The 110,291-nt window shown below is 74.1% G+C and carries 113 protein-coding genes, 1 tRNA gene and 1 pseudogene (1 of these 115 running past the window's edge); 62 read left to right on the top strand and 53 right to left on the bottom strand.

Features of this window, described 5'->3' with window-relative positions:
• Both HOP40_RS02220 and HOP40_RS02215 read left to right on the top strand, forming a co-directional pair.
• A protein-coding gene (locus tag HOP40_RS02220) for an XRE family transcriptional regulator (protein WP_240157467.1) crosses the window boundary here: on the top strand, positions 1-670 show its 3' portion. It extends 32 nt beyond the left edge of the window; only the last 670 of its 702 coding nucleotides appear in the window; its start codon lies off the left edge, out of view; the stop codon is at positions 668-670.
• A 9-nt stretch (positions 671-679) separates the two neighbouring features.
• Positions 680-1,150 (top strand): NUDIX domain-containing protein, encoded by a 471-nt coding sequence (locus HOP40_RS02215; protein WP_172154175.1) that lies wholly within the window; start codon positions 680-682, stop codon positions 1,148-1,150.
• On the opposite strand, the gene HOP40_RS02210 is transcribed toward HOP40_RS02215, so the two are convergent.
• On the bottom strand, positions 1,132-1,620 hold the full coding sequence (locus HOP40_RS02210) for an HD domain-containing protein (RefSeq protein WP_240157466.1): 489 nt from the start codon (positions 1,618-1,620) through the stop codon (positions 1,132-1,134). The genes HOP40_RS02215 and HOP40_RS02210 overlap by 19 nt on opposite strands.
• 409 nt (positions 1,621-2,029) lie before the next feature.
• Here HOP40_RS02210 and HOP40_RS02205 point away from each other — a divergent pair, with 409 nt between their 5' ends.
• Complete coding sequence (locus tag HOP40_RS02205) at positions 2,030-3,520, top strand: outer membrane protein assembly factor BamB family protein (RefSeq protein ID WP_172154173.1); 1,491 nt, start codon at positions 2,030-2,032, stop codon at positions 3,518-3,520.
• A 416-nt stretch (positions 3,521-3,936) separates the two neighbouring features.
• Here the strand turns inward: HOP40_RS02205 and HOP40_RS35345 are convergent, their stop codons facing one another.
• Complete coding sequence (locus tag HOP40_RS35345; RefSeq protein ID WP_205347053.1) at positions 3,937-4,680, bottom strand: nitroreductase/quinone reductase family protein; 744 nt, start codon at positions 4,678-4,680, stop codon at positions 3,937-3,939.
• 258 nt (positions 4,681-4,938) lie between these two features.
• Here HOP40_RS35345 and HOP40_RS02195 point away from each other — a divergent pair, with 258 nt between their 5' ends.
• Complete coding sequence (locus HOP40_RS02195; RefSeq protein ID WP_172154172.1) at positions 4,939-5,895, top strand: 5,10-methylenetetrahydrofolate reductase; 957 nt, start codon at positions 4,939-4,941, stop codon at positions 5,893-5,895.
• Positions 5,896-5,902: 7 nt separating this feature from the next.
• Here the strand turns inward: HOP40_RS02195 and HOP40_RS02190 are convergent, their stop codons facing one another.
• Positions 5,903-6,889, bottom strand: coding sequence for a response regulator transcription factor (locus HOP40_RS02190; protein ID WP_172154171.1), 987 nt, complete (start codon positions 6,887-6,889; stop codon positions 5,903-5,905).
• 191 nt (positions 6,890-7,080) lie between these two features.
• Between HOP40_RS02190 and HOP40_RS02185 the strand changes: the two genes are divergently transcribed.
• The 7 genes and pseudogenes from HOP40_RS02185 (at position 7,081) to HOP40_RS02155 (ending at position 13,360) form a co-directional block, all read left to right on the top strand.
• On the top strand, positions 7,081-8,010 hold the full coding sequence (locus HOP40_RS02185; protein WP_172154170.1) for a LysR family transcriptional regulator: 930 nt from the start codon (positions 7,081-7,083) through the stop codon (positions 8,008-8,010).
• Positions 8,011-8,134: 124 nt separating this feature from the next.
• A pseudogene (locus HOP40_RS02180) lies at positions 8,135-9,290 on the top strand (glutathione-independent formaldehyde dehydrogenase).
• 1 nt (position 9,291) lies between these two features.
• Positions 9,292-9,867, top strand: a complete 576-nt coding sequence (locus HOP40_RS02175) for a type 1 glutamine amidotransferase domain-containing protein (protein ID WP_172154169.1) — start codon at positions 9,292-9,294, stop codon at positions 9,865-9,867.
• A complete protein-coding gene (locus HOP40_RS02170) occupies positions 9,864-10,349 on the top strand; it encodes a hypothetical protein (protein WP_172154168.1) in 486 nt (161 codons plus the stop codon). The genes HOP40_RS02175 and HOP40_RS02170 overlap by 4 nt, the downstream gene beginning before the upstream one ends.
• Positions 10,346-11,521, top strand: coding sequence for a zinc-dependent alcohol dehydrogenase (locus HOP40_RS02165; RefSeq protein ID WP_172154167.1), 1,176 nt, complete (start codon positions 10,346-10,348; stop codon positions 11,519-11,521). The genes HOP40_RS02170 and HOP40_RS02165 overlap by 4 nt, the downstream gene beginning before the upstream one ends.
• On the top strand, positions 11,518-12,648 hold the full coding sequence (locus HOP40_RS02160; protein ID WP_172154166.1) for a hypothetical protein: 1,131 nt from the start codon (positions 11,518-11,520) through the stop codon (positions 12,646-12,648). Before HOP40_RS02165 ends, HOP40_RS02160 begins: the two co-directional genes overlap by 4 nt.
• The gene (locus tag HOP40_RS02155; RefSeq protein WP_172154165.1) at positions 12,635-13,360 is read left to right on the top strand and encodes a DUF1345 domain-containing protein; all 726 of its coding nucleotides are present in this window, start codon (positions 12,635-12,637) and stop codon (positions 13,358-13,360) included. The genes HOP40_RS02160 and HOP40_RS02155 overlap by 14 nt, the downstream gene beginning before the upstream one ends.
• Before the next feature lie 34 nt (positions 13,361-13,394).
• Here HOP40_RS02155 and HOP40_RS02150 read toward each other — a convergent pair whose 3' ends face one another.
• The 3 genes from HOP40_RS02150 to HOP40_RS02140 are packed head-to-tail and all read right to left on the bottom strand — an operon-like array spanning position 13,395 to position 18,166.
• Positions 13,395-15,017, bottom strand: a complete 1,623-nt coding sequence (locus tag HOP40_RS02150) for a GMC family oxidoreductase (RefSeq protein WP_172154164.1) — start codon at positions 15,015-15,017, stop codon at positions 13,395-13,397.
• A complete protein-coding gene (locus HOP40_RS02145) occupies positions 15,014-16,570 on the bottom strand; it encodes an aldehyde dehydrogenase family protein (RefSeq protein ID WP_172154163.1) in 1,557 nt (518 codons plus the stop codon). Before HOP40_RS02145 ends, HOP40_RS02150 begins: the two co-directional genes overlap by 4 nt.
• A 33-nt stretch (positions 16,571-16,603) precedes the next feature.
• Positions 16,604-18,166 (bottom strand): AMP-binding protein, encoded by a 1,563-nt coding sequence (locus HOP40_RS02140; protein ID WP_172154162.1) that lies wholly within the window; start codon positions 18,164-18,166, stop codon positions 16,604-16,606.
• Between the two features lie 189 nt (positions 18,167-18,355).
• Between HOP40_RS02140 and HOP40_RS02135 the strand changes: the two genes are divergently transcribed.
• Complete coding sequence (locus tag HOP40_RS02135) at positions 18,356-18,598, top strand: hypothetical protein (RefSeq protein ID WP_172154161.1); 243 nt, start codon at positions 18,356-18,358, stop codon at positions 18,596-18,598.
• 51 nt (positions 18,599-18,649) lie between these two features.
• Here the strand turns inward: HOP40_RS02135 and HOP40_RS02130 are convergent, their stop codons facing one another.
• Entirely contained in the window at positions 18,650-20,848 is a 2,199-nt protein-coding gene (locus tag HOP40_RS02130) for a molybdopterin-containing oxidoreductase family protein (RefSeq protein ID WP_172154160.1), read from the bottom strand.
• A gap of 202 nt (positions 20,849-21,050) precedes the next feature.
• Here HOP40_RS02130 and HOP40_RS02125 point away from each other — a divergent pair, with 202 nt between their 5' ends.
• From HOP40_RS02125 to HOP40_RS02105, 5 genes are read left to right on the top strand one after another with little or no spacing between them, the layout of a single operon-like run.
• The gene (locus tag HOP40_RS02125) at positions 21,051-21,203 is read left to right on the top strand and encodes a hypothetical protein (RefSeq protein ID WP_172154159.1); all 153 of its coding nucleotides are present in this window, start codon (positions 21,051-21,053) and stop codon (positions 21,201-21,203) included.
• On the top strand, positions 21,200-21,553 hold the full coding sequence (locus HOP40_RS02120; RefSeq protein ID WP_172154158.1) for a cupin domain-containing protein: 354 nt from the start codon (positions 21,200-21,202) through the stop codon (positions 21,551-21,553). The genes HOP40_RS02125 and HOP40_RS02120 overlap by 4 nt, the downstream gene beginning before the upstream one ends.
• 43 nt (positions 21,554-21,596) lie before the next feature.
• Positions 21,597-23,405 carry a molybdopterin molybdotransferase MoeA gene (locus HOP40_RS02115; RefSeq protein WP_172154157.1) on the top strand — a complete coding sequence of 603 codons (1,809 nt, stop codon included), beginning with the start codon at positions 21,597-21,599 and terminating at the stop codon, positions 23,403-23,405.
• The gene (locus HOP40_RS02110; protein ID WP_172154156.1) at positions 23,390-24,538 is read left to right on the top strand and encodes a GAF domain-containing sensor histidine kinase; all 1,149 of its coding nucleotides are present in this window, start codon (positions 23,390-23,392) and stop codon (positions 24,536-24,538) included. Before HOP40_RS02115 ends, HOP40_RS02110 begins: the two co-directional genes overlap by 16 nt.
• Entirely contained in the window at positions 24,535-25,194 is a 660-nt protein-coding gene (locus tag HOP40_RS02105; RefSeq protein ID WP_172154155.1) for a response regulator, read from the top strand. The genes HOP40_RS02110 and HOP40_RS02105 overlap by 4 nt, the downstream gene beginning before the upstream one ends.
• Positions 25,195-25,224: 30 nt before the next feature.
• On the opposite strand, the gene HOP40_RS02100 is transcribed toward HOP40_RS02105, so the two are convergent.
• The 3 genes from HOP40_RS02100 to HOP40_RS02090 form a co-directional block, all read right to left on the bottom strand.
• On the bottom strand, positions 25,225-25,830 hold the full coding sequence (locus tag HOP40_RS02100; protein ID WP_172154154.1) for an HtaA domain-containing protein: 606 nt from the start codon (positions 25,828-25,830) through the stop codon (positions 25,225-25,227).
• A gap of 303 nt (positions 25,831-26,133) precedes the next feature.
• Positions 26,134-27,264, bottom strand: coding sequence for a thiolase C-terminal domain-containing protein (locus tag HOP40_RS02095; protein ID WP_172154153.1), 1,131 nt, complete (start codon positions 27,262-27,264; stop codon positions 26,134-26,136).
• Complete coding sequence (locus tag HOP40_RS02090) at positions 27,257-27,673, bottom strand: Zn-ribbon domain-containing OB-fold protein (RefSeq protein ID WP_172154152.1); 417 nt, start codon at positions 27,671-27,673, stop codon at positions 27,257-27,259. Before HOP40_RS02090 ends, HOP40_RS02095 begins: the two co-directional genes overlap by 8 nt.
• A gap of 160 nt (positions 27,674-27,833) precedes the next feature.
• On the opposite strand from HOP40_RS02090, the gene HOP40_RS02085 reads away from it, so the two are divergent.
• Genes HOP40_RS02085 through HOP40_RS02070 form a run of 4 tightly spaced genes read left to right on the top strand, consistent with a single transcriptional unit; the run spans position 27,834 to position 31,829 of the window.
• Entirely contained in the window at positions 27,834-29,207 is a 1,374-nt protein-coding gene (locus HOP40_RS02085) for an MFS transporter (protein ID WP_172154151.1), read from the top strand.
• A 26-nt stretch (positions 29,208-29,233) separates the two neighbouring features.
• Positions 29,234-30,775, top strand: coding sequence for a class I adenylate-forming enzyme family protein (locus tag HOP40_RS02080; protein ID WP_172154150.1), 1,542 nt, complete (start codon positions 29,234-29,236; stop codon positions 30,773-30,775).
• Positions 30,772-31,614, top strand: coding sequence for an enoyl-CoA hydratase/isomerase family protein (locus tag HOP40_RS02075; RefSeq protein WP_172154149.1), 843 nt, complete (start codon positions 30,772-30,774; stop codon positions 31,612-31,614). Before HOP40_RS02080 ends, HOP40_RS02075 begins: the two co-directional genes overlap by 4 nt.
• On the top strand, positions 31,611-31,829 hold the full coding sequence (locus HOP40_RS02070; RefSeq protein ID WP_172154148.1) for a hypothetical protein: 219 nt from the start codon (positions 31,611-31,613) through the stop codon (positions 31,827-31,829). Before HOP40_RS02075 ends, HOP40_RS02070 begins: the two co-directional genes overlap by 4 nt.
• 13 nt (positions 31,830-31,842) lie before the next feature.
• Here HOP40_RS02070 and HOP40_RS02065 read toward each other — a convergent pair whose 3' ends face one another.
• The gene (locus tag HOP40_RS02065) at positions 31,843-32,484 is read right to left on the bottom strand and encodes a TetR/AcrR family transcriptional regulator (RefSeq protein ID WP_172154147.1); all 642 of its coding nucleotides are present in this window, start codon (positions 32,482-32,484) and stop codon (positions 31,843-31,845) included.
• A gap of 92 nt (positions 32,485-32,576) precedes the next feature.
• Between HOP40_RS02065 and HOP40_RS02060 the strand changes: the two genes are divergently transcribed.
• Both HOP40_RS02060 and HOP40_RS02055 read left to right on the top strand, forming a co-directional pair.
• Positions 32,577-34,133 (top strand): class I adenylate-forming enzyme family protein, encoded by a 1,557-nt coding sequence (locus HOP40_RS02060; RefSeq protein WP_172154146.1) that lies wholly within the window; start codon positions 32,577-32,579, stop codon positions 34,131-34,133.
• On the top strand, positions 34,123-34,920 hold the full coding sequence (locus HOP40_RS02055) for an enoyl-CoA hydratase/isomerase family protein (RefSeq protein WP_205347052.1): 798 nt from the start codon (positions 34,123-34,125) through the stop codon (positions 34,918-34,920). The genes HOP40_RS02060 and HOP40_RS02055 overlap by 11 nt, the downstream gene beginning before the upstream one ends.
• An 11-nt stretch (positions 34,921-34,931) precedes the next feature.
• Here HOP40_RS02055 and HOP40_RS02050 read toward each other — a convergent pair whose 3' ends face one another.
• Positions 34,932-35,771, bottom strand: a complete 840-nt coding sequence (locus tag HOP40_RS02050; protein WP_172154145.1) for a helix-turn-helix transcriptional regulator — start codon at positions 35,769-35,771, stop codon at positions 34,932-34,934.
• Between the two features lie 177 nt (positions 35,772-35,948).
• Between HOP40_RS02050 and HOP40_RS02045 the strand changes: the two genes are divergently transcribed.
• The gene (locus tag HOP40_RS02045) at positions 35,949-36,614 is read left to right on the top strand and encodes a DUF3159 domain-containing protein (protein WP_172154144.1); all 666 of its coding nucleotides are present in this window, start codon (positions 35,949-35,951) and stop codon (positions 36,612-36,614) included.
• A 44-nt stretch (positions 36,615-36,658) separates the two neighbouring features.
• Positions 36,659-37,621: an SDR family oxidoreductase gene (locus tag HOP40_RS02040; protein WP_172154143.1), complete on the top strand. Its 963-nt coding sequence runs from the start codon at positions 36,659-36,661 to the stop codon at positions 37,619-37,621.
• A 6-nt stretch (positions 37,622-37,627) separates the two neighbouring features.
• Here HOP40_RS02040 and HOP40_RS02035 read toward each other — a convergent pair whose 3' ends face one another.
• Positions 37,628-38,578, bottom strand: coding sequence for a helix-turn-helix domain-containing protein (locus HOP40_RS02035; RefSeq protein WP_172154142.1), 951 nt, complete (start codon positions 38,576-38,578; stop codon positions 37,628-37,630).
• Positions 38,579-38,846: 268 nt separating this feature from the next.
• Here HOP40_RS02035 and HOP40_RS02030 point away from each other — a divergent pair, with 268 nt between their 5' ends.
• A complete protein-coding gene (locus HOP40_RS02030) occupies positions 38,847-39,983 on the top strand; it encodes a cytochrome P450 (RefSeq protein WP_172154141.1) in 1,137 nt (378 codons plus the stop codon).
• A gap of 13 nt (positions 39,984-39,996) precedes the next feature.
• On the opposite strand, the gene HOP40_RS02025 is transcribed toward HOP40_RS02030, so the two are convergent.
• Both HOP40_RS02025 and HOP40_RS02020 read right to left on the bottom strand, forming a co-directional pair.
• On the bottom strand, positions 39,997-40,656 hold the full coding sequence (locus tag HOP40_RS02025) for a DNA alkylation repair protein (RefSeq protein WP_172154140.1): 660 nt from the start codon (positions 40,654-40,656) through the stop codon (positions 39,997-39,999).
• Positions 40,653-41,048: a hypothetical protein gene (locus HOP40_RS02020; RefSeq protein WP_172154139.1), complete on the bottom strand. Its 396-nt coding sequence runs from the start codon at positions 41,046-41,048 to the stop codon at positions 40,653-40,655. Before HOP40_RS02020 ends, HOP40_RS02025 begins: the two co-directional genes overlap by 4 nt.
• A 127-nt stretch (positions 41,049-41,175) precedes the next feature.
• Here HOP40_RS02020 and HOP40_RS02015 point away from each other — a divergent pair, with 127 nt between their 5' ends.
• Positions 41,176-41,637, top strand: a complete 462-nt coding sequence (locus HOP40_RS02015; protein WP_172154138.1) for an ATP-binding protein — start codon at positions 41,176-41,178, stop codon at positions 41,635-41,637.
• A gap of 2 nt (positions 41,638-41,639) precedes the next feature.
• On the opposite strand, the gene HOP40_RS02010 is transcribed toward HOP40_RS02015, so the two are convergent.
• Positions 41,640-42,602: a glycosyltransferase gene (locus tag HOP40_RS02010; RefSeq protein ID WP_172154137.1), complete on the bottom strand. Its 963-nt coding sequence runs from the start codon at positions 42,600-42,602 to the stop codon at positions 41,640-41,642.
• Between the two features lie 100 nt (positions 42,603-42,702).
• Here HOP40_RS02010 and HOP40_RS02005 point away from each other — a divergent pair, with 100 nt between their 5' ends.
• Complete coding sequence (locus HOP40_RS02005) at positions 42,703-43,998, top strand: sensor histidine kinase (protein ID WP_172154136.1); 1,296 nt, start codon at positions 42,703-42,705, stop codon at positions 43,996-43,998.
• A 33-nt stretch (positions 43,999-44,031) separates the two neighbouring features.
• Here the strand turns inward: HOP40_RS02005 and HOP40_RS02000 are convergent, their stop codons facing one another.
• A complete protein-coding gene (locus tag HOP40_RS02000) occupies positions 44,032-44,712 on the bottom strand; it encodes a response regulator transcription factor (protein ID WP_172154135.1) in 681 nt (226 codons plus the stop codon).
• 124 nt (positions 44,713-44,836) lie between these two features.
• Between HOP40_RS02000 and HOP40_RS01995 the strand changes: the two genes are divergently transcribed.
• Positions 44,837-45,088 carry a hypothetical protein gene (locus tag HOP40_RS01995; protein WP_172154134.1) on the top strand — a complete coding sequence of 84 codons (252 nt, stop codon included), beginning with the start codon at positions 44,837-44,839 and terminating at the stop codon, positions 45,086-45,088.
• A 30-nt stretch (positions 45,089-45,118) separates the two neighbouring features.
• Here the strand turns inward: HOP40_RS01995 and HOP40_RS01990 are convergent, their stop codons facing one another.
• A complete protein-coding gene (locus tag HOP40_RS01990) occupies positions 45,119-45,535 on the bottom strand; it encodes a MarR family winged helix-turn-helix transcriptional regulator (RefSeq protein WP_240157465.1) in 417 nt (138 codons plus the stop codon).
• Positions 45,536-45,623: 88 nt separating this feature from the next.
• On the opposite strand from HOP40_RS01990, the gene HOP40_RS01985 reads away from it, so the two are divergent.
• Positions 45,624-46,793 carry an FAD-dependent oxidoreductase gene (locus HOP40_RS01985; RefSeq protein WP_172154133.1) on the top strand — a complete coding sequence of 390 codons (1,170 nt, stop codon included), beginning with the start codon at positions 45,624-45,626 and terminating at the stop codon, positions 46,791-46,793.
• Positions 46,794-47,263: 470 nt separating this feature from the next.
• On the opposite strand, the gene HOP40_RS36310 is transcribed toward HOP40_RS01985, so the two are convergent.
• The 9 genes from HOP40_RS36310 to HOP40_RS01945 all read right to left on the bottom strand — a co-directional run bounded on the left by HOP40_RS36310 (position 47,264) and on the right by HOP40_RS01945 (position 54,007).
• Positions 47,264-47,386 carry a hypothetical protein gene (locus tag HOP40_RS36310; protein ID WP_275691332.1) on the bottom strand — a complete coding sequence of 41 codons (123 nt, stop codon included), beginning with the start codon at positions 47,384-47,386 and terminating at the stop codon, positions 47,264-47,266.
• Positions 47,387-47,476: 90 nt separating this feature from the next.
• Positions 47,477-47,938, bottom strand: coding sequence for a GNAT family N-acetyltransferase (locus tag HOP40_RS01980; protein WP_240157464.1), 462 nt, complete (start codon positions 47,936-47,938; stop codon positions 47,477-47,479).
• A 41-nt stretch (positions 47,939-47,979) separates the two neighbouring features.
• A complete protein-coding gene (locus tag HOP40_RS01975) occupies positions 47,980-48,387 on the bottom strand; it encodes a nitrile hydratase accessory protein (protein ID WP_172154132.1) in 408 nt (135 codons plus the stop codon).
• On the bottom strand, positions 48,387-48,983 hold the full coding sequence (gene nthA, locus HOP40_RS01970; RefSeq protein ID WP_172154131.1) for a nitrile hydratase subunit alpha: 597 nt from the start codon (positions 48,981-48,983) through the stop codon (positions 48,387-48,389). Before nthA ends, HOP40_RS01975 begins: the two co-directional genes overlap by 1 nt.
• The gene (nthB, locus tag HOP40_RS01965; protein WP_172154130.1) at positions 48,983-49,693 is read right to left on the bottom strand and encodes a nitrile hydratase subunit beta; all 711 of its coding nucleotides are present in this window, start codon (positions 49,691-49,693) and stop codon (positions 48,983-48,985) included. Before nthB ends, nthA begins: the two co-directional genes overlap by 1 nt.
• 73 nt (positions 49,694-49,766) lie before the next feature.
• Positions 49,767-51,314, bottom strand: coding sequence for an amidase (locus tag HOP40_RS01960; RefSeq protein WP_172154129.1), 1,548 nt, complete (start codon positions 51,312-51,314; stop codon positions 49,767-49,769).
• A gap of 87 nt (positions 51,315-51,401) precedes the next feature.
• Positions 51,402-52,835, bottom strand: coding sequence for an ABC transporter substrate-binding protein (locus HOP40_RS01955; RefSeq protein WP_172154128.1), 1,434 nt, complete (start codon positions 52,833-52,835; stop codon positions 51,402-51,404).
• The gene (locus HOP40_RS01950; protein ID WP_172154127.1) at positions 52,835-53,167 is read right to left on the bottom strand and encodes an ArsR/SmtB family transcription factor; all 333 of its coding nucleotides are present in this window, start codon (positions 53,165-53,167) and stop codon (positions 52,835-52,837) included. The genes HOP40_RS01955 and HOP40_RS01950 overlap by 1 nt, the downstream gene beginning before the upstream one ends.
• 9 nt (positions 53,168-53,176) lie before the next feature.
• The gene (locus HOP40_RS01945) at positions 53,177-54,007 is read right to left on the bottom strand and encodes a helix-turn-helix transcriptional regulator (RefSeq protein WP_172154126.1); all 831 of its coding nucleotides are present in this window, start codon (positions 54,005-54,007) and stop codon (positions 53,177-53,179) included.
• A gap of 99 nt (positions 54,008-54,106) precedes the next feature.
• Between HOP40_RS01945 and HOP40_RS01940 the strand changes: the two genes are divergently transcribed.
• Positions 54,107-54,811, top strand: coding sequence for an SDR family NAD(P)-dependent oxidoreductase (locus HOP40_RS01940; RefSeq protein ID WP_172154125.1), 705 nt, complete (start codon positions 54,107-54,109; stop codon positions 54,809-54,811).
• 56 nt (positions 54,812-54,867) lie between these two features.
• On the opposite strand, the gene HOP40_RS01935 is transcribed toward HOP40_RS01940, so the two are convergent.
• The 4 genes from HOP40_RS01935 to HOP40_RS01920 are packed head-to-tail and all read right to left on the bottom strand — an operon-like array spanning position 54,868 to position 58,131.
• Complete coding sequence (locus HOP40_RS01935) at positions 54,868-56,046, bottom strand: VOC family protein (RefSeq protein ID WP_172154124.1); 1,179 nt, start codon at positions 56,044-56,046, stop codon at positions 54,868-54,870.
• Positions 56,043-56,558 (bottom strand): RNA polymerase sigma factor, encoded by a 516-nt coding sequence (locus HOP40_RS01930; protein WP_172154123.1) that lies wholly within the window; start codon positions 56,556-56,558, stop codon positions 56,043-56,045. The genes HOP40_RS01935 and HOP40_RS01930 overlap by 4 nt, the downstream gene beginning before the upstream one ends.
• Before the next feature lie 40 nt (positions 56,559-56,598).
• Complete coding sequence (locus tag HOP40_RS01925) at positions 56,599-57,732, bottom strand: alpha/beta hydrolase (protein ID WP_172154122.1); 1,134 nt, start codon at positions 57,730-57,732, stop codon at positions 56,599-56,601.
• Between the two features lie 33 nt (positions 57,733-57,765).
• A complete protein-coding gene (locus HOP40_RS01920; RefSeq protein ID WP_172154121.1) occupies positions 57,766-58,131 on the bottom strand; it encodes an HNH endonuclease in 366 nt (121 codons plus the stop codon).
• A 49-nt stretch (positions 58,132-58,180) separates the two neighbouring features.
• Between HOP40_RS01920 and HOP40_RS01915 the strand changes: the two genes are divergently transcribed.
• Together HOP40_RS01915 and HOP40_RS01910 are read left to right on the top strand one after the other, a co-directional pair.
• Positions 58,181-59,185: an LLM class flavin-dependent oxidoreductase gene (locus tag HOP40_RS01915; protein ID WP_205347051.1), complete on the top strand. Its 1,005-nt coding sequence runs from the start codon at positions 58,181-58,183 to the stop codon at positions 59,183-59,185.
• A 124-nt stretch (positions 59,186-59,309) separates the two neighbouring features.
• Entirely contained in the window at positions 59,310-60,842 is a 1,533-nt protein-coding gene (locus HOP40_RS01910; RefSeq protein ID WP_172154120.1) for an alpha/beta fold hydrolase, read from the top strand.
• Positions 60,843-60,943: 101 nt separating this feature from the next.
• Here HOP40_RS01910 and boxB read toward each other — a convergent pair whose 3' ends face one another.
• From boxB to HOP40_RS01895, 3 genes are all read right to left on the bottom strand, one after another.
• On the bottom strand, positions 60,944-62,356 hold the full coding sequence (boxB, locus tag HOP40_RS01905) for a benzoyl-CoA 2,3-epoxidase subunit BoxB (RefSeq protein WP_172154119.1): 1,413 nt from the start codon (positions 62,354-62,356) through the stop codon (positions 60,944-60,946).
• A 1-nt stretch (position 62,357) separates the two neighbouring features.
• On the bottom strand, positions 62,358-64,055 hold the full coding sequence (boxC, locus tag HOP40_RS01900; protein WP_172154118.1) for a 2,3-epoxybenzoyl-CoA dihydrolase: 1,698 nt from the start codon (positions 64,053-64,055) through the stop codon (positions 62,358-62,360).
• Positions 64,056-64,125: 70 nt separating this feature from the next.
• The gene (locus tag HOP40_RS01895; protein ID WP_172154117.1) at positions 64,126-65,721 is read right to left on the bottom strand and encodes a benzoate-CoA ligase family protein; all 1,596 of its coding nucleotides are present in this window, start codon (positions 65,719-65,721) and stop codon (positions 64,126-64,128) included.
• Positions 65,722-65,925: 204 nt separating this feature from the next.
• Between HOP40_RS01895 and HOP40_RS01890 the strand changes: the two genes are divergently transcribed.
• The 3 genes from HOP40_RS01890 (at position 65,926) to HOP40_RS01880 (ending at position 69,893) form a co-directional block, all read left to right on the top strand.
• Positions 65,926-67,053, top strand: a complete 1,128-nt coding sequence (locus tag HOP40_RS01890) for an NDMA-dependent alcohol dehydrogenase (protein ID WP_172154116.1) — start codon at positions 65,926-65,928, stop codon at positions 67,051-67,053.
• Positions 67,054-67,129: 76 nt separating this feature from the next.
• Complete coding sequence (locus HOP40_RS01885) at positions 67,130-68,971, top strand: AAA family ATPase (RefSeq protein ID WP_172154115.1); 1,842 nt, start codon at positions 67,130-67,132, stop codon at positions 68,969-68,971.
• Between the two features lie 139 nt (positions 68,972-69,110).
• The gene (locus HOP40_RS01880) at positions 69,111-69,893 is read left to right on the top strand and encodes a PIG-L family deacetylase (protein ID WP_172154114.1); all 783 of its coding nucleotides are present in this window, start codon (positions 69,111-69,113) and stop codon (positions 69,891-69,893) included.
• Here the strand turns inward: HOP40_RS01880 and HOP40_RS01875 are convergent.
• Complete coding sequence (locus tag HOP40_RS01875) at positions 69,877-70,683, bottom strand: ABC transporter permease (RefSeq protein WP_172154113.1); 807 nt, start codon at positions 70,681-70,683, stop codon at positions 69,877-69,879. The two genes, HOP40_RS01880 and HOP40_RS01875, sit on opposite strands and share 17 nt — an antisense overlap.
• 95 nt (positions 70,684-70,778) lie before the next feature.
• Between HOP40_RS01875 and ctaD the strand changes: the two genes are divergently transcribed.
• From ctaD to HOP40_RS01855, 4 genes are read left to right on the top strand one after another with little or no spacing between them, the layout of a single operon-like run.
• On the top strand, positions 70,779-72,533 hold the full coding sequence (ctaD, locus tag HOP40_RS01870; RefSeq protein ID WP_172154112.1) for an aa3-type cytochrome oxidase subunit I: 1,755 nt from the start codon (positions 70,779-70,781) through the stop codon (positions 72,531-72,533).
• 1 nt (position 72,534) lies between these two features.
• Positions 72,535-73,755: a phosphoserine phosphatase SerB gene (gene serB / locus HOP40_RS01865; protein ID WP_172154111.1), complete on the top strand. Its 1,221-nt coding sequence runs from the start codon at positions 72,535-72,537 to the stop codon at positions 73,753-73,755.
• Between the two features lie 10 nt (positions 73,756-73,765).
• Entirely contained in the window at positions 73,766-74,443 is a 678-nt protein-coding gene (locus HOP40_RS01860; RefSeq protein ID WP_172154110.1) for a peptidyl-tRNA hydrolase, read from the top strand.
• A 26-nt stretch (positions 74,444-74,469) separates the two neighbouring features.
• Complete coding sequence (locus HOP40_RS01855; protein WP_172154109.1) at positions 74,470-76,629, top strand: SEC-C domain-containing protein; 2,160 nt, start codon at positions 74,470-74,472, stop codon at positions 76,627-76,629.
• Positions 76,630-76,636: 7 nt separating this feature from the next.
• Here HOP40_RS01855 and HOP40_RS01850 read toward each other — a convergent pair whose 3' ends face one another.
• Positions 76,637-77,848 (bottom strand): RNA polymerase sigma factor, encoded by a 1,212-nt coding sequence (locus HOP40_RS01850; protein WP_172154108.1) that lies wholly within the window; start codon positions 77,846-77,848, stop codon positions 76,637-76,639.
• On the bottom strand, positions 77,845-78,168 hold the full coding sequence (locus HOP40_RS01845) for a YciI family protein (RefSeq protein ID WP_172154107.1): 324 nt from the start codon (positions 78,166-78,168) through the stop codon (positions 77,845-77,847). Before HOP40_RS01845 ends, HOP40_RS01850 begins: the two co-directional genes overlap by 4 nt.
• Before the next feature lie 110 nt (positions 78,169-78,278).
• On the opposite strand from HOP40_RS01845, the gene HOP40_RS01840 reads away from it, so the two are divergent.
• Positions 78,279-79,472, top strand: a complete 1,194-nt coding sequence (locus tag HOP40_RS01840; RefSeq protein WP_172154106.1) for a winged helix DNA-binding domain-containing protein — start codon at positions 78,279-78,281, stop codon at positions 79,470-79,472.
• Positions 79,473-79,941: 469 nt separating this feature from the next.
• Here HOP40_RS01840 and HOP40_RS01835 read toward each other — a convergent pair whose 3' ends face one another.
• On the bottom strand, positions 79,942-81,939 hold the full coding sequence (locus HOP40_RS01835; RefSeq protein WP_172154105.1) for an ATP-dependent DNA helicase: 1,998 nt from the start codon (positions 81,937-81,939) through the stop codon (positions 79,942-79,944).
• Between the two features lie 404 nt (positions 81,940-82,343).
• On the opposite strand from HOP40_RS01835, the gene HOP40_RS01830 reads away from it, so the two are divergent.
• Positions 82,344-83,222 carry a thioesterase family protein gene (locus tag HOP40_RS01830; protein WP_172154104.1) on the top strand — a complete coding sequence of 293 codons (879 nt, stop codon included), beginning with the start codon at positions 82,344-82,346 and terminating at the stop codon, positions 83,220-83,222.
• Here HOP40_RS01830 and HOP40_RS01825 read toward each other — a convergent pair.
• Positions 83,219-83,761: an isochorismatase family protein gene (locus tag HOP40_RS01825; protein ID WP_172154103.1), complete on the bottom strand. Its 543-nt coding sequence runs from the start codon at positions 83,759-83,761 to the stop codon at positions 83,219-83,221. The genes HOP40_RS01830 and HOP40_RS01825 overlap by 4 nt on opposite strands.
• Position 83,762: 1 nt before the next feature.
• Positions 83,763-85,061: a nicotinate phosphoribosyltransferase gene (locus HOP40_RS01820; protein WP_172154102.1), complete on the bottom strand. Its 1,299-nt coding sequence runs from the start codon at positions 85,059-85,061 to the stop codon at positions 83,763-83,765.
• A 37-nt stretch (positions 85,062-85,098) separates the two neighbouring features.
• Between HOP40_RS01820 and clpS the strand changes: the two genes are divergently transcribed.
• Entirely contained in the window at positions 85,099-85,398 is a 300-nt protein-coding gene (gene clpS, locus HOP40_RS01815) for an ATP-dependent Clp protease adapter ClpS (RefSeq protein ID WP_172154101.1), read from the top strand.
• Complete coding sequence (locus HOP40_RS01810) at positions 85,395-85,946, top strand: DUF2017 domain-containing protein (protein ID WP_172154100.1); 552 nt, start codon at positions 85,395-85,397, stop codon at positions 85,944-85,946. Before clpS ends, HOP40_RS01810 begins: the two co-directional genes overlap by 4 nt.
• On the opposite strand, the gene HOP40_RS01805 is transcribed toward HOP40_RS01810, so the two are convergent.
• Positions 85,943-86,398 (bottom strand): 5'-nucleotidase C-terminal domain-containing protein, encoded by a 456-nt coding sequence (locus HOP40_RS01805; protein ID WP_476705424.1) that lies wholly within the window; start codon positions 86,396-86,398, stop codon positions 85,943-85,945. The genes HOP40_RS01810 and HOP40_RS01805 overlap by 4 nt on opposite strands.
• Positions 86,399-86,503: 105 nt before the next feature.
• Between HOP40_RS01805 and HOP40_RS01800 the strand changes: the two genes are divergently transcribed.
• From HOP40_RS01800 to rdgB, 12 genes are all read left to right on the top strand, one after another.
• On the top strand, positions 86,504-86,911 hold the full coding sequence (locus HOP40_RS01800) for a GNAT family N-acetyltransferase (RefSeq protein ID WP_240157463.1): 408 nt from the start codon (positions 86,504-86,506) through the stop codon (positions 86,909-86,911).
• Positions 86,912-86,971: 60 nt separating this feature from the next.
• On the top strand, positions 86,972-87,550 hold the full coding sequence (locus HOP40_RS01795) for a M67 family metallopeptidase (RefSeq protein ID WP_172154099.1): 579 nt from the start codon (positions 86,972-86,974) through the stop codon (positions 87,548-87,550).
• 50 nt (positions 87,551-87,600) lie between these two features.
• Positions 87,601-87,870, top strand: coding sequence for a MoaD/ThiS family protein (locus tag HOP40_RS01790; protein ID WP_172154098.1), 270 nt, complete (start codon positions 87,601-87,603; stop codon positions 87,868-87,870).
• A 7-nt stretch (positions 87,871-87,877) separates the two neighbouring features.
• A complete protein-coding gene (locus tag HOP40_RS01785; RefSeq protein ID WP_172154097.1) occupies positions 87,878-88,825 on the top strand; it encodes a PLP-dependent cysteine synthase family protein in 948 nt (315 codons plus the stop codon).
• Positions 88,826-89,452: 627 nt separating this feature from the next.
• The gene (locus tag HOP40_RS01780; RefSeq protein ID WP_172154096.1) at positions 89,453-90,064 is read left to right on the top strand and encodes a rhomboid family intramembrane serine protease; all 612 of its coding nucleotides are present in this window, start codon (positions 89,453-89,455) and stop codon (positions 90,062-90,064) included.
• A gap of 25 nt (positions 90,065-90,089) precedes the next feature.
• Positions 90,090-90,902, top strand: coding sequence for a glutamate racemase (murI, locus tag HOP40_RS01775; protein WP_172154095.1), 813 nt, complete (start codon positions 90,090-90,092; stop codon positions 90,900-90,902).
• The gene (locus HOP40_RS01770) at positions 90,902-92,101 is read left to right on the top strand and encodes an MFS transporter (RefSeq protein WP_420821811.1); all 1,200 of its coding nucleotides are present in this window, start codon (positions 90,902-90,904) and stop codon (positions 92,099-92,101) included. The genes murI and HOP40_RS01770 overlap by 1 nt, the downstream gene beginning before the upstream one ends.
• Positions 92,098-92,460: a hypothetical protein gene (locus HOP40_RS01765; protein WP_172154094.1), complete on the top strand. Its 363-nt coding sequence runs from the start codon at positions 92,098-92,100 to the stop codon at positions 92,458-92,460. Before HOP40_RS01770 ends, HOP40_RS01765 begins: the two co-directional genes overlap by 4 nt.
• Positions 92,453-92,845: a hypothetical protein gene (locus tag HOP40_RS01760; protein ID WP_172154093.1), complete on the top strand. Its 393-nt coding sequence runs from the start codon at positions 92,453-92,455 to the stop codon at positions 92,843-92,845. Before HOP40_RS01765 ends, HOP40_RS01760 begins: the two co-directional genes overlap by 8 nt.
• Positions 92,846-92,855: 10 nt before the next feature.
• Entirely contained in the window at positions 92,856-93,629 is a 774-nt protein-coding gene (locus tag HOP40_RS01755; RefSeq protein WP_172154092.1) for an MBL fold metallo-hydrolase, read from the top strand.
• Positions 93,630-93,661: 32 nt separating this feature from the next.
• A complete protein-coding gene (gene rph, locus HOP40_RS01750) occupies positions 93,662-94,408 on the top strand; it encodes a ribonuclease PH (RefSeq protein WP_172154091.1) in 747 nt (248 codons plus the stop codon).
• Positions 94,409-94,481: 73 nt separating this feature from the next.
• Entirely contained in the window at positions 94,482-95,072 is a 591-nt protein-coding gene (rdgB, locus tag HOP40_RS01745; protein ID WP_172154090.1) for an RdgB/HAM1 family non-canonical purine NTP pyrophosphatase, read from the top strand.
• Positions 95,073-95,129: 57 nt separating this feature from the next.
• On the opposite strand, the gene HOP40_RS01740 is transcribed toward rdgB, so the two are convergent.
• A complete protein-coding gene (locus HOP40_RS01740; protein WP_420821780.1) occupies positions 95,130-95,519 on the bottom strand; it encodes a carboxymuconolactone decarboxylase family protein in 390 nt (129 codons plus the stop codon).
• Between the two features lie 98 nt (positions 95,520-95,617).
• Here HOP40_RS01740 and HOP40_RS01735 point away from each other — a divergent pair, with 98 nt between their 5' ends.
• Positions 95,618-96,271 carry a TVP38/TMEM64 family protein gene (locus tag HOP40_RS01735; protein WP_172154088.1) on the top strand — a complete coding sequence of 218 codons (654 nt, stop codon included), beginning with the start codon at positions 95,618-95,620 and terminating at the stop codon, positions 96,269-96,271.
• Here the strand turns inward: HOP40_RS01735 and HOP40_RS01730 are convergent.
• The 3 genes from HOP40_RS01730 to bcp all read right to left on the bottom strand — a co-directional run bounded on the left by HOP40_RS01730 (position 96,272) and on the right by bcp (position 97,930).
• Positions 96,272-96,348: transfer RNA gene (locus HOP40_RS01730), tRNA-Leu, on the bottom strand.
• Positions 96,312-96,998 carry an HNH endonuclease family protein gene (locus HOP40_RS01725; protein ID WP_172154087.1) on the bottom strand — a complete coding sequence of 229 codons (687 nt, stop codon included), beginning with the start codon at positions 96,996-96,998 and terminating at the stop codon, positions 96,312-96,314. The genes HOP40_RS01730 and HOP40_RS01725 overlap by 37 nt, the downstream gene beginning before the upstream one ends.
• A 464-nt stretch (positions 96,999-97,462) precedes the next feature.
• Entirely contained in the window at positions 97,463-97,930 is a 468-nt protein-coding gene (gene bcp, locus HOP40_RS01720) for a thioredoxin-dependent thiol peroxidase (RefSeq protein WP_172154086.1), read from the bottom strand.
• Between the two features lie 96 nt (positions 97,931-98,026).
• On the opposite strand from bcp, the gene HOP40_RS01715 reads away from it, so the two are divergent.
• Positions 98,027-98,248 (top strand): DUF3618 domain-containing protein, encoded by a 222-nt coding sequence (locus HOP40_RS01715; RefSeq protein WP_172154085.1) that lies wholly within the window; start codon positions 98,027-98,029, stop codon positions 98,246-98,248.
• Here HOP40_RS01715 and HOP40_RS01710 read toward each other — a convergent pair whose 3' ends face one another.
• The 4 genes from HOP40_RS01710 to HOP40_RS01695 all read right to left on the bottom strand — a co-directional run bounded on the left by HOP40_RS01710 (position 98,249) and on the right by HOP40_RS01695 (position 101,240).
• Positions 98,249-99,466, bottom strand: coding sequence for an NAD(P)/FAD-dependent oxidoreductase (locus HOP40_RS01710; protein ID WP_172154084.1), 1,218 nt, complete (start codon positions 99,464-99,466; stop codon positions 98,249-98,251). It abuts the gene before it with no gap.
• A gap of 68 nt (positions 99,467-99,534) precedes the next feature.
• Positions 99,535-100,314 (bottom strand): SigB/SigF/SigG family RNA polymerase sigma factor, encoded by a 780-nt coding sequence (locus tag HOP40_RS01705; RefSeq protein WP_172154083.1) that lies wholly within the window; start codon positions 100,312-100,314, stop codon positions 99,535-99,537.
• Positions 100,311-100,751 carry an ATP-binding protein gene (locus tag HOP40_RS01700; protein ID WP_240157461.1) on the bottom strand — a complete coding sequence of 147 codons (441 nt, stop codon included), beginning with the start codon at positions 100,749-100,751 and terminating at the stop codon, positions 100,311-100,313. Before HOP40_RS01700 ends, HOP40_RS01705 begins: the two co-directional genes overlap by 4 nt.
• 69 nt (positions 100,752-100,820) lie before the next feature.
• On the bottom strand, positions 100,821-101,240 hold the full coding sequence (locus HOP40_RS01695) for an STAS domain-containing protein (RefSeq protein ID WP_172154081.1): 420 nt from the start codon (positions 101,238-101,240) through the stop codon (positions 100,821-100,823).
• Between the two features lie 158 nt (positions 101,241-101,398).
• Here HOP40_RS01695 and HOP40_RS01690 point away from each other — a divergent pair, with 158 nt between their 5' ends.
• From HOP40_RS01690 to HOP40_RS01680, 3 genes are all read left to right on the top strand, one after another.
• Entirely contained in the window at positions 101,399-103,579 is a 2,181-nt protein-coding gene (locus HOP40_RS01690) for a GAF domain-containing SpoIIE family protein phosphatase (RefSeq protein ID WP_172154080.1), read from the top strand.
• A gap of 317 nt (positions 103,580-103,896) precedes the next feature.
• A complete protein-coding gene (locus HOP40_RS01685; protein ID WP_172154079.1) occupies positions 103,897-104,421 on the top strand; it encodes a hypothetical protein in 525 nt (174 codons plus the stop codon).
• A gap of 108 nt (positions 104,422-104,529) precedes the next feature.
• Positions 104,530-105,030, top strand: a complete 501-nt coding sequence (locus HOP40_RS01680) for a Dps family protein (protein WP_172167677.1) — start codon at positions 104,530-104,532, stop codon at positions 105,028-105,030.
• A gap of 105 nt (positions 105,031-105,135) precedes the next feature.
• On the opposite strand, the gene HOP40_RS01675 is transcribed toward HOP40_RS01680, so the two are convergent.
• The 4 genes from HOP40_RS01675 to selA form a co-directional block, all read right to left on the bottom strand.
• Complete coding sequence (locus HOP40_RS01675) at positions 105,136-105,429, bottom strand: WhiB family transcriptional regulator (RefSeq protein ID WP_172154078.1); 294 nt, start codon at positions 105,427-105,429, stop codon at positions 105,136-105,138.
• Positions 105,430-105,569: 140 nt separating this feature from the next.
• A complete protein-coding gene (locus HOP40_RS01670; protein WP_172154077.1) occupies positions 105,570-105,983 on the bottom strand; it encodes an STAS domain-containing protein in 414 nt (137 codons plus the stop codon).
• 6 nt (positions 105,984-105,989) lie between these two features.
• Entirely contained in the window at positions 105,990-107,801 is a 1,812-nt protein-coding gene (selB, locus tag HOP40_RS01665) for a selenocysteine-specific translation elongation factor (protein ID WP_172154076.1), read from the bottom strand.
• Positions 107,792-109,096 carry an L-seryl-tRNA(Sec) selenium transferase gene (gene selA, locus HOP40_RS01660; RefSeq protein ID WP_172154075.1) on the bottom strand — a complete coding sequence of 435 codons (1,305 nt, stop codon included), beginning with the start codon at positions 109,094-109,096 and terminating at the stop codon, positions 107,792-107,794. Before selA ends, selB begins: the two co-directional genes overlap by 10 nt.
• Before the next feature lie 38 nt (positions 109,097-109,134).
• Here selA and selD point away from each other — a divergent pair, with 38 nt between their 5' ends.
• Complete coding sequence (gene selD / locus HOP40_RS01655) at positions 109,135-110,157, top strand: selenide, water dikinase SelD (protein WP_172154074.1); 1,023 nt, start codon at positions 109,135-109,137, stop codon at positions 110,155-110,157.
• Positions 110,158-110,291: the final 134 nt, after the last annotated feature.

Here is a 110,291-nt window from a genome sequence, read left to right as displayed (position 1 = left end):
GGTCGACGCCAAGACGGTCGAACGGTGGATCACCCAGGGCCGCTCTCCGTACCCGAAGTACCGCGGCAAGCTTGCGGCGATGCTCCGCGAGACCGAGCGCTACCTGTGGCCCGACGCGTTCAGTCCGGACCGGGCGGCAGCAGCTGACGAGTCCGAGGTCGTCCGCATCTACCCGCACCGGAACGACATCCCGCACGAGCTGTGGAGCCGGCTGCTCAGCTCGGCAACGGCGCGGGTCGACGTGCTCGTCTACGTCGGCATGTTCTTGATGGAGGACCCGGCGTTCGTTCCCGCGGTCCGCGCGAAGGCCGCGGCCGGCGCGCGCGTGCGCCTGCTCTACGGGGAGCCCACCAGCCGCGAGGTCATCCGACGGAGCACGGACGAGGGAATCGGCAAGTCTGCGATCTCGGCGAAGATCCGCAACGCGCTCGCGCTGGTCCGGCCGCTCGACGGTGAGCCCGGCGTCGAGATCCGGTGCCACTCGACGACGCTCTACAACTCGATCTACCGCTACGACGACGAGATGATCGTCAACCCGCACGTCCTCGGGATCACGGCACCGCACGCCCCGGCGCTGCACCTGCGCCGGCTGTCGGCTGGCGACCTCTTCGGGACCTACGCGCAGAGCTTCGACCGCGTCTGGGAGACGGCCAAGCCTCCGAAGTGGTAGCAAGGCGGCGTGCCGAAGACCGACTACCTCGACGACCCGTCCGCGCCCCGGCCGAACAGCCTCGTCGTCGGGGTGACCGCATTCGTCCAGGACGACGCCGGCCGCGTGCTGCTGATCGAGCGCGCCGATAACGGCCAGTGGGCCTTGCCCGGCGGCGGCCAGGAGGTGGGGGAGTCGACCCCGGCTGCCGCAGTGCGCGAAACCCTGGAGGAGACCGGGATCGGCATCGAGATCACCGGGCTGGTCGGCATCTACTCGTACCCGGGTCACGTCATCGCCTACGACGACGGCGAGGTACGCCAGGAGTTCTCGATCTGCTTCCGGGCGCGGCAGGTGGGTGGGTCAGCGACGACCAGCGACGAGTCGACCCAGGTGCACTGGTTGGAGCCGGCGGCGATCGAAGGGCTCGCCATGCACCCGCGAATGCGGGTCCGAATCGAGGACGGACTTCGTGGAGACCCTCAGCCGTACTTGGGCTGAGGGATCCCAGCCGCGGTGTAGCGCTCGATGGTCCGGTCGACCGCGGCAATCAGCTCGGGGCGCGCGATGTCGAGGAACTGGCCGACGAGGCTTTCCGACCCGTAGCGGTTCCGGATCTCGGCCAGACGGTCGTCGACCGTCAGCCGCTGGCCGTCCGGGCCCGTGACCATGTCGCAGTACCAGAGGGCATCGCGGAGAGGTGTCTCCTCGTCGGGGAACTCGGCGACGTCGGCATGGCAGCCCCGCAACTCCGCTTCCTTGATGGCACACGAGTGGCGGGCGACTAGAGCGCAGAGCCGGGCCGGCGCGTCCTGCGTCTGCAGGAACCTGGCGCCATCGAGGGGATGGAACTCCGTCATGACCAGGTCGGGCGCATAGCCGATGTCGTGCAGGACGGCCGCGGTGACCAGCAGTTCGCCATCGCCGAACGCTGGCGCGATTCGATTGGCCTCGGCGGCGACGGACCGCACGTGACACCAGCGTCGCGGCATGGTCGCGCCCAGGTGTTGCTCTGCCGCCTGCTCGGCCGAACGTGTCGATCTCATAGCGACAATTTAGGGCAAGGTCGGTACCACTGCGGCTAGGACGTGGGCCGATTGCATGCTCCGGCGATGAGCCCCTGCCCCGACGTCCCCTAGCGGAAACGTTGACAGTCGATCTTCTCTGCCGGCGCCAGTTTGAGTTGCTGACCGAGCGAGCCGGTCGGCAACTTTGATTCCGTGAGTCGGTGCTCATTTCGGCAAGCGGCGGAGACGCTCCAGTATTCTTGGTTCATCTCGTCCTTGGATTCGTTCAGTCGTGCTGGTAACGTTTGGATGGCCTTAAGCGATTGGTCGTTGGTGGGCGGTTGCACTGGCCGCCAGAAGGGCTGGCGCAAAGATGCATGCAGGTCAATCACTGGATGACCTTTGGAGGCGGTTCGATGAACTCGCCAGACTTGTTCTATCAGATGGCGAAGCGTTAAAGGGCTTGCGCTACGTTTCAATCCGCGAGTTCCGGCGGGGCATTTTTAAAGGGAAATCGCATTCTGCCTACAAACTATGGACCAAGCATCCAGATTCGGACTCGCGCGATAGTCCTGAAGATTATTATCTGGTGCGTGATGGTCGACTTGCGAGGGGGTCGAACCATGATGCCGTTGATCTAGTGGTCAGGGGTTACTTGCAGGAGCATCACCTCCGTCCGATGCTTTTGGGTAGTATCACTGCGCTCGAAAAGATCGTCGTGCGACAGGAGGACGCGCGACGACCAAAATTGGATCGTGCACCCGATTTGGATGACAATCCTCGTGTGCAGTGGCAGATCGCTAGAGGCGAGGCGGATGGCGCTTCAGAACTTGCCGGTGCGAGGGAGTTGGGCGCGGATCGCCTCGTCGCAATCTATACGAACTACACCTTCGGTTCAAGCCGGAGAACTTTTCAGGTTGAGATCTTGGACGCGCGCCAGAAGCAGGTCCTATCGAGATTCGGCCCGAGCGATTTTGGGTACGTCGACGGAAAAGTGTCCCTAGCTGGCGTAGCTGTATCGGGCGAAACAATCTTCCTGACGGTTTCGGCCGGCGGCTTCGGAGAGATCGTCGCGGTCAAGGCCCCGCTGGGCCATATTCTTTGGCAGAAGCCACTGGAGTCCAACTGCGAGGACTCCCCCGTTTCAGTTAGTGTTGACCAGGTCTTGGTTGGGACGGTGAATGGTGACATCTCTCTGCTCAACACAAAAGACGGAAAACGGGTCTGGCAGTGGAAGGGTGGAGCTGTATCGCACAGATACTTCTCGGAGTATGACCAGGAGTACCGGCACGAGGCGAGTAAGGCAGTGTCCGAACCGGCCTGCGACGGGGACTCGGTTTTCGTTTCCCACCTGAGCCTAGGCTGCGTTCGGCTGGACCTCGCAACGGGGGAGCAACTCTGGACAACAGGACGCGCTGCCGTCGCAACCACAGTATTCGGGCCGACAGTTATCGGCGATCTTGTAGTGTTTCCGTGTGATGGCGGCTTGGTTGCAGCGTGCGAGGTAAGCAGTGGTGAACTCCGCTGGCGCAAATTGATTGGTGAAATCTGGGCATCCCCTCCCGCCTTTGACGGAAAAATGCTGTACATAGCGAGCTCGAACGGAGTAGATAGCGCGTCGAAATCCAAGTTGGCTGCAGTAGAGTCTGAGACTGGTCGGGTTCGCTGGCAGGTCGATATTCCTTCTGGTCCGGTTGATCGTCCCGTTCTTGTGCAAGATGCCCTCTATCTCAACGGGCGACTGTACGACATCATGGGAGGTCAACTTCTGATGGATCTGAGTGATTTTGCCGCCCCTCGCGCCTACGGTATTGGGAAGGGCGTGCTTATCAAGAAGGGGTCTGATCTATGTTTTATTCAGTGATTAGGCGCTCGCGGTAGCGCTAGAGACCGTTCCTGCGGTGACATCCGACGACGGCGCGCCCTGCCTCGTCCGGGGCCGCCACGAAGCTTGAACCGCTCGCACCTCGCGTGGTGCACTGCGTGGTGCGAACTGTCGGCGCGTGGTGCGGCAGGAGGGGCAGGCCGGGGCGAGAGTGGGTGCTAAAGCTGCTGGTAGAGGCATTGGAGACGGCGCACGGCTTTCCTGGCAGTCAAGGGGTCAGGGGTTCGAATCCCCTCAGCTCCACCCTTCCTCTCCATCCCCCGCAGGCTTCCGCGTGACCTCGGGGCTCGCATCTCGAGCTCCACAGTCCGGGACACCGAGCTCGCCCGACGGGCCGCCCCGAGCAGCTGCCACCGGGTCGGTCCGGGTCATGGCCCGCGCCGGTCAAGGCCGGCTCACGAAGCGTCGTCACGACTGCGCGGGATCATCCCGGCCGGTCCACGTGCTGCCGCCGCGGCGGGCGAGGTGCTGCGCCCGGTCGGCCATTGCGGTTGACGAGCATGTGACGGTCGCCGGAGCCGCGCCCAGCGCGCCGCGTCGGCTCGCGCACGTCGCGCAGGGAGTCGGTCGACCACCTGCCGCGCACGGAGAGCGGGAAGGTGCGCCGGGCAGGGCTGGGCACCACGCACTCCGCCTGACCGCGACGGACCCGGTCCGCGGCGAGAGGTGCTGCGCGTGATCAGCGCAGTGTCAGCAGGAAGACCCGAGCACCGTTCGTCCACGCCGTGCAGGTCGTCGGGATCGGGATCTCCGTCGGCGCCGAACCCGACACCGTTGAACCTCGCGAAGCCGGGATTGCGGCGCGCGATCACGGCGTAGTGCTCGACCACCGACGCCTCATCGGTCAGGACCCGGACATCGGCCACACGGCGCTCGCCCTTGTAACGGACCTCCAGCGCATCGCCGGTGCGCAGGTTCTTGCCCCAGGCGAACCCCGACCCGAGCAGGAGGGCGCCCTCGTGTCGCACGTACGCCATCGGCACCGTGTACCGGTTCCCGGACTTGCGCCCGACGACGTACAGGACGATCAGCCCCCTCCCCACGAGCCGGGACAGGAGCGGGATGCGCAGCAGGGTCCGGGCGACCATGTTGACCACACCCTGGAGGGGTCGGCGCTGCAGGCCGCTGCCGTCGGTCATGTGCCACCTCCTGTGTCCAGAGCAGGGATCTGGCCGGAACGTACAGGCCCCTCCCGCTGCGCGCGCACCGCCGCGAAGGTCCGCGCCGACGCCCCCAGCTCGCCTAGGACGTGCTCCGGGTGGGCGGCCACGGTCCGCGGGGCGAGATCGATCCGACCGGTCCTCGGGCGGCCGTCGAGGCGCCTGGAGCGCTGCACCGGCTCGCCCGCGAGGTGGACGTTCCTGCGACGCGACCCCTCGCCCCGCCATGATTCACCGATGGCGCCCCACGAGACCACCAGTGCCGCCGATCTCCTGGCCAGGACCCGGGACGGCGTCCTGCTCTACGGCCTGACCCCGCCGCGGGCGGCCACCACCGCCGAGCAGGCGGACGCCGTCGCCGAGGCGGCCCTGAGCCGGCTCCGGTCGGTGCGGGTCGACGGGCTGATCCTCTACGACGTGGACGCCGAGGTGGACCGGTCCGCGACCCCGCGGCCGTTCCCGTTCATGCCGATGATGGATCCGGCCGTCTTCCTCGACCGGCACCTCAGCGGCTGGGCCGGGCCGGTGGTCGTCTACCGCGCCGTGAGCAAGTACAGCGGGGACGAGCTGGGCCGGTGGTTGTCGGAGACCCGCCGCGACCGGGTGCTGACCGTGCTGGTCGGGGCCGCGTCGCGGGACCAGGTGGTGCGGACGAGCCTGCCCGAGGCCTACCGCCGGCACGCCGAGCTCCCGCGTGCGCCGCGCATGGGCGGTGTGGTCATCGCCGAGCGGCACGCGAACGCGGGGGCGGAGCACCGGCGCATGCTGCGCAAGCAGGACGCCGGCTGCGAGTTCTTCGTCTCGCAGGTCTGCTACGACCTGGACCGCACCCGGAACCTGCTGTCGGACTACGCCTACGGCTGCCGCGACCTCGGTCTGGAGCCGCGGCCGGTCGTGCTGACCCTGGCGCCGTGCGGCTCGGTGACGACCCTGGAGTTCATGTCCTGGCTCGGCATCGACGTCCCCGGCTGGCTGCGGACCGAGATCACCCGGTCCGGGGACCCGCTGACGGTGTCCTCCGAGCAGTGCGTCGTCAACGCCCGGGTCCTCGTCGCGTTCTGCCGCCGGCTCGGGCTGCCGTTCGGGATCAACGTCGAGAGCCTCACCAACCGCAAGGTCGAGATCGACGCCTCGATCGACCTCGCCCGCGAGGTCCGCAGCCTGCTGGACCGGAGGGACGAGGCCCACCGGTGAGGAGAGCTCACCCGCACCGGCGCTCCCGGTGCGGGACGTAGAGCCCCTCCCGCTCCGCCCGGACCGCCGCGAGGGTCCTCGTCGACGCCCCGAGCTTGCCGAGGACGTGTTCGACGTGGGAGGCCACGGTCCGCGGGGCGACGACCAGCGTCCGGGCGATCTCCTGGTTCGAGCGGCCCTCGACCAGCAGCCCCAGCACCTCGATCTCCCGCGGGGTCAGCCCGCGCAGGTCGGTCGCCGGTGACAGCAGGGCCAGGCCGGTCAGCCCGGGCGGCACGTCCTCGGGTGCCGACAGGACCGTGACGCGGACGTGCCCGTCGGGGGCGTGCGGGCCGCCCCGCGGCCAGAGGAACGACGAGTGCAGGTGTCCGTCGTCGATGCGCTCCCGCGCCACGGCCAGGACGGACGAGCCGGGGTCCAGCAGGGGGTGCGCCGGCAGGCTCGGCAGCGGTTGGCAGCCGCCGTCCGCGCGGAGCACCGCGCCGGCGGTGGCCCCACGCACCAGGTGCGCGGTGCCGAGCAGCGAACGCATCGGGTCGATGCCGCGTGCGAGCACCGGGGCGAGTCGTCGGAGCCGACGGCGGGTGGCCGAGGGCGACGGCTGACGGCTTCCCGACAGCAGCGCGAGGAAGCCGACGTGCCGCCCGGAAGGCGCGAAGAGGGCGAGCGCCAGCGCTTCGTGGAAGGCGAAAGGGGTGCTCGGCAGCTCCTCGGGCGGGTGCGGCAGCTCCGGCGGGGCCGACGTCGGATGCACGCACCCGACCTTCCGCGACATCAGCGCCCCCGACAGGTGCTCGACGGTCGGGACGTCCACGTCGACGCTCGCCAGCGAGTGGTAGCCGCGACCGAGCGGGTCGGCCAGCGCCAGCCACGCCCCGTCGAACGGGACGACCCGGCGGAGCACCTCGAGCAGGGCCTGCGCGCGCTCGGACGTGCTGCCGGGCGAGGTGGCGGTCTCGGCGAGCAGCAGCTCACCCGCCCGGTACGAACGCACGTCTCCCCCTCACGAGCCGGCCGATCCCAGCCCCACCGAGACCGGCTCATCGACCTGTCGGGAGGTGCTGACCAGTGGCAGGTACCCCGCGGAGCCCCGTGCACCGCGCCCGCCGTGACGCAGGTCCACCGGTCCGTGAGGCCCCGCCTAACACCGGCCGCACCGCCTCGCCCGGCGTACCGTGCGGCGTTGTGGAACTGCGCCGGCTCAGGTACTTCGTGGCCGTGGCGGAGGAGCGGCGCTTCTCCGCGGCCGCGCGCCGGCTGCACATCGCCACCCCGTCGCTGTCCCAGCAGATCCGCGCGCTGGAGCGGGACCTGCGCGTGACGCTGTTCGACCGCACCCCCCGCGGGGCGGAGCTGACGCCCGCGGGGCGCGTCCTGCTGGAGCGGGCACGGGTGATCCTGGCCGAGGTGGACCGGGCGCGCGAGGACGTGCGGTCCGTGGGGCCGGACCGTCGGGAGCAGGTGACCCTGCGGGTCTGCACGATGGCCGAGCGGGTCCTCGACGGGCCGCTGCGGCTCGTCGGCGTCGCCGTCCCGGGCACCGAGGTCGTCGTGACCTCCAGTCCCGGCGACGACGCCGTCGAGGCCGTCCGGCAGGCCCGCGCCGATGCGGCCGTCGTCTGGAACCGGCCGCAGGAGCACCGCGACCTCCACGGCGTCGTCCTCGGGTCGGTGCTGTTCGGGGTCGTCCTGCCGCAGGCGCACCCGCTCGCCGACCGGTCCGAGGTCCCGGTCACCGAGCTCGGCCACGGGTCGGCGGTGACGGTCGTGATGTTCCCGTGGTCCCCCTTCTCCGGCGTCTGGCAGCGGACCGTCGACCACCTCCTGCCGGGAGGGGCGCACGCGGGGCAGGTCGTCGTCGAGCCGGACCTCATCAACAGTCCCGAGGCGATGCTGCGGGCGGTCGCAGCGGGATCGGGCGTGGCCCCGGGCATCCTCGGGGTCGCCGAGCACATGGACGTCGACGGGATCGTCGTGCGGCCGCTCCACCCGCCGTTGCTGCTCGACCTGGAGGTCGTCTGGCGCCCGCCGATCCGCCCTGCGGTCCGGCGCCTCGTCGACCACCTCCTCGACGCGGTCGACGACCCGGACGTCCTCGTCTCGCGTCGCCGTTGACCGTCCCGCCTCCGGCCGCTCCCTCAGATCGGCAGATCTGCCGATAGCGGCTCACGCGTCGCGACGGGTGCAATCGAGATCACCGATCCAGGTTGCGCGAGAAGCACACGGACGAGGAGGCAGCGTGAAGGCAGTGGTGTACGAAGCGCCGCGGCAGGTCAGTGTCAAGGACGTACCGGACGCTCGGATCGAGCGCCCGACCGACGTCCTGGTGCGGATCACGTCGGCGAACATCTGCGGTTCGGACCTGCACATGTACGAGGGGCGGACGGACTTCGAGCCCGGCCGCTGGTTCGGGCACGAGAACCTGGGCCAGGTGGTCGAGGTCGGAGCGGGGGTCGACAAGATCAAGGTGGACGACTGGGTCGTCCTCCCCTTCAACATCGCCTGCGGGCACTGCAAGAACTGCGAGCACCAGCTCACGAACTACTGCCTCACCGCGCAGCCGGAGCCGAACATGGCCGGCGCCGCGTACGGCTTCGCCGACATGGGCCCCTACGGCGGGGGTCAGGCCGAGCTGCTGCGCGTGCCCTGGGGCGACTTCAACTGCCTGCGGCTCGGCGAGGACGCCGAGCAGCGGCAGACCGACTACGTGATGCTCGCCGACATCTTCCCGACCGGCTACCACGCCACCGAGCTGGCCGGTGTGCAGCCCGGCGACCAGACCGTGATCTACGGCGCCGGCCCGGTCGGGCTGATGGCGGCCCTCTCGGCCACGATCCGCGGCGCGGGCAAGGTGATGGTCGTCGACCGGCACCCCGACCGGCTGCGCCTGGCCGAGTCGATCGGGGCGATCGCCATCGACGACTCGAAGGTGGACCCGGTGCAGGCCGTCCTCGACCAGACCATGGGCCTGGGTGCGGACAACGGCTGCGAGTGCGTCGGCTACCAGGCGCACGAGCCCGACGGCCAGGAGCAGGCCAACCTGACCATGAACCGGCTGGTCGCCTCGGTGCGCTTCACCGGGAGGATCGGCAACGTCGGCGTCTTCGTGCCGCAGGACCCCGGAGCCTCCGACGAGCTGGCGAAGCAGGGCAAGCTCGCCTTCGACTACGGCACGTTCTGGTTCAAGGGCCAGCACATCGGCAGCGGCCAGGCCCCGGTCAAGAAGTACAACCGGCAGCTGCGCGACCTCATCGCCGCGGGCAAGGCCGAGCCGTCCTTCATCGTCAGCCACGAGCTGCCGCTGGACCGGGGCCCCCGAGGCCTACGAGCACTTCGACAAGCGGGACGACGGCTGGACCAAGGTCGTCCTCCACCCGACGACGGCGGGAGCGTGACATGGCAGGGGAACTGAGCGGACGGAGAGTGGCGATACTCGCGGCCGACGGGGTCGAGCGGGTGGAGCTGGAGCAGCCGCGGCAGGCGCTGGAGGACGCAGGGGCCCGCACCGTCGTCGTCTCGATCTCGAGCGGTGAGATCCAGGCGCGCGACCACGACCTCGCCGACGCCGGCACCTTCGCGGTGGACCAGCTGGTCGGCGCGGCGTCGGTCGACGACTACGAGGCGCTGCTCCTGCCGGGCGGGACGGTGAACCCGGACAAGCTGCGGATGGAACCCGCCGCGGTGGGGTTCGTCCGGGACTTCGTCCGGTCGGGCAAGCCGGTCGCGTCGATCTGCCACGGCCCGTGGAACTTCGTCGAGGCCGACGTCGCGCGGGGCCGTCGCCTGACCTCGTACCCGAGCGTGCGCACCGACCTGCGCAACGCCGGGGCGGAGGTGGTCGACGAGGAGGTGGTCACCGACGGCAACATCACGACGAGCCGGTCGCCGGACGACCTGCCCGCCTTCTGCGAGCGCATCGTGCAGGAGTTCGCCCGGGCCCCGCAGCCCGCCGCCGCAGGGGGTGGGTCATGACCTCCGCCATCGGGACCGCCGCGACCCTCGCCGCCCGCGCCGGCGGCACCGTCGTCCGCCTGGTGCGGTGGACGATCGACCCCTCCGCCTCCCGGCCCGCCGGCGCGGGCGGGCCGGCGTCGGGTTGGCTCGTGGTGACCGTGTTCCGCGACCTGACCGACATCGACAGCGCGGCGCTGCCCGCGCCCCTCGCCGAGTTCGGCGAGCGCATCGAGGTGCGCGTCCGCCCGGCCGCCGACGGCAAGGGCACCGAGCTGGCGGCCCGGCTGCGCGACCAGGCGTCGGGGACCGCGGCGCGCCGGCTGGGCGGCAACGACGCGCAGGCCGACCTGCGGTCCGCGCTGCGCCGGGCCAAGCAGCTCCTCGAGGTGGGCGAGGTGCTGGCCGTCGACCCCGCACCGCACGGCGAGCGGACCCCGACCCCCGGCGGCGCGCTCCTGGAGTCGTGGACCCGGTCCGCTCCGAAGGCCGGTGTGCGATGAAGGCCGTGACCTGGCGGGGCGTCAACGAGATCGGCGTCGAGGACGTCCCCGAGCCCAGGATCCTCAACGACCACGACATCATCCTCGAGGTGGGGCTGAGCGCGACGTGCGGCTCGGACCTGCACCTGGTGGGCGGCTACGTCCCGGCCATGCGCGCCGGCGACGTGCTCGGGCACGAGTTCATGGGCACGGTGGCCGAGGTCGGCCGCGGCGTGACGAAGCACCGGGTGGGCGACCGCGTGGTGGTGGTCTCCTTCATCGGCTGCGGGCAGTGCTGGTACTGCCGGCAGGGGCTGTGGTCGCTGTGCGACAACGGCAACCCCAACCCCGGGATCACCGAGGCGCTCTGGGGCCAGTCCATCGGCGGCTGCTTCGGGTACTCCCACGCCATGGGTGGCTGGGCGGGGAGCCACGCGCGCTACATCCGCGTGCCCTACGCCGACAACGGCGCCTTCACCATCCCCGACGGCGTCTCCGACGAGCGGGCGCTGTTCGCCTCCGACGCCGCGCCGACCGGCTGGACCGGTGCCCACCAGGCCGAGGTGAAGCAGGGTGACGTCGTCGCGGTGTGGGGTGCGGGCGGGGTGGGCCAGATGGCCGCCCGCAAGGCCATGCTCATGGGCGCCGAGCGGGTCGTCGTCATCGACCGGTTCGACAACCGCCTCCAGCAGGTCCGCACGCACATCGGGGCGGAGACCCTCGACTACGAGCAGGTCGACGTTCCCGCCGAGCTGCGCGAGATGAGCGGCGGCCGCGGTCCGGACGTCTGCATCGAGGCGGTGGGGATGGAGGCGCACAGCCCCGGTCCGCAGTACCTCTACGACCAGGTCAAGCAGCAGATGCGGCTGCAGACCGACCGGCCCACGGCGGTGCGCGAGGCGATCTGGGCCTGCCGCAAGGGCGGGACGGTGTTCACGCTCGGCGTGTTCGCCGGCCTCGTGGACAAGTTCCCCCTCGGCGCGGTGATGAACAAGGCGCTGACCCTGCGCGGCGCCCAGCAGCACGGGCACCGCTACGTCCCGGAGATCCTCGACCTGATGAGCCGGGACGAGGTCCGGACCGAGCACCTCGCCACCCACGTGATGCCGATCGAGGACGGGCCGACGGGCTACCGCATGTTCAAGGAGAAGGAGGACGGGTGCGTCCGAGCGGTCTTCCGTCCGGGCGGGTGACGGGGGTGCCGGAGGCGCGGACGACGACGGGCGGGCGGGCCACCGCCGCCGCCGGCCCCACGGTGGTCGGTGTGCTGGCCGACCCCGGGGCGCCGGCCGAGCTCGCGCACCGGCTGGCCGAGGAGCTGCCCGCGCTGCTCGCCGCCCAGCAGGACGGCGACCGCGGCTGGGACGTGCGTGTCGAGGTCCTGCGACTGCCGCCGCAGAGTCCGGGGCACCGCCGACTGCTCGACGCGGTGGGGCCCCGGATGCGGGAGGGGGAGTGGGCTCTCACCGTCTGCCTGACCGACTCCCCGCTGCGCGGCGGGGCGGCTCCGCTGGCGGGCGAGCTGCTCGGCGCGGAGGGGGTCGTGGTGGTGTCGGTCCCGGCCTTCGGCGGCGTGGCGCTGCACCGCCGGATCCGGGGGGTGGTGGCCGAGCTGGTCACCGCCGCCGGCCGGGACCCGGAGGAGCGGGCGGACCGGCGCACGTCGGCGCTGGTCGGCCCGTTCCGGCGGGTCGTGCCGGACGAGGAGCCGGAGAACCTGCACGTCCTCGCCTCGCGCGGGCGGCTGCGGCTGCTGGCCGGGATGGTGCGGGACAACCGGCCCTGGCGGCTCGTACCCAGCCTGAGCGGCGCTCTGGCCGCGGCGCTGGCCACCGGCGCGTACGTCGTCGTCACCTCGTCGATCTGGCAGCTCGCCGACATGCTCGGCCCGGTGAAGCTGGTCATCGCGATGGTCTTCGCGGTGGCCGCCATGGTGGCCTGGCTGATCCTGGACCACCACCTCTGGGAACGGCCCTCCGGGACGCTGGACCGGGAGGAGGTGCGGCTCTACAACGCCTCGACCGTGATCACCCTCACGGTGGGGGTGGGCTGCCTGTACGCGGGGTTGTTCGTCGTCATCGCCCTGACGGAGCACTTCCTGATCGCCCCCGGGTACTTCGAGTCGAACCTGGGACACCCGGTCGGGTTGGGCGACTACCTGACCCTGGCGTGGTTCGCCACGTCCCTGGCGCTGGTCGCCGGGGCCCTCGGGTCGGGGTTCGAGAACGAGGACGACGTCCGCCAGGCGGCGTACGGCTTCCGCGAGCGCGAGCGCCGCGAGGGCCCGGACGGGGAGGACGGTTCCGATGACCGGCGGTGACCCCCACGACGGCCGGGGGCGGGGCCCGTCGGGCACCGCCCCCGGCGGGGCGGGGCCGCCCGACGACCGGGTCCGCGGGCGGATCCTGTCCGCCCGGCGGGCCCTGGTCTCGGTGGCCGTCGGTCTCGTCGCCGGCGCCGCGGTGGGGGTCGTCGGCGCGCCCGAGCTGGTCCCGCTGGTCACCTGGAGCGTGGCGGCGACGGTCGTCCTGACCTGGGTGTGGCGGATCAGCTGGCCGCAGGACCACCGGGGCACCAAGCTGCTCGCGGAGGAGGAGGGCCGGTCCCGCTCGACCGACGCCGCGGTGCTGATCGGCGCGGTCGTCAGCCTCGGCGCCGTCGCGCTGGCCCTCACCCGCGCCAGCGGCAACCGGGACGCCGTCGCGGTCGCCCTGGTGATCCTGGGGGTGGTGGCGGTGGTCCTGGCCTGGGCCCTGGTGAACACCGTCTTCGCGCTCAAGTACGCGCGCCTCTACTACAAGGACGAGGCCGGTGCCGACGGCGGCATCGACTTCAAGCAGGACCAGCCCCCGGCCTACAGCGACTTCGCCTACCTGGCGTTCACGGTCGGGATGTCGTTCGCGGTGTCGGAGACCGAGCCCGTCGACACCCAGGTCCGGAAGGTCGCGCTCGCGCACGCCCTGCTGTCCTACGCCTTCGGCACCGGGGTGCTCGCCGTGGCGATCAACCTGGTGACGAACCTGGGCCAGTAGCGTCCGCGGGCGGGCCGCCGCGGCCCGCCCGCGGTCACGCCGTCGCCAGGCGCGGGACGCGCCGCGCCTCGAGCGGACGCCGCCCGCGGATCATGTCCGCCGCCTTCTCCCCGATCATGTAGGCCGGGGCCTGGGTGTTGCCCCGGGTGATCGTGGGCATCACCGAGACGTCCGCGACGCGCAGGTTCTCGACCCCGTGGACGCGGAGCTCCGGATCGACGGCACCCTCCTCGGGCGATCCGATCCGCACCGTGCACGACGGGTGGTAGGTGTGCTGGCAGACCCGGCGGAGCTCGGCGGTCAGCTCCTCCCGGTCCGTGCTCGACGAGAGCAGGCCCGCGGGTGCCCCGCGGAACGCGCGCACGGGCCCGGACGCCGCGATGTCCTGAGCGAGCCCGATCGCGGCGAGGACGGCGTCGACCTCGTGCTGCCGGCTGAGCATGTTGTAGCGGATCGCGGGCTTGCGCAGCGGGTCGGCGTCGCGGATCAGCACGCTGCCGCGGCTCTGCGGGGCGATGTAGGAGACGGCGATGGTGAACGTCGGCCGCGGCCAGCTCTCCGCGCCGTGGTCGACGATGTGCGCCGGCGAGAACAGGATCTGGACGTCCGGGGCGGGCAGGGACGCGTCGCTGCGCCAGTGCCCGGCGGCCTCGACGACGTTCGAGCTGACCTTCCCGTCGCGGCGCACCAGCCAGCGCACGAGGTGCCGGCGCCGGTCGGCGTCGAACATGCCCTGCTCGTCGCCCAGGAACTCGTACGGGAGGGAGGCGAGCGGGTGCTCCATCAGGTGGGCGCCGACCGCGGGCAGGTCGACCAGCGGGGTCACGCCGACCGCGGCCAGGTGCTCCGCCGGGCCGATCCCGGAGTGCTGGAGCAGGGCGGGCGACCCGAAGGCGCCCGCCGAGAGCACGACGTCGCCGGTGGCCCGGACGCGCTCGGTGCGTCCCGCGCGCACGAACTCGACGCCGACGGCCCGGGTGCCCTCGAACAGGATCCGGGTGACCTGGACGTGCGTGCGGACGGTCACGTTCCGGCGCCGCAGGGCGGGCCGGAGGAAGGCCCGGGCGGCGTTGAGCCGGGTGCCGTTGCGCTGCGTGAGCTGGACGTGGCCGAAACCCTCCTGCCGCTCGCCGTTGAAGTCCGGGTTCCGGTCGAGCCCCAGTGACCACGCCCCCTCGAGCAGGGCGTGGGTGACCGGCTCGAGGTGGCGGGACCGGGTGACGGTCAGCGGGCCGCCGCGGGCGTGGTAGCCGTCGGTGATCTCCGCGTTGTCCTCGGAGCGCCGGAAGTAGGGCAGGACCTCCTCGTAGGACCAGCCCGTGGCGCCCGCGCTCGCCCACCCGTCGTAGTCGAGCGGGTTGCCGCGGACGTAGGCCATCGCGTTCATCGAGCTGCACCCGCCGAGCACCTTGCCCCGGGGTGAGCGGATCCGGCGGCCGCCGAGGGTGGGCTCCGGCTCCGTCCAGTGGTCCCAGTCGATGGCCTCCTTGCCGAACTGCTGGATGAACGCCGCGGGCGCCAGGATGTCGGCGCGGCGATCGGAGCCGCCCGCCTCGAGCACGAGGACCTGCCGGTCGGCGTCCTCGCCGAGGCGTGCGGCGACGACGCACCCGGTGGTGCCCGCCCCGATGACGATGTTGTCGTACGTCGTGCTCATGCCGCCGCCTTCCGAGGGAGGAACCGGCGCCGGCCGCGCCCGACCGCGAAGCGCACGATCCGGGCCGCCAGCGTGCTGCGGGCGACCGAGTACGGGTACCAGAGCAGCTCGGCGCGGGGGGTCAGCCGCGCGGCGGTGACCGACTGGGTGCGGCAGTACTTCAGCAGCCCGGCCGCGCCCCCGAACCGGGACCCGAGCCCGGAGGAGCGCCAGCCGGACATCGGCACCGGTGGGCTCAGGACGTTGACGAACATGTCGTTGACGTTGACCGCGCCGACGTCGAGCGACCGCGCGAGGGCCGCACCCCGCTTGCGCTGCGCCGTCCACACGCTGGCCGACAGCCCGTAGGTGGTGTCGTTGGCCAGGCGCACGGCCTCGGCGGCGTCGCGGACCCTCATGACCGGCAGCGTGGGTCCGAAGGTCTCCTCCGTCATGCACCGCATGCCGTGGTCGACGTCGAGCAGGATGGTCGGCGGGTACCAGTGACCGCCGGACGGGCCCGGCCCGGCCGGCGTGACCGCCCGGGCGCCCCTGCTCACCGCGTCCTCGACGTGCGACCGGACGATCTCGACCTGCGCGGCCGTGGCCATCGCGCCGACCTCCTGCTCTCCCGCGACGTGGTCGGCCCCCTGCCGGAGCTTCCCGACCTCGGTCGAGAGCCTCTCGACGAACCGGTCGTAGATGCCGTCCTGCACGTAGAGCCGCTCCACCGAGGTGCAGACCTGCCCGGAGTTGAACAGCCCGCCCCACAGCGCGCCCCTCACGGCGCGCTCCAGGTCGGCGTCGTCCAGGACGATCATCGCGTCCTTCCCCCCGAGCTCCAGGGACACCGGGACCAGCCGCTCGCCGGCCCGGGTCGCGACGCGCCTGCCGGTCCGGGTCGACCCCGTGAAGGCGACGTAGTCGACCGCGTCGACCACGGCCTCCCCGACCGCCCCGGTCCCCGCGACGACCCGGAACACGTCGGGCGCGCCGATCTCCCGCCACCCGCGGGCCGCCTCGATCGCGCTCAGCGGCGTGGCCTCGGACGGCTTGAGCAGCACCGCCGCCCCGGCCAGCAGCGCGGGGGCGGAGTCGCAGACCGGGAGGTAGAACGGGAAGTTCCACGGGGTGATCACGCCGACCAGCGGGTAGGGCCGCGGCGTCACGCTGAGCGCCTTCGTGGCGATCAGCGCGCTGTGCGGCCTCGGGTGCCGGGTGGCGAGGAACCGCCGCGCCCGCCGCGCGTAGTACGCGATGACGTCCGCGCACGCCGCGGTCTCGAAGGCCGCCTCCTGGCGGACCTTGCCGGACTCCGCCTGCACGACGTCGAGCAGGTGCTCCTCGTTGTCCAGGACCCAGTCCCGGAAGCGGCGGAGGTGGGCCGCGCGGGCGCCGGGGCCGATCGCGTCCCACTCGACCTGCGCCACCCGCAGCTCCGCGGCGACCGCGGCGACCTCGGCCGGGCCGGGGTCGGGCAGGGTGGCCAGGTGCCGGCCGTCGGCGGGGGAGCGGACGTCGAACGTCGGGGGTGCGGGTGCGGCCTGCGGGCGCACCGACTCGGTGGTGGACATGATCTCCTCGGGGGGTCGCGGGGGCGGGCGGGGTCAGTTCACGGCGCGCGACATGCCCTGCCAGTAGCGGGCGCGCAGCGCCTTCTTGTCGATCTTGCCGACCGCGGTGACCGGGAGCCGGTCGACCACCAGCACGCTCTTGGGCACCTGGTGGGCGCCCTTGCTCGCGCGCACCGCGGCCTTGAGCACGTCCTCGTCGACGGTCCGGCCCGGCCGCGCCACGACCACCGCGGTCACGGCCTCACCCCACTTGGGGTCGGGGACCCCGATCACCGCCACCGACGACACGGACGGGTCGGCGGCGATCACGTCCTCGATCTCGCGCGGGTAGATGTTGAAGGCGCCCGAGATGATCATGTCCTTCTTGCGGTCGACCAGGTGGAGGAAGCCCCGGTCGTCGCGCACGGCCATGTCCCCGGTGTGCAGCCAGCCGTGCTCGAACGCCTCGGCGGTGAGCTCGGGCCGGCGCCAGTAGCCGTTCATGACGAAGCCGCCGCGCATGCACAGCTCGCCGATCTCCCCGGGCGGGAGCGGGGCGCCGTCGGCGTCCAGCACCTCGACCTCGGCGCCCGCCGTGGCGCGGCCGCACGAGGTCAGCAGGTCGGGCCGGTGGACGGGGTCGTGCTCGTCCTTGCGGAGCACGGTCCCGACCGCGAGCGTCTCGGTCTGGCCGTAGCCCTGCATCAGGATCGGCCCGAAGACGTCCAGCGCCTCGCCGAGCCGGGACGCCGACATCGGTGCGGAGCCGTAGAGGATGGTGTCCAGCGCGGAGAGGTCGTGCCGCGTCGGGTCCGTCTGGTCGAGCAGGACGTAGAGCATGGTGGGGACGACGAACACGTAGTCGATGTGCTCGCGCTCGACGGTGTCCAGCCACACCTCCGGGTCGAAGCCGCGGTTGAGCACGACGGTGCCGCCGCGGGCGAGGGTGGGGAGCACCGGCAGCACCGAGGCGTGGGTGATCGGCGCGCTCGCCAGGTAGCGGGGCCGGGCGGACAGGCCCCAGTCCGCCGCGAGGCTCAGCATCCCCTGCACCATCGACGACTGGGTGTGCATCACGCCCTTCGACCGTCCGGTCGTGCCGCCCGTGTAGGGCATCCAGACCGTGTCGTCGGGCGAGGTCGCCGGGACCGCGAGCGGGCGGGCGGTCACGCCGCCGGCGAGGGCGAGGAGGTCCTGGCCCACCTCGGTGGGCCCGAAGGTGAGGACGGTGCCCACGCTCGCCGCGCGCTCGAGCACGGCCGCCGCCGTGTCGGCGTGGTCGGGATGGGCCAGGAGCACCGTGGCCCCGGCGTCCTCGCACAGCGCGACGTGGTCGTCGACGGAGCCCAGGGGGTGCAGGCCGGTGTACCGGGCGCCGTTGAGCCCCACCGCGAACTGGGCCAGCAGCACGTCGGGGGTGTTCGGGCTCAGCGTGACGACCGAGGAGCCCCGTCCCACGCCGTGCGCGTGGAGCACCTGCTGGAGGCGGCTGACGAGGTCGCCCGCCTGTGCGTAGGTCAGCCGTCGGTCGCCCGCGACCAGGGCCTCCCGGTCCGGGTACCTGGTGAGCGACTCGACCAGTACACGGAGGTAGCTCGCTCCGTCGGCGGCAGTCATCGTCTGCTACTCCTCGACCTCGGCGCTGTGGTCGAGCAATCTTTACGTACTGGTAAGTATAAGGCAAGGGCCCGGGTCGTACGGCGCTGTGCCGAACGACCGGTGCGGGCGCGTACCGGTGCACAGACGGCGGCCACGGCGGACCCGATGCTGGTCCGGACGCATCCGCGACCCGACCTGGAGCCCGCCGTGAACCCCTACCCCCCGCACCCCGCCCGTCGTCCCGCCACGCCCCTGCGCACGATCCTGCTGATCGGCGCCGGGCTCGTCCTCTTCGTGCTCGTGCTGGCGTCGGCCCTGGCCGGCGGGGGCGAGGGCTCGAGCGACGGTTCCCCGACCGGTCCCGAGTGCCGCACCGAGTTCTTCGACGGCGGCTGGATCAGCTCCTGCGACGGCGAGCTGGTCTCGACGGACGTGGGCGCCGGCTACTGACGGGGCCGCACCGGCCCGCGCGGGCGGACCGGTGCGGTGGGGGCCGTGCCGTCAGGCGCCGGCGACCGGTTCCGGCGTGAGCGCGGGGTCCGGGACCTTCGCGACCTCCACCAGGTTGTCGGAGTAGACCCCGGCGTTCCCGAGCTGGTTGTGCCGGTCCAGGGTGATGGTGTTGACGGTGCTGCCGGACGCCTTGTTCTGCCAGTGCCCGACGTTGGCCATGACCAGGCCCTGCATCACGATGTCGTCGACGACGGCGGGCCCGGAGAAGGATCCGCGGTCGTTGAACACCCGGACCAGGTCGCCGGCGGCGATGCCGCGCTCGTCGGCGTCGGCGGGGTGGATCCAGACCCGCTGCTCGCCCTGGACGTCCTGCTTGTCCGCCGCGTTGGCGTACTGGCTGTTGAGGAACGCGTGGGGCTTGGGCGAGACGATGTTGAGCGGGTACTTCTCCGCGAGCTCCGGGCTCGAGTCCGGGGACTCGAACGGGGGCACGTAGTCCGGCAGCGGGTCGACGTAGCCGCCGGGCTGCATCTCGGCGTACATCGAGCGCCACACCGGGACCACGAAGTTGCCGCCCTCGGCCAGGCTCGACCGGAACTCGCACTTGCCCGACGGGGTCGGGAAGTTGCCCTCCGCGTGCGGCGCGCGCTCGTGCGGGAGACCGACGTTCAGCCGCGCGTAGCCCGTCTCCTTCAGGGAGTCGAAGGTGATGCCCGCCAGGGCGGGGGCGTCCCAGTCGTGGAAGTCCCGCAGCATCTGCTCGTCGGTGCGGTCCCAGTAGTCGTCGGTGAAGCCCATCGTCCTCGCCAGCCGGCGGAACAGCTCGGAGTTGGGCACGCACTCGCCCGGCGGCTCGATGGCCGGCTGGTTGAGCGAGATGTAGAGGTGGCCCCAGGTGACCATGATGTCGAGCTGCTCGGCCTGCATCGTGGCCGGCAGGACGAGATCGGCGAACCTGGCCGTGTCGGTGATGAAGTGGTCGCTGACGACGGTGAACAGGTCCTCGCGCAGCAGTCCGGCCATGGTCTTGGCCTGGGCGGGGCCCTGGGACACCGGGTTGGAGTTGTAGACGAACAGCGACTTGAGCGGCGGGTCCAGCTCCATCTCCCCGGTCAGCGCCATGCCCAGGTCCAGCTCGTTGATCACCCGCGTGCCCTCGGGGATCCACTCGGGCATGCAGATCTTGTCGAACAGGGTCGGGAACTCCCAGATCGGCATCTCCATCGTGCCGCCACCGACGTGCCGCCAGGCGCCGACCAGCGCGGGCAGGGACGTGATGGCCCGGATGGCCTGGCCGCCCCCGCGGCTGCGCTCGATCGCCACCCCCTGGCGGATCGCGGCCGGCTGGGCGGTGGCGTACTCGCGGGCCAGCGTGCGGATGTCGTCCGCCGGGATGCCGGTGATCTCCTCGACGCGCTCGGGCGGGTAGTTCGCCGCGCGCTCGGCGAGCTCGTCGAAGCCGACCGTGTACTTCTCGACGTAGTCGGTGTCGGTCAGCCCCTGCGCGATGATCTCGTGGATCAGGCCCATCGCCAGCGCCCCGTCCGTGCCGGGGCGGATGGGGATGTGCCAGTCGGCCTGGCGGGCGGTGCGGGTCCGGACCGGGTCGATCACGACGATCTTGGCGCCGTTGTCCTTGCGCGCCTTGAGCAGGAACGGCCAGCCGTGGAGGTTCGTGCTGGTCATGTTCATGCCCCACACGATGATGTACTTCGAGTGGGCCATGGACTCGATGTCGAGCCCGCCGGTGCCGCCCACCGTCATGTGCCACGCCGTCGACGAACCGGACTCGCAGTAGGTCTTCTCGGCCACGCTGGACCCGAGCCGGTTGAAGAAGGCGTCGCCCGACGTCAGGCCGTTGATCACGCCCTGGTGGCCCAGGTAGGCGTGGGGCATGATCGCCTGGCTGCCGTGCTCGGCGATGATGTCGGTCCACCGCTGCCTGATCTCGGCGAGCGCCTCGTCCCAGGTGATGCGGACGAACTCGCCCGCCCCCTTCGGGCCGACGCGGCGCATCGGGTACATCAACCGGTCGGACTGGTAGTGGTGCTCCGGGAAGTTCTTGAGCTTGACGCAGAGACCGCCCCGGGTCATCGGGTGGTCCGGGTCGCCCGTGACGTCGACGAGCCTGCCGTCGTCGACGTGGAACAGCATCGCGCAGGTGTCCGGGCAGTCGTGCGGGCATGCGCCGCGGACGATCTTCAGTTCGCGGCCGGTGGTGATGCCGGCCTCAGGAGCGAGCGTCATCGGGAGTGCCTCCACGGGACTGGTGCGGGAATGATCGATCGCCGACCTCCGTCGGCCCGTTCGGCGACCAGTCACGCAAGGAGATATTTCTCGTGCATTGCGCAGGAGTAACCCGGTGTAAAGACCGGGCCGACTCCTCGGCCGGTACCAGCACCTGCATGCGCGGAATGAGAACTGGCCGGTTCGAAGGTGTTTCCGCGGGATGAAACTGCAGCTCCAGGCGGTGTCGCCGGAGCGGGGGCCACGTTCATCAACATTTGCAGCTATTGCTTCCGCGGTGCCGGTGGTTACGGTTTCGGCGACGGGTTCGAACGGCGACGATCGAACGAAGATCGATCACGAGGAGCGGTTATGACGATCACCCATACCCCGCACTACGTCCGGTCCGTGGTGACCGCGCAGGAGTGGGAGCCGTTCGTGGTCGGCGGCGAGGCCGTCGGGGAGGTCCACTGGATCCGGACCGAGGGAGCGGAGGGGGCGACCCTCGGCGTGGGGCTGTGGCGCTCCGAGCCGCAGAGCTTCCCGTACCCGTTCACCGCGGACGAGACCATCCACGCCCTGGAGGGCGAACTGGTCATCGACGTGGTCGACACCGGCGAGAAGGTCGTCCTGCAGCCGGGCGACGTCGCGTCCTTCACGAAGGGGACCAGGTCGACGTGGACGGTGACCAGCCCGTTCAAGAAGCTCTTCGTCATCAGCGGTTGACCCCCGTCCGCCCTTCCCCCGATCCGCCCGACGGAGGACGCCGGTGACCGCGACGTCGACCCCCCGGGGTGCCGGCTGCACCGTCGCGACCGCACCGGACGCCGTGCGGGCCGATCCGGTGGCCGAGGCCTTCCGGTCCTGGATGCGGGTCTGCTCGCGGGCGGGCTGGAGTCCGGACCCCGTCGTCGAGACCGTTGAGGTGCGCCACGCCCGGGACCGGGTGACCGCGGGGCCGGTCACCGCCCGCTGGTCGGTCCCCGCGTACCGGGCGGCCGCGATGGACGGCATCGCGGTCGCGGACCGCGACCTCTCGTCCACCTTCCCCCAGGTCCTCGGCCCGGAGGCGCACGCCTGGGTGGACACGGGCGACGCGCTGCCCGCGACGGCCGACCGCGTCGTCGTGCGCGAGATCGTGACCTCCCGGCCCGACGGGTCGGTGGAGATCGTCGAGCGCCCCACCGCGCGGCACGTCCGACCGGTCGGGGAGGACATGGAGGCCGGAGCCGTCGTGCTCCCGGCCGGCCACCGCATCCGCCCGGTCGACGTCGCCGCGGTCGCCGCGGCCGGTCACGTCGGCATCGCGGTCCGGCGCCGCCCGCGGGTCGCGATCGTGCCGACCGGGGACGAGATCCGTCCGCTCGGCAGCTCGCTGCTGCCCGGGGAGATCCTGGACACGAACTCGCTCGTGCTGGAGGGCCTGCTCGCGGAGGCCGGCTGCGAGTCGTGGGTGCTCCCCGTGGTCCCCGACGTCCCGGACGAGCTGGCGGCCGCGATCGCCGGGGCCGCGCACGCGGCCGACGTCGTGCTGGTCCTGGCGGGGTCGAGCGCCGGACGCGACGACCACACGGGCTCGGTGATCGCCCGGCTCGGCCGGGTCGCCGTGCAGGGCGTCGCCGTGCGCCCCGGTCATCCCGTGGTGCTCGGCGTCCTCGGCGGCGAGGCTCCCGAGGCGGACGGTCACCGGCCCGCGTCGCCACCGGTCCCGGTCGTCGGTGTCCCGGGGTACCCCGCTTCCGCCGAGCGGGCCTTCGACGGGTTCGTCGCGCCGCTGGTCCGGCGCGTGCTCGGGGTGGAGTCCGTGGGGACCCGCCCGGTCGCGGCCCGGCTGGCGGTCGCGGTCGGGTCCCCGGCGCGGCTCGACGAGTACGTGCGCGTCCGGCTGGCCACCGTCACGGACGCGGTGACCGCGGCCGAACGCCTGGTCGCCGTCCCCCTGCCGCGCGGCGCGGGCGCCCTGTCCACGCTGACCCGCGCCGAGGCCCTCCTGCGGGTCCCGGTCGGTGTCGGCGGCCTCCCGGCCGGGGCGGAGGTCGAGATCGTGCCCGTTCCCGGGGCGGCGTTCGCCGCCGGCACCACGATCGTCGCGGGTGCCGCCTCCGCGGTCGTCGACGCCCTCGTCGAGGTGCACCGGGCAGGCGCACCCGCCTGCCTGCTGCACCGCAGTGAGCTGACGGCCGGTGCGGCGCTCGACGCCCTCGCCGCGGGGCTCTGCCACACCGCGGTGACGATCCTCCCGCTCGGCGCGGCCCACGACGCGGCCGCGGAGTCCCTGGCGGGACGCCTCGGGCCGATCACCGTCCTGGAGATCGCGCGGTCCGGCGACGGGGTCCACACGCTGGTCGTCCCGGCGGCGGCGTTCGACAGCGCACCGGTCGTCGAGCTCCGCAGCACGCTGCGCTCCATGCCGTTCCGCCGCCGGCTGCGGGACGTCCCGGGGTGCTCGTGCCGCAGCAGCGGGCGGGAGACCTGGTACGCGCCCGCCGACGACGCTCCCGCGCGGCACGTGCCCGCAGCGCACCACGGCATCCCCGGCGATCCGCTCGATGGAGGGTCACGATGTGCTACACGGTGAAGTCGATCGACGACGTCCGGCGGCTCGTCGTCGCCACGCGCGGCCTCTCCGGGCTCTCGGACGTCCCGTCGCTGGTCACCAAGGCCTGCCGGCGGATGTTCGACCTGGTCGGGGCCGACGTGGTGGCCATCGCCCTCTACGACGGCGCCGACACCCTCGTCGTCGGGGCCGGCGAGGGGACGTGCGCGGACCTGTCCGGCATCCGGCTCCCGAGGGACACCGGGCTCGGCTGGCGGGCCCTGGAGCGGTCGATGCCGTGCACCACCGGCAACTGCGCCGCCGACGCCGAGCACCTCGACGACCTCGTCGAGGCGGTGATCGGTGAGGGCGTCCGCGGTCTGGCGGCGGTGCCGCTCACTTTCAACGACAACTGGCTCGGGGTGTTCTACGCGGGCATGCGCGGGCGCCGCGTCTCGCCGCGCACCACCCTGCTCATGAACGAGTTCGGCGCGTCCCTGGCCCCGCTGCTGGTCACGGCCGTCCGCGCGGACCGCGCGGGGCAGCTCGCCGTGGAGGAGGAGCGGCAGCGGATCGCCCAGCAGCTGCACGACACCGCGGGTCAGCTGCTCTTCCGGATCTCCCTGTCCGCCAAGGAGATCCAGCAGTGCGCCGCCGCCGACCCGCAGACCGCCACGGAGGCCGCCCGCTCGATCGAGACCGCGGCCGCCGAGGCCTCGACCTACCTGCGCGAGGCCATGCACAGCCTGCTGCCCGGGGACGACGCCCTCCCGGTCACCCTGCGCCGGGACGTCGCGACCTTCTCGGCCCGGACCGGCACCACCGCCGAGGTCGTCACGCTGGGCAGCCCGGTGCGCGCCGGCCCGGAGCTCGAGAGCGTGCTCGTCTCCGCCCTGCGGGAAGGCCTGCACAACGTCGAGAAGCACGCCGCCGCCGGCGCGATCCTCGTGTCCCTGGCCTATCAGTCCCACCAGCTCACCCTCGCGATCGAGGACGACGGGAAGGGGCTGCCCGAGGACTTCGACCTCCACCCGGTCCCGGGCCGCGGAGCAGGGCTGGGCGTACCCGGCCTGCTGCAGCGGGTCACCGGCGCGGGCGGGGTGCTGCGGCTCCACCGCAACGACGACGGCGGCACGAGCCTCCGCGTCACCCTGCCTCTCGTGGACCGCGCGTGAGCGGCGCCGCGGTGCCGAGGACGAGCACCGTCCTGATCGCGGACGACCACCCGCTCGTCGCCCACGGCATCGACCGCGTGCTCGCCGCGGCGGGGGACGTGTTCAGGGTGGTCGCCGCCTGCCACTCGGGCAGGGAGGCCCTCGCCGTCGCCGCCGAGCAGCGGCCGGACCTGGTCCTGCTCGACGTCCGCCTCGGTGACATGAACGGCGCCGAGGTCTGCCGCCGGCTCGGCACCGACACCCCGCGTTCCAAGGTCGTCGTGCTCACCGCGTTCGACGACACCGAGAACCTGCGGCGCTGCCTGGAGGCGGGTGCGGCCGGGGTCCTGCTCAAGGGGACGCTCGACCTCGACCTCACCCGGGCCCTCCTGGACGTGCGGGACGGGAAGACGGTCATCGACGCCGGGATCGCCCGCGCGCTCGAGGCGGCGAGCGGGATCCTGGCGCCGGACGGGACGAGCGTCCCCGCGCTCCGCCCGCGCGAGGTCGAGGTCCTGCGCCTCATGGCCGCCGGTCTGACCACCCGCGACATCGCCGCCGAGCTGGACCTGAGCCTGAACACCATCCGCACCTACACGCAGGCCCTGATGACCAAGCTCGGTGCCCACACCCGCGTGCAGGCGATCGTGTTCGCCCGGCAGCTGCAGATGATCTGACCGGCGGCACGACGGACGGCGGGAGCGGGCTCAGACGCGGGCGCGGACGGTGGCCGTGCCGATCGGCAGGCCCCCGGCGAACAGGTCGACGCCGAACGTCGAGTTCAGCGCGGCCGCGGCCTCGTCGGTCAGCGTGGCCCGCACGCCGCGGACGGTCAGGCGGTCGTCACCGGCGCGGATGCTCGCGCCGCTCGCGTCGAGGTCGAGCAGCGGCACGCGCGTGTCGGTGCCGCTGACCCGCGCCGTCAGTACGCCCTGCACGGTGTCGATCACGAAGTCCTCGACGCCCAGCGTCACGTCGCCCGCGGTGAACGTCAGCCCGCCGACGTGCTCGATCTCCCCGGCCGCGGTGGACGGCACGACCGATCCGCCGACGATCGGGAAGGAGAACCGGGTGCCCTCGCCGCGGGCCTCCTCCCGGGCGGTGACGCTCACGCCGTTGTCGGCCAGCACACCGGCCGTGCCGGCGTCGAGGCGCAGGGTGGTGCGCCCGCCGTGCAGGGAGACGGCGGAGTCGTCGTGGCGGGCGTGCGTCGGTGCGGCCGGTGCGGCGATGGCGGGGGTCGCGGCGGCCAGGCTGCCGAGGCTGATGGCGGCCACGGTGGCGGCGGTGGTCAGGACCTGTCGGATGCGCATCGGGATGTCCTCTCGTGGTGGTCGGCCCTCGTCGGTCGGCCACGTACGAGTGAATCGCGAGGTCGGCGGGGGTGCGCGTCGACGCCGAATCGGTCACGTCCTGCATCCGTGGAGGCCCCTGGCGCCGTAGTACGTGGGACCCCGGTCAGGTGACGAGATCGTCCCGGTCGGCGAGGGACTCGCAGGTCTCGGAGCCCGCCAGGCACTCCCGGACGTCGACCAGGATCGGGAACGGGTGGCGGCGGACGCGCTCGGTGACGTGCACCGGGCCGGTGCACGCGACGAGGTCGGTCAGGGGTACTCCTAGCGGTCGGTCGTGAGGACGGCCGCGGAGCCGTCCATGAGTGCTCCGGAGGTCACGACGGCGACGTCGTGCCGGGCGGCCTGGCGGTCGCCGCTGCGCCCCTGGACCTGCAGGACGGCCTCGGCGAGGGTGTTCATCCCGTGCAGGTAGCCCTCGCCGAGCAGCCCGCCGTGCGGGTTGACCGGCAGCCGCCCGGAGCGGACGAGGTCGCCTGCGGCGCCGCGCTCGCACAGCCCGAGCCCCTCGAGGCTCATGAGGACCGCGCTGGTGAAGCAGTCGTAGAGGCAGGCGACGTCGACGTCGGCCGGGGTCACGCCGGCGCGCCCGAAGAGCTCGTCGCGGAGCAGGTCGGTGAAGTTGCGGGTGTAGTCGTCGGTCAGGACGTGGTCGCCGATGTCGAGGCCGGGCCGGGGTCCGGCCCGGTACGCCGCGGCGGCGATGCGCGCGGGCGGGCGGCGCAGGTCGCGCGCCCGGTCGAGGCCGGTCACGAGCAGCGCGCACGCCCCGTCGACCTCGGGCGTGCAGTCGGCGACCCGGAAGGGATCGGCGACGAGCGGGGAGGCGAAGTAGCCGTCGAGGTCCAGCGGGGTGCGGCGGACGGCCCGCTCGTTGCGGACGGCGTAGGCGCGGTGGGCGACGGCCACGGCCGCGAGGTCGCGGACGTCCTGCCCGGTCTCGTGCAGGTGGCGGCGCGCCCACATCGCGATGTACATGGGGTAGGCGTCGTAGCCGATGGGGTAGCGGAACTGGCCGCCGCGGCCGGGGAAGCGCGCGGACCCGACCTTCGGGCCGGAGCGCCCGTTCAGGGCGCGGAAGATCACGATGTGCTCGGCGAGCCCGGCGGAGACCGCCGCCGCCGCGTGCGCGAGCAGGTTGCACGGCGCGTGGCCGGCCTGGTTGAGGTCGAGGACGACGCGCAGCCCCGGCAGGGCCAGGGCGGTGGCGAGGGCCTGGGCGTTCTCCGAGTCGGACCCGACCATGTGGCTCGCGATGCCGTCGACCTCGCGCACCGGCAGGCCGGCGTCCTCGCAGGCCGCGATCGCCGCCTCGGCGGCCAGGTCCAGGACCGGGCGCCCCGAGGCCCGGCTGAACCCCGTGTAGCCGACGCCGGCCACCGCCGCCTCACGCACCGAGCACCATCCGCAGCTCGGTCCACGCCCCGTGGTCGTGGAAGACCGGGGCGACGCGCGCACCGAAGTCGACGCCGTCGGGCCGGTCGAGGCGCACGGCGACGCGCGGTCCGGCGTCGAGGTCGACCGTCGCGACGACGTACGGGACGTCCGCCGCGAACTCCGGCCGGAACGCGCGGTGGACGACGATCCAGGAGTAGACCGACCCGCGGGCGTCGACGTCCTCCCGGACCTGCCCGGCGCTCGCGCACCACGGGCAGCGGCCCATCGGCGGGAACCGCAGCCGCGCGCAGTCGGTGCACCGCTGCAGCTCCACGCGCTCCTCGCGCAGTGCGGCCCAGAACGGGGCGCTGTCGTCGTCGGTGCCCGCACCGGGCGGGCCCGGCGCCGTCGTCGGCGTGTCGAGCATCGGAGCCTCCATTTGTTCCACCGGTGGTTTGAATATGGTCGTATCCTCCGGTCCGCGCAACCCCTTGACGTGACGAGGACCACCCTCGTATGGTCCGCCTATTCAAACGGTGGGTGGAATTCTAGGCCTACCGCCCGTCCCCCGACGCGGAGGAGCCGCGATGACCCAGCACGATGCGCACCCGGAGCTCCTCCTCGAGGAACCGGGACACCAGCCCGCACCCGTCGCCCCGGGAACCGCAGCCCCGGATCCCGCCGCCGACCGCGCCTTCCGGCGCACCGTGGTCGGAGCCGTGATCGGCTCGGTGGTCGAGTTCTACGAGTTCTCGGCCTACGGCGTGCTGGCCACGACCATGGCCGCGGTGTTCTTCCCCATCGCCGATCCCACGGTCGCCCTGCTGTCGTCACTGGCGGTGTTCGCCCTGGCGTTCTTCGCCCGACCGCTCGGCGGCTTCTTCTGGGGACCGCTCGGGGACCGGATCGGCCGCAAGCGCACCCTGGCCCTGACGATCCTGCTCATGTCCGGGTCGACGCTGCTGATGGGCCTGCTCCCGGGCTACGCCGTGATCGGGGTCGCGGCACCGGTCCTGCTCGTGGTCCTCCGCTTCCTGCAGGGCTTCTCCTGCGGGGGCGAGGTCTCCGGAGCGGTCTCGTTCATCGCCGAGCAGGCGCCGGCGGCCCGGCGCGGCTTCTACGTCTCGCTCATCGTCGTCGGCGCCACGCTGGGGACCCTGCTCGGGACGGTGGTGCCCGCCGCGCTGCTCCTGACGCTGTCGCCGGAGGCGATGGTGGAGTGGGGCTGGCGGATCCCCTTCCTGCTGGCCCTGCCGCTGGGCGTGGTGGCGGTCTACATCCGCCGGCGCCTCGACGAGACGCCGTACTTCCTGGAGCTCAAGCGCCGGCAGGGCCGGCGGCGCAACCCGATCGCGGCCGCCCTGTCGGGCCGGCGGCAGTGGCGCCTGCTCTCCCAGTCCGTGCTGATCACCTCGCTCAACGCCGCCTCCTTCTTCATGCTGGTCGGCTACCTGCCGAGCTTCACGGTGCGGACGCTGGGGCTGAAGGGCGCGATGGCGTTCATGCCGACGGTGCTCGCGATCGTCACGATGCTGGGTGCCGAGCTGGTCGCCGCGCGGCTGTCCGACCGGATCGGCCGCCGCCCAGTCCTGCTCGCCTCGGGAGTGTGGTTGCTGGTGCTGTCCTGGCCGGCGTTCCTGCTGATCACCTCCGGCGCGATGGGGCCGATGGTGGCCGGGCTGGTGGTCATGGGGATCGGGGCCGGCGCGTTCACGGCGGTGACCAACCCGGCCATCATCGAGCTGTTCTCCACCAGCGTGCGGGTCACCGGGCACGGCATCACCTACAACCTGGCCATCGCCGTGTTCGGCGGGTCGGCGCCCTACCTCCTGACCTGGCTCGGGGACGCGAGCGGCAGTGCCGTGGTGGGCGCCTTCTACATCATGGCCGTCGCGCTCATCGCGATCCCCGCCGTCCTCTCGATCCCCGAGATGGCGGGCAAGCCGCTGAAGACCGGATGACCGACCGACGACGAGGAGGCACGACGATGGACGTACCGAGCTTGATGCGCCAGTCCGTGCGGTTCCACCGCGACCGGACCGCCCTGGTGGCGGGCGAGCGCTCGTTGACCTTCGGCCAGGCGTGGGAACGCGGGGTGCGGGTGGCGAACGGCCTGATCGCCGCCGGGGTGCGCCCCGGCGACCGGGTCGCCGCCGTGGAGGACAACACGCTCGGCGCCGCCGACCTGTTCCTGGGCGCCGCCATCGCCGGCGCGGTGCGCGTGCCGCTCTACCCCCGCAGCTCGCGGGACGCGCACGCGGTGATGATGGCGCAGACGGAGAGCGTGCTCGTCGTCGCCGAGGAGCCCTACGCCGACGCGATGAAGGGGCTCGAGGACGACGTGCCCTCGCTGCGCACCGTGCTCGTCCGGGACGCCGGCTGGGAGGGCTGGCTGGCGGAGCAGTCGCCGCAGGACCCGCACGTCGAGGTGGGCCCGGACGACTGGTACGTCATCCGGCACTCGTCGGGCACCACGGGGCGGCCCAAGGGCGTCGGGTACACCCAGCACGACTGGCTGGTGAACTGCCGCAACTGGTACTACCGGCTGCCCGCCCTGAGCTGGGACTCCGTGGTCGGGCACGCGGCGCCGATCTCGCACGCCGCCGGCTACCTGTTCCTGCCGGCCTGGCTGGCCGGCGCGACCAACGTCCTCTACGGCCCCTACTCGGCGGCGAGCGCCCTCGACCTCACCGAGGCCCACCGGGTGACCCACCTCTTCCTCGCGCCGACGATGCTGGCCGGTGTCGCCGCCGAGCCGTCCGCCACCGCCGGCCGGGACTTCTCGGCGCTGCAGGGCCTGCTCGTCGGCGGCTCGCCGATCACCGACCGCACGATCGAGGCGGGGCGCCGCATCTTCGGGGACGTCCTGTACCAGGTCTTCGGCCAGACCGAGGCCACGCCGCTGACGTTCCTGACGCCGCAGGAGTGGTTCGCCGACGTGCCGGGATCGATCCCGATGCGCTCGGCGGGCCGGGTGCTGCCGTTCTGCCGGCTGGAGGTCCGCGACGTGGACGGGGCCGTCCTCTGCCCCGGCGACGTCGGCGAGATCTGGACGCAGGTCGAGGCGCAGATGCGCGGCTACTGGGGTGACCCGGAGCGGACGGCCGACCGCCTCGTCGACGGCTGGGTCCGCACGGGCGACATCGGCCGCCTCGACGCCAACGGCTACCTCTACCTGCTCGACCGGGCCGACGACATGATCGTCTCCGGGGGCTTCAACATCTGGCCCGCCGAGCTCGAGACGATCATCGCCGGGCACCCGCACGTCCGCGAGGTCGCGGTGTTCGGCATCCCGGACCCGAAGTGGGGCGAGACCCCGATGGCGGTGTGCGTCGTCGAGGCCGGGGCCGCGGTGACCGAGGACGAGGTGGCCGAGCTGGTCGCCACCACGCTCGGGAGGCACCAGAAGCCGGGACGGGTCCGGCTGACCACGGAGCCGCTCCCGGTCTCGCCGACCGGCAAGGTGCAGCGCCGGGTCCTGCGCGAACCCCACTGGGCGGGGCACGAGGGACGGGTGAGCGGCGCATGAGCGTGCGGACCGACAGGATCGGCCTCGCGGGGCCGGCGGTGAACGGGTCGGGGCCGCCGTTCGACGTCCCCGACGACGCCGAGCTCGCCGTCCTCACCCTGGACCGCCCCGCCGAGCTCAACCCGCTCGACCACGACGCGATCCGGGCGTTGCGGGCGGCGCTGGTGACCCTCGACGCCGACCCGCGGGTGCGGGCGATCGCGCTGACCGGCGCCGGCCGGGCGTTCTCCGCGGGCGGGGACATGAAGAAGTACCGCTCCCTGCAGCGCGACCCCGTCGGGTTCCCGGCCTTCCTCGGCGACCTGCACGCGCTGCTCGGCGAGATCGGCGCCGCCGGAACGCCGGTGATCGCGCTGGTCAACGGCGTCGCCGTCGCGGGCGGGATCGAGCTGCTGCTCGGGTGCGACTTCGCGATCGCGGCGGAGTCGGCGCGGATCGGTGACGCCCACCTGCCCTACGGCCAGATGGGCGGGGGCGGGTCGCTCACCCTGCTGCCCCGCGCGGTCGGCCCGGCCCGGGCCCGGGAGCTGGTCTTCACGGGCCGGCTGCTGCCGGCGACCGAGGCGCTCGAGTGGGGGCTGGTCAGCCGGGTCGTGCCGGACGCCGACCTGCGCGCGGCCGGGATCGGGATCGCCCGCGGCATCGCGGCCCGCTCGCCGCTGGCCGTGGCGCACGCCAAGCGCACCCTGAACGCCGCGTACTGGGAGGGCACCGCGGTCACCGCGGGCCTGCGGCTGGAGCGTGAGACCGCCAGCCGGTACTGCCTCACCAGCAACGACGCCCAGGAGGGCCTCGCGGCCTTCGCGGAGAAGCGGTCCCCGTCGTTCACGGGGACGTGACCGCGGTGCACGGCGTCCCGCCCGACCTGCTCGCGTGGCAGACCCACCTGCGGGTCCCGCCCGGCGAGGACCTCAGGGAGCTGCTCGGGCACCACGACGGGTACGTGGACTCCGCGCCGCACGCCTCCCTGCAGCTGCCGACCCATCCCGGGCACGATGACGCGTGGCGCCGGTGCGGCGGGTTCCTGGACGAGCGGGGGCTGCGCCGTGCGTGAACGGGCGGGGGAGTCAGTCCGCAGCCGTCAGCAGGCCGCCGAGCACGAGGTCGCTGAAGTCCCGGCCGATCTCCTCGGCCGACTTGCGGCCGTCCGGGGTGAACCAGCGGTACACCGAGTTGACCATGCCGAAGATCGCGAACGAGGCGATCTTCGCGTCGACCTCGGGCCGGATGGCGCCCGCGGCCTGGGCCGCCACGATCCACTCCTGGACGGCGCTCTCGTGCCGGGCGCGCTCGGCCACGATCACGCTCCGGCGCTCCTGCGGCAGCGAGCGCCACTCGGTGTAGAAGAGCGTGGAGCGCTCGAGGTTCCGGGCGGTGTGCGCGGTGTCGACCATGATCAGCTCGCGCAGCTTGTCGACCGGCGGCGCGTCCGAGGCCAGGATCGGCTCGAAGTGCTCGCGGGTGTCGTCGTGGTACTGCTGGACGAGCTCGAACAGCAGGTCCTGCTTGCTGGAGATGTAGTAGTAGACGCTGCCCTTGAGCAGCCCGAGCGCCGCCCCGATGTCCTGCGTCGTGGTGGCCTCGTACCCGCGCTCGAAGAACATCCGGGCGGCGGTGTCGAGGACCTCCTGCCGGCGGGCGTGCTGCTTGCGGCGCCGGGCGCCGGGCGCCGCGTCGGCGCCGCGCTCCGCCGATCCCGCCTTCGCCATCCCCGCTCCTCCCGACCCGACCGAGGATACGGACGCCGTGACACCGGCCCGGGCTCGACCCACCGGTGGACCGGAACGAGAAAGGAAACCCGATGCGCTACATCGACTTCCTCGACCGCGGTGCCGAGCTCTACGGCACCCGCGACGCACTGCGGGCGGGGCCACGCCGCTGGACCTACCGCGAGCTCGTCGCACTGACCCACCGGATCGCCCGCGGACTGCGGCGCGAGGGCGTCGGCCCGGGTGAGCCGGTCGCGATCTGGACGCCGAACGACCCGATGGGCGTCGCGTGCCAGTTCGGCGCGGCGCGCGGCGGGCACCCGTGGATCCCGGTCAACGTCCGCAACGGCGTCGCCGAGAACCTCGCGGTCCTCGAGCGGCTGGGCGCCCGGCACCTGTTCTTCCACTCCGCGGTGGCCCCGGACGCCGCGCGGGCGGTCGCCGAGGTCGCCGGGCTCCGCACCGCGGTGCAGATCGACGGTCCCGCCGTCGTCCCCGGCGTCCCCGACCTCGCGGCCTGGCTCCCGCCGGACGGGCCGCCGGTCGACTGCCCGAGCGGGCCGGACGACGTCGTCCTCCTCCCGAGCACCAGCGGCACCACCGGACGGCCGAAGGGGGTGCGGCACACCAACCGGGGCTTCGAGGCGATGGTCGCGAACTACCAGAGCCTCATGCACTACGACGTCCCGCCGGTCACGCTCGCCGCGGCGCCGCTGACGCACGCGGCCGGCTACTTCGCGACGACCCTGCTCTCCCAGGGCGGCACGCTGGTCACCCTCCCGGCGCCCGACCCGCTGCAGATCCTGGAGGCGATCGACCGGGAGCGCGTGACCACGCTGTTCCTGCCGCCCACGCTGGTCTACACGCTGCTCGCGCACCCGCGGATCGGCGACTTCGACTACTCCTCGCTCCGCTACATGATCTACGGCGGCGCCCCGATGTCGGTCGAGAAGCTCCGCGAGGCCATGGACGTGTTCGGTCCCGTACTGGCGCAGACCTACGGGCTCACCGAGGCCCCGGTCGTCCTCGCGTTCCTGCTCCCGCGCGACCACGCGGAGGCGCTGGCCGACCCCCGGCTCGCGCGCCGGCTGCTCAGCTGCGGCCGGCCGGGGCCGTTCACCGAGATCGGGATCATGGACGACGACGCCCGGCTGCTCGGCCCCGGGCAGCGCGGCGAGATCGTCTGCCGGAGCGGCACCGTGATGGCGGGGTACGTCGACGACCCGGACGAGGAGGCCCGGGTGCTCGCGCACGGCTGGTTCCACACGGGCGACGTCGGCGAGCGGGACGAGGACGGCTTCGTCTACCTCGTCGACCGGAAGAAGGACATGATCATCTCCGGCGGCTTCAACGTGTACCCCGCCGAGGTCGAGCAGGCGATCTGGCGGCACCCCGCGGTGCGCGACTGCGCCGTGGTCGGCCTGCCCGACGACAAGTGGGGCGAGGCGGTGACCGCGTTCGTCGAGCTGAAGGACGGCGCGGAGCTCGACGTCGACGAGCTGCGGGCCGCGCTGCGCGAGGAGCTGGGCGGGGTCAAGGCGCCCAAGGCGGTGCGGATCGTGGAGGCCCTGCCGCGCAGCGCGGCGGGGAAGGTGCTCAAGCGGGTCGTCCGCGAGCAGTACTGGGAGGGGCGCGCGCGTGCGATCTGAGGCCGGGGGAGTGCTCGAGGTCGTGCGGCGGGCCGGTGTCGTCGAGCTGGTCCTGTCCCGGCCGGCCGCGCTCAACAGCCTCAGCCCCGACCTGGTCGCGGCGCTCGACCGCGCCTGCGCCGACGTCGAGGCCGACGACGCGGTGCGGTGCGTGGTCGTCCGGGGCAGCGGGCGGGCGTTCTGCGCCGGGGGCGACCTCTCCGCGGCGACGGCCGCCGAGTCCGCCGAGCCGGGCGGGGCCGCGCGGTACTTCGACGCGATCAGCGCCGTGCTCCGCCGCGTCGAGCGGCTGCCCGTGCCGGTGGTGGCCGCCGTCCACGGCTGGGCCGTCGCGGGCGGCCTCGAGCTCGTCCTGTGCTGCGACCTGGTCCTGGCCACGGCGTCCGCCCGCTTCGGCGACGCCCACGCGCGCTACGGCCTCGTTCCCGGCGGCGGCGGATCGGTCCGGTTGCCCCGCCGGATCGGGGTCGGGCCTGCGAAGTGGCTGATGTACACCGCCGAGTCGGTGCCGGCCGAGCAGATGCAGCGGTGGGGGCTGGTCAACGAGGTCGTCCCCGACGACGGGCTGGCCGACGCCACGGCCCGCCTCACCGCGCTGCTCGCCGGCCGGAGCCCGGACGGGCTGCGCGCGATGAAGCTGCTGGTCGACGCGCAGGCCGACCTCACCCTCGACGAGGCCCTGGCCCACGAGTCCCGGGTGAGCGCACGGCACGTCGCCGCGGGCGGCGCGGCGGAGGGGTGGGCGGCGTTCGCCGGGAAGCGGCAGCCGGACTTCGGGCGGGCGTGAGCCGTCGGGCGTCAGGACAGCGCCTGCGCCCCGATGACCGACAGCAGCTGCAGCTTGTCGTAGCTCTCGCTGCCCGCGGCGGCGGTGTAGACGAGCAGGGTGTGCGACTGCTCCGGGTCGAGCAGGGTCTGGCAGTGCAGCTCGAGGCGGCCGAGCTCGGGGTGGTCGAAGCGCTTGGACCCGCCGGGGCGGACACCGATCTCGTGCTCGTCCCAGGCCGTGCGGAACTCCTCGCTCTGCCCGACGAGCAGGTCGGCGAGGTGGGCCGCCCGGGAGCCTGGGCCGCGCAGGGTGACGACCCGCCGCAGGCCCGAGGCGAACATCCGGGACAGGAGCGGGTGGTCCTCGGGGGCGTAGATCCGGCGGCTGGCGGGGTCGGTGAACCAGCGGTAGCCGATGCTGCGCGCCGGGCCCGTGAAGCGCGTGGTGTCACCGGTCAGGGCGACGCCCAGCGGGCTCTGCCGCAGCGTCTCGCCCAGCTCGGTGACGACCTCGGCGGGCGTGTCGTCGAGCCGGTCGAGGATGCGCAGCAGGCCGGGGCTGATGTGCTCGCTGACCGTGCCGCGGGCGGGCGGGTTGTGGCCGGCGAGGCGGAACAGGTGGTCGCGCTCGTCGAGGGACAGGTGCAGTCCCTGGGCGATCGAGGCGATCATCTGCGGCGACGGCTGCGGGCCGCGCTCCCGTTCGAGCCGCGAGTAGTAGTCGGCCGACATGTGGCACAGCGCCGCCACCTCCTCGCGCCGCAGCCCGCTGGTCCGGCGGCGCTGCCCCCGCGGCAGACCGACGTCCTCGGGCTGCACCGCCTCCCGCCGTCGCCGGAGGAACCCCGCCAGCCCTGCCCGGTCGATCATCGTGTGCCGCCCTCTCGTCGGTGCTCCCCCGTTCCTACCGCCGGATCGCCCGCGCAGCCACGGATCGTCGATCCCCCCTTCGGGGAGCGGGAGAGGGGGATCGGCAGGCCGTGGCTGCCTGCCCGGCGAGGCGCGAGTCTCGGTGGCACACCCCGAGCCGCACCGGAGGAGCACCACGTGACGAACCAGCCGACCACCTCACCCGCCCGGCAGCCCCCGACCGACGACGAGCCGTCGAGCGTCGCCCGTCAGGCCCTGGCGAGCGCCGGGGGCTGGGTCGGGATCGCCGTCGCCGCCGCCCCCACCGTCGCGTTCGTCGCCGGCAACAGCCTCGGCGGCCTGGGCTGGGCGTTCGTCGCCCTCGGCGTGGCCGCGCCCGCGGCGTTCGGGGTGCACCTCGCGCGCCGGGAGTCCGTGCGGGGAGCGGTGGTCGGCCTCGTCGTCGCCGGGGTCTGCGCGCTGGTCGCGGCCCTCGTCGGGGAGGCCCGGGCCTTCTTCCTCGTCCCCACCCTGCTCCCCGTGGCGTGGACGCTGGTCTTCCTCGGCTCGGTGCTCGTCGGGCGCCCGCTGACGGGCGTCGCGCTCAACCGGCTGGCGGGCGGGCCGCGCGACTGGCGCCGGCACGCCCCGCTGCGGCGCGTGTACACGGTCACCTCGCTCGTCGCGGCCGCCATCGCGCTCGTCAACGCCGTCGTCCGCGCGGCGCTCTACCTCGCCGACCAGCTCGCGGTCCTGGCCGTCGTCGAGGTCGCCGTGATCCCGGTGCCCTTCGCCGTGGCCGCCTCCACCGTCGTCGCGGCCCGCCGCGCCGTCCGCCGGACGCGGCCGGCCGCGGCCGCCTGACCCCCCACCCATCCCTCGCACGTCGACCACACAGGAGCACCGCCATGCCACGCACGATCGACATCACCGTCCCCGACCTCTCCGGTTCGCTCGCCGTCGTCACCGGCGCCAGCGACGGCTTCGGCCTCGGCCTCGCCCGCAGGCTCGCCGCCGCCGGGGCCGAGGTCCTCATGCCCGTCCGCAACCGCCGCAAGGGGGAGGCGGCGGTCGCGGAGATCCGCCGTCAGGTCCCCGGCGCGAACGTGTCGCTGCGCGACCTCGACCTGTCGTCGCTGGAGTCCGTCGCGGCCCTGGGCGCCACCCTGGTCGAGGAGGGCAGGCCGATCCACGTCCTCGTCAACAACGCCGGCGTCATGACCCCGCCCGACCGGCAGAGCACCGCGGACGGGTTCGAGCTGCAGTTCGGCACCAACCACCTCGGCCACGTCGCCCTCGTCGCCCACCTGCTGCCCCTGCTGCGCGCCGGCCGGGCGCGGGTGACGTCGCAGCTCAGCATCGCGGCCCGGTCGGGGGAGATCCACTGGGACGACCTGGACTGGGAGCGCTCCTACGACGGCCGTCGCGCCTACAGCCAGTCGAAGATCGCGTTCGGGCTCTTCGCCCTCGAGCTCGACCGCCGCAGCCGCGCCGGTGGCTGGGGCATCACCAGCAACGCCTCCCACCCCGGGGTCGCGCCGACGAGCCTGCTCAGCGCCCGCCCCGAGCTCGGCCGCGACGGGGACACCCCGCAGATCCGGGTCATCCGCTGGCTGTCGCGGCGGGGGATCCTGCTGGGCACGGTCGAGACCGCCTTGCTGCCCGCGCTCTTGGCCGCGACGGACCCGGCTGCGCGCGGCGGCCTGTTCTACGGGCCCAGCGGGTTCGGCAACCTCGGCGGCCCGCCCGCCGAGCAGTCGCTGTACGGGACCCTGACCAGCACCGAGGAGGCCGCGCGGGTCTGGGAGGTCTCGCAGGAGCTGACGGCGGTGCGGTTCCCGACGCCGGGGGCGGTCCGGCCCACCGCGTGACGCGCCTCAGCGATCGCCGCCGGCCGCGCGGTAGGCGCTGGGCGTCGTGCCGAAGCGCCGCCGGAACGACCGCTCGAACGCGTCGACGGTGCTGAAGCCGCTCAGCCGCGCGACGGCGGCGATCGTGCGCCGCCCGGGTCCGCCGAGGTGGGTCCGCGCGAGGTCGAGGCGGGTCTCGCGGATCAGGTCGCTCGGTGTCGTGCCGGCCGCGCGGAGCACCGCCTGGACGTGCCGCAGCGACCAGCCGACGTGCCGGGCGATGCGGTCGCCGGTCAGCTCCGGGTCGTGGGCGTGCTCGCGCACGAACCGGCGCACCCGCTCGTCGAGGTCGTCGACAGCGGGAGCGGGATCGTCGAGCGCGAGCAGGCAGGCCAGCCCGGTGGCCTGGGCGCAGACCGCGTCGAACGCCGGGGCGCTGAGCGCACCGCGCTCCCGGACCAGGGCGTCGAGGACGCTGGCGAGCACCCCGCCCACCCCGCCGACGAGCGGCAGGCGCCGGTGGAAGCGGGTCCGGCGGGCGATGCGCCGGTCGACGTCGAGGCGGTCCACCGAGACGACGACGCCGCGACTCCCCTGGGGCAGCACCAGCTCGTAGGGGGTGTCCGGGCCGATCAGCAGGCACTCCGCGGGGCCGAGGACGTGGTCGAGCCCGTCGATCCGCATCCCGGCTGCGGCGCCCAGCGGCAGCACCAGCCGGTACTGCCCGTCGCCGCCGCCGCGGACCTGGCGCGGTGTGCGCCGCAGCGTCTGCGGCTGGCTGATGCGCCAGGTGACCAGCTGGAACCGGCCGGTGCGCTGGCGCGTCGCCGCACCCTGGAACCGCTCGGGGAACGGGTAGTCGTACTGCAGCGCGCCCTGGAACGCGGTGACGGTGTCGCTCCACATGTCCAGCCGGTCCGCGGCGGGGACCCCGCTCGTGCAGAAGGTCTCGACGCCGTACCCGTGCGCGTTCGCCATGGCGGGTCCTGATCCGGATCGGGGTGTCCGACGGGTGATGGTGCCCGAGCGTAATCACGCCGGGAGCCCGGCGACCAGCCCGTGCGCGTCCGTCCGGACGCCGTGCGCGCAGGCCCGGACCGGGGCGCGGCGCGCTGCCTACCGTCGCTCCCGTCGACCGACACGGAGGAGTGACGGATGCCGGTGCACGACCTGCTGCTGCGGGTGATGGGCGACGAGCCCGACCCGTTCCCCCCTCTACGACGAGCTGCGCGAGACCGGCGGCGGGGTGCACCACCTGCCCCCGCTCGGCTGGTTCGTGCTGCGCCACGAGGACGTGGCCGCGATCGGGAAGGACAACGCGACCTACAGCTCCGACTACTTCTGGGACGCCGCGCCCGGGATCCACGATCCCGCCGACCCGGTGCAGGCGGAGTTCGTGCGGATCAGCGCGCAGCAGTTCATGTTCCACGACCCGCCCGCCCACACCCGGATGCGCACGGCGATGGTCCCGGCCTTCACCGGACACGCGAGCAGGCGGTGGCGGCCGATCGTGGAGGCGCGGGTCGCCTCGCTGCTCGACCGGTTCGCGCCCGGGCAGGAAGCCGAGTTCATGGCCGACTTCGCCGGCGCGGTGCCGGTGGCGATCGTCGCCGACATCCTCGGCGTGCCCGAGGCGGACCAGGCCGAGTTCCGGCGCTGGTCGATGGCGTTCGCCGCGACGTTCGACCCCGGCATCCAGGGCGACGAGCGCACGGCCGCGATCCACACCGCCGCCGAGATGGTCGACTACCTGCGCGGCGTGATCGCCGACCGCAGGCGCTCACCGCGCGACGACCTGACCTCCGCCCTGGCCCTCGCCGTCGACGACGCCGGTCGGCCGCTGCCCGACGACGAGCTGCTGAGCTCGCTCGCCCTGCTGCTCACCGCGGGCAACGACACCACCGTCAACCTGCTCGGCAACGGGCTGGCGCACCTGTTCGAGCACCCCGAGGTGCACGAGGCGGTCGTCCGCAACCCGTCGCGGATCCCGGCGGTCGTCGAGGAGATGCTGCGGATGGACCCGCCGCTGCACCTCGACGCCCGCAAGACCACCCGGGACGTGACGCTGGGCGGCGTCGACATCCCGGCGGGCGGCCAGCTGTGGCTGGTGATCGCCTCGGCCAACCGCGACCCGCGCGTGTTCGCCGACCCGGGTGCCTTCGACCCGGCGCGCAGCCCGAACCGGCACCTGACGTTCCTGCCCGGCCACCACCACTGCATCGGCGCCCCGCTCGCCCGGCTGGAGGGCGAGATCATCTTCACCCGGCTGCTGGAGCGCTTCCCCGGGATCGCCCCCGCGGGTCCCGGTGTGCGGCGCGTCGCCAACAAGGTGGCCCGCGGCTGGCAGAGCCTGCCCGTCCGGTTCGGGGAGCGCGCCGCCTGAGCGCCCGCGACCCTCAGGCGTTCTGGCGCCGCACCACCTCCGCGATCCACACCGGCGCGTAGGGGGAGGTGCAGTTCGGGGGTGTCGGGTAGTCCTCGAGCACCCGCAGGCGCTCCCCGATCGCGATCGCCCGCTCCCGGTGCGCCGGGTGCTCGATCCCGATCTGGGCGAGGCAGTGGTTCATCGCCCACTGCAGGCGGTCGGGGGCGTCCTTCATCTGCGCCTCGACGACGTCGAGCAGGCCGGGGAGGTCGAGGCCGTCCGGCTTCTTCGCCACCCGCTCGGTGGTCAGGGCCCAACCCGCGCTCGCGACGACGGGGTCCGGGTCGGCCGACCAGGCGACGCGCAGCTCCTCGGCGTGCGGGTTCTTCTTCACCACGTAGTTGACGAGCCAGTCGTGGACCTTGGGCGTGCGGGCCGCGCGCAGCATCGCGTCGAGCTCGTCGCGCCCGAACGCCTTCGGCCGGCAGATCAGCAGGGCCAGCAGCATCGCGGCGGTGTCGTCGGTCGCCCACAGCTCGCGCGCGAGGTCCTGCTGGGTCTTCAGCCGCTTGGCGACCGCCCGCAGCTTCCCGAGGTTCACGCCGTGGTCGTCGCCGTGCCGCTCGTTCACCGCACGGACCCGCGGGTCCTCGAGCGCGGCGAGCTCGGCGAGCACCTCGGTGACGGTCATGCGGACCTCCGGTCCGTCGCGCGGGAACGGGGTCGCAGCGCCACCCCCAGCGGCACCAGCACGGCCGCGGCGGCGACCGTACCGAGCAGCACCAGGACCGCGCCGACCGCCCAGAGGCCCGAGTCGTCGGTGGCGCGGGCGGTGAGGGCCCAGGCCGCGCTGAACGACAGCGGCATGACGACCGCGACCACCCGCCCCGGGAGCCACCGCGGCGCGAGCACGGCCAGGGCGACGGCGGAGACCACCGTCGCGGTCACCTGCCACGCGGCGAACCGGAGCCCGCCGGGGACCACGACCGCCCAGCCCGTCCAGAGGAACCAGCTCGCGGCGGTGAGCACCGCCAGGGCGGCGGTGCCCGCCCAGCGGCGTGGACCGGTCAGCGGTGCGTGCACGCCCCGGAGTGTGCCGGGTCCCGCGCACGCCGCACCCCGGTACTCCTCCTGCGCCGCTGGGCGACGGGGACGTTCCGCCGGTCGAGGGAGTGGTTGGGCGGCGGTCGGGTACGGGTACTGCTCCTCCGTGGCCGAGACCCTCGACTTGGTGATCCCCGCCGGATCACAGGCGCCGTCGCGCGTGCGCCGCGCAGTGTCGGACTGGTTGTGCGGGGTGTGCGGGCACCCGGCGCTCTGCGACACCGGCGAGGACCTGCTCTACGCCGTCAGCGAGGCCGTCGCGAACACCGTGGACCACGCCTACTCCCACGACGAGCACCACCGCGGGTCGGTGAGCGTGCTGGGCCAGGTGGCACCGCCCGGTCTGCCGGCCGCCGCGCGCGAGGGGTGCACGGGCGAGTTCGGGATCGAGTTCGTCATCGTCGACACCGGCCGCTGGAAGGAACCCTCGCCCGACCCGGGCGGTCGCGGGCGCGGACTGCAGATGATGCGGGCCCTCGTCGACCGGTGCGAGGTGACCCGGGCGCTCGGCGGCACCACGGTCACCCTGCGCCGGGTCCTCGCGTGCGCGGGCGGTGGCGCGGCCTGACGTCAGGCGGCGCTGCCGGAGCCGCGGTGCCCGGTGGCCACCGCCGTGCCGGTGGGGACCGGGATGCCGCGGTCGGCTGCCCAGAACATCGTGTCGACGGCCACCGCCGTCCAGTCGACGGCGGAGGTCGCGGTGCTCGGGCGGCCGCGCTCGTCGTAGTCGTGGACCTCCATGTGCCACACCAGCTCCGGGTCGGAGCCCAGCAGCACGCGGTGCCGCGAGGGACGCCGCACGAGGGCGCCGACGGCGGCCCGGACGACCCCGCGGACCGCGCCGCGCAGCGCGCCGCCGTCGGCGTCGGGCAGCAGGTCGGCCGCGGTGAAGGGGCGGAAGCCCTGCAGCGCCAGGCAGGTGGCCCGGTCCCAGGCGCCGCCGGTGTAGGGCATGCGCCGCAGCAGCGTGGCGTCCTGGCGCAGGGCGGAGCGGCGGACGCCGAACGTGCTGGTGGTCGAGTGGGCGCGGAACCAGGCGGCGGCACCGTGGCGCGGGGCGTCGGGCAGGCCGTCGGTGCCGGGCAGGTCGCGCCGGACGGCGTGCGCGCCGGAGGCGTCGAGGTCGAGCGAGCCCGAGCCGTACATCGCGAAGTACGCGGTGTCGGGGAAGGCGTCGGCCGCCGCGCGCAGGGACGTCAGGGCGTCGGGGGAGTAGAGGTAGTCGTCCTCGGCGAACCAGACGAGGTCGTCGGGGTCGCCGGCGAGCGCGGCCTCGTGGGCGACGACGGCGCGGAAGGTCGCGCGGTTGCTGCCGCCCTCGATCCGCCGCACGGTGCCGTGGGCCTCCATGAGCGCGAGCCGGTCGGCCGGGACGTCGCCGTCGTTGACGAAGACGATCTCGGCGTCGTCGCCCAGCGGCTCCACCGCGCGGAGCAGGGAGACCAGGGCGAGCGTCTTGCTGTAGTACGGAGGGCGGGGCTTGGTGTTCTCCGACTCCGCCGACCGGTAGACGATGCGCACTCGTGAGCTCACGTCGCCGACGCTAGACAGCGGTCGGCAAGCGCGCAGTTCGGCGGAGGTTAGCGAACGGCTAACGTCGCCCCGACGACGTCACAGCCACGGGAGGGTTGAGGTGCGCACACGGATCGTGACGCTGGCCGTGGTGTCGGCAGCCGTCGCCATCGTGCTGTTCGGGCTGCCCCTGGCCGTGGCCGGAGCCCTGTACGCCCAGCAGTACAAGATCCTGGACCTGGAGCGGCAGGCCGAGCGGGCCGCGGTCCGGGTGTCCCTGGCGCTCACCGAGGGTGACGATCCCACGGAGGACGACCTTGACGACGTCGGCGAGCTGACGTTCCGCTCCGTCTACGACACCGACGGTCAGCTGCTGCTCGGGCGCGGGCCCGAGACCGGCGACCAGTTCGTCGACAAGGCCAACGGGGGCCGCGTGTCGACGGGATCGCTGAACGGGGAGCTGGTCGCCGCGGTGCCGGTGATCGACGCGGGGGACGTCGTCGGGGTCGTGCGGGTCTCGGGGTCGGCGAGCACGCTGCTGTGGCCCGTCGGGCTGGCCTGGATCGGCATGATCGGGCTCGCCGGGCTCGCGATCGGGGCGGTCTACCTGCTCGCGCGGCGGCAGGCGGCCCGGCTCGCGCAGCCCCTCGACCAGCTCTCCACCGCGGCGCAGCGCCTGGGCAACGGCGACTTCTCGGTGCGGCTCCCGCCCGTCGAGTACGCCGAGATCGACGCCGTCGGCAGCTCGCTCAACCGCACCGCGAGCCGCCTCGACGACCTGCTGGCCCGCGAGCGCGCGTTCTCCGCGGAAGCCTCCCACCAGCTCCGCACGCCGCTGACCAGCCTGCGCCTCGGGCTGGAGTCGGCGCTGGAGCGCGCCGACGACGACCCCCGGCCGGCGCTGCTGCAGGGGCTGCGCTCCACCGAGCGCATCGAGCGGACCGTCGAGGAGCTGCTCACGCTGGCCCGCGACACCCACGGCGCCGTCGACGCGCTCGACGTCGGCGCGCTGCTGGCCGAGACCCGGGGGCAGTGGTCGGCCCAGTTCGAGGAGCAGGACCGTCCGCTGATCGTCGTCGTGGATCCCCAGACCCCGCCCGCGCTGGCCTCGGGCGCCGCCGTGCGGCAGGTGCTGGCCGTGCTGCTGGAGAACGCGCTCGTGCACGGGCAGGGGCCGGTGCGGGTCAGTGCGCGCGACGCCGGTGACGCCGTCGGCATCGAGGTGTCCGACCGCGGGCCCGGGATCACCCTCACCGACGCGCAGTTGTTCACGCGGCGCTCGCCGTCGGCCACCGGGCACGGCCTGGGGCTCGCGCTGGCCCGGCGGCTCGCCGAGGCCGAGGGCGGGCACCTGCGCCTGGCCCGGCCCTCGCCGCCGCAGTTCGCGCTGCTGCTGCGGGCGGCGACGTCGGTCTGAGCGCCGGGTCCTCCGAGGACTGGGCCGTCCGCGCTACGGGTTCTCGAGCCGGTACCCGTGGCCGCGCACGGTGACGATCTGCGGCACCGCCCGGCCGGTCTCCGACAGCTTGCGCCGCAGCGCGGCCACGTGGACGTCGAGGGTCTTGGTGGAGCCGTACCAGTGCTGGTCCCACACCTCCGACATCAGCGTCTCCCGGCTCACGGCCGACCCCGGCTCGACGATCAGGCGGGCGAGCAGGTCGAACTCGCGGGGCCGCAGCGCCAGCTCGTGCCCGTCGACGGTGGCGCGGCGGCTCTCGACGCTGACGGTGAGCTCGCCCGCGTGGTGCGTCGCGGGCGTCTTCGCGGGCTCGGTGCGGCGCAGGTGCGCGCGCACCCGGGCCACCAGCTCGGCCAGCGGCACCGGCTTGACCAGGTAGTCGTCGGCGCCGACCTCCAGCCCGACGACGACGTCCATCTCCCGCGCCCGCGCCGTCAGCATGACGATGACCGTGGTGGGCAGCGTCAGGCGGAGCTGGCGGCAGACCTCCAGGCCGTCGAGGTCGGGCAGGCCGAGGTCGAGCAGGACGAGATCGACCTCGGCGTCGGCGGCGTGCGCGAGCCCGCCGCGGCCCGTGCGCTCCCAGTGCACGGTGTGCCCGTGCAGCGCGAGGCTCGAGCGGAGGAGCTCGCCGATCTCCTCGTCGTCCTCGATCACCAGCAGGTGACTCATGGTGCCAGCCTAGGTTCGCGTTCGTCGCCACGTTCGGGTGGACCGGTCCGCCGGTCGCTGTGACGGCGGCTCCGCTCCGCTACAACGGGTCGACCATCGCAGCAACGTCGGGGGACGCGCACCCATGAGCATTCCGGCCCAGGCCCGCTCCGTCACGCAGACCGGTCCCGCCCACGCGGTCGGCAACCGTCCCGGGTTCGGTCCGACACCGCGCTCTCGGCGCAGCTACACCGCTCGCCCCGACGGGCGGGTGATGACGGCGCTGCGCGGCACCGCCTACGTCCTCACCAGCCTCGCGAGCCTGGCGTTCCTCGCCCTCGTCGTGCTCGGCGTCGTGTGGTTCGCGCGGCTGCAGGAGCTGCTGCCCGTGCGCTGACCCCTGGTTCAGCGCGGCGCGGGCTCGGCGTCACCGCGGCGCGAGCTCGGCCAGGAACGCCGCGATCACGCGCAGCTCGTCGTCGTCGCGGCGGGCGAGCACGGCGTCGAGGTGCTCGGCCTGCTCGCGGTAGTGCGGGGCGAGGACCGCACCGGCCCCCTCGGCCGGCGTGACGAGCACCCGGCGGCGGTCGCCCGCGTCCCGGACCCGCTCGACGAACCCCGCGCGCTCCAGGCGGTCGACGACGCCGGTGACGGTGCCCGTCGAGAGGCCGGTGAGCGCGGCGAGGCGTCCGGGCGTCAGCGGGCCGTGGACGTCGAGCAGTGTCAGGAACTGCGAGTCGCTGGCGCCGAGCCCGAGCTCCTGCGCGACGGCGTGGTTGTGCAGCACGACGCTCGCGATCATCCGCAGCACGCCCTCGGTGACCTCGCGGCGCAGCTCGTCCACGGATCCTCCTCGACAATCTCTCGGTTTCCCGAAATACTCGCGAAGCCGAGATGCTTGCGGCCCCGAGCGAGCCTACCGAGGAGCGGACATGACGACGGCACTGGTGATCGGCGGCGGCGTGGCGGGACCGGTCGCGGCGATGGCGCTGCAGGCGGCGGGGATCTCCGCGACGGTCTGCGAGGCGCGGCCGGGTCCGGCCGACGACCGCGGTGCGTTCCTCACCCTGCAGATCAACGGCATCGACGCGTTGCGGGCGGTCGACGTCGACGTCACCGGCCTGGGGTTCCCCACGCCCGCGATCCGGCTGCGCAGCGGCACCGGGCGCCTGCTGGGCGAGGTGGGCACCGGGCAGCCGCTCGCCGACGGCACGGTCGGCGTGACGCTGCGGCGGGGTGACCTCTACGCCGCGCTGCGCGACGAGGCCGTCCGGCGGGGGATCCCGGTGGAGCACGGCCGCCGGCTCGTCGACGCGGTCACCGACGGCGACGGGGTGCGCGCCGTCTTCGCCGACGGCTCCACGGCCGTCGCGGACGTCCTGGTCGGCGCCGACGGCGTGCACTCCCGGGTGCGCAGCCTGATCGACCCGACGGCCGCCGCCCCGCGCCTGCTCCCCGTCCTCGACACGGGCGGGTTCGCCCCGCCGCAGGACACCGGCGCCGAGCCCGGCGTCTACGAGATGGTGTTCGGGAAGCGGGCCTTCTTCGGCTGGGCGGTGGCCGCCGACGGCGGGGTCTGGTGGTTCGCGAACCCGCCGTGGCGTCCGGGCGCGGCCGCGATGACCGACGCGCAGTGGCGCACGTGGCTGCGCGAGCTGTTCGCCGACGACCGCGGCCCGGCCGTCGCGATCGTCGACTCCACCGCGGGCGAGCTGCACGGGTGGGAGTCGCACGACCTACCCCACGTCCGGCGGTGGCACCGCGACGGCATGGTGCTGGTCGGCGACGCGGCGCACGCGACCTCACCCGCCTCCGGGCAGGGCGCGTCGCTGGCGGTCGAGGACGCCGTGGAGCTCGCGCGCTGCCTGCGCGACCTGCCCGGCCCGGCCGCCGCGTTCGCCGCGTTCGAGCGCCTGCGCCGCGACCGCGTGCAGCGGATCGTGCGGGCCGGTGCCCGGACCAGCGGCCAGAAGGCCGCCGGCCCGGTCGGCCGGGTGCTGCGCGACGCGGTCATGCCGCTGGCGCTGCGCACGGTGCGGCGGGACGCGCAGAACTGGATCCACCACCACCACATCGACCGCGACGCGCGCGTCACGGCGTGACGCGCAGGCCCAGCCGCACCTCGGCCGGGTCGTCGTAGGAGCCGCCGCGGAACGCCGGGTCCGACGCCGTGGTGGTCGCTGGGAGGCGCTGGTGCCACATCCCGGTCGCGGTCGGGCTGGTGATCGCCGGGAGTGTGACGTCGCGGTCGCGGGGACGGCCGTGGTGTCACCTTCTCGCTGACCACAAGGCGGTGCGCTGAGCCGCCGGCCGGCGCAGGGTCCTGGGCGTCGGCTGCGGGACGGGTGATCGTCGGGAGTGCGCCCTGGTGGTCGCGGGGAGGGCGCTGGTGTCACATCCCAGTCGCGGTCGGGCTGGTGATCGCCGGGAGTGTGACGTTAGGGTCGCGGGGAAGGCCGTGGTGTCGCATTCTCGCCGATCACAGGGCTGTGCCTCGGGTTCGCCGGTTGGTGATCGTCGGGAGTGTGACGTGAGAGCCGCGCGGACGACCCTGGTGTCGCGGTTTCGTTGATCACCCGCATCCGGCCGCCGCCGGTGCCTGCGCGCCGGTGCGGGACGGGTGATCGTCGATGACGATCTGGTCGTGGACGGGTTTGCGCGCGGTCGCGGCGAACACGGCGGCGCGCGGCACCATCTCGGGGAAGCGGACGGCCCGCTCGTAGGTCTGGTCGATGGGCGGCCGGCAGAGCCTGGGCTCCCTCGTCGTCGGGGGTGGGGCGCCGGGTCAGCGTGCCAGCTCCAGGGTGAGGTAGGCGCTGTTCGGGTCGTCGGTGTAGCCGGCGAACGGCGGGCACGGGACGAAGCCGTGCCGGGCGTAGAGGGCGCGGGCCGGCGCGAAGAACTCCTGCGTGCCGGTCTCCAGGCTGAGACGGTGCAGCCCGCGGGCGCGGGCCTCCGCGAGCAGGTGGCGCAGCACCGCCGTGCCGATCCCGCGGCCCTGGTGGCTCGCCGCGGTGCGCATCGACTTGATCTCGGCGTGCCCCGGCTCCAGCACCTTGAGGGCGCCGCAGCCGACCACCGCGCCGTCCTCGACGACCGTCCAGACGGTGATGGCGGGGTCGCGCAGGCCGTCGAGGTCGAGCGCGTGGACGCTCTCGGGCGGGCTGGTGGCCCGCATGTCGCGCAGGTGCTCGTCGAGCAGCGCGACGATCCCCGGACCGGTCAGGTCGTCCACGACGATCAGCACGGTCCCCAGTGTGCCGGGGACCGTGCCGATCGTCGGGAGCCCTACCGGGCGGGGTCGACCGCCACGGGCTCGCGGTGCGCCTCGTGGTGGTTGGCGTTGCGCGGGGTGGCCAGGACGGAGCGGGTCTGGTCGTCGAGCACGGCCTCGGACAGCTTGCCGTTGCCCGCGAGCACCGTCTCCAGCGCCTGGAGCCAGTGCTCGTAGTACGACCACGGCTCCGCGCCGCCCTCGGTCTCCCACTTCTTGATGGAGTCGATCAGCGAGAGCTGGAACTCCGACCACTCGTACTGACCGGAGTGGTAGGCCGCCACGGCCATCGCGAACGCCCGCACCTCCCACGGGTGGTCGAAGGAGCGATCGGCGTCGCTCCCTCCGGGGAGGTCGCACACCAGCGTCTCCACGCGGCGCCGGGCGTCACCCAGCTCGGTCGCGTCCTGGCGGAGCGCCATCAGGCGGCCTTCGCCGCGCCGACGCCGATCATTGAGTCGCGGGTGACGAGGGCGGCGAGCGCCTTCTCGTCGAGGCCCTCGGTGCCGGCCGGGCGCTGCGGGAGGATCCAGTAGCGCATCTCCGACGAGGAGTCCCACACGCGGATCTCGACGGAGTCCGGGACGTCGAAGCCGAAGTCGTCGCCCAGGACCTTGCGCGGCTCGCGCACGATGCGGGCGCGGAACGCCGGGTCCTTGTACCAGTTGGGGGGCAGCCCCAGCACCGGCCACGGGTAGCAGGAGCACAGCGTGCAGGTGATGACGTTGTGCACGGTGTCGGTGTTCTCGACGACGACCATGTCCTCGCCCTGCAGGCCGCCGATGCCCATCTCGGCGCACGCCTCGGTGCCGTTCGCGAGCAGGCGCGCCTTGAACTCCGGGTCGGTCCAGGCCTTGGCGACGACGGCGGCGCCGAGCTGCGGGCCGACCTCGTTCTCGTAGATCTCGACGAGGCGGTCGACCGCCGCCGTCGTCATGATCCCCTTCTCGATGAGGATCGACTCGAGCGCCTTGACGCGCGCGGCGATCTCTTCCTGGGTGCGGACGGTGGCAGTCATCAGGCGGCCTCCTCGGCGGTCGTGAGCTTGGCGGGGGTGATGTAGGGCTCCCACACGTCGAAGTACACGGTGCCGTTGGGATCGGCGGCCTCCGCGCCCCAGAGCTCCTCGGCGGTGAACTTGACGGTGTAGACGTGCTCGGGGGCGTCGGGCCCGCCGTTGCCGGCGCTGTCGGGGTAGATGAACGTGCCGTGCGCCAGCGCGATCTCGCCCGTCCGGCCGCGGACGTACTTGGCCTTGCGGGTGTGGCCGTACGGCACGTCGGACGCGACGGTGACCCGGTCGCCGACCTTGAACTGCGCGACCTTGTCCGACGGACGGCCCGCCGGGGCGCCCGCCTTGACGACGCCGTCGACGAAGGCCAGCAGGTCGGGGTCCTCCTTCTCGGCGGGCAGCGGCGCGTCCGGGTTCTCCAGGTAGTGCTGGGTGCGCCGGTCGAGCTCGGCCTCGTCGATCATGCCCTTCTCGATGCCGTGGTGCTCGATGGTGTGCAGCCAGTGCTCGTAGTAGGGCGAGAGCAGGTAGGTGGCCGGGTGCATCTGCTCGATGCCGTAGCGGAACGCGTCGATGCCGAAGAAGCCGGCGCGGAACGTCATGGAGAACATGGCGAACGCCGCCTTCTCCCACTCCGCCCGGTAGACCGGTTCGTTCTCCGGGATCTCGACGGGACCGAGCCCGTCGGTACCGCCCAGATCGTGCACGCCGTTCATGACCCCTCCTCGCTGGCGCTCGTCGGCGCCAAGAACGTCGTTGCTGCGCTGAATGGCGACCTCGCGAGCTCGGTCACGTCTGGCTCCCTGCTGCTGCTCCTGCGGGCGTCGGGAAGCCCCCGACCGCCTGCTCGTACGTGTGCGCGACGCGCAGGACCGTGGCGTCGTCGAACTGCCGACCGACGATCATCATCCCGGTGGGGAGTCCGTCGACGAGTCCTGCGGGGACGCTGCAGGCCGGGTGGCCCGTGACGTCGGTGACGCAGGTGTTGGCGATCATCTCCAGGGCCCGTCCGATGATCTCCTCGCGCGGGGCGTCCGGGTCGGGGATCGCGGTGGCGTGGATCGGGGTGGTGGGCAGGACCAGCACGTCGTAGCGCGAGAGCGCCTCGTCGTAGGCGGCCCGGAGCTCGTAGGCGAGGTTCTGCGCCATGCCGTAGTGCTTGCCGCGGGTGGTGTCGAGCGCGTGCCTGCCGGCCAGCAGCACGAGCTTGACGGTCTCGGAGAACTGGCTCCCGTCGGCGCGCCACTGGTTGCCGTAGTGCTCCATGACCTCGGGGTCGTAGAGGCCCTTCCAGTTCAGGCCGTACCCGTTGAGGTCGACCATCTGCGACGCCGCGCCCTCGACGGAGATGACGTCCCAGACCGCCGCGCCGTGGCGGTGCCAGGGCACCGACACGTCCTCGACGACGAGCCCGGCGCCGCGCAGCGACTCCGCGGCCGCGCGCACGGCGGCGTCGACGCCCGGGTCGGAGTTGGCGAGGCCGAAGCCCTCGGTGAGGATGCCGACGCGCAGGCCCTCGGCCCCGCGGCCCAGCGCGGCGACGTAGTCGTCGGGCACGAGGTCGCGCGGCTGGCGGGGGTCCTGCCCGTCCGGTCCGGCGATCACGTTCATCACCAGCGCGGCCTCGGCGACGGTGCGCGTGATCGGGCCGACGTGGTCGATCGTCTGCTCGATCGGGAACGCGCCGGTGTAGGGCACGAGGCCCCAGGTGGGCTTGTGCCCGACGACCCCGCACCACGAGGCCGGCATCCGGATGGAGCCGCCCTGGTCGCCCGCGGTGCCGACGTCGACCAGGCCCGAGGCGACGAGCGCCGCGCTGCCCGACGACGAGCCGCCGGTGGAGTGGGTCTCGTTCCACGGGTTGCGCACGGCGCCGGTGCGGGAGGTGTGCGAGCCGCCGGAGAAGCAGAGGTCCTCGCAGACCGACTTCCCCGCGATGGTGGCGCCCGCGTCGAGCAGGCGCGTGACGATGGTGGCGTCGCGCAGCGGCGTGTAGCCCTCCATCGTCTTCGAGCCGTTCATCATCGGGACGCCCGCGACGGCGGTGTTGTCCTTGACCGCCACGGTCTTCCCCGCCAGCGGGCCCTCGCCCGAGCCGGTGATCGACGTCGTGACGTACCAGGCGTTGTAGGGGTTGTCGGCGGCCTCGGGACGGGTCCAGGGTCGCTCGGGCATCGCGGGCGCCGACGCGGCGTAGAGCTCCTCGACCGCGTCCCACGACGCGAGCAGCCCGTTGACCATCGGCGAGAACGAGGCGAGGTCGGCGTCGTCGAGGCCCAGCCCGTACTGCTGGGCGGCCTTCGCGAGGTCGTCGGGTTCAGGGGGGCGCAAGGGCATGGCGTTCTACCTCCGGAGGGGTGAGAGCGCGAACCTATTGAGCCCTATCCACACATGTCAATAGGTAGTGGCACGTCGGCAAGATCGTTAACGCGACGGACTCACGGCGAAACCGCCCGCCACGGCCTCGGCGACGAACAGGTCCTGCCGCACGGTCTCCGGACCGGTGACGGTGACCGGCCCGCGGGGGAAGGAGGCCCGGCTCGACCGCAGCTCCCTGGCGATCACCCGCGGCTCGTCCTCCCCGGCCCGCCGGGCCGCCGCCGCGTAGAGGTGCACCGCCTCGTACGCCGACTCCGAGATGCTCGACAGCGGCGGCGCGAACCGGCCGTGGGCCTCGCGGTAGCGCCGCCGGAAGTCGCGGTTGGCGTCGCCGGGGAGCTCCTCGAAGTAGCCCGAGACGCCCCACAGCCCGGCCGACGCGGCGTCGCCGATCCGCTCGCGGGTGTTCTCCTCGAGGGTCAGCGCGAGGGAGCGGCAGCGCGCGCGGACGCCCATCGCGTGGCACTGGCGCTCGAACGCGACGAGGTCGGCCCCGACGAACGACGACAGCACGACGTCGGCGCCGGAGGCGAGGATCCGCTCGATGAGCGGGCTGAAGTCGCGCGTCCCGAGCGGGGCGAGCCCCTCGCCGACGATCGTCGCCCGGCGCTCGGTGAGCACCCGCCACGCGACGGCGTGCACCACGTGCGGCCACACGTAGTCGTTGCCGGCGAGGAACCAGCGGCGCCCGCCCGCCGCCCGCATCAGGGGACCGGCGGCGGCCTCGAGCTGGGCACCCGGCCGCTCCCCGAGCTGCACGCACAGCTCGCTGCCCAGCCCGCCCTCGTTCATCAGCGTCTGCACCAGCAGCACGCCCGACGGGCCCAGCTCGGCGGCGGCGCGCGCGAACGTCGCCGACGTCGTGGTGGCCAGCAGCGTGCGGCACCCCGCCCGCACCAGCCGGTGGGCCTCGGCCGCGCCCGTCGCGGCGTCGGTGGCGTCGTCGCCGACGACCAGGTGCAGTGGGCGCCCGCGGATGCCGCCGTCGGCGTTGACCTCGTCGACGGCCATCTGCGCCATGTTCTCGGTGGCCCCGGCGAACACGCTGCCCAGCCCGGACTTGCTGGTGAGCAGCCCGAGGCGGTGCTCGTCGGGGCCGTGCCGGTCGGGCACCGGATGGCCGCGGCGGCGCATGAGCCAGGCCAGACCGGCGTCGTCGAGGTCGGTGACGACGCGGACGCGCGTGCCGGTGCCGTCGCGCTCGAACAGCACGCGCAGGCGCCCCGACCAGGGCTGGTCGAGCCGGACGTCGATCCGGCCGGGGGAGGAGCCGGGCGCGCGCAGCGCGGTGATCCGGCCCAGCAGCGCCACGCTCTCCCCGCCCAGCGGCGCCTGCATCGACACCGCGGCGCCGACGCCGAGCCGGTCGCACATGGCGTCGAACAGCCAGCCCGCGCCGCTACCGGCTCCGAACAGGGAGAACACCGCGTCGGGTGGCGACTCGATCCGCGTCTGCGCGTGCAGGGCGAGACCGCCCATCACATGGCTCGGCGGTCCGTACCGGTGGTGGACTCGGCGGCGTCGCGGGCCGCGTCGAGCGAGGACTGGAACAGCTCCTGCAGCAGGCGGATGACGTCCTGCGCCGGGCCCGTGGGATCGACGGAGTACATGCGGAAGCGGCCCGTGCGCCGCTCGGTGATCAGGCCCGCCGTGCGCAGCACGCGCAGGTGGCTGGAGACGGCCGTGCGCCCGACGCGGGAGATCGCGGCGGACAGCTCGCCCGCGCTGCACTCGTCGCGTCCGGCGAGCACGGCGAGGATCTCGCGCCGCACCGGATCCGCGAGTGCGTCGAACGCCAGGTCGGAGGCCACCGGCGGAGCTTAACCGACGTTCTGCAGTCCGAGGACCCGCAGCAGGTCCAGGGCCTGCGCCTCGGGCGTCCCGGGCGCGGCGGAGTAGACGAGCAGGATCTGGTCGTCGGCGTGCACGAGCAGGGAGTTGCAGTCGAGCGAGAGCGGGCCGAGCTCGCGGTGGCGGATCGTCTTGGTGTCGCCGTGGCGCTCGTCGAGCTCGCGCAGGTCCCACAGCCGCGCGAACACCGGGCTGGCGGCCCGCAGGTCGGCGACCAGGCGGCGCAGGCCGGGGTCGTCGGGGTAGCGGGCGGCCGTGCGGCGCAGGTCGGAGACCATCGCGCGGTCGAGGCGCTCGCGGTCGGGGTCCTCCTCCCACCGCCACGGCCCGGTGAACGACTGCCGCGCGGCGTTGCGCTCGGCCGGGGGCAGGGCGGAGAGGTCGCCGAGCAGCGCGGCGGCCATCGGGTTCCACAGCAGCACGTCGAGCTTGGCGTCCATGAGGAACGCGGGCAGGTCGGTGAAGCGGTCCATGAGCCGGGCGACGCTGGGCCGCACCGCGCTGCGGATGCGCCCGGGGCCGGGCGGCACCGCGCCGGCGAGGCGGTAGAGGTGCTCGCGCTCGGCGTCGGACACGCGCAGGGCGCGGGCCAGCGCGGCCACGACCGACTCGGACGGGTGCGGCCCGCGGCCCTGCTCCAGGCGCGTCACGTAGTCGACGGACACGCCGGCGAGCTGCGCCACCTCCTCGCGCCGCAGGCCCCGGACGCGGCGGCGGACGCCGGCCGGCAGCCCGACGTCGACGGGGTCCAGGCGCTCGCGCCACGTGCGCAGCGCCGCGGCGAGCTCGGTGCGGTCCATGGCTCCCAGCATGCCGCGCCCGCGCGGTCCGAGGGTGGTACCGACCGTCCCTGCCTGCGCGGTGGCACCGGCCCCGTCGGCGGGCGCACGGTGGACCGCATGACGGAGACGACGGTGGCCCTGGTGACCGGGGCGAACAAGGGACTCGGCCGCACGGCCGCGCAGCGGCTCGCCGCGCTGGGCTGGACGGTGCTGGTGGGTGCGCGGGACGCGGCGAAGGGGGCCGCGGCCGCGGCGGAGCTGGGCGTGGAGGCGGTGACGATCGACGTCACCGACGGCGCGTCGGTCGAGGCCGCGGCGAAGGACGTCGAGCAGCGGTTCGGCCGGCTCGACGTGCTGGTCAACAACGCCGGCATCGCCGGTGCGCCGGTGGAGGCGCTCGACGCCACCGCCGACGACGTGCGCGCGGTGCTCGAGACGAACGTGCTCGGCCCGGTGCGCGTGACGCGGGCGTTCCTGCCGCTGCTGCGGCGCTCGGCCGCACCGCGGATCGTGAACGTGTCGAGCGGGCTGGGGTCGCTCGCGGTGACGACCGACCCGGAGCGCTTCGAGTCGACGCTGGTGAACCTGCCCTACACGGCGTCCAAGTCGGCGCTGAACATGCTGACGACGCAGTACGCGAAGGCGCTGCCCGGCTTCCGGGTCAACGCCGTCGACCCCGGCTACACGGCGACCGACCTCAACGGCAACAGCGGCCCCCAGACGGTCGAGGAGGGGACCGACGCGATCGTCGAGCTGGCGCAGGTGGCGCCGGACGGCCCGACCGGCGGGTTCTACGACCGGAGCGGCGTGGTGCCCTGGTAGGAGGTCGTGAGTGGATATCGGTGCTGGGGCACCGATATCCACTCACGGGCAGCCCGCTAGGGCTGCAGCAGGCGGAACGCGGTGCCCTGGTCGTCGACGCACGCCGTCATCCGCCCGAACCGCGCCTCCACCGTCTCCTGCGCCGTCCCGCCCCCGGCCCGCACCGCGGCGAGGGCCGCCTCGGTGTCGGGCACCCGGAACGTCGGCACGACCGACGGCACCGCCGCCCCGCCGGCGAGGCCCGTGCGGGGGCGGGTGCGCTCGCCGTCGACAGTGCCGTTCCAGTAGTCCCCGCCGTTCGCGCCGGGCGCGAAGCCCCAGCCCAGGACGGTGGCGTAGAACGCGCGGGCCCGGACCGAGTCGGGCACCCGCAGCTCCGCGTACTCGGGCAGCGCCACCGCCGGGGCCTCGCCCTCGTGCAGGGCGAACGCGAGGCCCTGGTCGTCGACGCAGTCCGCGACGCGCCCGTACTCACGGACCTCCGGCGGCCGCGCGGTGCCGCCCGCGGCGCGCACGACGTCGGTCGCGGCGTCGACGTCGGTGACGGCGTAGCAGAGGAACAGCCCCGCCGACGGGTCGCCCGCGGTGATCCGCAGGCGTCCGAGGTCGCCGACCACGGCGGCGTAGAAGCGCTCGGCGCGCTCGACGTCGGCGGTCCACAGCGAGGCGTACACGACGTCGCCGGGCCGGGCGGGCGCCACGTCGCGCGAGACCATCCAGCGGTGCCCGGACGGGTCGAGCACCACGCCGCCGCGCCCGTGCGGGAAGTCGGCGACGGCCCGCTCCAGCACGCCGCCGGCCGCCACGGCCCGCGCGACGACGGCGTCGGGGTCGGCGACCTCCAGGCGCAGCGACTGGCTCACCCCGCCGCGGGTGACCGGCGCGAGCAGCCCCAGCTCGGGGAACTCCTCGGCCAGCATGAGGACGCTGTCGCCCAGCGCCACCTCCGCGTGCCCGACCCTCCCGTCGGGCATCACGACCGGCTCGCCGCGGGGGACCCCGCCGAACGCGGTGACGTAGAAGTCCAGGGCCGCGGCGGCGTCGGTCACGGCCAGGTAGGGGGCGAGCGAGCGCAGGCGGGCGGCGCCGGACGGGGCGCTGAGAACGGTGGTCACGGTGTCCTCCACGGGTGAGAGCAGGGCGCGCTCCAGGCGGGCGCGCAGGGCACGGGCGAACGCGGGGTCGGGATCGACGGGAACGGCGGCGGCGCGCAGGGCGTCGAGCGGGTCGGTCATCGCGCACCTCCCTCGTAGCCGCGGCGGAACGCGGCGCGGGCCCGCGCCAGCAGCGACTCGGTGGCGTGCACGGTGCGGCCCAGCGTGCGGGCCACGTCGGCGACGGGCAGGCCGTCGAGGTAGCGCAGCGTCAGGGCGGCCCGGTGCAGCGCCGTCTGGGCGTCGAGCACCTCGCGGGCGACCACGGCGTCCACGTGCCCCTCCCACGGGTCCTCGACGTCCTCGGTGACCTCGTCGACGGCGCGCAGCCCGCGCTCCTCCCGCTCGACGGACCGCCAGTGGTCCACGAGCTTGTGCCGCGCGACGCCGACCAGCCACCCCACGCTCAGGGGCGGCGGCGGGTGCCGGCGGCACGCGGTGACCGCGGCCAGGAACGTCTCGGCCGTGAGGTCCTCCGCGAGCGCGCGGCGCCCGCAGCGCGCGAGCAGGTAGCCGTACACCTGCGGCAGCGCGTCGTCGTACAGCGCGAGCAGCGCCGGGCCCGGGTCGGGGCGGATCTGCTCGCGGTTCACGTCCCCTCGTCGTCCCCCGGGCGCGGGTTCCGTCGGAACGTCACCCGTTCGTCGCAGAGCCCGTCGTCGCGGAGCCCGTCGTCGCGGAGCCCGTCGTCGCGGAGCCCGTCGTCGCGGAGCCCGTCGTTGCGGAGCCCGTCGTCGTGAGGAAGGTCCGGAAGACCTCCAGCCAGCGCTCCGCCGCGTCGATGTGCGGGCCGTGGCCGGACGCCTCGAACATCTCGGTCGTGACGGCGCCGCCTGCCGCGGCGTAGCGCTGCAGCAGCGCGCGGATCTGGCTGACCATCGGCTGCGGCGGGTAGACGTCCGCCCCCGGCCAGCCCGGCACGACCCCGCCCGCGCCGAGCGCGCCGAACTCCAGCATCGAGCCGTCGGCGACCACGAGGTCGCCCATGCCGTGCGTCCACAGCACCGGCGGCTTCTCCGCGATGTCGGCCAGTCCGGTCCAGTCGCAGTACTTCGGCGACAGCGCGTTGAGGATCCCGGTGGTGCCGGGCGCGACGCCCGGCCAGTTCTCCGACGGCGTGGAGCCGCCCGGGTAGCCGTCGTCGCCGATCAGCGTCAGCAGCACCTCGTCGACGAGGAGGTCCTCGCGCGGCTCGGTGTGCGTGGGCGCCCAGTACAGCGAGCGCATGACGCTGCGGGGCGAGAGCGGGCTGTCGGCGCTGCGGTCGCCCGCGCGCAGCCGCTCCACGAGCTCGGGGTTGGCGCCGCCGCCGCCCGAGCCCGCGGCGTCGGGGAAGCAGGGGGTGCCGTCGGCGAACGTGCCGCCGTAGCCGTGCGGGGACACCGGGCCGATGAACGTCAGCGACGCCACCGGGCGCGCCATCGCGAAGCGGGCGATCGCCGCGCCCGCGGTGGACCACCCGACCAGGTGCACCGGCGCGTCGACGCCGAGCGCGCGCAGCAGGGCGTCGAGGTCGTCGGCCCAGTCGTCGAGGCCGCGTGTGGCGTCGATCGGGGCGGGCTCGGACCGGCCGAACCCGCGCATGTCCGGCGCGATCACCCGGTACTCGGGCAGCGCGGGCATCAGGTGCTCGTAGAAGCGGGAGGTGGAGAGGTTGCCGTGCACCATCACGACGACCGGGCCGTCGGCGGGCCCCGACTCCAGGTGGTGCATCCGGATGCGGTCGGTCTCGGTGGTCGCGGAGCGCACGCCGGGCAGGAGGTCCATGTCCGCGGATGCTGTCGGCCGGGTGGCGGTCGGTCAAGTGAGGCGGCGCAGCTGCGCCGCGAGGTAGGGCCGGGCGCGCCGCTGCCCACCCCGCACCGTGATGGCGCGGTCGAGCGCACGCAGCGACCGGACGACCCCGGCGACGTCGGGCGACCACCCGCGGCGCTCGCACTCGGCGATCCAGTCGGCCGGGGCGGCGTGCCCGCGCTGGCGGTTGCACCGCGAGCACGCGACCACCTCGTTCTCGCGCCACGACGGGCCACCCTTGACCCGCGGCACCAGGTGCTCGGTGGTCGGGCGCACCAGTCCGGTGCAGCGGCGGCGGCACCACACGCAGCGGTCGCCGTCGCGGTCGATCGCCTCGCGCAGCCGGGTGGCGCGGTCGGGCTGGTCGGTCATCGCCTCCCAGTGTGCGACGCCCGGCGCCCGCCCGCTCTAGGGTCGGGGCATGACGGAGCGGATGGGTGTGGCGGTCCACGGCGGCACGCTGACGACGGCGGTGAACGCCGCGGTGCGGGCCGAGGAGCGCGGCTTCGAGTCGGTCTGGACCACCGAGTTCTACGACCGCTCGGCCACCGTCTCGCTCGCCGCGATGGCGCTGCGCACCTCGCGGATCACGGTGGCGTCGGGCATCGCCTACGCCGTGGGCCGCAGCCCGCTCGTCCTCGCCGCCGAGGCCCGTGACCTCGCCGAGCTGTCCGGCGACCGGCTCGTCCTGGGCCTGGGCACCGGCACCCGCACCATGCAGCGCGACTGGCACGGCGTCGACGGGGCCTCGCCCGCCCCGCGCATGGAGGAGCTCGTGCCCCTGCTGCGCCGGATCTGGACGATGGACGCCGCCGGCGTGCAGCACGAGGGCCGCTTCTACCGGATGGCGCTGCACCCCACCGCCGCGATGACGCCCCGCCCGCCGCTGCCCGTGTACCTCGCCGGCTTCAACGCGCGGATGGTGCAGGCCGCGGGCGCCGTCGCCGACGGGCTGGTCGGGCACCCGATCTTCACCCGCCGCTACGTCGAGGAGGTCGTGCGGCCCGCGCTCGCCGCCGGGGCCGCGCGCACCGGCCGCCCCGCCGACGTCCCGGTGGCCGGCTACGTGATCACCAGCGTGGCCGAGGACGGCGACCGCGCCCGCCGCGACGCCGCCGGCCAGATCGCCTTCTACACCGTCGTGCGGACCTACGCGCCGCTCGTCGAGCTGGAGGGGTTCACCGCCGAGGTCGCCGCCATCCGCGACGCGTGGAAGGCCCGCGACCACGACGGGATGATCGCCGCCGTCAGCCCGGCGATGCTCGACCGGATGGCCGTCGCCGGCACGCCCGACGAGGTCCGTGACCGGATGCCCGGCTTCCACGGGCTCTACGACCGCCTGCTCTGCTACATCCCCAGCTACGGCCTGTCCGACGGCGAGATCGGCGAGCGCCTCGACGCCGCGATCGACACGTTCGGGTCCTGAACCCGGACCGTCCGGGCGGCTGTCCGAGTTGGTGGTGGCTCTCGCGCGGATCAGGTGACAGGCTCCTGACCGTCGGGGTGCGCGCAGTCGTGCGGTCACGCCCGGTGAGGAGATCGGGGGGAACGTGCGCAGATCCGTGACGGCCGTGCTGACGGCCGGGCTGCTGGCCGCGGGGGTGCTGGTGGCGCCGCTGGCGCAGGCCTCCCCGGCGCCGCAACCTCCGCCCGGGTTCGTGCCCGCACCGGTGGTGTGGGGGCCGTGCGAGGCCTCGGCGCTCGTGTCGGCGGGGGCCGAGTGCGGGTTCGTCGCGGTCCCGCTCGACCACGACGACCCGGCCGGCCCGACCATCGAGATCGCGGTCTCGCGCGTCGTCCACACGACGCCGGAGTCGCAGGGCGTCATGCTCGTCAACCCCGGCGGTCCGGGCGGTTCGGGCCTGTCGCTCGCGCTGCTCGGCGGCGGCGTGCCGAACGGGGCCGGTGCGGCCTACGACTGGATCGGGTTCGACCCGCGCGGCGTCGGCTCCAGCCGCCCCGCGCTGAGCTGCATCCCCGAGTACAGCGGGTTCAACCGGCCCGACTACCGGCCCGAGGCAGGCACCGAGCAGGCCTGGCTCGACCGGTCGCGGTCCTACGCCGAGGCGTGCGCGACCAACGGCGGCGAGCTGCTCGACCACCTGAAGAGCATCGACACCGTCCGCGACATGGACGTCCTGCGCGCCGCCCTGGGCCAGGAGCAGATCAACTACTACGGCTTCTCCTACGGCACCTACCTGGGCCAGGTGTACGCCACGCTGTACCCCGAGCGGGTCCGGCGCCTGGTGATGGACGGCGTCGTCGACGTCCGCAACATCTGGTACCAGGCCAACCTCAACCAGGACGTCGCGTTCGAGCGCAACATCGGCGCGTTCTTCGACTGGATCGCGAAGAACGACGCGGTCTACGGCCTGGGCACGTCCGGCGACGAGGTCGAGGCGCTCTACTACTCCGTGCAGGACGACCTCCGGGCGGCGCCCGCGGGCGGCATCGGGCCGGCGGAGTGGAACGACCTGTTCCTCAGCGCCGGCTACAACGTCCTCGCCTACCCCGGCATCGCGCAGGCCTTCTCCGCCTACGTGAGGAACGGCGACGTGGCGGCGCTCGAGGAGGCCTACGGCTTCGACCCGGCCGCCCCGGACGACAACGGCTACGCGATCTACCTCGCCGTGCAGTGCACCGACCTGCCGTGGCCGGACTACGACCAGGTGCGCGCCGACAACACCCGCGTCGACGCGGTGGCCCCGTTCGAGACCTGGGCCAACGCCTGGTTCAACGGCCCCTGCACGTTCTGGCCGGCGCGGGCGGGCACGCCCGTGGAGGTCGACGGCAGCGGTGTGACCAGCGCGCTGCTGCTCAGCGAGACCTTCGACGGCGCCACGCCCTTCGGCGGCGCGCTCCACGCCCGCGAGCTCTTCCCGAACGCGGTGCTCGTCGAGGGCGTCGGCGGCTTCACGCACTCGGCCTCGATGTCGGGCGTCGCGTGCACCGACACGATCGTCGCCGACTACCTGGCCACCGGTGCCCTGCCGGCGCGCCAGCCCGGGAGCGGCCGGTCGGACGTGCAGTGCGACCCGCTGCCCCAGCCCGAGCCGCCGGCCCCGGCCGCGGCCGCCTCCTGAGCCAGGGGCACCCACGCGAACGGCCCGCTCGCCCAACCAGGTCGGGCGAGCGGGCCGTTCGCGCGGAGCGTGGTGCCGTGGAGCGTGGAGCGTGGTGCGGGTCAGGCGAAGTGCACGTACTCGTACTCGAACGGCTTGTCGTTGATGCCGTTGGTCGGCGGCGCGATCCAGCCGGCGATCTTGCCGGGCTCGTAGACCGGGCGCATCAGCGACTGGACGTGCACCTTGTCGGCCTCCGTGGGCAGCCAGCGGTCCTTGCTGGCCTCCCACACGTCCGGCCCGACGACGTCGCCCTTGGGGGTGACGTGGTGCCCGGAGAACAGGCCGACCTCGCGGTTGAAGCCGACGTGGGGCAGGGACAGGCGGTGGTCGAGGCCGGCCTTCTCCAGCACGCGGTTCCAGCGCTTCATGCCGGTGGCGCAGTCCTGGACGTACTCATTGCGCAGGTCGTGGTTGAGCGCGACGAGGGCGGAGACCTCCTCGGTGGTGACGACGCCGTCGCGGACGAGGTCGACGTGCGCGGCGTCCTCGGTGAGGACGTGGTCGTCCTTGCGGCGCTCCTCCTGCCAGCGGCCCTTGAGCCCGGCGGTGAAGTAGTTGGCGGCGTTGGTCGACTTCTCCGACCCGAAGAGGTCGAGGCTGACCGAGTAGTGGAAGTTGACGTACTTCTGGATGACGTCGAGCGGGATGCCGCCGTGCGGGGCGATGTCGTCGGTGTCGTGCTCGCGCATGAGCTCGGCGGTGCGGGTGACGACGCGGTCGATGCCGGTGGTGCCCACGAACATGTGGTGGGCCTCCTCCTTGAGCATGAACTCGCAGGTGCGGCTCAGGGGGTCGAACGCGGACTCCTTGAGCGTGCCGAGCTGGTACTTGCCGTCGCGGTCGGTGAAGTAGGTGAACATGAAGAACGACAGCCAGTCCGGGGTCTCCTCGTTGAACGCCCCGAGGATGCGGGGGCTGTCGAGGTCGCCGGAGTTGCGCTGCAGCAGCGCCTCGGCCTCCTCGCGGCCGTTGCGCCCGAAGTAGGCGTGCAGCAGGTAGACCATCGCCCAGAGGTGGCGGCCCTCCTCGACGTTGACCTGGAAGAGGTTGCGCAGGTCGTAGAGGGAGGGGGCGGTCTCGCCCAGGCGGCGCTGCTGCTCGACCGAGGCGGGTTCGGTGTCGCCCTGGATGACGATGAGGCGCTGCAGCTCGGCGCGGAACTCGCCGGGGACCTGCTGCCAGACGGGCTGGCCCTTCTGCTCGCCGAAGGCGATCTTGCGGTCGGCGTTGTGCTCGGAGAGGAAGACCCCCCAGCGGTACTCCTCCATGGCGACGTGGCCGAACTGGGCCCAGCCCTCGCGGCCGACGTCGACGGCGGTGCGCAGGTAGACGTCCTCGGTGGGGACGGCCGGGCCCATGGTCTTCCACCAGTTGATGAAGTTGGGCTGCCAGCTCTCCAGGGCGCGCTGGAGCTTGCGGTCGCCGGCGAGGTCGACGTTGTTGGGGATCTTCTCGCTGTAGTCGATGCTCATGTCAGACCCGCTTCCGGTCGAAATCGGCCTTGCGTCCCGTGCCGTACTTGCGCAACGCGCCCTCAGGGCCGGACGCGTTGGGTCGAACGAAGATCCAGTTCTGCCAGGCGGTGAGCCGGCTGAAGATGCGGCTCTCCATGGTCTCGGGGCCGACGAAGCGGTGGTTGGCCTCCATGCCGGTCAGGGCGTCGGGGGACAGGGAGGCCCGCTCCTCGAGCATGATCCGGACCTCGTCCTCCCAGTCGATGTCGTCGGGGGCGTCGGTGACCAGCCCCAGCTCCATCGCCTCGGCGGCCTCGATCCGGCGCCCGGTCTCCTGGCGCAGCTTCGCGACGGTGTCGTCGTCGCCGTAGAAGCGCGAACCCAGCCGGGACAGCCCGTTGGACATCGGGAACGTCCCGAAGTTCGACGCCGACAGCACGATCTGCGCCGGCTCGCCCTCCTGGGAGTCCTCTTCCATGAACCCGTCGAGCATGTACTGGCGGTCGCAGGCCAGCGCCAGCTCCAGCAGCGCCCCGGCGAAGCAGGAGCCCGGCTCGATCAGCGCGATGAGCGAGCGGGAGGTGACGTCGAGGCGCTTGAGGACGCGCTTGAAGTAGTGGCGGATCTCGTTGACCAGCCAGTCGGACCCGGAGTACTGCTCGATGACCCGCTCGAACGCCAGTGCGTCCTCGACGTCGCCCTTCGTGCGCAGGATCCAGGTGCCCAGCTCGAGCTCGTTGGCGCGCAGCCGCAGGATCAGGTCGTCGAGCTCGCGGGTCATGGCCAGCGGCCAGAACTCCGCGCCGAGCTCGTGCACCCGCTCGACGGTGTCGGGCACGTCGCCCTCCGGGCCGTGCACGGTGATGTTCACCAGGCCCGCGTCGCGGTCGAACACGGCGGTGACGTGGCGGTAGCGGATCCCGTCGGCGTCCTCCTCGCGCTGCAGCGGCGGGAGCGGGACGCCGGTGGCGTCGGACGGGCGGTTCGAGGCGGCCGCGGCGGTGGCGGCGCGCTCGGCGACGGTCTCGTCCCAGGCGCGCTTGGGGATGACCTCGTCGACGAGCTTCCACTCCACGGCCTGCTTGCCGCGGGCGCCCTCGGACTTGGTGGCGAACACGTCGGCGCGGTCCTTGCGGACGCGGCGCTTGTCGATGACCCGGGTCAGCCCGCCGGTGCCGGGCAGCACGCCCAGCAGGGGCACCTCCGGCAGCGACACCGCCGAGGAGTTGTCGTCGATGAGCAGGATCTGCTCGCACGCCAGCGCCATCTCGTAGCCGCCGCCCGCCGCGGTGCCGTTGAGCGCCGCGATCCAGGTCTGGCCGGAGTTGGCGGTGGCGTCCTCGATGCCGTTGCGGGTCTCGTTGGTGAACTTGCAGAAGTTCACCTTCCACGGGTGGCTGGACTGCGCCAGCATCCGGATGTTCGCCCCGGCGCAGAAGTTGCGCTCCTTGGCGCTGGTCAGCACGACCGCCTTCACGCCCGGGTGCTCGAAGCGCAGCCGCTGGGTGGCGTCGTAGAGCTCGATGTCGACGCCCAGGTCGTAGCTGTTCATCTTCAGCTCGTAGCCGGGGACGATGCCGCCCGCCTCGTCGATGTCGAGCCGCAGGTACGCGACCTCACCCTGGACGTCGAGCGTCCAGTGGCGGTACGACGACGGCTCCCTGTCGAAGGAGACCGTGGGGATCTCGGCCTGGTCGGGATCTGCGGTGGTGGTCATCCGTCCTCCGTTGGTCGGCTCTCACTCTACAAGACCGGGCCGAATCACACCATCGCTGTAGAACGTCGCGTCAGGCCTGGGACTCGGCGACGTCCGTGGGCGACTGCGGCGCCGGCGCCACCGTCGCCGCGGCCAGCTCGCGCAGCCGGAAGCGCTGGATCTTGCCGGTGGCCGTGCGCGGCAGCTCGCTCACCTCGACGACGAGCCGCGGCCGCTTGAACGACGCCAGCCCGGCGCGGCAGAACGCGATGACCTCGTCGGCGTCGACGTGGACGCCCGGCTTCGGCACGACGTAGGCGACCGGCTTGTCCAGCCCGTCGCTGTCGGGCACGCCGACGACGACGGCCTCGGCCAGGTCGGGGTGCTCCATGAGCCGCGCCTCGACCTCGGTGGGGCTGACCCAGATCCCGCCGACCTTGAGCACGTCGTCGGCGCGGCCCAGGCAGGTGTAGCTGCCGTCGGTGCCCCGGACGTACTGGTCGCCGGTGCGCATCCACTCGCCCTGGAACACTCGGCGGTTGACGTCGGTGCGGCACCAGTAGCCCGTGCAGATCGAGTCGCCCGCGATGTAGAGCATCCCCGGCTCGTCGGCGCCCTCGATGACCGTGCCGTCGGGGCGCCGCAGCTCCACGCGGTAGCCCGGCACCGGGAACCCGGAGCTGCCCGGCACGACGGCGCCCGCGGTGTTGGAGATGAAGATGTGCAGCGCCTCGGTGGAGCCGATGCCGTCGAGGATCTCGAAGCCGTACTGGTCGCGGACGCCGTGGAACATCCGCGCGGGCAGCGCCTCGCCCGCCGAGACGCCGTTGCGGACGGTGGCGAACTGCGCGGGCGGCAGGTCTGCGGCCATGAGCGGGCCCCAGAAGCTGGGGCCGCCGAAGAACAGGGTGACGCCGTACCGCTCGGTCAGCTCGCCGAACCGCGCCGGGTTCGGGCGCGCCGGCTCCAGCACCGCGGCGGCGCCCACCGACAGCGGGAAGAACAGCGAGTTGCCGATGCCGTAGGCGAAGAACAGCTTGGCACCGGACAGGCAGACGTCGTCGCGCCCGATCCGCAGCACCTCGCGACCGTAGGTCTCGCAGACGTAGCGGATGTCGGTGTGGCGGTGCATCGCGCCCTTGGGCGTGCCCGTCGTGCCGGAGGTGTAGAGCCACAGGGCGGGCGACTCGTCCCAGGTGGGGTACGGCGCGTCGAGGGGCTCGGCGGCGGACAGCGCGTCCCACGTCAGCGTCTCCACGCCGGGGACCTCCGGGGCGGTGTCGCCGGTGAGGACGAGGTGGCGCAGGTCCGGGGCGCCGGTGGCGGCCGTGGTGACGGCGGCGGTGAACTCGCTGCTGCCCAGCAGTACCCGCGCCCGCGAGTCGACGACGAGCTTGCCGAGCTCGGGCCCGGTGAGCATCGTCGACGACGGCACGGCGACCGCGCCGACGTACATCGCGGCCAGGATGCCGGTGGCGAGCTCCACGTCGTCGACCATCGCGAGGAGCACCCGCTCCTCGGGCCGCACGCCGATCGCGACGAGCCCCGCGGCGACGCGCCGGACCTCCTCGGTGAGCTGCGAGTAGGTGAGGGCGCCGCGCGGGTGGTGGAACGCGACCCGGTCGCCGTCACCCGCGGCGACGCGGTCCTCGGTCAGGTACGTGGCGGCGTTGAACGTGTCCGTCATGGTGGCGCTCCGTGCTCGGGGTCACAGGACTCTACTGCCGAGCGACCGCCCGTCAACGTCCCGTAGAACGCCCGGTTTCTACGGGTGATGGGCACCCCGTCGTGAGGTCAGTAGACCTTTGCAAGTCATGCGCACCCTGCTATGAAGCGTGTGGCGCGCCGCACACCGGCACCCGACCCCCGAAATCTGTTCAAGGGAGAGCACATGCAGACCCGCGGAGCGATCGTCCGTCAGGCACCCGGCAAGTACGAGGTCGTGGACCTCGAGGTGGACGACCCCCGTCCCGGCGAGGTCCAGGTCAAGCTGGTCGCCTCTGGCCTGTGCCACTCGGACGACCACATCGCCACCGGCGACATCCCGGTCGGCGTCTACCCGTTCGCCGGCGGTCACGAGGGCGCCGGCATCGTCACCGCCGCCCCGCCGAACCACAAAGGCATCAAGGAGGGCGACCACGTCGTCTTCTCGTTCCTGCCCTCCTGCGGCCACTGCCGCTGGTGCGCCTCGGGCCAGCAGAACCTCTGCGACCTGGGCGCCGGGCTCCTCGCCGGCTCGCGCTGGGAGGACACCTCCAGCTTCCGCCTCAAGCTCGCCGGCACCGACACCCCGGTCGGCCAGATGTGCGGCATCTCCACCTTTGTCGAGACCACCACGGTCTCGGCCGACTCCGTCGTGAAGGTCGACAGCGACCTCCCGCTGGACAAGATCTGCCTGCTGGGCTGCAACGTCGGCACCGGCTGGGGCTCCGCGGTCAACTCCGCCGAGGTCCAGCCCGGCCACACTGTCATCGTCATGGGCATCGGCGGCGTCGGCATCAACGCGGTCCAGGGTGCGGCCCACGCCGGAGCGGCCAACATCATCGCCGTCGACCCGGTGGCGCTCAAGCGCGAGAACGCCACCCAGCTCGGCGCCACCCACGGCGTCGAGACCATGGAGGAGGCCACCGAGCTGGCCAAGCAGTTCACCAACGGCCAGGGCGCCGACTCGGCGATCATCACCGTCGGCATCATCAAGCCGGAGTACGTCGGGCAGGCCATGGCCGCGATCCGCAAGGCGGGCACCGTCGTCGTCACGGCGCTGGGCAACATCGCCGACACCACGCCGCTGCCGGTCTCGATGGCCGACGTCACCCTGTTCCAGAAGCGCATCCAGGGCTCGCTGTTCGGCGCGTCGAACCCCAACTGGGACATCCTGCGCCAGGTCGAGCTCTACCGGGCCGGTGCGCTGAAGCTCGACGAGGTCATCACCACGACCTACACCCTCGACCAGATCGGCGAGGGCTACGAGGCGATGCACGCCGGGAAGAACCAGAAGGGCGTCATCGTCTACAGCTGACCGTCCCCGAACCCCCCGAGCGGCACTCCCGTCCTCCGGACGGGGGTGCCGTTCGTTCGCCCACCGAGAGGAACCCATGGGGTCTCCCACACCCGTCGTCGGCCTGCGCCGCGAGCGCGAGGTCCTCACCGTCGCGCTCGTCACGGGCCGGCACGTCGTCATCGAGGGTCCGCCCGGCACCGGCAAGTCCACGCTGCTCCGCTCGATCGCCCGCGACACCGGGCAGGAGGTCGTGTTCGTCGAGGGCAACGCCGAGCTGACGCCCGCGCGCCTGGTCGGCCAGTTCGACCCGTCGCAGGTGCTCGCCACCGGTTACCAGCCCGACGCGTTCGTCGACGGCCCGCTGATCACCGCCATGCGCACCGGCGGCCTGCTCTACATGGAGGAGCTCAACCGCGTCCCCGAGGAGACCCTCAACGTCCTGATCACCGTCCTCACCGAGGGCGAGATCGCCGTGCCGCGGCTCGGGACCGTGCACGCGGGCAAGGACTTCCGGCTGATCGCGGCGATGAACCCGTTCGACGCCGTCGGCACCGCACGCGTCTCGCAGGCCATCGCGGACCGCATGTGCCGGGTCGTGCTGGGCTACCAGGACCTCGAGGGCGAGCGGGCGATCACCGCCTCGGTCAGCGGCCTGGCCGGCCGCTGGGTCGACCTCTCCGTCGCGCTCACGCGCGCCACCCGCGAGCACCGCGACGTCCGCATGGGCTCGTCGGTCCGCGGCGCCATCGACCTCTCGCTGGTGCTCACCGGGCTCGCCGACCTGCGCGGGGAGGCGACGCCCACCCGCGACACCGCGCGCGACGCCGCCTACGCCGCGCTGTCGGGCCGCATCCGGATCACCGACGGCGTCGACCGCACCGCCGAGTCGGTGATCGACGAGCTGCTGGAGATCCACTGGCCCGCCGACGACGAGGAGTCCGACCCCGCGGAGTCCCCGGACGCCGAGGAGAGTGACGACCAGGGAAAAGCACCCAGCCCGGGGCATAACCCGGGCTTCCAGCAGCGCTCGCGCCCGGGGCGCGAGCAGACCTCGCGCACGCAGGGGCGCCAGGAGATCGCGGCCAACCACCCCGACTTCGCGGACGTGTCGCCGGAACCGGGCGAGCTCGACGTCGACGCGTTCGAGGCGCTGGCCGCGGAGGACCCCGACAAGGCCGCGGCGCTGCTGGCCGACATGGCCGTGGCCACCGACGTGCAGCTGCGCGCGGCGGCGCGGCGCCTCGCCGGACGGGTGTTCATCCGGTTCGGCCGCGTGGGGCCCGCGAAGGCGCGGGGGACGCGGCGGCTCGGCCCGTCGCGCCGCCTCGACGGGGACCTCGACCTCGACCGCACGATCGAGGCCTGGGACCCGTCGTCGTCGCGGCGGCCCGAGGAGCTGGTGACGCGGACCTGGACGGCGCACCGGCGCGCCGTCTGCCTCGTCGTCGACATCTCGGGGTCGATGAAGGGCCTCGCCGTCGCGCTGGCGTCGGTGGCCGCGGCCGGGGTGGTCGTGGCCAACGAGAACGGCCCGCCGCCGCTGCAGCCCTCGGTCATCGCGTTCGGCGCGGGGGTGAAGGTGCTGCAGGCCCAGGGGGTGCGGCGCCCGCCCGAGGAGCTGCTGTCGGACCTCATCGCCCTGCGCGGGCACGGCACGACCGACCTGGCGGCCGGGCTGCGGGAGGCGTCGAAGCAGCTGGCGTCGGCCGTGGCCGACGAGCGGATGGTCGTGCTCCTGAGCGACTGCCTGCACACCGCGGGCGACGACCCGGCCGAGGCGCTGGGCGGCATCGACCGCCTGCACGTCCTCGTGCCGCTCGGCGGGCCCGAGGCGGAGGCCGCGGCGCACCCGCTGGCCCAGCGCGGGGGCGGCCGGGCGCAGGTGGTGGCCCGGCTGACCGACATCGCCCCGGCCCTGACCCGCATCCTCGCCTGAGGCGGGGGTGCCCGGTGGCCGCCGGGAGGACGGGGTCGACGACGCCCCCGCCCTCCCGGTGACCGCGGCCGTCCCGTGCCCTCCCGTGACCGTGACCGCGGCCGGGGCGGGCCCGGCGGCGTCCGGATAGGGTCGATCCGTGGCCACCATCGTCAGCTTCCACGCCCATCCCGACGACGAGTCGATCGCCTCGGCCGGCACCCTGGCCCGGGCCGCGGCGGCCGGGCACCGGGTGGTGCTCGTCTTCGCCACGCGCGGTGAGCTGGGCGAGCCCGTGCCGGGCGTGCTGGAGCCGGGGGAGCAGCTCGCGATGCGCCGCTCCGCCGAGTGCTACGCCTCGGCCGCCGTCCTCGGCGCGAAGCGCGTGGAGTTCCTGGGCTACACCGACTCCGGGATGATCGGCGAGCCCAGCAACGACGCCCCGTTCTGCTTCTGGCAGGCCGACGTCGAGCACGCGGCCAAGCGCCTCGCGGTGATCCTCGACGAGGAGGAGCCCGACATCCTGACCGTCTACGACGACAACGGCGGCTACGGCCACCCCGACCACATCCAGGTGCACCGGGTGGGCCGGCGGGCGGCGGAGCTGTCGGCGGTGCCGGTCGTCGCGCAGGGCACGATCAACCGCGACTGGATGATCCGCGGCCTCAAGCAGTCGGGTGCGGAGCTGCCGGAGAACCTGCCGACGATGGGCAAGCCCGAGGCCGAGATCACCCACCGCGTCGACGCCGTCGACTTCGTCGACCAGAAGCGCGCCTCGATGCGCGCGCACGCGAGCCAGATGGGCCCCGACCACTTCATGCTGACGATGCCCGACGCGATGTTCGCGCTCGGCATGGGCACGGAGTTCTACATCGTCGACCCGGTCCCGAACCCCGCGTCGGCCCCCGAGGTGTTCGAGGAGCTGTTCATCTCCCTGCACTGATCCGGGCGGCACCGACGCGCGGGCCGCGGTGGCTCTCCAGCAGCTGCTGCGGCTCGGTCGTCCGGTGCACCAGGCCGCGGCAGACGAGCTCCACGGCCACGGCCACCGCGATCGTCTCCACGGCCAGCAGCAGGATCAGCACGAGCAGCTGGACCGCGCCCGCCTGCACCGGCGACGCCCCGCCGAGCAGCATGCCGACGAACGCGCCCGGCAGCGTCACGAGCCCGACCGTCCGCGTCTGGTCGGTCACCGGCACGAGCGACTGCCCGGCGGTGCACCGCGCGATCTCCAGCGCGGCGTCGCGGGGGAGCAGGCCGAGCGAGAGCGCGGCCTCGACCTCCCCGCGGCGCGCCTCCAGCTCGTCCAGGGCCCTCCGTCCGGCCAGGGCCGTCGCGGTCATCGTGCCGCCGATGATGATGCCCGCCATCGGGATCACGGCGATGCCCTGCGCCGGCACGATCCCGGCGAGCACCAGCGCCGCGACGACGGGCACCGGCGCGAGCGCGATGGGCACGATCGCCCACCAGCCGCTGCGGTCGGGGGTCATCCGGCGCCCGGCCGTGCGGGCCGCGACCACCACCATCAGGGCGACGAAGGCCGCGCTCAGCGGCACCGACCCGACGATCGCGCCGATCAGCAGCGACACCGCACCGAGCTGCACGGTGGCCCGGACGGCCGCGGTGACCGTCGCGGTGGAGGTCTCCAGCCGGGTGACCCACGCGACGGCGGCGGCCACGAGCACCGCCACGACCAGGGCGACCGCCAGCGCCGGACCGATGACGATGCTCATCCGCTGCTCCTGACCGTGCTCCCGGGGGCGCCTTCGACGGCGAGTAGAGCTAAGCTCCGACGCGAGCTCAACAGACCACCGCAGGGAGTGAACACGTGACAGCCGTCGCCCCCAAGCCGATCACGTCGCGCCCGTACCCGGCGCGCCGCACCGGCAAGGGTTCCACGTTCCTGAAGATGATCAGGACGACGGACCCCAAGGACATCGCGATCCTGTACATGGTCACGTCGTTCGGCTTCTTCCTGGCCGGTGGCGCCATGGCGCTGCTGATGCGCGGCGAGCTCGCCGTGCCGGGGCAGCAGTTCCTGTCGAGCGAGCAGTACAACCAGCTGTTCACCATGCACGGCACGATCATGCTGCTGCTGTACGCCACGCCGATCCTCTTCGGGTTCGCCAACTACATCGTGCCGCTGCAGATCGGCGCCCCCGACGTCGCGTTCCCGCGGCTCAACGCCTTCTCGTACTGGCTGTTCCTGTTCGGCGGCCTGACGGTCCTCTCCGGCTTCCTGACGCCGGGCGGCGCGGCCGACTTCGGGTGGTTCGCCTACACCCCGCTGAGCAACGCCACGTACTCCCCGGGCGCGGGCGGCGACCTGTGGATCACGGGTCTGATCGTCTCCGGTCTCGGCACGATCCTCGGCGGCGTCAACTTCATCACCACGATCGTCTGCATGCGCGCCCCCGGCATGACGATGTTCCGGATGCCGATCTTCACGTGGAACATCTTCGTGACGGCGCTGCTCATCCTCATCGCGTTCCCGGTCCTCACCGCCGCCCTGTTCGGGCTGCTGGCCGACCGCCACCTCGGCGCGCACGTGTTCGACCCCGCCAACGGCGGCACGATCCTGTACCAGCACCTGTTCTGGTTCTTCGGCCACCCCGAGGTCTACATCGTCGCGCTGCCGTTCTTCGGCATCGTGTCGGAGATCTTCCCGGTGTTCAGCCGCAAGCCGCTGTTCGGCTACAAGACCCTGATCTACGCGACGATCGCCATCGCCGTCCTCTCGGTGGCCGTGTGGGCGCACCACATGTACGCCACCGGCGCGGTCCTGCTGGCCTTCTTCTCCTTCACCACGTTCCTCATCGCGATCCCGACGGGCGTCAAGTTCGTCAACTGGATCGGCACGATGTGGAAGGGCAAGATCACGTTCGAGACGCCGATGCTGTTCTCCGTCGGCTTCCTCGCCACGTTCCTCTTCGGCGGCCTGACGGGCGTGCTGCTGGCCAGCCCGCCCATCGACTTCCACGTCTCCGACACCTACTTCGTCGTGGCGCACTTCCACTACGTGCTGTTCGGCACGATCGTGTTCGCCACCTACGCCGGCATCTACTTCTGGTTCCCGAAGATGACCGGCCGGATGATGGACGAGACGCTGGGCAAGTTCCACTTCTGGACCACGTTCGTCGGCTTCCACATGACGTTCCTGGTGCAGCACTGGGTCGGCAACGAGGGCATGCCCCGCCGCTACGTCGACTACCAGCCGCAGGACGGGTTCACGTTCCTCAACTCGTTCTCCTCGGTGGGCGCGTTCGTGCTCGGCGCCTCGACGCTGCCGTTCATCTGGAACGTGTTCAAGAGCTACCGCTACGGCAAGGTCGTCACGGTCGACGACCCGTGGGGCTTCGGCAACTCCCTGGAGTGGGCCACGAGCTGCCCGCCGCCGCGGCACAACTTCACCGAGCTGCCCCGGATCCGCTCGGAGCGCCCGGCGTTCGAGCTGCACTACCCGCACCTGGTCGAGCGCTTCCGCGAGGAGGCGCACATCAGCCGGCACCCGGACCCGGGCGAGCTGATCAGCCAGCAGGTCGGCCCGGAGACGCAGCCGGACGGCGATCCCAAGTCGCGCTGAGGTGGCCGACACCAGTGTCCTGATCACGGTCACCGGTCCCGACCGTCCCGGTGTCAGCTCGGTGCTCTTCGCCGCGCTGACCCGGCACGGCGTGGACCTCGTCGACGTCGAGCAGGTCGTCATCCGCGGCCGGCTCACCCTGGGCGCCCTGGTCACGGCCCACCACGACCCCGAGCAGTTGCAGGAGGCCGTCGAGCAGGCCATGGCGAGCATCTCGATGCAGGTGCAGACCTCGCTCGGCGCCGACCCGTCCGTCCGGCACTCCACGCACGTCGTGGTGGTCACCGGGCGGCCGATCTCGGCGCGCGCGTTCGGCTCGATCGCGCAGGCGCTGGCCGACGCCGGCGCCAACATCGACGCCATCCGCCGCGTGGCCGACTACCCGGTCACCGGCCTGGAGCTGATGGTGTCCCCGGTGCCCGGGCACGGTTCCGAGGAGTACCCGCCCGGCACGCTGCGCACCCGGCTGGTCGAGGTGGCGCGCTCGGCGGGCGTCGACGTGGCCGTCGAGCGGGCCGGGCTGGCGCGCCGCAGCAAGCGGCTCATCGTGTTCGACGTCGACTCCACCCTGGTGCAGGGCGAGGTCATCGAGATGCTGGCCGCGCGGGCCGGCGCCGAGGACGAGGTCCGCGCCGTCACCGAGGCCGCGATGGCCGGCGAGCTCGACTTCGCCGAGTCGCTGCGCCGCCGCGTCGCGGTGCTGGCCGGGCTGCCCGAGTCGGTGCTGGCCGACGTCGCCGCCGAGCTGGAGCTGACGCCGGGCGCGCGCACCACGATCCGCACGCTCAAGCGGCTCGGCTTCCGCTGCGGCGTCGTGTCCGGCGGGTTCACGCGCGTCATCTCCGGGCTGGTCGAGGAGCTGGGCCTGGACTTCTGCGCGGCCAACGAGCTGGAGGTCGTCGACGGGCGGCTCACCGGGAAGGTCGTCGGCGAGATCGTCGACCGCCCGGGCAAGGCCGTGGCGCTGCGCCGCTTCGCCGACACCTACGGCGTGCCGCTGGAGCAGTGCGTGGCCGTCGGCGACGGCGCCAACGACATCGACATGCTCGCCACGGCGGGGCTGGGCATCGCGTTCAACGCCAAGCCCGCGCTGCGCGAGGTGGCCGACACGGCGCTGTCGCACCCCTTCCTCGACGTCGTGCTCTTCGTGCTGGGCATCACCCGCGACGAGGTGGAGCGCGCCGACGCGGCGGAGGGGCTGCTGCGGCGCGTCCCCCTGTGACGGCCCTCCTGTGACGCCTCCACCCGGGACGGTCCTGTCCCCGCTCGCGGTCCGGCGCGTCCCGCCGCCCGAGCCCGACGGCGTCGTCCGGGCGATGCCGGTGGTGCTGCGGCTGGAGAGGCCGCCCGCCGCGCGCACACCGGTGCTGGAGGCGGCGGCCGCGGCCGCGCTCGCCGTCTGCCTCGACCCGCGCGCACAGCCGGGCGAGGAGTGGCACGAGGCCGTCGGCACGTGGGTGGCGAGCCGCATCCGCAAGATCGCCCGGCGCGCCCGCGGCGCCCACTGGGACGCCGTGCAGGAGCTCCCCGGCCTCACCTGGACCGTCGGTGACGCGCAGGTGCGGGCGCTGCTGCCCGGTCCCGTCGACGACGTGCCGCGCGTGGTGTCGCGCCTGCAGATCGGCGGCACCGACCTCGAGCCCGACGACCCCGGCCCGCCCCCGCCCGGGGTCCCGGTGATCTGGGTGAACGCGGCGCTGCGGATGAGCGTCGGCAAGGCCGCGGCGCAGGTCGGCCACGCCTCGATGCTGTACGCGGCGGTGCGGGGGCTCTCCGCGGTGCCCGCGTTCGCGGTGCGCGACGCCGGCCCGGAGCGCTGGGCGCAGGTGCTGGCGGGCGATCCGGTGGTCGTCCGCGACGCCGGGTTCACCGAGGTCGCGCCGGGCACCGTCACCTGCGCCGTGCTCTGACGGGCCCCGGAACTACGCTGCGCGGCGTGGACGAGGCCCCGCTGCGATTCCTGTTCGGCACCGTCCCCGACGCCGTGCCCGCGACGCCCGACGAGTGCGCCGACCTGCTCGACGCCGACCGCCCCGGCGCGTCGGACCGCGAGCTGGAGCTGCGCGCGACGGTGGCCGGGCAGATCCTCGGCGGCGAGCACCCCGACGTCTGGCGCACCGCGCAGCGGCTGCTCGACGCCGGCCTGACCCGCGAGGACGCGCTCGACCAGCTCGTCGGGGCGATCGTGTTCGACGGGGAGAGCGCCGATCCCGTCGCCGTCCTCGACCGGCTGCCCGTTCCCGGGCCCGACGCGCTCGCCGCCGCGTTCGTCGACCTGGCCCGCGAGCACGGTCCCGTGCCGATCGGCGAGCTCGCGGTACACATGATCGCCCGGCTGGACCTGCACCCCGACGACGCCGCCCGGCTCACCGACCAGGCCGAGGAGCGGCTGCACGACGACCCGGACAGCCCGGTCGTCCTGCTGTCGCCCGACCTCGTCGTGCACGTCGACGCGCTCACCGAGGGGATCGCGCTCACCCACCGCCTCAGCGCCGACGAGCGCGACGGCGACCGGCTCGACCTGCTCACCGATCTCGCGGTGTTCGCGCGCACCACCGCGCCAACCGTCGACGGGGCCGCGCTCTCCTACGGCGACGACGGCTCCTGGGCCGGCCCGCCCGGCTGGCTCTCCGCGCACCGGCCCGGCGACCTGCTCGCCGTCCGCGTCGCCCCGGACGGCGCCGTGTCGGTGGAGGCGGTCGACGACGAGCCGGTCGCCGGGCCCGCGCTGCTGATGACCACTCGCACCGCCTACGACGAGGAGACCGAGGAGACCGGCCTGCCGCTCGCCGCGGAGGACCTCGTCCTCGCCGTGCTGGCGCGCGACCCGGCCGCGTTCGGGCGCCCGCGGCCCCCGCTCGTCGAGCTGGCGGCGGCCACCGGGCTGCAGCACCGCGACGGCGAGTTCGCGCACGAGGAGGCCGCCTGGGTCCGGGGCGAGGCGTTCGGCGTGCAGGTGCGCCTGGCCGACGCGGTGGGCACGGAGCGCGCCGCGCAGGCGTCCACGGCCTACGAGCTGCTGGCCGACCCGGCGTCCGGTGCGCCCGCGCTGCGCGAGGCGCTGGAGCTGCTGGAGGACCCGGCGACGCTGGTCGGCGTCGTCGACGAGCTCGCCGGCGACGAGACCCCGGAGCGGATCGCGGCGCTGGTCGCGGCGGGCGAGCGGCTCGTCGCGGTGGCGGGCAGCGGCGGCCGGGCGGCGGTGGCCGAGTACGTGGCGGCGGTGGCGGCCGAGCGCGACGGGCGGGTGCGCGACGCCGAGGCGCACCTGCGCGCCGCGAGCCTCGCCGGCCGCGGCTGGGGGCTCGTGGAGGACCGGCTGGCCTGGTACGAGTCCGACCGCGGCGAGGCGGCCGCGGCCTACGGGCGGTGGAGCGAGCTGGAGCTACCCGACGACGACCCGGACCTCGCCATGGTGCGCCGGTTCGCGGCCGCCACCGGTCCCGAGCCCGGGCGCAACGCCCCGTGCTGGTGCGGCTCCGGCCGCAAGTACAAGCAGTGCCACGCGGGCCGTCCCGCCGTGCCGCCGCTGCCCGAGCGGGTGCCGTGGCTGCACCGCAAGGCCCTGGCCTACCTGGAGCGGCGCGGGGGCACCGACGGCGACGTCTACGACTACGCCGCCCTGCGCGACCCCGACCCCGCCGTGGCGCTGGCCGACCCGCTGACCCTCGACGTCGTGCTGCACGAGGGCGGCTGGTTCGGGAAGTTCCTCGCCGAGCGGGGCCCGCTGCTGCCCGCGGACGAGGCGGAGCTGGCGGCGTCGTGGACGGAGGTCGACCGCGCGGTGCACGAGGTCGTCGAGGTGCGCCCGCACGGGCTGACCGTGCGCGACCTGGCGGGTGGCGGCGTCGTCGAGGTGACGGAGCGGGCGGCCGGGCGGGAGCTCGTCGCCGGGGCGCTGCTGTGCGCCCGTGCGGTGCCGGACGGGTCGCCGGTGAACGGGTCGGGGCCGGACGGATCGGGGCCGGGCGGGTCGGGCCGGCGGTTCGTCGGCGGGCTGTTCCGGGTGCCGGACGGGCGCGGTCCCGAGCTGGCCGAGGTCCTGGCCACCCGTGACGGGGCCGCGCTGCTGGCGTGGGTGGCGTCGGCGGGCTGAGGACCCGTCAGCGGTCCGGATGCAGCGCGTCGGCGCGGACGAGCAGCGCCTGCCGCTCGCTCGCGGTGCGGGCGAGGCCGGCGGCGCGGCGGAACAGCGCGGCGGCCTCGGCGGCACGGCCCTGGCGGGCGACGAGGTCGGCCTCGACGGTGGTGGCGACGCCCTCGTCGAGCCCTCCTGCCGCACGCAGCTGCGTGAGCAGGGCCAGCCCGGCGTCGGGGCCGTGCGCGTAGCCGTGCGCCACGGCCCGGTTGAGCTCGACGACCGGCGACGGCCCCAGCGCGGCCAGCGCGTCGTAGCAGTGCGCGATCCCGGCCCAGTCGGTCGTGGCGACGTCGGCGGCGGTGGCGTGCCGGGCCGCGATCCGGGCCTGCAGCGCGTACGGGCCGTCGCCCTCGACGGTGGCGAGCGCGGCCAGCGCCTCGTCGATCGCGGCGTGGTCCCACCGGGTGCGGTCCTGGCGGTCGAGCGGCACGAGGGCGCCGTCGGCGTCGCGGCGCGCGGCGCGGCGGGAGTGCTGCAGCAGGAACAGCGCGAGCAGGGCGACGACCTCGGCGCGCCCGGGCAGCAGCGACCCCAGCAGCCGCGCCAGCCGGATCGCCTCCTCGGCGAAGGCGGGCTCGCCGTCGGTGTCGTAGCCGGTGGTGAACAGCACGTACAGGACGGCGAGCACGCCGGGCAGCCGCTCCTGGAGCGCGGCCCCCTCCGGCACGCGGTAGGGGATGCCGGCCTGCGCGATCCGGGTCTTCGCGCGCGTCAGGCGCCGCGTCATCGCGCTCTCGGTGACGAGCAGGACCCGCGCGATGTCGGCGGTCGGCACGCCGCACACGGTGCGCAGCGTCAGCGCCACCCGGGCCTCCGGAGCGAGCGCGGGGTGGCAGCAGGTGAACACGAGCCGCAGCCGGTCGTCCACGATGCCCTCCTGCGCGGGTCCGTCGGTGTGGTCGGGGACGAGGGCGGCGAGCTCGTGGAGCGTGCGACGCTCCACCGCGGCGCGGCGCAGGACGTCGACCGCCCGGTTGCGGGCGGTCGTCATCAGCCAGCCGCCCGGGTTGGCCGGCACGCCGTCGCGGGGCCAGCGCAGCAGCGCGGCGGACAGCGCGTCCTGCGCGCAGTCCTCGGCGAGGGTCCAGTCGCCGGTGATCCGGATCAGGGCCGCCACGATCCGCGGGTGCGCGTCGGCACCCGCGGTCGCGACGGCGTCGTGCGCCGGGGTCACGGCGACCAGAAGGGCCGCAGCTCGAGCCGCCCGATCCGCGCCATCGGGTGCGCGCGGGCGACCTCGATGGCCTCGTCGAGGTCGGCGCACTCCAGGACGTCGTAGCCCACGATCAGCTCCTTGGTCTCGGCGAACGGGCCGTCGGTCACGAGCAGCTCGCCCCCGCGGACGCGGACGGTGGTGGCGGCCGACACCGGGCCGAGCCGGTCGCCGTCGACGCGGCGGGCGGCGGCGTCGTTCGTGCGGACCCACGCCTCGGCGTCGTCGGTGGTGTCGGCGTCGGGCTCGGGATCGGTGCAGACGAACATCATGTAGCGCATCGGTGCTCCTTCGCGTCCTGTCGTGCGGTCACCAGGATGACGAACGGGCAGCGAGGGATCGGACAGCGCCGCCGCGAGTCCTGTCCGGGCCGGGTGGGAGGCTCGCGATCGTGACACTCCGACGCTTCGACGCCGCCGAGCGTCGCGCCCGGCTCGCCCTCCGGCACCGGCACGTGCCGCAGGAGCGCACCGACGACGTCGTCGCGATCACCGACGGCCTCGTGGCGCTGCACTCCACCGACCCCGTCTCGGTGTACCTGTCGGTGGCCGCGCGGATGCGCACGCCCGACCTGGCGCCGCTCGAGCACGCGCTGTTCGGGGAGCGGGCGCTGCTGCGCCACCACGCGATGCGCCGCACGCTGTGGGTGCTCGGGCACGACACGGCCCGGCTCGCCCACCACGCCGCCACCCTCGGGCTCGTGCCGGCGCAGCGGCGGGCGCTGCTGGCGATGTTGGAGGCCGGCGGAGTGGCCGCGCCGGAGCGGTGGCTGGCCGACGCGGCCGTGGCCGTCGACGAGCTGCTGGTGGCGTCGGGCCCGCTCACCGCCCGCGAGATCGGGGCGGCCCTGCCCGAGCTGGCCCGGCCGGTCCCCGTCGGCGGCGGCGCGTACGCCACGACGCAGGGCGCGCACAGCCGGGTGCTGCTGCAGCTGGGGTTCGAGGGGCGGGTGCTGCGGGCCCGGCCGACCGGCACGTGGATCAACGGGCAGTACCGCTGGGCGTCGACCCGGGAGTGGTTCCCGGGCGGGTTCGGCGAGCTGGACACGCGCGCGGCCGCGGCCGGGCTCGCCGCGCGATGGCTGCGCGCCTACGGCCCCGCCACCCGTGCCGACCTGCAGTGGTGGGCCGGCTGGACCGCCGCCACCACGAAGCGGGCGCTGCTCGACGTCGGGGCGGTGGCGGTGGAGGTCGAGGAGGGCGACGGCCGGTTCGTCGAGGGCCGGGCGCTGCCCGACGACCTCGGGCCCACGCCCGACGCTCCGCCGAGCGCACGCCTGCTGCCCGGCCTCGACCCGTCGACGATGGGCTGGAAGCAGCGCGCCTTCCACCTCGACCCCGCCCACGTCCCCCTGCTCTTCGACCGCAACGGCAACGGCGGCCCCTGCCTGTGGGTCGACGGCCGGATCGTGGGGAGCTGGGTGCAGCGCGCCGACGGCCGGATCGCGATGCGGCTGCTGGAGGACGTGGGCGAGGCGGCGCGGGCGGAGCTGGAGCGGCACGCCGGGGAGCTGGAGGAGCTGCTGGGGGACGTCCGGTTCTCGGTGCGCTTCCCCGCTCCCGTGCAAGCGGCCCTCCTGGCCTGACAGGCGCCGCGCCCACCCCACCCGCACCCGCCACGCCCACCCCCCGCGCGCCGCGCCCACCCGCACGCGCCCACCCCCCTCCCCCGCGCGCCGCGCCGCGCCACCCCCCACCCCAGTGACAGTGGAGTGGCTTTACTGCCGTCCAGTGACGGTAAAGCCACTCCACTGTCATCTGGCGGGTGCCGCGAGGGGCGCGGGCGGGCGGCGCGGCGGGGGCGCGGGCGTGCGCGGCGCGACACCGCGCGCCGCGCCCACCCCCTCACCCCGGTGACAGTGGAGTGGCTCCACTGCCGCCCAGTGACAGTAAAGCCACTCCACTGCCAACTGACGGGGTGCCGCGAGGGCGCCCGGCTGGGTGGGGCGCGCGGAGCAGTGGGGCGGCGGGCCGTGGCGGGGCGGGCGGGTGCGTGGCGGGCGGAGGGGGTGCGTGGCGAGGGTGGGCAAGGTGCAGAGGGCGTGGGGCCGGCCGTCAGGCCCCCCGCAACCGCCTCAGGGCCGCGTGGACCTTCTCCCGGTCGTCCGTCGCCCAGAACGGGGGGAGGCTGGCGCGCAGGAAGCCGCCGTACCGGGCGGTGGCGATGCGGGAGTCGAGGATCGCCACGACCCCGCGGTCGTCCATGCCCCGCAGCAGGCGGCCGGCGCCCTGGGCGAGCAGGAGGGCGGCGTGGGTGGCCGAGACCGACAGGAAGCCGTTGCCGCCGCGGGCGTCGGTGGCGCGCTGGCGGGCGGCGACGAGGGGGTCGTCGGGCCGGGGGAACGGGATGCGGTCGATGATCACGCACGACAGCGACGGCCCCGGCACGTCGACGCCCTGCCACAGCGACAGCGTGCCGAACAGCGACGTGGTCTCGTCCTCGGCGAACTTCTTCACCAGCTGCATCGTGGAGTCGTCGCCCTGGCACAGCAGCGGGGTGTCCAGCCGCCCGCGCAGCGCCTCGGTGGCCTGCTTGGCCGCCCGCGTCGACGAGAACAGGCCCAGCGTGCGCCCGCCCGCGGCCTCCACGAGCCCGGCGATCTCGTCGAGCGTGGCGGGGGAGAGGCCGTCGCGCCCGGGCGGGGGCAGGCGCTTGGCGACGTAGAGGATCCCGCTGCGCGCGTGCGCGAACGGCGAGCCGACGTCCATGCCCGACCACTTCGGGGCGTCCGAGTCCTCCGAAGGCGCATCGGACGGAGGCAGCCCCCACTGCCGGGCGAGCGCGTCGAAGTTGCCGCCCAGCGCGAGCGTGGCGCTGGTCAGCACCACCGTCGACCGGCCGAACAGCCGCTCCCGCAGCAGCCCGCCCACCCACAGCGGCGCCGCGCGCAGCACCTTGTGCCGCGACCCGTCGGGCCCCTGCTCGCCCAGCCACACGACGTCGCGCCGCTTCGACGGGTCGGGCTCGGAGAACGCGTCGAGCAGCCGGACGGCCACCTCGGACACCTCGTCGAGCGCGGCCAGCGCCAGCTTGCGCGCCGCCGAGCCCTCGGGGTCCTCCCGGCGCTCGGGCCCGAGCGACTGGCGGCACTCGCCGGCGGCGTCGCGGATCGTCGTCAGCACCCCCGACGCCGCGGGGGACAGGGCGTCCCAGCGGCCGGGCGGCAGGTCGTCGAGCACCATCGCGAGGCCCTCGCCCGCCTCGGCGAGCCGGTCGGCCACGGCCTGGTCGACGAGCTTGCCCAGCCGCCGGGCGGCCGCGCCGACCGTGCCGGACGTCAGCTCCGCGGTGGCGACGCCGGTGACGCGGTCGACCAGCTCGTGCGCCTCGTCGACGACGACGACGTCGTGCTCGGGCAGCACCGGACGGCCCTCGAGCGCGTCGATGGCGAGCAGCGCGTGGTTGGTGACGACGATGTCGGCCCTGCCCGCCTCGGCCTTGGCCAGCTCGGCGAAGCAGTCGTCGCCCACCGGGCACTTTGACGCGCCCACGCACTCCCGCGCGGTGACCGACACCTGCCGCCACACCGCCTCGGTGACGCCGGGCACCAGCTCGTCGCGGTCGCCCTTCTTCGTGGTGTCGGCCCACTCGTGCAGCCGCTTCACCGCGCGACCCATCGCGGACACGGCGAAGGGGTCGAACAGCTCGTCGGCCGGGTCGACGTCGTCGGGGCCGTGCAGCTTGTTGAGGCACAGGTAGTTGCGCCGGCCCTTGAGGATCGCGAACGTCGGCGCCCGCCCGAGCAGGGGCGCGAGGGCCTTGGCGAGGCGGGGGAGGTCGCGGTCGACGAGCTGGCGCTGGAGCGCGATCGTGGCCGTGGAGACGACGACGCTGCGGTCCTTGTCGACGGCGTGGTGGATCGCGGGCACGAGGTAGGCCAGCGACTTGCCGGTGCCGGTGCCGGCCTGCACCGCGAGGTGCTCGCCGTTGGTCAGCGCCGTGCGGACGGCCTGGACCATCGCGTCCTGTCCCTCGCGCCGGGTGCCGCCGACGGCCTCGACCGCGGCTTCCAACAGCTCGGCCACGCCGGGGAGGGACGTCTTGGCGGGCACGCCCGGGAGGCTACCCGCCGGCCCGCGCGCCCGGACCGGAACCGTTCGCCGCACACCCCCCGTGACTCTCTTGTGACCACCGGCGCACGCGAGTAGAAATGGCCCCACGGAACGGCGGCAGGCCAAGGCCGGATCGGTGGAGAAGATCCCGTCCTCCCGGTCGACGTTCCCGTACGAGCAGCCGGGTACCCACGCGGAGCACGCCGCCGAGGCATCAGCGCCGTGGGTCTGCAGCGGTCGGCGACACCCGCCGCCCGATGCCGAGACCGCCCACACGGCCATCTGCGCACGCCTGGTAGCCCGGAGGCTCGTACGTTCGAACGCCGCCCGTGAGCAGCACGGGCGGCGTTCGGCTGTCCGGGGTCACACCGTTCACTCGCCCGGGTGACGGCACAATGGCGACGGTGACGTCCACGCAGCTGCGACTCGACCCCGCCTCGTTCCCCGTGCTCGTCGAGCACCCGGCCCGCTACAGCGATCTCGACCCCAGCAGGCGCATCGGGCGCGACGCCCTCGTCCGCTGGTTCGAGGACGCCCGCGTCACCGTCGAGCAGGACGCCTTCGGCGCCGACCTCGGCACCCGCCTGCGCGGGGAGATGCGCCTGCTCCTCGCCTCGGTCCGGGTCGACGTGCTGGCGCCGCTGCGCGTGGCCGGCCGCTACCGCATCGGGCTCGGGGTCACCCGGATCGGCACGTCCTCGTTCACCTACTCCTACGCCGTGTTCGCGGGCGACGAGTGCGTGGCCACCGGCGAGTCGGTCAGCGTGCACGCCACCGGCGAGGGTCCCGCGCCGCTGCCCGACGCCGTCCGCGCCGCCCTGGAGGTGCTGCGGGTGGCGGGCGAGCCGTCGCCGCGCCCCGAGCGCGACCTGCCTGTCCGCGAGGCCTACCCGTTCCGCCTCGACATCCGCACCCGCTTCGGCGACATCGACACCAACCGCCACGTCAACAACGTCGCCCTCGCCGGCTGGTACCTGGACGCCCTGGCCGAGCTGCACCTCGACGTCCTCGGCTACCCGACGGGCGGCCCGCTCGACGGCCTCTCGCCCAGCTCGCTGTCGGTGCAGTACCTCGACGAGGTGCACTACCCGGGCATCTACCAGCTCCGCGTCGGCGTGCTGGAGCTCGACGACGACTCCGTGCGCTACGCCTGCGGCCTGTTCGACGGCCCGCGCTGCATCGGTGTCGCCCAGGCCCGGGGCGCGCACCTCGCGCACAGCGGCGACGGCGACCCGGTCGAGCTGGCCGCCGCGCTGGAGCCGTTCCGGATGCGCTCGGTCTAGCGGACCGTCACGCCGGCCGCCCGCAGCTCCTCGAGCGCGCGGGCGGTCGTCTCCGGCGCGACCCCGGCGCACAGCTCGAGGCGCACCGTCGTGTCGAGGCCGGCCGCCGCCGCGTCCAGCGCGGTGGCGCGCACGCAGTGGTCGGTGGCCAGGCCGACGACGTCGACGGCGTCGATCCGACGCTCCACGAGCCAGTCGCGCAGCGTCACCCCGCCCGGGTCGGTGCCCTCGAAGCCGGAGTAGGCGGCGGTGTAGGCGCCCTTGTCGAACACGGCCTGCACCGGGGCCACGTCCAGCTCCGGGTGGAACGACGCCCCGGGCGTGCCCGCGCGGCAGTGCGGCGGCCAGCTGTCGACGTAGTCGGGGGTGTCGGAGAAGTGGTCGCCCGGGTCGACGTGGTGGTCCCGGGTGGCGACGACGACCTCGTAATCGGCCATCGCCGCGGACACCGCGGAGGCCACCGCGGCACCGCCCACGACGGCGAGCGAGCCGCCCTCGCAGAAGTCGTTCTGGACGTCGACGACGATCAGTGCGCGCACGTCAGACCTCGAACGTCGTCGGGATGGCGGGCTCGCCGCGCGAGAGCTTGAGGCCCTCCCACGGCACCGACACCAGCGCGGCGCGCAGGTGCTCGCGGGACTGCTCCAGCGTCGGCAGGTCGGGCACCGGCTCGCCGCCGCGCAGCAGCGGTACCGGCATCACGCGGTCGTGCGGGCCGACCGGGACCGGCCGCCCGGTGGCGTGCACGACCTCCTCGACGGCCGTGCCGGTCGGCTTGTAGCGCCGCACCGCCGACTTCGCCCCGCCGCGGGACTCCTTCGCCGCGCTGCGCTTCGCGACCGGCCGCCCGTCGACCTCGACGAGCTTGTAGACCATCCCCGCCGTCGGCGCGCCGGAGCCGGTGACGACCGAGGTGCCCACGCCGTAGGAGTCCACGGGCTCGGCGCGCAGGGCGGCGATCGCGTACTCGTCGAGGTCGCCCGACAGCACGATCCGGGTGTTCACCGCGCCGAGGGCGTCGAGCTGGTCGCGGGCCTGGCGTGCGAGCTCGCCGAGGTCGCCGGAGTCGATCCGGATGGCGCCCAGCTCGGTGCCGGCGGCCTGCACGGCCAGCTCGACGCCGCGGCGGATGTCGTAGGTGTCGACGAGCAGCGTGGTGTCGGAGCCCAGCGCCTTGACCTGGCTCTGGAACGCGCCCAGCTCGTCGTCGTGCAGCAGGATCCAGGCGTGCGCGGCCGTGCCCGCGGTCGGGATGCCGTGGCGCCGCTCGGACTCCAGGTTCGACGTCGCGCCGAACCCGGCCAGGTAGGCCGCCCGCGCCGCCGCGACCGCGGCCGCCTCGTGGGTGCGCCGCGAGCCCATCTCGATGAGCGGGCGCCCGGCGGCGGCGGTGACCATCCGCGCGGCCGCCGAGGCCACCGCCGAGTCGTGGTTGAGGATCGACAGCGCGAGGGTCTCCAGCACCACGGCGTCGGCGAACGTGCCGCGCACCGTGAGGATCGGGGAGCCCGGGAAGTACAGCTCGCCCTCGGGGTAGCCGTCGACGTCGCCGGTGAAGCGGTAGGCGCCCAGCCAGTCGAGCGTGGGCGCGTCGACGACGTGGCGCAGCGCCGCGAGCTCCTCGTCGCCGAAGCGGAACCGGGAGATCGACTCGACGAGCCGCCCCGTGCCCGCGACCACGCCGTAGCGCCGCCCGTCGGGCAGCCGGCGCGCGAAGACCTCGAACACGCACTGCCGGTCGGCGGTGCCGTCGGCCAATGCCGCGGCCACCATGGTCAGCTCGTAGCGGTCGGTGAGCAGGGCCGTCGAGACCCCCGCCGACTGCGGACTACCACTCATGAGTACTGACCCTATGTCCCGTGCCACCATGGAGGACATGACGGCGCCGCTACCCGCACCCACCCGTCAGACGGATGTCCGCGTCGAGGAGGACGTCTCCGGGGACGTCCCCTGGCAGGCGATCGTCTGGAACGACCCGGTGAACCTCATGTCCTACGTGGCCTACGTGCTGCAGAAGCTGTTCGGCTACCCCGAGCCCAAGGCCACCGCGCTGATGCTCGACGTGCACCACAAGGGCAAGGCCGCGGTGTCGGCGGGCGACAAGGACAAGATCGAGGCCGACGTGGCGAAGCTGCACGCCGCCGGGCTGTGGGCGACGATGCAGAAGTCGTCGTGAATGGCTGGAAGAAGTCGGGACGCGGGTCGAAGGTGCGCCTCGTCGCCTCGCTGGAGGCGCAGGAGGCCGCGGTGCTGCGCGGGCTCGTCGCCGAGGTGAAGCAGATGCTGGCCGGGCGCGTCGAGCAGAACCCGCCCGACGAGCTCGCGGTGATCACCGGCATCCGCACCGGCCCGTCGACGCGGCCCGACGACCGCGTCCTGGCCCGCCTGCTGCCCGACTTCACCACCGAGGACGCCGACCTCGCCGCCGGCCTGCGCTCGCTGCACGAGCCGGAGCTGATCGAGGCCAAGGACGCCGCCGCCACGCTCGTCCTCGACACGCTGCCCGAGACCGGCGGGAAGATCGAGCTGACGGTGGAGCAGGCCGACACGTGGCTCGCCGCGCTCAACGACGTCCGGCTGGCGCTGGGCACCGCGCTCGACGTGAGCGAGGACATGCCCGACCAGCTCGACCCCGACGACCCCCGGGCGTCGCACCTGGGCGTCTACCAGTGGCTGACGTTCGTGCAGGACGCGCTCGTGCAGAGCCGGATGCAGGTCCGCTAGCCCGTCACCGTGATGCGGTGCCGCGCGGGCGGGGCCAGGCCGGGGTCGGCGCCCAGGTACGCGAGCAGGGCGTCGAGGTCGATCTCGCCGCCGGTGAGGTCGGTGCCGTCGGCGAAGGCGGTGAAGCCGTCGCCGCCCGCGGCCAGGAAGTTGTTGACGGCCACGCGGTAGGGCGCCGCCGGGTCGACGGGGACGCCGTCGACCGTCAGCCCGGTGACGCGGTCGCCGACCGTTGCGGCGCCCGACCAGCTGTAGCGCAGCGTCGAGGAGACCTGCAGGATCCGCGGGCTCGACTGGCCCAGCCACTGCTGCTCCAGCACCGCGTCCAGCTCGGTGAACGCGAGGATCCGCACCGCGACCGGCCCGCCGCCCGCGGCGGCTCCCCGCACGTTGCGCACCTCCAGCGCGACGATGCCTGCCACCACCAGCACCAGGACGACGAGGGCGATCACGGCGGGACGCGACAGCGCCCCGGTTCTGCGACGGCACGGTCGTGATCACCGCAGCGGGCGGAACTCCTGCCCACCGGGAGCGGGAACGATCTAGGGTCCGACGGCGTGGACACCGCCGCCGTGGACATCGACCTCGACCCGCACCGGATCGACCGCGACGTGGTGTGGGACTTTCTCTCCACGCAGGCCTACTGGGGCCGCTGGCGCACCCGGGCCGACGTGGAGACGCAGCTCGACCGGGCCTGGCGGGTGGCCGGCGCGTACCGCGACGGCCGGATGGTCGGGTTCGCCCGCGCCGTGTCCGACGGGGTGGCCTTCGGCTACCTGGCCGACGTGTTCGTGCTGCCGGAGGCGCGCGGCCTGGGTGCCGGCAAGGCGGTCGTCGACGCCGTGATCGACGGTGACCCCCGCATCCGCTGGGTCCTGTTCACCGACGACGCCCACGGCCTCTACGCCGCGAGAGGCTTCGTCCCCGCCGACGCGACGTGCATGGTGCGGCCGTCGGCCGTCTGACGGTGTGAGGCCGGGCTCCGCCGGGTGCGTCGCGACGGGGGTGGCACGTAGGCTGGCCGGGTGCTGCAGATCCGCGCCGACCTCGTCGAGGAGATCATGGCGCACGCCCGTGCGGAGCACCCCCACGAGGCGTGCGGGATGATCGCGGGCGCGGAGGGCACCGAGCGGCCCGAGCGCTTCTTCCGGATGACGAACGCGGCCAAGCCGACGGGCGACGCCGAGGCGCAGGAGCGCGAGCAGGCCCACCGCGCGCTCGTGCTCGGCGAGGCGCACGCGGAGTACGCGGGCGAGCCCCGGTCGTCGCTCACCTACTACACGTGGGACGTCAAGGAGCGGCTGCGGGCGCAGCGCGAGATGGACGAGCGCGACGAGTGGCCGACGGTCATCTACCACTCGCACACGCGCAGCGAGGCCTACCCGTCGCAGGTCGACATCGACGTGGCCTCGGGTCCCGCCAACGACCCGCGCATCCACTACGTGATCGTCTCGACGCGTCCCGACGCCGAGGCGCGCGTGCGCGGCCACGACCTCCGGTCGTTCCGGATCGTGGACGGTGTGGTCACCGAGGAAGAAGTCGACGTCGTGGAGACTTACATGTTCGCGCACACCGGCGCGGACGACGTCCCCGACCTCGGCTGACCTCGACGCCCGTCCCGCCCGTCCCGAACACCCACCTGGAGAGCATCCGCATGGCCACCGTGTCCGTCCCCACCATCCTGCGCACCCACACCGGCGGCGAGAAGTCCGTCGAGGCGAAGGGCAGCACCGTCTCCGAGGTGATCGCCGACCTCGACGCGAAGCACAGCGGCATCGCCGGCCGCCTGCTCAACGACGGCAAGCTGCACCGCTTCGTCAACATCTACGTCGACGACGAGGACGTGCGCTTCTCCGGTGGCCTCGACGCCCCGGTGAAGGAGAACTCGACCTTCACGATCCTCCCCGCGGTCGCGGGCGGCTGATCCCGCGATGCGGTACGACTCGCTGATCGCGGCGGTCGGGGACACGCCGCTGGTGGGGCTGCCGAACCTCTCGCCGTCGCCCGAGGTGCGCCTCTGGGCCAAGCTCGAGGACCGCAACCCCACCGGCTCGATCAAGGACCGCCCCGCGCTGGCCATGATCGAGAAGGCGGAGGCCGACGGCCTGCTCACCCCCGGCTGCACGGTCCTCGAGCCGACCTCGGGCAACACCGGCATCTCCCTGGCGATGGCCTGCAAGCTCAAGGGCTACTCGCTGATCTGCGTGATGCCGGAGAACACCTCCATCGAGCGGCGCCAGCTGCTGGAGATGTACGGCGCGCGGATCGTCTCGTCGCCGGCCGCGGGCGGGTCGAACCAGGCCGTCGCGATGGCCAAGGAGCTGGCCGCCGAGAACCCGAGCTGGGTCATGCTCTACCAGTACGGCAACCCGGCCAACGCCGACGCGCACTACCGCTCCACCGGCCCGGAGATCCTGCGCGACCTGCCGACGATCACCCACTTCGTCGCCGGCCTGGGCACCACCGGCACGCTCATGGGCGTCGGCCGGTTCCTGCGCGAGCACAAGCCGGACGTGCAGATCGTGGCGGCCGAGCCGCGCTACGGCGAGCTGGTCTACGGCCTGCGCAACATCGACGAGGGGTTCGTCCCCGAGCTGTACGACCCCGAGGTGCTCACGGCGCGCTACTCCGTCGGCAGCCACGACGCCCTGCGCCGCACCCGGGAGCTGGTCGACCGCGAGGGCATCTTCGCGGGCATCTCCACCGGCGGGATCCTGCACGCCGCGCTGGCCGTGGCGGAGAAGGCGGCGGGCGCGGGCGACCGCGCCGACATCGCCCTGGTCGTGTGCGACGCGGGCTGGAAGTACCTGTCCACCGGCGCCTACTCCGGTGAGCTCGACGACGCCGCCGACGGCATCGAGGGCCACCTCTGGGCGTAGCGGCCCGGGGCGCGGCGGCGTACTGCCGGTCGCCACTCATCGGGCGCCGTCCGGGGCCTCGCCGGGCGTCGTCGGCGAACTCGCCGGGGCAGGGCCCGTTCCGCGTGAGTTCTCGTCTGCCGCGCGCGTTCCGCGTTCCCGCGCGTCCCCGGGGGCGCGCGGGAACCTGTTCGGTGCGCGGGAGGGCGGGGGAGGCCGCCCGCGCCGTCGTTGCGCCCGCGCCGGGCTCGGTGAGCGCCGGCGGCTGACTTGCCGGGCGCGGCGGCAAACTCGCCGGGCGCCGCCGGCACCCTCGCCGGGGGCTGAGGCCGTCCCGCGCGCGTTCTCGTCTGCCGCGCGCGTTCCACGTTCCCGCGCGTCCCCGGGGGCGCGCGGGAACCTGCTTGGTGCGCGGGAAGGGCGGGGGGAGGCCGCCCGCGCTGTCGTCGCGCCCACGCCAGGCTCGGCGAGCGCCGTCGGCGAACTCGCCGGGCGCCGTCGGCAAACTCGCCGGGCGCCGTCGGCAAACCTCGCCGAGCGCCGTCGGCCAACTCGCCGGGCGCCGTCGGCAAACTCGCCGGGTCGGGTGGTCGGGGCGGGCGCGTTCGGGCCCGATCCACGCCCCCGCACGCCGGTACTGTCGGAGGCATGACCGCACCCGCGCCGCGCCGCAGGATCGGGCGCGTGCTGCCCCCCGCGCCCGTCCGCTCCGCGCTGACGATGGTGGTCCTCACCGCGCTGCTCTACGTCGTCGAGGTCGCCGACGTCGTCTCCGGGCAGACCCTGGAGCGGAACGGCATCCACCCGCGCGACACCGGCGACCTCGACGGCATCCTGTGGTCGCCGCTCCTGCACGGCGACTGGGCGCACCTCGCCGCCAACACCGTGCCGTTCCTGGTCTTCGGGTTCCTCGCGATGGCGGGTGGCGTGCGGCAGTTCGTGCTGGTCACGGCCACGATCTGGTTGCTCGGCGGGCTCGGCGTCTGGTTCACCGGCGGCGACGGCAGCTACCACATCGGCGCGTCCGGGCTGGTGTTCGGCTGGCTCGCCTTCCTGCTGACGCGCGGCTTCTTCGCCGGCAGCGGGCGGCAGATCGCGCTGGCCGTCGTGCTGTTCCTCGTCTGGGGCGGGGTCCTGCTCGGGGTGCTCCCGGGCCAGCCGGGGATCTCCTGGCAGGCGCACCTGTTCGGGGCGCTCGCGGGCGTGCTCGCGGCCTGGCTGGTGGCGCGGGCCGACCGTCCGGCGGTGGCCGCGCGGTAGGAAGGCCGCGCCGTAGGCTGGCGGGGTGAACCTCGACGCCCCCATCGGGATCTTCGACTCGGGCGTCGGCGGCCTCACGGTCGCGCGCTCGGTGATCGACCAGCTGCCCGCGGAGCGCGTCGTCTACGTCGGCGACACCGCGCACGGCCCCTACGGCCCGCTGGCCATCGCCGACATCCGCCGCCACGCACTGGCCGTCGGCGACGCGCTGATGGAGCGCGAGGTCAAGGCCATGGTCGTGGCCTGCAACACCGCGAGCGCCGCGTGCCTGGCCGACATCCGCGAGCGCTACCCCGTGCCCGTCGTCGAGGTGATCCGCCCCGCCGTCCGCCGCGCGGTGGCCGCCACGCACACCGGCCGGATCGGCGTCATCGGCACGCGGGCCACGATCGCCTCGGGCGCCTACCTCGACGCCTTCGTGGCGGCCAAGGACGTGCAGGTGACGGGAGCGGCGTGCCCCCGGTTCGTCGACTTCGTGGAGCGCGGCACCACCAGCGGCCGTCAGGTCCTCGGCCTCGCCCAGAGCTACCTCGAGCCGCTGCAGCGCGCCCGCGTCGACACCCTGGTCCTGGGCTGCACGCACTACCCGCTGCTCTCGGCGGTGCTGCAGATCGTCATGGGTCCCGACGTCACGCTCGTCAGCAGCGCGGAGGAGACGGCCAAGGACGTCGTCCGCGTGCTGTTCGAGGCCGGGCTGGCCCGCGAGCCCGGTGCGCCCGCCGGGCCGCACGAGTTCCTCGCCACCGGCGACCCCGAGCCGTTCGCGCGCCTGGGCCGCCGCTTCCTCGGCCCCGAGGTCGGGTCCGTCGCCGCGCTCGCGCCCGCGGTGTCCCGGTGATCGGCTTCCGGCTGGCGCTGCTCGCGGGCGGCGCGTTCGCCGTCGGCACCAGCGCGTACGTCGTCGCCGGGCTGCTGCCCGAGATCAGCGCCGAGCTCGGCGTCACGGTCGCCGCGGCCGGGCAGCTCACGAGCGCGTTCGCCCTGGCCTACGCCGTGGGCGCGCCGGTGCTCGCCACGCTGCTCGGGCGCTGGGAGCGTCGCAACCTGCTCGTCGCCGCGCTGCTCGTGGCCGCAGCCGGCAACCTGCTCTCCGCGCTGGCGCCCGCCTACCCGCTGCTGTTCGCCGGCCGGATCCTCACGGCGCTGGGCGCCGCCGCGTTCACCCCGGCCGCCACGCACGCCGCCACCCTGCTCAGCCCGCCCGAGCGGCGCGGCCGGGCCGTCGCCGCGGTGTTCACCGGCATCACGCTCTCGCTGGTCGTCGGCGTGCCCGCCGGCACGTTCCTCGGCGCCTCGCTGGGCTACCGCGGCGTGTTCGGCGTGGTGGCGGCGCTGTGCCTGGTCGGTGCGGTCGGGGTGCGCACGCTGCTCCCGACCGTCGACGCCCCCGCGCCGGTCGGGCTGCGCGAGCGCCTCGCCGTGGCCGCCGACCGCCGCGTGCTGACGATCCTGGGCATCACCGTGTTCGGCCTGATGTCGGTGCTGACGGTCTACACCTACATCGCGCCGCTGCTCGCGGAGTCCGCGGGCGTCACCGGGCCGCTGCTCGGGATCCTGCTGGTCGTCTACGGGATCGGCGCGCTGGTCGGCAACGACCTCGGCGGCCGCCTCACCGACCGCTTCGGCAGCCGGCGCCCGCTGCTCATGACGATCCCGGTCGTCACCCTCGCCCTGGCGACGCTGCCGCTCACGCTGACGACCGTCGTCGGGGCCGCGGTGGCGCTGTTCGTGCTCGGCGCCGGGTTCGTCGTCAACTCGCCGGTGCAGACGCGGCTCATCGAGCTCGCCCCGACCGGCAGCGCGCTCGTGCTCTCGCTCAACGCGTCCGCGATCTACCTGGGGATCGGGCTGGCGGGGCTCGTCGGCGGCGCGGTCGTCGCCACGCTCGGGGTGCTGGCGCTGCCGCCGGTGGGGGCCGCGCTGTCGGTCGTCTCGCTCGGGCTGCTGTGGATCGCGCGGCGCCAGGAGCCCGGCGCCGCCGACGTCCCGGACGCCCCGGACGGCGGCACCCCCGGCAGCGGTAGCGTCGCCGCGTGATCGACGTGCTCGTGCTGGTCGTGGTGGTGGCGCTGGGTGCGCTCGCCGTCCACGGCCTCGTCACCACCGTGCTGAACCGGCCCCCGGACCGCTGGACGCGCCTGGCCGTCACCGGCGTCGTCGGGCTGCTCGCCGTGCAGGCGGCGATCGCCGCGGTCCGGGTGTTCTCCGGCGTCACGCTGCCGGAGACGTCGACGTTCCTGATCTACCTCGTCGTCTCGGTGTGCGTGCTGCCGATCGCGACGCAGTTCGCCACGGCCGAGCCGACGCGCTGGGGCGGGGCCGTCATCGCGGCGGGGGCGATCGGCACCGCGGTGGCCGTCGTGCGGCTGCAGGGGCTCTGGGACGCCGGTGCCTGAACGCACGTCGAGCGGTTTCGGGCGCCTCCTCATCACCGTCTACGGGATCTTCGCGCTCTCGGCGACCGCCCGCGCCGGGGTGCAGATCGCCACGCGGTTCTCCGAGGCCCCGCTGCCCTACCTGCTCTCCGCGCTCGCCGGCGTCGTCTACATCCTGGCGACGATCGGGCTCGCCCGCCGCGGCCCCGGAGCGCGGCGCCTGGCCTGGGGCGCGGTCGGGTTCGAGCTGGCCGGCGTGCTGGTGGTCGGGCTGCTGTCGGTGTTCGACGCCGGCGACTTCCCCGACGACACCGTCTGGTCGGACTTCGGCCGGGGCTACGGCTTCATCCCGCTCGTGCTGCCGCTGGTCGGCCTCTGGTGGCTGCGCCGCACCCGCGCGGGCTAGCGTGCGCGGCATGAGACTGGTCGTGCTCGGCTGCTCGGGCAGCGGCCCCGGCCCGGCCTCGCCCGCGTCGGGCTACCTCGTCGAAGCCGGCGACGTCCGGCTGGTCCTGGACCTGGGCAACGGCACGTTCGGCGCGCTGCAGCGCCACCTCGACCCGTGGCGGCTCGACGCCGTCGCCTTCTCCCACCTGCACCCCGACCACTGCGCCGACTTCACCGCGCTGGTCGTGCACCGCCGCTACCACCCGTTCCCGCCCGAGGGCGCCGGGCGGCTGCCGGTGCTCGCGCCGGTCGAGGCGCCCGACCGCTTCGCCGCCGCCTACGCCCCCGACGCGGCCGAGCGGGCGGAGACCGACCTCTCCGACGCCTTCGACTTCCGCCCGCACGCCGCGTCGGTGACCGTCGGCGACGTCGTGCTGCGGACCGCGCCCGTCGACCACCCCTGCGAGGCCTACGCGCTGCGCGTCGAGCACGGCGGGCGCAGCCTCGTCTACAGCGGTGACACCGGCCCCAGCGAGGCGCTCGTCGAGCTGGCCCGCGGCGCCGACGTGCTGCTGTGCGAGGCCACCTGGCCGCACGTCACGCCGACCTGGGACGCCCCGCCCCCCGGCGTGCACCTGTCCGGGCGGCAGGCGGGGGAGCACGCCGCGGCGGCGGGCGTCGGGCGGTTGCTGCTCACCCACTGCCCCCCGTGGTTCGACGCCGACGATCTCGCCGACGAGGCGCGGGCGGTGTTCGACGGCGAGGTCGCCGTGGTCGCGGCCGACGGGTCCTACGAGGTGTAGGAGCGCCGGGAGCGCCGCATAGGGTGTCCTGCGTGAAGCGACTGGATGGCAGGACCGACGACGAGCTGCGCCCCGTGAAGCTGACGCGCGGCTTCCAGGCGCACCCCGCGGGCTCGGTGCTCGTCGAGTTCGGCGGCACGAAGGTGCTGTGCGCGGCGAGCGTCACGGAGGGCGTGCCGCGCTGGCGGGCGGGATCGGGTCTGGGCTGGCTCACCGCCGAGTACGCGATGCTCCCCTCGGCCACGCACACCCGCAGCGACCGCGAGTCCGTCAAGGGCCGCGTCGGCGGGCGCACGCACGAGATCAGCCGCCTGATCGGCCGCTCGCTGCGCGCCTGCATCGACCTCAAGGCGCTGGGGGAGAACACGATCGCCCTGGACTGCGACGTGCTGCAGGCCGACGGCGGCACCCGCACCGCGGCGATCACCGGCGCCTACGTCGCGCTGGCCGACGCCGTCACCTGGCTCGGTGCCCGCAACCGCCTGGCCGACCCGCAGCCGCTGTCGTGCCAGGTCGCGGCCGTCAGCGTCGGGGTCGTGGACGGGCGCGTGCGCCTGGACCTGCCCTACGAGGAGGACTCGCGGGCCGAGGTCGACACGAACGTCGTCGCGACCGACCGGGGCACGCTGATCGAGGTCCAGGGCACCGGCGAGGGCGCCACGTTCAGCCGGACCACCCTCGACGCCATGCTCGACTCGGCCCTGGCCGGGATCGCGCAGCTCTGCGCGGCGCAGGCCGAGGCGCTCGCCGCGCCGTACCCGGGGGGTCTGCCCTCGTGAGCGAGCGTGCGAGCTCACCATCAGACGCAGCGCCGTGGGCGAATGCCGCGACGAGCGTCAGCGAGGAGCTGCGATGAGCACACGGATCCTGCTGGCGACGCGCAACGCGGGCAAGCTCGTGGAGCTGCGGCGGATGCTGTCCGGGTTCGAGATCGTCGGGCTGTCCGACGTCCCGGAGTTCCCCGACGCCCCCGAGACCGGCGCGACGTTCGCCGAGAACGCGCTGGCCAAGGCCCGCGACGCCGCGGCGGCGACCGGGCTGGTGTCCGTGGCCGACGACTCCGGCCTGGCCGTCGACGCCCTCAACGGCATGCCCGGCGTGCTCTCGGCGCGCTGGAGCGGGCGCCACGGCGACGACGCCGCCAACACCGCGCTCCTGCTGGCCCAGCTCGGCGACGTCCCCGACGAGCGGCGCGGCGCGGCGTTCGTGTGCGCCGCCGCGCTCGTCGTGCCCGGCGGCGAGGAGACCGTGGTGCACGGGGAGTGGAAGGGCACGATCGTCCGGGCCCCGCGCGGCACGAACGGCTTCGGGTACGACCCGGTGTTCGTGCCCGCCGGTGAGGACCGGACCTCGGCCGAGCTCGACCCGGCGGAGAAGGACGCCGCCTCGCACCGGGCGCTGGCGCTGGCCGCGCTCGTGCCGCACCTGCAGGCGCTCGGTTAGGAGGGTGCTGAAGAACTCCGGCCGTAGCGCAGTAGGCCCGAGTTGTTCAGCGCGCTCCTAGGGCTGCTCCTCGGCCAGCACCCGGCGCGCCACCCCGAACGCCGAGTTGGCCGCCGGCACCCCGCAGTAGATCGCGGTCTGCAGCAGCACCTCCACGATCTCCTCGCGGGTGAGGCCGTTGCGCAGGGCCGCGCGCAGGTGCAGCTCCAGCTCCGCGAGGTGGCCGTGGGCGACGAGCGCGGTGAGCGTGACAGCGCTGCGCATCCGCCGGTCGATGCCGGGGCGCGTCCAGATGTGCCCCCACGCGTACTTCGTGATCATCTCCTGGAAGTCGGCCGTGGTGGCGTCGGCGCGGGACAGGGCGGCGTCGACGTGGTCGGGGCCGAGGACCTCCCGCCGGACGGCGAGGCCGTCGGGGTCGAGGTCGAGCTCACGGGGTTCGGTCACGGCCGTCACGCTAGCGCCGGTGACGGGCGGGTGGCCGCCGGGTGACGGGCGTCCCCCACCGCGGCGCCGGGGTCCCGGACGTCGGTACCGTCGACGCCGTGACCCTCCGGCGCGTGCTCCTGGGCCTCGTGGCGCTCGTCGCCGCCGCGGCCGTGGTGCTCGTCGTCCGCACCGCCGGGCTGCCCGACGTGCGCGGGGCCGTCGAGGCGTCGGGGGCGTGGGCGCCGATGCTGTTCGTGCTGCTGTCGGGCGCGGTCACGGTGACGCCGGTGCCGCGCACGGTGTTCACCGTCGCCGCCGGCGTGCTGTTCGGGTCGGTGCTCGGAGTCCTGCTCGCCGTGGCCGGCACGACGCTGGCCGCGGTGGCCGCGTTCTGGCTGGTGCGCGCCGTCGGCGGGTCGTTCGTGGCCCGGCACGCCCACCGCAGTCCGGTGGCCTGGGTCCGCGCCCGGCTCGACCGCAGCGGTCTGCTCGCGGTGATGTCGCTGCGCCTGATCCCGATGGTCCCGTTCGCGGCCCTCAACTACGCGGCCGGGCTCTCCGGCGTCCGGTTCGCCCCGTACGTGGGCGGCACGGTCCTCGGCATCCTGCCCGGCACGGTGGCCGTGGTGGTGCTGGGCGACGCGGTGACCGGCGGGCAACCCCACCCGGTGCTCCTGGCCGTCTCGGTCGTGTGCGGCGTCCTGGGGCTCGGCGGGGCGGTGCTGGCGGCGCGGCGGCCGGTGGTCGTGGACGCCCAGCAGCCCGCGTAGTGGTGCCGACGGCGGGATTCGAACCCGCACTGACGGCGTTCTAAGCGCCGGCTCTCTGCCAGTTGGAGTACGTCGGCTGGCTCTTGCGCCGGCACCAGGTGTCGGTGATGGCGTGGCAGTTCGGGCACAGGATACGGAGGTTCTCCAGCCGGTTGTCGGTGTGGTCGCCGTTGACGTGGTCGAGCGCGAGGGGCAGCGCCCGGCCGCGCCACTCCCGCAGGCCGCACTCCTCGCAGTGGTCGGGCTTGATCCCGTCCCTGATCAGCCGCCGCCTCAGGCTGCTGCCGGACCCGAAGGTCCCGCCGACCACCAGGAGCTCGTCGAGCGGCCGTGAGTTCCGGCCGGGGAAGCGGCGGCCCCGGGCCCAGGCCTGGCCGCCGCCGAAATGGCTGGTGTCGAGCTCGAGGCGCCTGATGTGCGCGGTGATGTTGCGGAACATGCCGCCGTTGGGCGTGTAGCCCAGCCGGCGCAGGACGTCGTGCACGGAGCGACCCGCGGCCACGGCGGCGGCGAGGTCGTTGTCGGTCCAGGTGCGGGTCCGCCGGGTGTCGCCTGCCACCGCCCGGGGGATGTGGGCGGCGTCGAGCCCGAGCCGGGCGATGTGCGCCCGCATGGTGTCGTACTTGCCGGGACGCAGGCCGAGCCGGCGGTGCACCTCGCTCAGCGTGCGGCTCGCCGCCACGGCGGCGGCGAGCTGCTCGTCGGTCCAGCTGCGGGAGCGGGGCATCCGGGCAGCGTATCGAACACCAGTTCGATGCGGGCTGGTTCGAACGTCAAGTCGAGTCCCTGGCCTGGCGCGCTGAGCGCCGTCCGCAGACTCGCCGGGCGTGCTCGGCAAACTCGCCGGGTGCTGCCCGCGAACTTGCCGGTCGTGTTCGGCGAAGTCGTCGGCCCAAGGGTCTTCCCGCGCGCGTTCCCGTCTGCCGCGCGCGTTCCCGGCTCCCGCGGGCCGCCCGGGGGCGCGCGGGGGCCTGTTCGGCGCGCGGGAACGGCGAAGTGGGCCGCCCACGCCGACCTCGCGTCCGCGCGGGCTCGCTGAGCGGTGCGTTGCCCGCAAACTCGCCGCCCGCGCTCGGCAAACCTGCCGCCCGCGCTCGGCAGACTCGCCGGGCGCGCTCGGCAAACTCGCCGCGCGCGCTCGGCAAACTCGCCGGGGTCGTGGGGGAACTCGCGGGGTGGGCGGGGGAGAGGTCAGACGTCGAGGTCCCGCCGCAGCTTCGCGACGTGCCCGGTGGCCCGGACGTTGTACTGCGCCACCGCGATCTTCCCCTCCTCGTCCACCACGAACGTCGAGCGGATGACGCCCGTGACGGTCTTGCCGTACATCGTCTTCTCCCCGAACGCCCCCCACGCCGTGAGGACGGAGCGGTCCTCGTCGGACAGCAGGGGGAAGGTCAGGCCCTCCTTGTCGCGGAACTTCGCGAGCTTCGCCGGCTTGTCCGTGGAGATGCCGACGACGTCGAGGCCGGCGTCGCCGAGGTCGGCGAGGCTGTCGCGGAAGTCGCACGCCTGCTTCGTGCAGCCGGGGGTGGCGGCCGCCGGGTAGAAGTAGACGACGACGCGGCGCCCGCGGTAGTCGGCCAGCGAGACGGGCTTGCCGTCGGCGTCGGGCAGGGTGAAGTCCGGCGCGGCGTCACCGGGGGCGAGGCGAGTGGTCATGCGCGCGATCCTGGCACGACGCCCGGGGACCGTGTGATCTACGGTGGCGACCTGCACGGCCGTACTCAGACCGGCCGACTTCACCAGGGAGGCGTCGTGGCCCGGGACCCGGACACCATCCAGCGCGAGATCGAGAGGGCCAGGGACGCGCTCGCCGACAGCCTGGACGCCCTCGGCGAGAAGGCGAGCCCCAAGCGCCTCGTCGACTCGGGCAAGCAGAGCGCGCAGGCCAAGCTGGCCGATCCGAAGATCAAGTACGGCCTGATCGCCGTGGGCGCCCTCATCGGGTTCGCGATCCTGCGGAGCCTCTTCCGCTGATCAGGGACGGGGCGCCGACTGCGCGGCGGCCAGGTCCAGGGCCGCCCGCCGGTCGGCCCCGTCGGCGACCAGCGCGCGGTAGCGGGCGAGGTGGCGGGCCGCGCCGAACCCGGCGACGGCCACGAGCCGGTCACCCGCGAGGTACCCGGCAACGGTGCCGCGCACGGGACCGCCGTCGAGGCCCGCGCCCAGCAGCGGCAGCACCTCGTCGGCGCCGTCGGGGTGCCCGACGAGCTGGATCTTGAGCCCGAACTGGTCGGACCAGAAGTAGGGCACGGTCGCGGGGGGCGGGTCGACGCCGAGGATGTCGTGCGCCACGGCGGCGGCCTGGTCGCCCGCGCTGGTCCAGTGCTCGGTGCGCCGGCCGTCCCACGCGGCGACGTCGCCGACGGCCCACACGCCGGGCAGCCCGTGCACGCGGCCGGTCGGCCCGCACGGCACCCCGTTCGCGAGGTCGAGCGCGTGCCCGTCGGGTCCGGTGGCGGGCAGCCAGGCCACCTGCGGCGCGCTCCCGACGCCGACGAGCACGGCGTCGGCGGTGAGCTCCGTGCCGTCGGCGAGCACGACGCCGCCGTCGACGAAGCCGGTGAGCGAGGTGCCGGTGCGCAGGTCGACGCCCGCCTCGGTCATCAGCCGCGCGGCCAGGGCGCCCAGCACGGGGCCCAGCGCGCGCTCGGCGGGCACGGACGCGGCCTCCAGCACGGTGACCGCGATCCCGCGGCCCACGGCGGCGCTGGCCACCTCCGCGCCGATGAAGCCGCCGCCGACGACGAGCAGCGACGACACCGCGCCCAGCACCTCGCGCAGTGCGAGGGAGTCGTCGAGCGTGCGCAGGACGTGCGCGGAGTCGGGCTGGCCGGGGAGCCGGCGGGCCGTCACCCCGGTGGCGACGACGACGGCGTCCCCGTGCAGCGACGACCCGTCCGAGAGCTCCAGCTCGATCGAGCCGCGCTCGCCGTGGCGCAGCGCGACCGCGGCCGTGCCGAGGTGCACGCGCACGCCCAGCTCGTCGAGCGCGTCGAGGTCGCGCAGCACGGTCTTCGCGGGCTCCCAGTCGCCGGTGAGCACCTGCTTGGACAGCGGCGGGCGGTCGTAGGGGGCGTGGGTCTCCGCGCCGACGAGGCTGATCCGCCCCTGGTGGCCCGCGGCGCGCAGCTGCTCCGCCGTACGCAGGCCAGCGAGGCCCGCACCCACCACCAGCACGTGCTCGGGTTGCATGGCGCCATCCTCGCCGATCGCCGCCGCGCCGGGCGCCGCCGGGGGGCCGATCGAGGTGTCGGACGGGGTCAGCCCACGCGCGTCTCGGGGTCCAGGCGGCTGCGGAGGCGGTCGAGGGTCTGGGACAGCAGCCGCGACACGTGCATCTGCGAGATCCCCACCTCCTCGGCGATCTGGGTCTGCGTGCGGTTGCCGAAGAAGCGCAGCAGCACGATGGTGCGCTCGCGCTCGGGCAGCTCGCTCATCACCGGGCGCAGGGCCTGCATGAAGTCGACGCGGGCCAGCTCGGCGTCGGCCTCGCCCACGAGCTCGCCGACGGTGGCGCTGCCGGCGTCGGAGGAGAGCATCTCGTCGAGCGAGGAGCTGCGGTAGACCTCCGAGGCCTCCAGACCCTCCAGGACGTCGGAGACGGAGATGCCCAAGTGCTGGGCGATCTCGCTGGGCCGGGGCGCGCGCCCGATCTCCTGGGCGAGGGCCGACACCGCGCCGTTGATCGACACGTGCAGGTCCTTGAGCCGCCGCGGCACCCGCATCGACCAGCCCAGGTCGCGGAAGTGCCGGCGCACCTCACCGCTGATCGTGGGCACGGCGAAGGAGAAGAAGTCGGAGCCGCGCTCGGGGGAGAAGCGGTCGACGGCGTTGATCAGCCCGACGGTGGCGACCTGCACGAGGTCGTCGAGGGGCTCGCCGCGGTGCGCGAAGCGCCGGGCGATGTGCTGGGCCACGGGGAGGAAGCCGGTGACGAGCTCGTCGCGCAGGCGCTCCCGCGCGGGGTCGTCGGGTGCGAGCGACGCGTACCGCTCGAGCAGCGGGACGAGGTGGCCGTACTCGGAGTCGCTCCTGGTCACCGGGGTGCGTCGCCGGCGAGCTTGTCCAACCGGATGCCCACGGTCGGACGGCCCCCGTCGACGGCGGGGCGGGCGAGGACGTCGACCTCGTCGGCGAGGGTCTGGAGGACCCGCCAGCCGAACGTGTCGGTCGACACGGCGGAGGTCGGGTCGCCGACCTCCACCTCCGCGCGGACCTCGATGCCGTCGTGGCGCACGTGGAAGGTGCAGTGCAGGACCGAGCGCGGAGCGGCGACGTCGACGAGCGTGGCGCACGCCTCGTCGACGGCCATCCGCAGGTCGGAGATGGCGTCGAGGTCGAAGTCGGCGCGCGCCGCGAGGTCGCTGGCGACGGCGCGGATGGTCGGGATGAGCGCCGCGCTGGCCGAGGTCCGGACCTCCACGGTGGACACCCCGTCGAGCGTCTCGGCGGGATGGGGGGAGTCCAGGTCGGGCACGCTGCCGGGTCTCCTTCCGGATCGAGTGTCGTCGTGAGGGGTCATCTTGCTACCCCGTACGGCGGGAGATCAATCGAGGGCGGCCCGATCGTCTGCGGGGACCCCCGCCGACTCCCGGTCGTCGTGGATGTCGAACAGCTGGTCGGTGCCGGTGATCTCCAGCGGACGGCGCACCTGGCGCCCCGTCGCGACCAGCCGGAGCCTGCGCTGCGTGCCCTCCGCGCGGTGCGCGGCCTGGATGAGCACGGCGAGGCCGCTGGAGGCGAGGAAGGTGATGCCGGTGAGGTCGGCCACCAGCGTGGGGGCCTCCTGCTCGAGGAGCCCGTCGAGCGCCGTGCGCAGGTGGGGAGCCGTCACGGTGTCGATCTCACCGGTCACGGTGAGCACCGCCGCGTCCGGGCGGGGGCGGGTCAGGGTGGTGCCGATCGCCTGCGCGGCGTCTCCGTCACCCGTCTCCGACGGGATCGTGTCGAACACTGGCGCCTCCACGCACGGGGTCCTCGGTCCGCGGCACGGGCCTCACGGACGGTGACGCCGGGACCGGCCCGACGTCGTTCTGCGGCTGGGAGCTCAACCGCGTTCGGCGGCCACCCTACCGCCGTGGTCGTCGCGGGCGCGCGTCGGCGACCTCTTCTACGATGTCGACCGTGACCGAGATTGCCGGCGCGGTGGGCGTGACCGCCGTCGCGGCCACGGAGCTGCCGCAGGTCCTGCACGGGGCTCCGGCGGCCGTCCTGATGATCGACCTCACGAGCCGCGAAGTGGTGTACGCCAACGCCGCCGCCATCGAACTCACCGGCGACCGGGTGCGGCTGCCCGTCGACGTCGACGACTGGGGCGACGCCGCCGGCCTCACCGACCTGGGCGGGCGGCGGATGAGCGAGACGCAGTCGCCGCTGTCGCTGGTGGCGTCCGGGGTGCCGGTCGCGGGGGAGCCGGTGGCCGTGCACGACGCCGCCCGGCGCGGCTCCACGGCCACCGCCGAGCAGCGCGAGGCGAGCGAGGGCCGGTTGCTGTGGGTCACCGGGTTCGGGCTGGCGGGCACCGCCCCGGTCGCGCCCGAGGCCGCGTCGCTGGAGTCGCGGGCGCTCGTGGTGTTCCTGCAGCTCTCGGGCACCGAGCACGGCGACCGCCGGCACCTGGAGGTGCTGCGCGACCGCGCCGTCGTCGCCACCGAGATGTCGTTCACGATCACCGACCCGCGCCAGCCCGACGACCCGCTCATCTGGGTCAACCCCTCGTTCACGCGGCTCACCGGCTACACCCACGACGACGTCGTGGGTCGCAACTGCCGGTTGCTGCAGGGGCCCAACACCGACCGGTCCTCGGTGGCGCAGATCCGCGACGCGCTGCGCCGCCGCGAGCCGATCACGTCGGTGCTGCTCAACTACCGCAAGGACGGCACCGCCTACTGGAACCAGGTGTCGATCTCCCCGGTCTTCGACGGCGCCGGTGAGCTGGTCAACTTCGTCGGCGTGCAGAACGACGTCACCGAGCGGGTCATCGTCGAGCAGGAGCGCAGCGCGGCGCTGGCCGACGCGGAGGCCAGCCGCAGCCAGCTGCGCCTGCTGGCCGAGGCCACGACGCAGATGACCGAGGCCCTCGACGTCGGCGACGCGTGCGCCCGGCTGGCCCGGATCGTCGTGCCCCAGCTCGCCGACCTGTGCGCGGTGGACCTCATCGACCGCCCCGGCGGCACGCCGACCCGGGTGGCCGTGGCGGCCCGCGACCCCGGCGACGAGGAGCGCCTGCGCCGCCTGGCCGTGCTGCGGGACTACCGGCCCGGCGAGGGCAGCTCCACGGGCCGCGTGCTGGCGGGGGAGCCGCCGCAGCTGATCTCCGAACTGCCCGACACGGGCGCCGAGCGGCATCCCGGCGACCCGGCGTCGGGCGCGGTCTACGACGAGCTGCGGCTGCGCTCGGCGATGGTCGTGCCGGTGCGGGCCCGCGGGCGCGTGCTCGGCACCCTCACGCTGCTCACGCAGCTGCCCTACGGGCGCCGCTACGGCTCCCGCGACCTGCACCTGGCCGTCGACCTCGCCGGCCGGGCCGGGCTGACGGTCGACAACGCGCGCCTCTACGAGGTGGAGCACGCCGCCGCGGCCACGCTGCAGCGCAGCCTGCTGCCGGTGGTGCCCGACGTCGACGGGCTGCAGGTGGCGGCCCGCTACCTGGTCGGCGCGGACGGCAACCAGATCGGCGGCGACTGGTACGACCTGCTGCCGCTGCCCGACGGCGCCGTCGGCATCGCGGTCGGCGACGTCGTCGGCCACGACCTCGCGGCCGCCGCGGCGATGGGGCAGCTGCGCGGTGTCGTCCGCTCCTACGCCTGGGAGGGCCGCGGGCCCGGGTCGGTGCTCGACCGCTGCGACCAGCTGGTGCAGGGCCTGGAGATGGCGGCCATGGCCACCGCGTTCTACGCCCGCATCGAGCCGGCGGACGAGGACGGGTGGCGCACGGTCCGCTACGCCAACGCCGGGCACCCGGCGCCGCTGCTGCTGGGCCCCGACGGCAGCCTGCGCCGCCTCGACGAGCAGCGCTCGCCCATGATCGGGGCGGTGCCGACGTTCGGCCGCTCGTCGGGGCGCGTGCGCTCCGAGGCCGAGCTCCGCTGCCCGCCCGGCTCGGTCCTGCTGCTCTACACCGACGGGCTCACCGACATGGCGGGCGAGGACGCCGACGAGCGCACCGACCTGCTGGAGCGCACCGTGCGCGAGCAGTCGGCCGCCCTGGGCGCGGAGGCGCTGGTGGAGCGCGTGCTCGAGGCGTGCGCGCCCAGCCGGCTCACCGACGACGTCGCGCTGCTGGCCGTGCGGATGGCCGACTGACCTGTCCCTCCCCGCCCGCGCAGTGATCGACACGGCGCCGGTCGGACCGGTCACGGATCGTCACCGCCGCGGGTGTTACGGCCGTGTGAACCGGCCGCTCGGAGATCGTCCGGGCCCGCTGGGCGTATGCACCCGTGCACGGTGCACGCACCGCGGTGCGACACGGTTCACTCGTCCCCGGAAGGCCCAGCGGCGAGCGCCGGGGGGCGCGGCGGGAGGGCATGAGGATGGTGGCGGTTCCGGTCGGCGGGTTCCCCCTGCCGCAGAGCCCGTCCGTCGCGGGACGGGCCGTGCGACCGGTCACGGAGCGGCGGTTCGTGGCCGTGTCCGTGTGCACCGTCGAGCTGCTGCGCCCCGGCTCCGACCTCGTGCGGCTCCTGGAGGGCGGCGGACCGGCCGACCTGCTCGTGGCCTGCGACGACGCCCCCGCCACCGCCCCCGCGCCGCTGGGCGTGCTCGGGGTGGCCGACGCCGTGCTGCTCGACGACCTCGACGACGCCGACCTCGAGGACGACGACGAGGACGACGACGAGGGCGACGACCGCGACGCCCTGCGCCGCCGCGCCGCGGAGCTGGGGCTGCCCGATCTCGCGGTGCACCGCCTCGGCCTGCGCACCCCGCTGCCGCCCACCGCGGAGGCCGACCTCGTGGCCGCGATCAGCGAGCTGGTCGGGTTCGACCCCGAGCCGGGGCTCTACCTGCTCGGGCCGGCCGTCGAGCCGGGCCGCGCCGGGGTCGAGCGGGCCGTCGTCGACCGGGCGGTGCAGCGCGTCGCGCAGGTCTACGGGATCCCGTTGCTGCGCTACCGCTGCCACGAGCTGACGGTCGTCGACGCGGGCTGAGGCCCTGGTCACGGCCCCGTCCGGGGTCGTTGCGACGGAATGTCCGGACCGGGTGGGACGTTGTACGGGTCGATGACCCGGACCGACACCACCACGGAGGCACTGCTGATGACCGCGTCCCCGACGCACCCCATCCCCAGCACGCTCGACGACACCGCCCGTGACATCACCGGGGCGGCGCTGCAGGCGACGCTGGTCGACATGGTCGACCTGTCGCTCGTGGCCAAGCAGGCGCACTGGAACCTCGTCGGGCGCCAGTTCCACGACGTGCACCTGCACCTCGACGAGCTCGTCGACACCGCCCGCCAGTTCTCCGACACCGTCGCCGAGCGCGCGGCCGCGGTCGGCGTCTCGCCGGACGGGCGCGCGGCCACCGTCGCCGCCACGAGCGGCGTGGCCGCCCCGCAGGCCGGCTGGGTGAACGACCGCGACGTGATCGCGCAGGTGTTCGAGGCCCTCGACGGCGTCGTCTCCCGGCTGCGCCCGCGCATCGAGGAGACCGACAAGACCGACCCCGTGACGCAGGACCTGTTCATCGGGATGGTCGCGGAGCTCGAGAAGGCCCGCTGGATGTGGCAGGCCCAGAACATCGGCTACCAGAACAGCTGACCGCAGGACGAGAAAGGACGGCCCACCCCCCGCGGGTGGGCCGTCCTCGTTCTCGGGCGCGTGCGCTCGCTCCCGGCCGATGTGGCGGCCGACGTCCGGCTGGTGTCAGCTGGCGAGCGGGATGCCGCGCTGCTCCAGGATGACGCGGCGCTCGGCCTCGGCCAGGCCGCCCCAGACGCCGAAGGGCTCACGCGTCTGCAGGGCGAACTCGCGGCACATGTCGATGACCGGGCACCGGTGGCAGACCTCCTTGGCCTGCGCGGTGCGGCGTGCGCGCGACGGGTTCCGCTCGCCGTCCGGGTGGAAGAACGTGGCGCTGTCCATGCCACGGCACGAGCCGAGGCGCTGCCACTGCCAGGCGTGGTCCATCGGACCGGGGAGCCGGGAAACGTCGCTCATCGCGGGAGTCACCTCACATGCGTCCGTGCCCGGGCGGACCGGGCGATCGGAGCACTGATTCCCGCGCCCGCGGCGGACCAAACGCGGGACGGGGCGAAGCGTGTCCTGTGTGACGCAGATCACGCCTCCGCGGAGGCGCCTCAGGTGGCGGCGAGCGCGTCGTCCAGGTTCTCGTGGATGTCGAACAGCGGCACCAGGCCGGCGATCGTCAGCGGCCGCAGGACGCGCCGCGCCGTGCAGGCCAGGCGCAGCTCGACGCCCGCGGCGTGGGCCGCCTCGCGCACCTCGATGAGCGCAGCGAGGCCGCTCGTGCCCAGGAACGTGACGCCGTCGAGGGCGAGGACGACCAGTTCGGTGCCGGCGTCGGGTTCGAACTGCTCCAGGACGGCGGTGCGCAGCTGCGGGGACGTCAGCATGTCGACCTCGCCGCCGACCTCGATCACGACCTGCCCGCTGCCCGCCGCGCGGGTCGTCAGGGTGATCTGGTCGTCCGCATCCCCGCCGCGACGGATCGGGGCGGGGTCGGGGGTCGGGGTCTCACGCGTCTCGGACATCGCCGCTCACGGTAGGGCTCCGGGGGGCGCGATGCCACCGGGGGCGCGCAGTCGGTGGGCACCGTCATCCCCGCGGACGGTGCGCCCGGCCCGTGCCAGCAGCTCCAGCAGCGGTACCACGACCCGTCGGCTGGTGCCGAGCGCCTGCCGCGCCTGGCTCGCGGTGAACTCCCCGGGCAGCTCGGAGAGCGCCTCGACGGCGCGGTCGTCGGCCCCGGCGAGGAGCACCACGCCGTCGGCGACGCGCAGCAGCTCGCCCGCCCGCACGAGCGCGGCGAGCTCCCGCGGACCGAGGCCGAGCTCGGCGAGCCGGGCGGCGTCGGGTGCGGCGAACGGGGCGTCGGCGAGGTCGGCGCGCAGCCGCTCCAGCGCGGTGACGAGAGCGGGCGCGAGGGCCCCGGCCCGGGGGCGGGCGACGCGCCCGTCGCGGTGCGCGAGGCCGGGGGCGGCGGCGAGCACGGCGTCGAGCAGGCGGGCGTCGGGCAGCCCGGCCGCGCGCCGGGCGGCCTCGGTGGGCAGCCCGGGGTCGAGGGGGTCGGCGCGGTCGTGGGCGTCGACGGCGGTGGCCAGCGCGCGGGCGGCCGCCGCGGCGTGCTCCGGGTCGACCAGCCACCCGCCCGCGGCGGGGCCGAGCCCGGCGACCGGCACGCCCATCGCGGCCAGGTCGGCGCTGCGCACGACGCCCCGGCGGCGCAGCTCGGCGGCCGGGTCGGGCACGGCGCCCATCGTGGACAGCTCGGCGGCGCGGGCCGCGGCCGCCCCGCGGCGGCGCAGCTCGGGCGGGCGGACGTCGAGGACGGTGATCCCGGCGCGCACGCGGCGGCGTCCGGGGTCGCGCAGCACCGCGCGGTCGCCGACGCGCAGCGGCAGCGGGTGCCGCAGCCGCAGCCGGACGGTGTCGGCGCCCAGCGGGCGGACGCGGGCGGCCACCGCGGCCGAGCCGATGTGCAGGACGAGCTCGCGCGGCAGGTCGTCGTCGGTGCCGTCGCGGGTCGGGTGCAGGCGCACGTCGAGGGTGGTGACGGGCAGCCACGCCCCCCGGGCCAGCAGCGCGTCACCGCGGGTGACGGCCTCGCGCGGGACCCCGCGCAGGTTCACCGCCACGCGGCTCACCCCGCGCGCCTCGCCGACGGGCGCGCCCAGGCTCTGCAGCCCGCGCACGGTCACCCGGCGCACGCCCTCCTCGCCGGCGAGCTCGAGCTCGTCGCCGGCGCGCAGGCACCCGCCCGGCAGCGTGCCGGTGACGACGGTCCCGGCCCCGCGCACGGTGAAGGCGCGGTCGACCCAGAGCCGGACGTCGGCGTCGTCGTCGGGGGCGGGCAGGCGGGCGGCCAGCGCGCCGAGCGCGGTGCGCAGCGCGTCCGTGCCGGCGCCGGTGAGCGCGGAGACGGCGACGTCGGGGATGTCGGCCAGCGGCGTGCCGGCGAGGTGCGTGCGGGCGTCGTCGAGGGCGAGGTCGGGCTCCATCAGGTCGCTGCGGGTGATCACCAGCAGCCCGTCGCGGACACCGAGGGCGACGAGCGCGTCGAGGTGCTCGGCCGACTGCGGCATCCAGCCCTCGTCGGCGGCGACGACGAGCAGCACCGCCGGCACCGGCCCCACCCCGGCGAGCATCGTCGTCACGAACCGCTCGTGACCCGGGACGTCGACGAAGGCGACGGTGCCGGCCGCGCCCAGGTCGGTCCAGGCGAACCCCAGGTCGATGGTCATGCCGCGGCGCTGCTCCTCGGCGAAGCGGTCGGGCTCCATCCCGGTGAGCGCGCGGACCAGCGTCGACTTGCCGTGGTCGACGTGCCCGGCGGTGGCGATCACCTGCACGGCGCGCCCGCCACCGCCTCGGCCACGGCGTCGTCCGACTCCGGGGGGACCGCGCGCAGGTCGAGCAGGCAGCGCCCGTGCTCCAGGCGCCCCAGCACGGCCGGGCGCCCGGCGCGCAGGGCCGCCGCGTAGGGCTCGGGCAGCGACAGCGCCGCGCTGGGCAGCGTGACGCCGGGCGCCCCGCCGCCGCCGACGGTGGAGGTGCTGTTGACGGCCACCGCGTCGACGCCGGGCAGCCGCGCCACCAGCGCCTCGGCGCGGGCGCGCAGAACGGCCGCGTCGGCGTCGAGCGCGACCCGGACGGGCGGCACCGGCCCGCGCAGCGTGGCCTCCAGCGCGGCGAGGGTGAGCTTGTCGACGCGCATCGCGCGCGCCAGCGGGTGCCGCCGGATCCGCGCGACGAGCTCGGCGCCCGCGCCCGGGCCGCCGAGCAGCAGCCCGGCCTGCGGGCCGCCGAGCAGCTTGTCGCCCGAGGCGGTGACGAGCGCGGCGCCGCGGGCGAGCGTGGTGGCGGCGTCGGGCTCGTCGGGGAGCAGGGGGTGCGGGGCGAGCAGGCCGGACCCGATGTCGGCGACGACCGGCACGCCCAGCCCCGTCAGCTCGTCGACCTCGCAGGAGCGGGTGAACCCGCTGACGACGAAGTTCGACGGGTGCACCTTGAGCACGAACGCGGTGTCGGGGCCGACCGCGTCGGCGTAGTCGGCCGGGCTCACGCGGTTGGTGGTGCCGACCTCGCGCAGCCGCGCGCCCGTGGACGTCAGCAGGTCGGGGATGCGGAACCCGGCGCCGATCTCGACCAGCTCTCCCCGCGCGATGACGATCTCCCGCCCGCCCCCGGCCAGCGCGGCGGCCACCATCGCGACCGCCGCGGCGCCGTTGTTGAGCACGTGCGCGGCCGCGGCGCCGGGGACGGCGGCGAGCAGGGCGTCGACGGTAGCGGCGCCGCGGGCGCCCCGGCCGCCGGTGGCGAGGTCGAGCTCGACGTCGCAGGTGCCGGCGGCGAGGCCGAGGGCCTCGCGGGCGGCGGCCGAGAGCGGCGCCCGGCCCAGGTTGGTGTGCAGCAGCACGCCGGTGGCGTTGACGACGGGCGTCAGCGACGCGGCGGCGGACGGCAGGGCGGCCAGCGCGGCGCCGGGGACGTCGGCCGGGCCGATCTCGCCCCGGCGGGCCCGGTCCTGCGCGGCGACGACCGCGCCCTTGACCACCGCGCGCCCCAGCCGCTCCGCCGCAGCCGCGACGGCGGGCTCCGCGAGCACGGTGTCGGTCCGCGGGACGAGGCGGCGGGCGTCGGTCACGGGCGCCACCCTACGAGCGCCGCTCGTAGGGTGCAGGCATGTCCTCACGCCGGCTCACCGAGTTCAGCCACGGCGCGGGATGCGGGTGCAAGCTCGGCCCCGCACACGTCGCGGAGCTGCTCGCCACCCTGACCCCGCCCACCTCGCCCGACCTCCTCGTCGGCACCGAGACCGGCGACGACGCCGCCGTCTGGCGCCTCGACGCCGACCGCGCGCTCGTCGCCACCACCGACTTCTTCACCCCCGTCGTCGACGACGCCCGCACCTGGGGCCGCATCGCGGCGCAGAACGCGGTGTCGGACGTGTGGGCGATGGGCGGGCGGCCGCTGTTCGCGCTCAACCTCGTCGCGTGGCCGCGCGACGACCTGCCGATGTCCCTGCTCGCCGAGGTGCTGGCCGGGGGAGCGGAGATCGGCGAGGAGAGCGGGTTCGCCGTGGTCGGCGGGCACAGCGTCGACGACCCGGAGCCCAAGTACGGGCTCGCCGTCGTCGGGGAGGTGCACCCGGACCGGATCCTCACCAACCGCGGGCTGCGCGACGGCGACGTCCTCGTCCTCACCAAGGCGCTCGGCATCGGGATCGCCACGACCGCGATCAAGGCCGGCACCGCGTCGGCCGCGCTGGCCGATGCGGCCGTCGCGTCGATGACGGCCTCCAACGGCCCCGCCGCCCGCGCCGCGCTCGACGCCGGCGCCACCGGCTGCACCGACGTCACCGGCTTCGGCCTGCTCGGGCACCTGGCGAAGATGGCCGCGGCGTCGGGGGTGGACGCGGAGATCGACGTCGCCGCCGTCCCCTTCCTCGACGGCGTCCGCGACCTCGCCGCCGCCGGCACCGTTCCCGGCGGCTCGCGGCGCAACCGGGAGTGGGTGGCGCCCTGGGTCGATGCGGACGGGGTGGGGGAGCTGGACGTGCAGCTGCTGGCCGACGCCCAGACCTCCGGCGGCCTGCTCTTCGGTGCGTCGCCGGAGCGGGCGGCGGAGGCGGTGGCGGCGCTGGGGGGTCCGGCTGCGGTCATCGGGAGGGTGCGGGGTGGGGGTGGGCGGATCCGGTTGGGGTGAGCTGGCGTCGTGGCGTCGTGGCGTCGTGGCGTCGTGGCGTCGTGGCGTCGTGGGCCGGGTGGCGGGTTCGGGGCCGGGCGCGACGGGTTCGGTGATCGTCGAGAGTGCGCCGTCACGGTCGTCAGGAGGGCGCT

This window comes from Pseudonocardia broussonetiae, from assembly GCF_013155125.1.
Taxonomy (GTDB): Bacteria; Actinomycetota; Actinomycetes; order Mycobacteriales; family Pseudonocardiaceae; genus Pseudonocardia; species Pseudonocardia broussonetiae.
The sequence above is the reverse complement of the archived record's forward strand: the minus strand, read 5'-3'. Positions and strand labels throughout refer to the sequence as shown.

What these genes read in the sequence shown, in the direction of transcription:
- HOP40_RS02205 (WP_172154173.1), top strand. Translation starts at nt 2,030, where the DNA reads ATGCATGCAGGTCAATCACTGGATGACCTTTGGAGGCGGTTCGATGAA.
- HOP40_RS35345 (WP_205347053.1), bottom strand. Translation starts at nt 4,680, where the DNA reads ATGACCGACGGCAGCGGCCTGCAGCGCCGACCCCTCCAGGGTGTGGTC.
- HOP40_RS02195 (WP_172154172.1), top strand. Translation starts at nt 4,939, where the DNA reads ATGGCGCCCCACGAGACCACCAGTGCCGCCGATCTCCTGGCCAGGACC.
- HOP40_RS02175 (WP_172154169.1), top strand. Translation starts at nt 9,292, where the DNA reads ATGGCAGGGGAACTGAGCGGACGGAGAGTGGCGATACTCGCGGCCGAC.
- HOP40_RS02170 (WP_172154168.1), top strand. Translation starts at nt 9,864, where the DNA reads ATGACCTCCGCCATCGGGACCGCCGCGACCCTCGCCGCCCGCGCCGGC.
- HOP40_RS02165 (WP_172154167.1), top strand. Translation starts at nt 10,346, where the DNA reads ATGAAGGCCGTGACCTGGCGGGGCGTCAACGAGATCGGCGTCGAGGAC.
- HOP40_RS02155 (WP_172154165.1), top strand. Translation starts at nt 12,635, where the DNA reads ATGACCGGCGGTGACCCCCACGACGGCCGGGGGCGGGGCCCGTCGGGC.
- HOP40_RS02150 (WP_172154164.1), bottom strand. Translation starts at nt 15,017, where the DNA reads ATGAGCACGACGTACGACAACATCGTCATCGGGGCGGGCACCACCGGG.
- HOP40_RS02145 (WP_172154163.1), bottom strand. Translation starts at nt 16,570, where the DNA reads ATGTCCACCACCGAGTCGGTGCGCCCGCAGGCCGCACCCGCACCCCCG.
- HOP40_RS02140 (WP_172154162.1), bottom strand. Translation starts at nt 18,166, where the DNA reads ATGACTGCCGCCGACGGAGCGAGCTACCTCCGTGTACTGGTCGAGTCG.
- HOP40_RS02130 (WP_172154160.1), bottom strand. Translation starts at nt 20,848, where the DNA reads ATGACGCTCGCTCCTGAGGCCGGCATCACCACCGGCCGCGAACTGAAG.
- HOP40_RS02125 (WP_172154159.1), top strand. Translation starts at nt 21,051, where the DNA reads ATGAAACTGCAGCTCCAGGCGGTGTCGCCGGAGCGGGGGCCACGTTCA.
- HOP40_RS02120 (WP_172154158.1), top strand. Translation starts at nt 21,200, where the DNA reads ATGACGATCACCCATACCCCGCACTACGTCCGGTCCGTGGTGACCGCG.
- HOP40_RS02110 (WP_172154156.1), top strand. Translation starts at nt 23,390, where the DNA reads ATGTGCTACACGGTGAAGTCGATCGACGACGTCCGGCGGCTCGTCGTC.
- HOP40_RS02100 (WP_172154154.1), bottom strand. Translation starts at nt 25,830, where the DNA reads ATGCGCATCCGACAGGTCCTGACCACCGCCGCCACCGTGGCCGCCATC.
- HOP40_RS02090 (WP_172154152.1), bottom strand. Translation starts at nt 27,673, where the DNA reads ATGCTCGACACGCCGACGACGGCGCCGGGCCCGCCCGGTGCGGGCACC.
- HOP40_RS02085 (WP_172154151.1), top strand. Translation starts at nt 27,834, where the DNA reads ATGACCCAGCACGATGCGCACCCGGAGCTCCTCCTCGAGGAACCGGGA.
- HOP40_RS02080 (WP_172154150.1), top strand. Translation starts at nt 29,234, where the DNA reads ATGGACGTACCGAGCTTGATGCGCCAGTCCGTGCGGTTCCACCGCGAC.
- HOP40_RS02075 (WP_172154149.1), top strand. Translation starts at nt 30,772, where the DNA reads ATGAGCGTGCGGACCGACAGGATCGGCCTCGCGGGGCCGGCGGTGAAC.
- HOP40_RS02065 (WP_172154147.1), bottom strand. Translation starts at nt 32,484, where the DNA reads ATGGCGAAGGCGGGATCGGCGGAGCGCGGCGCCGACGCGGCGCCCGGC.
- HOP40_RS02060 (WP_172154146.1), top strand. Translation starts at nt 32,577, where the DNA reads ATGCGCTACATCGACTTCCTCGACCGCGGTGCCGAGCTCTACGGCACC.
- HOP40_RS02050 (WP_172154145.1), bottom strand. Translation starts at nt 35,771, where the DNA reads ATGATCGACCGGGCAGGGCTGGCGGGGTTCCTCCGGCGACGGCGGGAG.
- HOP40_RS02040 (WP_172154143.1), top strand. Translation starts at nt 36,659, where the DNA reads ATGCCACGCACGATCGACATCACCGTCCCCGACCTCTCCGGTTCGCTC.
- HOP40_RS02035 (WP_172154142.1), bottom strand. Translation starts at nt 38,578, where the DNA reads ATGGCGAACGCGCACGGGTACGGCGTCGAGACCTTCTGCACGAGCGGG.
- HOP40_RS02025 (WP_172154140.1), bottom strand. Translation starts at nt 40,656, where the DNA reads ATGACCGTCACCGAGGTGCTCGCCGAGCTCGCCGCGCTCGAGGACCCG.
- HOP40_RS02000 (WP_172154135.1), bottom strand. Translation starts at nt 44,712, where the DNA reads ATGAGTCACCTGCTGGTGATCGAGGACGACGAGGAGATCGGCGAGCTC.
- HOP40_RS01995 (WP_172154134.1), top strand. Translation starts at nt 44,837, where the DNA reads ATGAGCATTCCGGCCCAGGCCCGCTCCGTCACGCAGACCGGTCCCGCC.
- HOP40_RS01985 (WP_172154133.1), top strand. Translation starts at nt 45,624, where the DNA reads ATGACGACGGCACTGGTGATCGGCGGCGGCGTGGCGGGACCGGTCGCG.
- HOP40_RS36310 (WP_275691332.1), bottom strand. Translation starts at nt 47,386, where the DNA reads ATGGTGCCGCGCGCCGCCGTGTTCGCCGCGACCGCGCGCAAACCCGTC.
- HOP40_RS01975 (WP_172154132.1), bottom strand. Translation starts at nt 48,387, where the DNA reads ATGGCGCTCCGCCAGGACGCGACCGAGCTGGGTGACGCCCGGCGCCGC.
- nthA (WP_172154131.1), bottom strand. Translation starts at nt 48,983, where the DNA reads ATGACTGCCACCGTCCGCACCCAGGAAGAGATCGCCGCGCGCGTCAAG.
- nthB (WP_172154130.1), bottom strand. Translation starts at nt 49,693, where the DNA reads ATGAACGGCGTGCACGATCTGGGCGGTACCGACGGGCTCGGTCCCGTC.
- HOP40_RS01960 (WP_172154129.1), bottom strand. Translation starts at nt 51,314, where the DNA reads ATGCCCTTGCGCCCCCCTGAACCCGACGACCTCGCGAAGGCCGCCCAG.
- HOP40_RS01955 (WP_172154128.1), bottom strand. Translation starts at nt 52,835, where the DNA reads ATGGGCGGTCTCGCCCTGCACGCGCAGACGCGGATCGAGTCGCCACCC.
- HOP40_RS01945 (WP_172154126.1), bottom strand. Translation starts at nt 54,007, where the DNA reads ATGGACCGCACCGAGCTCGCCGCGGCGCTGCGCACGTGGCGCGAGCGC.
- HOP40_RS01940 (WP_172154125.1), top strand. Translation starts at nt 54,107, where the DNA reads ATGACGGAGACGACGGTGGCCCTGGTGACCGGGGCGAACAAGGGACTC.
- HOP40_RS01935 (WP_172154124.1), bottom strand. Translation starts at nt 56,046, where the DNA reads ATGACCGACCCGCTCGACGCCCTGCGCGCCGCCGCCGTTCCCGTCGAT.
- HOP40_RS01925 (WP_172154122.1), bottom strand. Translation starts at nt 57,732, where the DNA reads ATGGACCTCCTGCCCGGCGTGCGCTCCGCGACCACCGAGACCGACCGC.
- HOP40_RS01920 (WP_172154121.1), bottom strand. Translation starts at nt 58,131, where the DNA reads ATGACCGACCAGCCCGACCGCGCCACCCGGCTGCGCGAGGCGATCGAC.
- HOP40_RS01915 (WP_205347051.1), top strand. Translation starts at nt 58,181, where the DNA reads ATGACGGAGCGGATGGGTGTGGCGGTCCACGGCGGCACGCTGACGACG.
- boxB (WP_172154119.1), bottom strand. Translation starts at nt 62,356, where the DNA reads ATGAGCATCGACTACAGCGAGAAGATCCCCAACAACGTCGACCTCGCC.
- boxC (WP_172154118.1), bottom strand. Translation starts at nt 64,055, where the DNA reads ATGACCACCACCGCAGATCCCGACCAGGCCGAGATCCCCACGGTCTCC.
- HOP40_RS01895 (WP_172154117.1), bottom strand. Translation starts at nt 65,721, where the DNA reads ATGACGGACACGTTCAACGCCGCCACGTACCTGACCGAGGACCGCGTC.
- HOP40_RS01890 (WP_172154116.1), top strand. Translation starts at nt 65,926, where the DNA reads ATGCAGACCCGCGGAGCGATCGTCCGTCAGGCACCCGGCAAGTACGAG.
- HOP40_RS01885 (WP_172154115.1), top strand. Translation starts at nt 67,130, where the DNA reads ATGGGGTCTCCCACACCCGTCGTCGGCCTGCGCCGCGAGCGCGAGGTC.
- HOP40_RS01875 (WP_172154113.1), bottom strand. Translation starts at nt 70,683, where the DNA reads ATGAGCATCGTCATCGGTCCGGCGCTGGCGGTCGCCCTGGTCGTGGCG.
- HOP40_RS01845 (WP_172154107.1), bottom strand. Translation starts at nt 78,168, where the DNA reads ATGCGCTACATGATGTTCGTCTGCACCGATCCCGAGCCCGACGCCGAC.
- HOP40_RS01820 (WP_172154102.1), bottom strand. Translation starts at nt 85,061, where the DNA reads ATGAGTGGTAGTCCGCAGTCGGCGGGGGTCTCGACGGCCCTGCTCACC.
- clpS (WP_172154101.1), top strand. Translation starts at nt 85,099, where the DNA reads ATGACGGCGCCGCTACCCGCACCCACCCGTCAGACGGATGTCCGCGTC.
- HOP40_RS01790 (WP_172154098.1), top strand. Translation starts at nt 87,601, where the DNA reads ATGGCCACCGTGTCCGTCCCCACCATCCTGCGCACCCACACCGGCGGC.
- HOP40_RS01785 (WP_172154097.1), top strand. Translation starts at nt 87,878, where the DNA reads ATGCGGTACGACTCGCTGATCGCGGCGGTCGGGGACACGCCGCTGGTG.
- HOP40_RS01780 (WP_172154096.1), top strand. Translation starts at nt 89,453, where the DNA reads ATGACCGCACCCGCGCCGCGCCGCAGGATCGGGCGCGTGCTGCCCCCC.
- HOP40_RS01755 (WP_172154092.1), top strand. Translation starts at nt 92,856, where the DNA reads ATGAGACTGGTCGTGCTCGGCTGCTCGGGCAGCGGCCCCGGCCCGGCC.
- rdgB (WP_172154090.1), top strand. Translation starts at nt 94,482, where the DNA reads ATGAGCACACGGATCCTGCTGGCGACGCGCAACGCGGGCAAGCTCGTG.
- HOP40_RS01725 (WP_172154087.1), bottom strand. Translation starts at nt 96,998, where the DNA reads ATGCCCCGCTCCCGCAGCTGGACCGACGAGCAGCTCGCCGCCGCCGTG.
- bcp (WP_172154086.1), bottom strand. Translation starts at nt 97,930, where the DNA reads ATGACCACTCGCCTCGCCCCCGGTGACGCCGCGCCGGACTTCACCCTG.
- HOP40_RS01710 (WP_172154084.1), bottom strand. Translation starts at nt 99,466, where the DNA reads ATGCAACCCGAGCACGTGCTGGTGGTGGGTGCGGGCCTCGCTGGCCTG.
- HOP40_RS01680 (WP_172167677.1), top strand. Translation starts at nt 104,530, where the DNA reads ATGACCGCGTCCCCGACGCACCCCATCCCCAGCACGCTCGACGACACC.
- HOP40_RS01675 (WP_172154078.1), bottom strand. Translation starts at nt 105,429, where the DNA reads ATGAGCGACGTTTCCCGGCTCCCCGGTCCGATGGACCACGCCTGGCAG.
- HOP40_RS01670 (WP_172154077.1), bottom strand. Translation starts at nt 105,983, where the DNA reads ATGTCCGAGACGCGTGAGACCCCGACCCCCGACCCCGCCCCGATCCGT.
- selD (WP_172154074.1), top strand. Translation starts at nt 109,135, where the DNA reads ATGTCCTCACGCCGGCTCACCGAGTTCAGCCACGGCGCGGGATGCGGG.